Origin of the sequence: Propionivibrio sp., from assembly GCF_041441355.1 — a bacterium.
In the GTDB taxonomy this organism is placed as follows: domain Bacteria; phylum Pseudomonadota; class Gammaproteobacteria; order Burkholderiales; family Rhodocyclaceae; genus Propionivibrio.
On record NZ_JASDTF010000018.1, the window covers coordinates 57,382 to 170,561 of the forward strand.

The 113,180-nt window shown below is 64.7% G+C and carries 110 protein-coding genes and 1 tRNA gene (2 of these 111 only partly in view); 39 read left to right on the plus strand and 72 right to left on the minus strand.

Going from position 1 to position 113,180, the window contains the following annotated elements:
* Positions 1-57, plus strand: the 3' portion of a protein-coding gene (locus QMB55_RS05930) for a M61 family metallopeptidase (protein ID WP_497587759.1). It extends 1,731 nt beyond the left edge of the window; 57 of the gene's 1,788 nt are visible here — the last part of the coding sequence; the start codon falls outside the window, past its left edge; its stop codon occupies positions 55-57.
* Between the two features lie 145 nt (positions 58-202).
* Here QMB55_RS05930 and QMB55_RS05935 read toward each other — a convergent pair whose 3' ends face one another.
* Positions 203-1,543, minus strand: a complete 1,341-nt coding sequence (locus tag QMB55_RS05935) for an MATE family efflux transporter (RefSeq protein WP_497587760.1) — start codon at positions 1,541-1,543, stop codon at positions 203-205.
* Between the two features lie 249 nt (positions 1,544-1,792).
* Here QMB55_RS05935 and QMB55_RS05940 point away from each other — a divergent pair, with 249 nt between their 5' ends.
* Positions 1,793-2,164, plus strand: a complete 372-nt coding sequence (locus QMB55_RS05940; protein ID WP_497587761.1) for a hypothetical protein — start codon at positions 1,793-1,795, stop codon at positions 2,162-2,164.
* A 54-nt stretch (positions 2,165-2,218) separates the two neighbouring features.
* On the opposite strand, the gene QMB55_RS05945 is transcribed toward QMB55_RS05940, so the two are convergent.
* Together QMB55_RS05945 and QMB55_RS05950 are read right to left on the minus strand one after the other, a co-directional pair.
* Positions 2,219-2,911, minus strand: coding sequence for a fumarylacetoacetate hydrolase family protein (locus QMB55_RS05945; RefSeq protein ID WP_497587762.1), 693 nt, complete (start codon positions 2,909-2,911; stop codon positions 2,219-2,221).
* Positions 2,912-3,005: 94 nt separating this feature from the next.
* Positions 3,006-3,764 (minus strand): Nif3-like dinuclear metal center hexameric protein, encoded by a 759-nt coding sequence (locus QMB55_RS05950; protein WP_497587868.1) that lies wholly within the window; start codon positions 3,762-3,764, stop codon positions 3,006-3,008.
* Between the two features lie 29 nt (positions 3,765-3,793).
* Between QMB55_RS05950 and QMB55_RS05955 the strand changes: the two genes are divergently transcribed.
* Entirely contained in the window at positions 3,794-4,957 is a 1,164-nt protein-coding gene (locus QMB55_RS05955) for a Do family serine endopeptidase (RefSeq protein WP_497587763.1), read from the plus strand.
* A gap of 157 nt (positions 4,958-5,114) precedes the next feature.
* On the opposite strand, the gene tatC is transcribed toward QMB55_RS05955, so the two are convergent.
* The 10 genes from tatC to hisB all read right to left on the minus strand — a co-directional run bounded on the left by tatC (position 5,115) and on the right by hisB (position 10,694).
* Positions 5,115-5,903, minus strand: a complete 789-nt coding sequence (gene tatC, locus QMB55_RS05960) for a twin-arginine translocase subunit TatC (protein WP_497587764.1) — start codon at positions 5,901-5,903, stop codon at positions 5,115-5,117.
* Positions 5,900-6,385 carry a Sec-independent protein translocase protein TatB gene (tatB, locus tag QMB55_RS05965; RefSeq protein WP_497587765.1) on the minus strand — a complete coding sequence of 162 codons (486 nt, stop codon included), beginning with the start codon at positions 6,383-6,385 and terminating at the stop codon, positions 5,900-5,902. Before tatB ends, tatC begins: the two co-directional genes overlap by 4 nt.
* Positions 6,386-6,477: 92 nt before the next feature.
* Positions 6,478-6,717: a Sec-independent protein translocase subunit TatA gene (gene tatA / locus QMB55_RS05970; protein ID WP_497587766.1), complete on the minus strand. Its 240-nt coding sequence runs from the start codon at positions 6,715-6,717 to the stop codon at positions 6,478-6,480.
* 12 nt (positions 6,718-6,729) lie between these two features.
* On the minus strand, positions 6,730-7,080 hold the full coding sequence (locus tag QMB55_RS05975) for a histidine triad nucleotide-binding protein (protein WP_497587767.1): 351 nt from the start codon (positions 7,078-7,080) through the stop codon (positions 6,730-6,732).
* A gap of 1 nt (position 7,081) precedes the next feature.
* Complete coding sequence (locus tag QMB55_RS05980) at positions 7,082-7,408, minus strand: phosphoribosyl-ATP diphosphatase (RefSeq protein WP_497587768.1); 327 nt, start codon at positions 7,406-7,408, stop codon at positions 7,082-7,084.
* Complete coding sequence (gene hisI / locus QMB55_RS05985; protein WP_497587769.1) at positions 7,405-7,809, minus strand: phosphoribosyl-AMP cyclohydrolase; 405 nt, start codon at positions 7,807-7,809, stop codon at positions 7,405-7,407. Before hisI ends, QMB55_RS05980 begins: the two co-directional genes overlap by 4 nt.
* A gap of 10 nt (positions 7,810-7,819) precedes the next feature.
* Entirely contained in the window at positions 7,820-8,581 is a 762-nt protein-coding gene (hisF, locus tag QMB55_RS05990; protein ID WP_497587770.1) for an imidazole glycerol phosphate synthase subunit HisF, read from the minus strand.
* A 33-nt stretch (positions 8,582-8,614) separates the two neighbouring features.
* A complete protein-coding gene (hisA, locus tag QMB55_RS05995) occupies positions 8,615-9,358 on the minus strand; it encodes a 1-(5-phosphoribosyl)-5-[(5-phosphoribosylamino)methylideneamino]imidazole-4-carboxamide isomerase (protein WP_497587771.1) in 744 nt (247 codons plus the stop codon).
* A gap of 110 nt (positions 9,359-9,468) precedes the next feature.
* Positions 9,469-10,110, minus strand: a complete 642-nt coding sequence (gene hisH, locus QMB55_RS06000) for an imidazole glycerol phosphate synthase subunit HisH (protein ID WP_497587772.1) — start codon at positions 10,108-10,110, stop codon at positions 9,469-9,471.
* The gene (gene hisB, locus QMB55_RS06005) at positions 10,107-10,694 is read right to left on the minus strand and encodes an imidazoleglycerol-phosphate dehydratase HisB (protein ID WP_497587773.1); all 588 of its coding nucleotides are present in this window, start codon (positions 10,692-10,694) and stop codon (positions 10,107-10,109) included. Before hisB ends, hisH begins: the two co-directional genes overlap by 4 nt.
* A gap of 126 nt (positions 10,695-10,820) precedes the next feature.
* Here hisB and hisC point away from each other — a divergent pair, with 126 nt between their 5' ends.
* Positions 10,821-11,909 carry a histidinol-phosphate transaminase gene (gene hisC, locus QMB55_RS06010; RefSeq protein ID WP_497587774.1) on the plus strand — a complete coding sequence of 363 codons (1,089 nt, stop codon included), beginning with the start codon at positions 10,821-10,823 and terminating at the stop codon, positions 11,907-11,909.
* A gap of 30 nt (positions 11,910-11,939) precedes the next feature.
* Here hisC and QMB55_RS06015 read toward each other — a convergent pair whose 3' ends face one another.
* From QMB55_RS06015 to QMB55_RS06025, 3 genes are read right to left on the minus strand one after another with little or no spacing between them, the layout of a single operon-like run.
* On the minus strand, positions 11,940-13,337 hold the full coding sequence (locus QMB55_RS06015) for a sensor histidine kinase (RefSeq protein WP_497587775.1): 1,398 nt from the start codon (positions 13,335-13,337) through the stop codon (positions 11,940-11,942).
* On the minus strand, positions 13,334-13,999 hold the full coding sequence (locus tag QMB55_RS06020) for a response regulator transcription factor (protein WP_497587869.1): 666 nt from the start codon (positions 13,997-13,999) through the stop codon (positions 13,334-13,336). Before QMB55_RS06020 ends, QMB55_RS06015 begins: the two co-directional genes overlap by 4 nt.
* Positions 13,980-14,384, minus strand: a complete 405-nt coding sequence (locus QMB55_RS06025) for a PepSY domain-containing protein (protein ID WP_497587776.1) — start codon at positions 14,382-14,384, stop codon at positions 13,980-13,982. Before QMB55_RS06025 ends, QMB55_RS06020 begins: the two co-directional genes overlap by 20 nt.
* Before the next feature lie 140 nt (positions 14,385-14,524).
* Here QMB55_RS06025 and QMB55_RS06030 point away from each other — a divergent pair, with 140 nt between their 5' ends.
* Complete coding sequence (locus QMB55_RS06030) at positions 14,525-15,859, plus strand: ferredoxin reductase family protein (protein ID WP_497587777.1); 1,335 nt, start codon at positions 14,525-14,527, stop codon at positions 15,857-15,859.
* A 66-nt stretch (positions 15,860-15,925) separates the two neighbouring features.
* On the opposite strand, the gene hisD is transcribed toward QMB55_RS06030, so the two are convergent.
* From hisD to QMB55_RS06090, 12 genes are all read right to left on the minus strand, one after another.
* A complete protein-coding gene (gene hisD, locus QMB55_RS06035) occupies positions 15,926-17,224 on the minus strand; it encodes a histidinol dehydrogenase (protein WP_497587778.1) in 1,299 nt (432 codons plus the stop codon).
* Positions 17,221-17,865 carry an ATP phosphoribosyltransferase gene (gene hisG, locus QMB55_RS06040; RefSeq protein WP_497587779.1) on the minus strand — a complete coding sequence of 215 codons (645 nt, stop codon included), beginning with the start codon at positions 17,863-17,865 and terminating at the stop codon, positions 17,221-17,223. Before hisG ends, hisD begins: the two co-directional genes overlap by 4 nt.
* A gap of 82 nt (positions 17,866-17,947) precedes the next feature.
* Positions 17,948-19,201 (minus strand): UDP-N-acetylglucosamine 1-carboxyvinyltransferase, encoded by a 1,254-nt coding sequence (gene murA, locus QMB55_RS06045; RefSeq protein ID WP_497587780.1) that lies wholly within the window; start codon positions 19,199-19,201, stop codon positions 17,948-17,950.
* Complete coding sequence (locus tag QMB55_RS06050; protein ID WP_497587781.1) at positions 19,194-19,439, minus strand: BolA family protein; 246 nt, start codon at positions 19,437-19,439, stop codon at positions 19,194-19,196. Before QMB55_RS06050 ends, murA begins: the two co-directional genes overlap by 8 nt.
* 3 nt (positions 19,440-19,442) lie before the next feature.
* Positions 19,443-20,195 carry an ABC transporter permease gene (locus QMB55_RS06055; protein WP_497587782.1) on the minus strand — a complete coding sequence of 251 codons (753 nt, stop codon included), beginning with the start codon at positions 20,193-20,195 and terminating at the stop codon, positions 19,443-19,445.
* Positions 20,192-21,115, minus strand: coding sequence for an ABC transporter ATP-binding protein (locus QMB55_RS06060; protein ID WP_497587783.1), 924 nt, complete (start codon positions 21,113-21,115; stop codon positions 20,192-20,194). Before QMB55_RS06060 ends, QMB55_RS06055 begins: the two co-directional genes overlap by 4 nt.
* 37 nt (positions 21,116-21,152) lie before the next feature.
* The gene (locus QMB55_RS06065; RefSeq protein ID WP_497587784.1) at positions 21,153-21,449 is read right to left on the minus strand and encodes an STAS domain-containing protein; all 297 of its coding nucleotides are present in this window, start codon (positions 21,447-21,449) and stop codon (positions 21,153-21,155) included.
* Positions 21,446-22,060, minus strand: a complete 615-nt coding sequence (locus QMB55_RS06070; RefSeq protein WP_497587785.1) for an MlaC/ttg2D family ABC transporter substrate-binding protein — start codon at positions 22,058-22,060, stop codon at positions 21,446-21,448. Before QMB55_RS06070 ends, QMB55_RS06065 begins: the two co-directional genes overlap by 4 nt.
* 47 nt (positions 22,061-22,107) lie before the next feature.
* Positions 22,108-22,833: an MlaA family lipoprotein gene (locus tag QMB55_RS06075; RefSeq protein ID WP_497587786.1), complete on the minus strand. Its 726-nt coding sequence runs from the start codon at positions 22,831-22,833 to the stop codon at positions 22,108-22,110.
* A 23-nt stretch (positions 22,834-22,856) separates the two neighbouring features.
* The gene (gene mlaD, locus QMB55_RS06080) at positions 22,857-23,324 is read right to left on the minus strand and encodes an outer membrane lipid asymmetry maintenance protein MlaD (protein ID WP_497587787.1); all 468 of its coding nucleotides are present in this window, start codon (positions 23,322-23,324) and stop codon (positions 22,857-22,859) included.
* A complete protein-coding gene (gene mlaE, locus QMB55_RS06085) occupies positions 23,324-24,118 on the minus strand; it encodes a lipid asymmetry maintenance ABC transporter permease subunit MlaE (RefSeq protein ID WP_497587870.1) in 795 nt (264 codons plus the stop codon). The genes mlaD and mlaE overlap by 1 nt, the downstream gene beginning before the upstream one ends.
* Before the next feature lie 4 nt (positions 24,119-24,122).
* Positions 24,123-24,935 (minus strand): ABC transporter ATP-binding protein, encoded by an 813-nt coding sequence (locus QMB55_RS06090; protein ID WP_497587788.1) that lies wholly within the window; start codon positions 24,933-24,935, stop codon positions 24,123-24,125.
* Positions 24,936-25,236: 301 nt separating this feature from the next.
* On the opposite strand from QMB55_RS06090, the gene QMB55_RS06095 reads away from it, so the two are divergent.
* The 12 genes from QMB55_RS06095 (at position 25,237) to QMB55_RS06150 (ending at position 41,461) form a co-directional block, all read left to right on the plus strand.
* The gene (locus QMB55_RS06095; RefSeq protein WP_497587789.1) at positions 25,237-26,673 is read left to right on the plus strand and encodes a sigma-54-dependent transcriptional regulator; all 1,437 of its coding nucleotides are present in this window, start codon (positions 25,237-25,239) and stop codon (positions 26,671-26,673) included.
* Positions 26,670-28,022 (plus strand): ExeA family protein, encoded by a 1,353-nt coding sequence (locus QMB55_RS06100; RefSeq protein ID WP_497587790.1) that lies wholly within the window; start codon positions 26,670-26,672, stop codon positions 28,020-28,022. The genes QMB55_RS06095 and QMB55_RS06100 overlap by 4 nt, the downstream gene beginning before the upstream one ends.
* An 86-nt stretch (positions 28,023-28,108) precedes the next feature.
* Positions 28,109-29,929: a type II secretion system protein GspD gene (locus QMB55_RS06105; RefSeq protein ID WP_497587791.1), complete on the plus strand. Its 1,821-nt coding sequence runs from the start codon at positions 28,109-28,111 to the stop codon at positions 29,927-29,929.
* A 267-nt stretch (positions 29,930-30,196) separates the two neighbouring features.
* Entirely contained in the window at positions 30,197-31,168 is a 972-nt protein-coding gene (locus QMB55_RS06110) for a tetratricopeptide repeat protein (protein ID WP_497587792.1), read from the plus strand.
* 28 nt (positions 31,169-31,196) lie between these two features.
* Positions 31,197-32,903 (plus strand): GspE/PulE family protein, encoded by a 1,707-nt coding sequence (locus QMB55_RS06115; RefSeq protein WP_497587793.1) that lies wholly within the window; start codon positions 31,197-31,199, stop codon positions 32,901-32,903.
* Positions 32,904-32,906: 3 nt separating this feature from the next.
* Positions 32,907-34,109 carry a type II secretion system F family protein gene (locus tag QMB55_RS06120; protein ID WP_497587794.1) on the plus strand — a complete coding sequence of 401 codons (1,203 nt, stop codon included), beginning with the start codon at positions 32,907-32,909 and terminating at the stop codon, positions 34,107-34,109.
* 10 nt (positions 34,110-34,119) lie between these two features.
* Complete coding sequence (locus tag QMB55_RS06125) at positions 34,120-35,664, plus strand: hypothetical protein (protein ID WP_497587795.1); 1,545 nt, start codon at positions 34,120-34,122, stop codon at positions 35,662-35,664.
* Positions 35,661-36,275 (plus strand): hypothetical protein, encoded by a 615-nt coding sequence (locus QMB55_RS06130; RefSeq protein WP_497587796.1) that lies wholly within the window; start codon positions 35,661-35,663, stop codon positions 36,273-36,275. The genes QMB55_RS06125 and QMB55_RS06130 overlap by 4 nt, the downstream gene beginning before the upstream one ends.
* A gap of 20 nt (positions 36,276-36,295) precedes the next feature.
* The gene (locus tag QMB55_RS06135; RefSeq protein ID WP_497587797.1) at positions 36,296-36,760 is read left to right on the plus strand and encodes a hypothetical protein; all 465 of its coding nucleotides are present in this window, start codon (positions 36,296-36,298) and stop codon (positions 36,758-36,760) included.
* Positions 36,757-39,279 carry a hypothetical protein gene (locus tag QMB55_RS06140; RefSeq protein WP_497587798.1) on the plus strand — a complete coding sequence of 841 codons (2,523 nt, stop codon included), beginning with the start codon at positions 36,757-36,759 and terminating at the stop codon, positions 39,277-39,279. Before QMB55_RS06135 ends, QMB55_RS06140 begins: the two co-directional genes overlap by 4 nt.
* 66 nt (positions 39,280-39,345) lie before the next feature.
* Complete coding sequence (locus QMB55_RS06145) at positions 39,346-40,095, plus strand: type II secretion system protein (RefSeq protein WP_497587799.1); 750 nt, start codon at positions 39,346-39,348, stop codon at positions 40,093-40,095.
* An 82-nt stretch (positions 40,096-40,177) separates the two neighbouring features.
* Complete coding sequence (locus QMB55_RS06150; RefSeq protein ID WP_497587800.1) at positions 40,178-41,461, plus strand: adenylate/guanylate cyclase domain-containing protein; 1,284 nt, start codon at positions 40,178-40,180, stop codon at positions 41,459-41,461.
* A 1-nt stretch (position 41,462) separates the two neighbouring features.
* Here QMB55_RS06150 and QMB55_RS06155 read toward each other — a convergent pair whose 3' ends face one another.
* Positions 41,463-43,208 (minus strand): histidine kinase, encoded by a 1,746-nt coding sequence (locus tag QMB55_RS06155; protein WP_497587801.1) that lies wholly within the window; start codon positions 43,206-43,208, stop codon positions 41,463-41,465.
* Positions 43,209-43,394: 186 nt separating this feature from the next.
* Between QMB55_RS06155 and QMB55_RS06160 the strand changes: the two genes are divergently transcribed.
* A complete protein-coding gene (locus QMB55_RS06160) occupies positions 43,395-44,066 on the plus strand; it encodes a prepilin-type N-terminal cleavage/methylation domain-containing protein (protein WP_497587802.1) in 672 nt (223 codons plus the stop codon).
* Positions 44,067-44,130: 64 nt separating this feature from the next.
* Here the strand turns inward: QMB55_RS06160 and QMB55_RS06165 are convergent, their stop codons facing one another.
* On the minus strand, positions 44,131-46,098 hold the full coding sequence (locus QMB55_RS06165) for a monovalent cation:proton antiporter family protein (protein ID WP_497587803.1): 1,968 nt from the start codon (positions 46,096-46,098) through the stop codon (positions 44,131-44,133).
* Between the two features lie 115 nt (positions 46,099-46,213).
* Here QMB55_RS06165 and QMB55_RS06170 point away from each other — a divergent pair, with 115 nt between their 5' ends.
* From QMB55_RS06170 to lptA, 4 genes are read left to right on the plus strand one after another with little or no spacing between them, the layout of a single operon-like run.
* Positions 46,214-47,197 (plus strand): KpsF/GutQ family sugar-phosphate isomerase, encoded by a 984-nt coding sequence (locus QMB55_RS06170; protein WP_497587804.1) that lies wholly within the window; start codon positions 46,214-46,216, stop codon positions 47,195-47,197.
* The gene (locus QMB55_RS06175) at positions 47,197-47,745 is read left to right on the plus strand and encodes a KdsC family phosphatase (protein WP_497587805.1); all 549 of its coding nucleotides are present in this window, start codon (positions 47,197-47,199) and stop codon (positions 47,743-47,745) included. The genes QMB55_RS06170 and QMB55_RS06175 overlap by 1 nt, the downstream gene beginning before the upstream one ends.
* The gene (gene lptC / locus QMB55_RS06180; RefSeq protein WP_497587806.1) at positions 47,742-48,347 is read left to right on the plus strand and encodes an LPS export ABC transporter periplasmic protein LptC; all 606 of its coding nucleotides are present in this window, start codon (positions 47,742-47,744) and stop codon (positions 48,345-48,347) included. Before QMB55_RS06175 ends, lptC begins: the two co-directional genes overlap by 4 nt.
* Positions 48,344-48,955 (plus strand): lipopolysaccharide transport periplasmic protein LptA, encoded by a 612-nt coding sequence (lptA, locus tag QMB55_RS06185; protein ID WP_497587807.1) that lies wholly within the window; start codon positions 48,344-48,346, stop codon positions 48,953-48,955. The genes lptC and lptA overlap by 4 nt, the downstream gene beginning before the upstream one ends.
* An 80-nt stretch (positions 48,956-49,035) precedes the next feature.
* On the opposite strand, the gene QMB55_RS06190 is transcribed toward lptA, so the two are convergent.
* A complete protein-coding gene (locus tag QMB55_RS06190; protein WP_497587808.1) occupies positions 49,036-49,791 on the minus strand; it encodes a competence/damage-inducible protein A in 756 nt (251 codons plus the stop codon).
* Between the two features lie 218 nt (positions 49,792-50,009).
* Between QMB55_RS06190 and QMB55_RS06195 the strand changes: the two genes are divergently transcribed.
* A complete protein-coding gene (locus QMB55_RS06195; protein WP_497587809.1) occupies positions 50,010-51,071 on the plus strand; it encodes a YjgN family protein in 1,062 nt (353 codons plus the stop codon).
* Entirely contained in the window at positions 51,068-52,093 is a 1,026-nt protein-coding gene (locus tag QMB55_RS06200; protein WP_497587810.1) for a M48 family metallopeptidase, read from the plus strand. The genes QMB55_RS06195 and QMB55_RS06200 overlap by 4 nt, the downstream gene beginning before the upstream one ends.
* 15 nt (positions 52,094-52,108) lie before the next feature.
* Here QMB55_RS06200 and QMB55_RS06205 read toward each other — a convergent pair whose 3' ends face one another.
* The 3 genes from QMB55_RS06205 to hrpA all read right to left on the minus strand — a co-directional run bounded on the left by QMB55_RS06205 (position 52,109) and on the right by hrpA (position 57,637).
* Positions 52,109-52,843, minus strand: a complete 735-nt coding sequence (locus QMB55_RS06205; protein WP_497587811.1) for an EI24 domain-containing protein — start codon at positions 52,841-52,843, stop codon at positions 52,109-52,111.
* Between the two features lie 144 nt (positions 52,844-52,987).
* Positions 52,988-53,527, minus strand: coding sequence for an FxLYD domain-containing protein (locus QMB55_RS06210; RefSeq protein WP_497587812.1), 540 nt, complete (start codon positions 53,525-53,527; stop codon positions 52,988-52,990).
* Between the two features lie 183 nt (positions 53,528-53,710).
* Positions 53,711-57,637, minus strand: a complete 3,927-nt coding sequence (hrpA, locus tag QMB55_RS06215; RefSeq protein ID WP_497587813.1) for an ATP-dependent RNA helicase HrpA — start codon at positions 57,635-57,637, stop codon at positions 53,711-53,713.
* A 324-nt stretch (positions 57,638-57,961) separates the two neighbouring features.
* Between hrpA and QMB55_RS06220 the strand changes: the two genes are divergently transcribed.
* From QMB55_RS06220 to QMB55_RS06245, 6 genes are all read left to right on the plus strand, one after another.
* A complete protein-coding gene (locus tag QMB55_RS06220; RefSeq protein ID WP_497587814.1) occupies positions 57,962-58,291 on the plus strand; it encodes a hypothetical protein in 330 nt (109 codons plus the stop codon).
* Positions 58,292-58,306: 15 nt separating this feature from the next.
* Positions 58,307-58,921, plus strand: coding sequence for a 30S ribosomal protein S4 (gene rpsD, locus QMB55_RS06225; protein WP_497587815.1), 615 nt, complete (start codon positions 58,307-58,309; stop codon positions 58,919-58,921).
* A 70-nt stretch (positions 58,922-58,991) separates the two neighbouring features.
* Entirely contained in the window at positions 58,992-59,489 is a 498-nt protein-coding gene (locus QMB55_RS06230) for a GNAT family N-acetyltransferase (protein WP_497587816.1), read from the plus strand.
* Positions 59,490-59,618: 129 nt separating this feature from the next.
* Positions 59,619-60,266, plus strand: a complete 648-nt coding sequence (locus QMB55_RS06235; protein ID WP_497587817.1) for an HAD family hydrolase — start codon at positions 59,619-59,621, stop codon at positions 60,264-60,266.
* A gap of 7 nt (positions 60,267-60,273) precedes the next feature.
* Positions 60,274-60,777 carry a YkgJ family cysteine cluster protein gene (locus tag QMB55_RS06240; RefSeq protein ID WP_497587818.1) on the plus strand — a complete coding sequence of 168 codons (504 nt, stop codon included), beginning with the start codon at positions 60,274-60,276 and terminating at the stop codon, positions 60,775-60,777.
* Positions 60,778-60,846: 69 nt separating this feature from the next.
* Entirely contained in the window at positions 60,847-62,691 is a 1,845-nt protein-coding gene (locus QMB55_RS06245) for a glutamine--tRNA ligase/YqeY domain fusion protein (RefSeq protein ID WP_497587871.1), read from the plus strand.
* Between the two features lie 58 nt (positions 62,692-62,749).
* Here QMB55_RS06245 and QMB55_RS06250 read toward each other — a convergent pair whose 3' ends face one another.
* The 3 genes from QMB55_RS06250 to QMB55_RS06260 are packed head-to-tail and all read right to left on the minus strand — an operon-like array spanning position 62,750 to position 64,776.
* A complete protein-coding gene (locus QMB55_RS06250; RefSeq protein WP_497587819.1) occupies positions 62,750-63,562 on the minus strand; it encodes a hypothetical protein in 813 nt (270 codons plus the stop codon).
* Complete coding sequence (locus QMB55_RS06255; protein WP_497587820.1) at positions 63,559-63,882, minus strand: thioredoxin family protein; 324 nt, start codon at positions 63,880-63,882, stop codon at positions 63,559-63,561. Before QMB55_RS06255 ends, QMB55_RS06250 begins: the two co-directional genes overlap by 4 nt.
* Before the next feature lie 45 nt (positions 63,883-63,927).
* A complete protein-coding gene (locus QMB55_RS06260; protein WP_497587821.1) occupies positions 63,928-64,776 on the minus strand; it encodes a D-hexose-6-phosphate mutarotase in 849 nt (282 codons plus the stop codon).
* A gap of 283 nt (positions 64,777-65,059) precedes the next feature.
* Here QMB55_RS06260 and QMB55_RS06265 point away from each other — a divergent pair, with 283 nt between their 5' ends.
* Positions 65,060-65,422: a hypothetical protein gene (locus tag QMB55_RS06265; protein WP_497587822.1), complete on the plus strand. Its 363-nt coding sequence runs from the start codon at positions 65,060-65,062 to the stop codon at positions 65,420-65,422.
* Between the two features lie 13 nt (positions 65,423-65,435).
* On the opposite strand, the gene QMB55_RS06270 is transcribed toward QMB55_RS06265, so the two are convergent.
* The 3 genes from QMB55_RS06270 to QMB55_RS06280 form a co-directional block, all read right to left on the minus strand.
* Positions 65,436-66,308, minus strand: coding sequence for a hypothetical protein (locus QMB55_RS06270; protein WP_497587823.1), 873 nt, complete (start codon positions 66,306-66,308; stop codon positions 65,436-65,438).
* Positions 66,309-66,367: 59 nt separating this feature from the next.
* Positions 66,368-68,779, minus strand: a complete 2,412-nt coding sequence (pbpC, locus tag QMB55_RS06275; RefSeq protein ID WP_497587824.1) for a penicillin-binding protein 1C — start codon at positions 68,777-68,779, stop codon at positions 66,368-66,370.
* A gap of 111 nt (positions 68,780-68,890) precedes the next feature.
* On the minus strand, positions 68,891-69,835 hold the full coding sequence (locus tag QMB55_RS06280; RefSeq protein ID WP_497587825.1) for a hydrogen peroxide-inducible genes activator: 945 nt from the start codon (positions 69,833-69,835) through the stop codon (positions 68,891-68,893).
* 141 nt (positions 69,836-69,976) lie between these two features.
* Between QMB55_RS06280 and QMB55_RS06285 the strand changes: the two genes are divergently transcribed.
* A complete protein-coding gene (locus tag QMB55_RS06285) occupies positions 69,977-70,963 on the plus strand; it encodes a cytochrome-c peroxidase (RefSeq protein WP_497587826.1) in 987 nt (328 codons plus the stop codon).
* Positions 70,964-71,027: 64 nt separating this feature from the next.
* On the opposite strand, the gene QMB55_RS06290 is transcribed toward QMB55_RS06285, so the two are convergent.
* The 4 genes from QMB55_RS06290 to QMB55_RS06305 all read right to left on the minus strand — a co-directional run bounded on the left by QMB55_RS06290 (position 71,028) and on the right by QMB55_RS06305 (position 79,987).
* On the minus strand, positions 71,028-72,866 hold the full coding sequence (locus tag QMB55_RS06290) for a DEAD/DEAH box helicase (RefSeq protein WP_497587827.1): 1,839 nt from the start codon (positions 72,864-72,866) through the stop codon (positions 71,028-71,030).
* 14 nt (positions 72,867-72,880) lie between these two features.
* Positions 72,881-73,729 carry a GIY-YIG nuclease family protein gene (locus tag QMB55_RS06295; protein ID WP_497587828.1) on the minus strand — a complete coding sequence of 283 codons (849 nt, stop codon included), beginning with the start codon at positions 73,727-73,729 and terminating at the stop codon, positions 72,881-72,883.
* On the minus strand, positions 73,729-78,837 hold the full coding sequence (locus tag QMB55_RS06300; RefSeq protein ID WP_497587829.1) for an alpha-2-macroglobulin family protein: 5,109 nt from the start codon (positions 78,835-78,837) through the stop codon (positions 73,729-73,731). The genes QMB55_RS06295 and QMB55_RS06300 overlap by 1 nt, the downstream gene beginning before the upstream one ends.
* 112 nt (positions 78,838-78,949) lie before the next feature.
* Positions 78,950-79,987, minus strand: coding sequence for a S1C family serine protease (locus tag QMB55_RS06305; RefSeq protein WP_497587830.1), 1,038 nt, complete (start codon positions 79,985-79,987; stop codon positions 78,950-78,952).
* A 269-nt stretch (positions 79,988-80,256) separates the two neighbouring features.
* On the opposite strand from QMB55_RS06305, the gene pyrF reads away from it, so the two are divergent.
* The 4 genes from pyrF (at position 80,257) to QMB55_RS06325 (ending at position 83,924) form a co-directional block, all read left to right on the plus strand.
* Complete coding sequence (pyrF, locus tag QMB55_RS06310) at positions 80,257-81,069, plus strand: orotidine-5'-phosphate decarboxylase (protein ID WP_497587831.1); 813 nt, start codon at positions 80,257-80,259, stop codon at positions 81,067-81,069.
* Positions 81,070-81,092: 23 nt separating this feature from the next.
* Positions 81,093-82,304, plus strand: a complete 1,212-nt coding sequence (chrA, locus tag QMB55_RS06315; protein ID WP_497587832.1) for a chromate efflux transporter — start codon at positions 81,093-81,095, stop codon at positions 82,302-82,304.
* A 158-nt stretch (positions 82,305-82,462) separates the two neighbouring features.
* Entirely contained in the window at positions 82,463-82,912 is a 450-nt protein-coding gene (gene cadR / locus QMB55_RS06320; protein ID WP_497587833.1) for a Cd(II)/Pb(II)-responsive transcriptional regulator, read from the plus strand.
* 106 nt (positions 82,913-83,018) lie between these two features.
* On the plus strand, positions 83,019-83,924 hold the full coding sequence (locus QMB55_RS06325; RefSeq protein ID WP_497587834.1) for a Rossmann-like and DUF2520 domain-containing protein: 906 nt from the start codon (positions 83,019-83,021) through the stop codon (positions 83,922-83,924).
* A 76-nt stretch (positions 83,925-84,000) separates the two neighbouring features.
* Here QMB55_RS06325 and QMB55_RS06330 read toward each other — a convergent pair whose 3' ends face one another.
* The 6 genes from QMB55_RS06330 to rpsU all read right to left on the minus strand — a co-directional run bounded on the left by QMB55_RS06330 (position 84,001) and on the right by rpsU (position 89,109).
* A complete protein-coding gene (locus tag QMB55_RS06330; RefSeq protein ID WP_497587835.1) occupies positions 84,001-84,192 on the minus strand; it encodes a hypothetical protein in 192 nt (63 codons plus the stop codon).
* Between the two features lie 191 nt (positions 84,193-84,383).
* A tRNA-Ile gene (locus QMB55_RS06335) sits at positions 84,384-84,460 on the minus strand.
* Between the two features lie 63 nt (positions 84,461-84,523).
* Positions 84,524-86,473, minus strand: a complete 1,950-nt coding sequence (gene rpoD, locus QMB55_RS06340) for an RNA polymerase sigma factor RpoD (protein WP_497587836.1) — start codon at positions 86,471-86,473, stop codon at positions 84,524-84,526.
* A gap of 52 nt (positions 86,474-86,525) precedes the next feature.
* On the minus strand, positions 86,526-88,271 hold the full coding sequence (gene dnaG / locus QMB55_RS06345) for a DNA primase (RefSeq protein WP_497587837.1): 1,746 nt from the start codon (positions 88,269-88,271) through the stop codon (positions 86,526-86,528).
* A gap of 42 nt (positions 88,272-88,313) precedes the next feature.
* Positions 88,314-88,763, minus strand: a complete 450-nt coding sequence (locus QMB55_RS06350; protein WP_497587838.1) for a GatB/YqeY domain-containing protein — start codon at positions 88,761-88,763, stop codon at positions 88,314-88,316.
* A 133-nt stretch (positions 88,764-88,896) separates the two neighbouring features.
* Positions 88,897-89,109, minus strand: coding sequence for a 30S ribosomal protein S21 (rpsU, locus tag QMB55_RS06355; RefSeq protein ID WP_497587839.1), 213 nt, complete (start codon positions 89,107-89,109; stop codon positions 88,897-88,899).
* A gap of 135 nt (positions 89,110-89,244) precedes the next feature.
* Between rpsU and tsaD the strand changes: the two genes are divergently transcribed.
* Entirely contained in the window at positions 89,245-90,282 is a 1,038-nt protein-coding gene (gene tsaD / locus QMB55_RS06360) for a tRNA (adenosine(37)-N6)-threonylcarbamoyltransferase complex transferase subunit TsaD (RefSeq protein WP_497587840.1), read from the plus strand.
* Between the two features lie 46 nt (positions 90,283-90,328).
* Here tsaD and plsY read toward each other — a convergent pair whose 3' ends face one another.
* Positions 90,329-91,012, minus strand: coding sequence for a glycerol-3-phosphate 1-O-acyltransferase PlsY (gene plsY / locus QMB55_RS06365; protein WP_497587841.1), 684 nt, complete (start codon positions 91,010-91,012; stop codon positions 90,329-90,331).
* Positions 91,013-91,119: 107 nt separating this feature from the next.
* On the opposite strand from plsY, the gene QMB55_RS06370 reads away from it, so the two are divergent.
* A complete protein-coding gene (locus tag QMB55_RS06370) occupies positions 91,120-91,476 on the plus strand; it encodes a dihydroneopterin aldolase (protein ID WP_497587842.1) in 357 nt (118 codons plus the stop codon).
* Between the two features lie 2 nt (positions 91,477-91,478).
* Here the strand turns inward: QMB55_RS06370 and ybaK are convergent, their stop codons facing one another.
* Genes ybaK through QMB55_RS06390 form a run of 4 tightly spaced genes read right to left on the minus strand, consistent with a single transcriptional unit; the run spans position 91,479 to position 94,814 of the window.
* Positions 91,479-91,967 carry a Cys-tRNA(Pro) deacylase gene (gene ybaK, locus QMB55_RS06375; RefSeq protein ID WP_497587843.1) on the minus strand — a complete coding sequence of 163 codons (489 nt, stop codon included), beginning with the start codon at positions 91,965-91,967 and terminating at the stop codon, positions 91,479-91,481.
* Between the two features lie 48 nt (positions 91,968-92,015).
* On the minus strand, positions 92,016-92,951 hold the full coding sequence (gene xerD / locus QMB55_RS06380; RefSeq protein ID WP_497587844.1) for a site-specific tyrosine recombinase XerD: 936 nt from the start codon (positions 92,949-92,951) through the stop codon (positions 92,016-92,018).
* Entirely contained in the window at positions 92,941-93,441 is a 501-nt protein-coding gene (locus QMB55_RS06385) for a methylated-DNA--[protein]-cysteine S-methyltransferase (protein ID WP_497587845.1), read from the minus strand. The genes xerD and QMB55_RS06385 overlap by 11 nt, the downstream gene beginning before the upstream one ends.
* 35 nt (positions 93,442-93,476) lie before the next feature.
* Positions 93,477-94,814 carry a glutamate-5-semialdehyde dehydrogenase gene (locus tag QMB55_RS06390; RefSeq protein WP_497587846.1) on the minus strand — a complete coding sequence of 446 codons (1,338 nt, stop codon included), beginning with the start codon at positions 94,812-94,814 and terminating at the stop codon, positions 93,477-93,479.
* Positions 94,815-94,865: 51 nt separating this feature from the next.
* On the opposite strand from QMB55_RS06390, the gene QMB55_RS06395 reads away from it, so the two are divergent.
* The gene (locus QMB55_RS06395) at positions 94,866-95,105 is read left to right on the plus strand and encodes a hypothetical protein (RefSeq protein ID WP_497587847.1); all 240 of its coding nucleotides are present in this window, start codon (positions 94,866-94,868) and stop codon (positions 95,103-95,105) included.
* A 116-nt stretch (positions 95,106-95,221) separates the two neighbouring features.
* On the opposite strand, the gene holA is transcribed toward QMB55_RS06395, so the two are convergent.
* The 17 genes from holA to QMB55_RS06480 form a co-directional block, all read right to left on the minus strand.
* A complete protein-coding gene (gene holA, locus QMB55_RS06400) occupies positions 95,222-96,223 on the minus strand; it encodes a DNA polymerase III subunit delta (RefSeq protein ID WP_497587848.1) in 1,002 nt (333 codons plus the stop codon).
* Between the two features lie 4 nt (positions 96,224-96,227).
* Positions 96,228-96,737 (minus strand): LPS-assembly lipoprotein LptE, encoded by a 510-nt coding sequence (locus QMB55_RS06405; protein WP_497587849.1) that lies wholly within the window; start codon positions 96,735-96,737, stop codon positions 96,228-96,230.
* A 14-nt stretch (positions 96,738-96,751) separates the two neighbouring features.
* Positions 96,752-99,379, minus strand: a complete 2,628-nt coding sequence (leuS, locus tag QMB55_RS06410; protein ID WP_497587850.1) for a leucine--tRNA ligase — start codon at positions 99,377-99,379, stop codon at positions 96,752-96,754.
* Positions 99,380-99,463: 84 nt separating this feature from the next.
* Positions 99,464-100,594: a GumC domain-containing protein gene (locus QMB55_RS06415; RefSeq protein ID WP_497587851.1), complete on the minus strand. Its 1,131-nt coding sequence runs from the start codon at positions 100,592-100,594 to the stop codon at positions 99,464-99,466.
* Positions 100,595-101,197: 603 nt separating this feature from the next.
* Entirely contained in the window at positions 101,198-101,299 is a 102-nt protein-coding gene (locus QMB55_RS06420; protein ID WP_497587852.1) for a hypothetical protein, read from the minus strand.
* Between the two features lie 42 nt (positions 101,300-101,341).
* Entirely contained in the window at positions 101,342-101,902 is a 561-nt protein-coding gene (locus tag QMB55_RS06425; protein WP_497587853.1) for a sugar transferase, read from the minus strand.
* Between the two features lie 21 nt (positions 101,903-101,923).
* On the minus strand, positions 101,924-102,871 hold the full coding sequence (locus QMB55_RS06430; protein WP_497587854.1) for a UDP-glucose 4-epimerase family protein: 948 nt from the start codon (positions 102,869-102,871) through the stop codon (positions 101,924-101,926).
* Entirely contained in the window at positions 102,868-104,091 is a 1,224-nt protein-coding gene (locus QMB55_RS06435; RefSeq protein ID WP_497587855.1) for a glycosyltransferase family 4 protein, read from the minus strand. The genes QMB55_RS06430 and QMB55_RS06435 overlap by 4 nt, the downstream gene beginning before the upstream one ends.
* A gap of 10 nt (positions 104,092-104,101) precedes the next feature.
* Entirely contained in the window at positions 104,102-105,229 is a 1,128-nt protein-coding gene (gene wecB / locus QMB55_RS06440; RefSeq protein WP_497587856.1) for a non-hydrolyzing UDP-N-acetylglucosamine 2-epimerase, read from the minus strand.
* Positions 105,222-106,232 carry a polysaccharide biosynthesis protein gene (locus QMB55_RS06445; protein ID WP_497587857.1) on the minus strand — a complete coding sequence of 337 codons (1,011 nt, stop codon included), beginning with the start codon at positions 106,230-106,232 and terminating at the stop codon, positions 105,222-105,224. Before QMB55_RS06445 ends, wecB begins: the two co-directional genes overlap by 8 nt.
* 21 nt (positions 106,233-106,253) lie before the next feature.
* The gene (locus tag QMB55_RS06450; RefSeq protein ID WP_497587858.1) at positions 106,254-107,129 is read right to left on the minus strand and encodes a dTDP-4-dehydrorhamnose reductase family protein; all 876 of its coding nucleotides are present in this window, start codon (positions 107,127-107,129) and stop codon (positions 106,254-106,256) included.
* 18 nt (positions 107,130-107,147) lie between these two features.
* Entirely contained in the window at positions 107,148-108,269 is a 1,122-nt protein-coding gene (locus QMB55_RS06455) for a glycosyltransferase family 4 protein (RefSeq protein ID WP_497587859.1), read from the minus strand.
* Complete coding sequence (gene asnB / locus QMB55_RS06460; RefSeq protein WP_497587860.1) at positions 108,266-110,137, minus strand: asparagine synthase (glutamine-hydrolyzing); 1,872 nt, start codon at positions 110,135-110,137, stop codon at positions 108,266-108,268. Before asnB ends, QMB55_RS06455 begins: the two co-directional genes overlap by 4 nt.
* Before the next feature lie 103 nt (positions 110,138-110,240).
* Positions 110,241-110,387 (minus strand): hypothetical protein, encoded by a 147-nt coding sequence (locus tag QMB55_RS06465; RefSeq protein WP_497587861.1) that lies wholly within the window; start codon positions 110,385-110,387, stop codon positions 110,241-110,243.
* 85 nt (positions 110,388-110,472) lie between these two features.
* Complete coding sequence (locus QMB55_RS06470) at positions 110,473-111,735, minus strand: hypothetical protein (RefSeq protein ID WP_497587862.1); 1,263 nt, start codon at positions 111,733-111,735, stop codon at positions 110,473-110,475.
* Positions 111,728-113,011 carry a glycosyltransferase gene (locus tag QMB55_RS06475; RefSeq protein WP_497587863.1) on the minus strand — a complete coding sequence of 428 codons (1,284 nt, stop codon included), beginning with the start codon at positions 113,009-113,011 and terminating at the stop codon, positions 111,728-111,730. Before QMB55_RS06475 ends, QMB55_RS06470 begins: the two co-directional genes overlap by 8 nt.
* 15 nt (positions 113,012-113,026) lie before the next feature.
* Positions 113,027-113,180, minus strand: the final stretch of a protein-coding gene (locus QMB55_RS06480; RefSeq protein WP_497587864.1) for a lipopolysaccharide biosynthesis protein. It continues 1,034 nt past the right edge of the window; only the last 154 of its 1,188 coding nucleotides appear in the window; its start codon lies off the right edge, out of view; it ends in the stop codon at positions 113,027-113,029.

The following is a 113,180-nucleotide window of genomic DNA, read 5'->3' on the forward strand; positions in this document are numbered from 1 at the left end:
CGCCTGACCCCGGCGGCCAAGCCCAACGCCCTGCGCCGCGCCTGGCTGGGCGGCTGAGATCGGCGGCGCGTTGCGGCACGCTATCGATTAAGCAGGAAGGGCTCCACGCGCACGACGCCATCGTGAACTCCGCAACACGGCGGTCATCGCGTTCGAGCCTTCGAGGCTTCGCGCGCTTCATGCGCTTCGTGCGTTTCGTCGTTCAAAGCGCTCCGCCCCAGCGCCGCGATACTCGCCAGAGCAGGCTGCCGAGCAGCAGCGCAGAGACGACAAGGCCGGCGAGCGCGGCGATCCAGAAGCCCGCGAGACCCAGCGGCGTCGGCGCACGGAAGGCGAGCCACCAGCCGCCAAAAAGGACGACGCCCCAGAAACAGGCGATGTGCACCAGCATCGGCACGAAGGTCACGCGGTAACCGCGCAGGGCAAAGGCCGCCACCGTCTGCACCGCGTCGAAGAGTTGGCACAGGGCGAGGTAGCCGATCATCGCCAAGGCCACCGCCCGCACCGCCGGATCGTTGCTGTAGGCCTCGACCACCGGCCCCTTGGCCAGCCAAAGCAAGCCGCCGAGCAAGGTCGACGCAGCCGCGGCGAGCACGCCGCCGGCAAGCGCCGAAATCTTCGCCCGCCGCGCGTCGCCGGCGCCCGCCGCCAGCCCGACCTGGGCCAGCGTGGCCATCGCCACGGCCAGCGGCAGCATGTAACACAAAGCCGCCAGGTTGCCGACGATGCGGTGGCCGGCCACCGCCGCGGCGCCCAGTTCGGCGGCCAACAAGGCGATCAAGGTGAAGCTCGAAACCTCGACGAAGTAGGACATCCCCATCGGCAAGCCGAGGCGCAGCAAGTCGCGCAGCACCGCCGGGCGCGGCCAGGACCACTGGCGCAACAAGCGATAGCCCGAAAAGGCCGGGCTGTAACGCAGGTAGGCGAGGCCGCAGACGAGCACGAACCAGTTCACCGCGGCGTTCGACAAGGCGCAACCGACGCCACCGAGCGCCGGCAGGCCGGCCCGGCCACCGACCAGCAGCCAGGCCACAAGGGCGTGCAGCGCGGTGCCGGCCAGGGCGATGCGCATCAGCACGCGCGGTTCGCCCAGCGCGCTGCAGAAGGCGTAGATCGCGCGGTAGAGCAACGCCGCCGGCACGCCCCAGGCGAGGACGCCCATGTAGGCCAGAACCTTGGCTTCGACCGCGGGCGACATCGACGTAAGCGCGAAGAAGGGCTGCGGATGGGCGATCACCCAGACGCACGGCACGGCAAGCAGCAGCGCCAGCCAGAAGCTCTGCACCAGCGCGTCGCCGATCGCGCCGTCGCGAGCGCCGCCCTTGTGGTGCGCAACGACCGGGGCGACGGCCTGGACGACGCCGACCAGCGCAAAGAGCACGGCGATGTAGATGCCGCTGCCGATCGCCACCGCCGCCAGATCTTCGGTGCCGTAGTGCCCGAGCAGGACAGTGTCGATGATCATCATGCCCATTGACGACACCTGCGCCACCAGCATCGGCAGGGCTTGCGTCAGGATCAGGCGGAGTTGGGCAATGAACATGCGCGTCGGGGCAAGAAAACGGGAGCGCCGTGAAACGGCAAAACCCGCAGGCTAGCCGATTTACCCGCACGGCGTGAAGCCCTGAACGTCGTCCGAGGCATTCACTACGCCGTTGGAATATGCTGAACGAGCATCACAGTCGGTTACAGAATCGGCGCAAACGCTTCACAGACAGGCACGGCGAGGCCCCTTAAGATGCGCACCTGACCCGAGCGCTCCGGCGCCGGGAGTGCAACGAACCTTCCCCCGATGAGCCGAACCTACACCCCTGCCGTTTTCAACCTGACCCCGATCGCCGACCCGCGCCGGGGCGCCCGTCTGACCACCGCCCTGCTGCTCGCCGTGGTGCCCGTTTTCGTGGCCACCGGCGAAGAGGCCGGGCTGATTCTGGGCGGCTTGCTCTTCTGCGTGGCCTGGCCGGCGTTCGTGCTGTCCTGGTTCGACGGCGAGGCGGAAGAAGTTACCCCGCTGCCCGCGCAAGTCTCTCCCCTTCCGCAGCTCCCCGCCACGGCATCCATCGCCCCGCTGCCCTTCGCACTGCCCGACCGGCGCCAGATTCTGGAAGGGCTGCAGCGCCTGTTCATTCCGGCGCGGCCGCTGCTGCTCTCCCCCTCGGCCTAATCCCTGGCCTAATCACTGGCCGATTCGCGGGGCGCAAACGCCCCGCTCCGGTAATCAAACCAGGCGGATCGAAAGTTCGCCGACCCCGTCAATGCCGCCACTGAGCACGTCGCCGCGCACCACGGTCGACACCCCGGCCGGTGTGCCGGTGAAGATCAGGTCGCCCGGCGCCAGACGGACGAAGGTCGACAGGTTGGCGATCACCTCGGCGACTTTCCAGGTCATCTGCGCCAGATCACCCTGCTGGCGGAATTCGCCGTTCACCTTAAGCCAGATTGCCCCTTTCTCGGGATGGCCGATCTCCGCCGCCGGCCGCAGCGCGCCGACCGGACCGCCCTGGTCGAAGCCCTTGCCCATGTCCCAGGGATGCCCCTTGTCCTTTGCTGCACCTTGCAGGTCGCGGCGCGTCAGGTCGAAACCGACGGTGTAGCCGAAGACGCAGTCGAGCGCCTCGGCGACCGGGATGTTGGCGCCGCCGCGACCGATTGCCACGACCAATTCAACCTCGTGCTGCAGCTTCGCGGTCTGCGGCGGGTAAAGCACGTCCACCGTCGCCACGCCGCCGGGCACCAGCGCGTCCGCCGGCTTGCTGAAGAAGAACGGCGGCTCGCGCGTGTCGGCGCCCATCTCCGCGGCATGATCGGCATAGTTGCGACCGACGCAGTAGACGCGGCGGACGGGAAACACAGCATCGTCGCCGGCGACCGGCAAGGCGGCTTGCGGTGCGGGCGGGAAGACGTAGTTCATGAGCGGTCCTTAGGTTTGGGTGGCAATTGGATGACGGTTTGGACGCCCGTGCGTCGTTGTCCGGCAACGCGCAGGCGCGAAGGGTGCAGCCCATTCAAACGGGATTATCGATGTCTACGAAGTCGCACTCAAGACCACAGTGGGTCGCAAGGTGGCTGGCCAGCGCCTGCACCCCGAAACGCTCGGTCGCGTGGTGGCCGGCCGAGACGAAGGCGACGCCGCTTTCGCGCGCCAAATGGACGTTGTATTCGGAGATCTCGCCGGTGACGAAGACATCGACGCCGAGCGCCACCGCCTGTTCGAAGTAGCCCTGCGCCCCGCCCGTGCACCAGGCGATGCGCTCGACCTTGCGTCCGTCCGTCCAGGCCTCCGCGCCGACGACCAAGGGCGCGCGCCCCAGCCCGGCCGCCAAGGCCTCGCTCAGCGCGGCCAGGGGCAACGGCGCGGCCGGCCGGCCGTGGCAACCGAGCTTGTCATCGCCGAAACGCCCCTCGATCGACCACCCGAGACGCGCCGCAAGTCCGGCGTTGTTGCCGAGCTCGGGGTGGCCGTCGAGCGGCAGGTGATAGGCAATCAGGCTGATGTCATGTTTGAGCAGGGTCTGCAGCCGTGCCTTGCGCACACCCGTGACGCGGCCATCCTCGCCGCGCCAGAACCAGCCGTGGTGCACCAGCACCGCATCGGCCCCGCGCGCCACCGCCGCATCGAGCAGCGCTTGGCAGGCGCTGACCCCGCACACCACGCGCCGCACTTCGGCGCGTCCTTCCACTTGCAGACCGTTTGGGCAATAATCCCGGTACTCCGCCGCGCCCAGCAGATCGTCCAGATAGCGCGTCAAAGCGTCCCTTTGCATTCCGTCCTTTTTCATTCTTGCTCCGTGTTATGCGCAGACTCTGGCTGATTTTTGCACAAACCGTCACCGTCAGTCTCGCCGTCGTCTTCGTCGTCAGCACGCTCAAGCCGGAATGGTTGGGCGGCAGCGCCCCGTCGGTGGTCGCGCTGCAGGAGGCGCCGCCGAGCGGCGAGCACAGCCCGCCGCCGGCATCCTTCCGCGAACCGGCGCGCCGCGCCTTGCCATCGGTGGTGCATATCTACACCACGCAGAAGGTCAAACCGCAGCGCCATCCGCTGTTCGACGACCCGATCTTCCGCCACTTCTTCGGCGACCGTCAGGAGAACGAGCCGCAGCGCAACTCCGGCCTCGGCTCCGGGGTCATCGTCAGCGCCAACGGCTACGTGCTCACCAACTACCACGTCGTCGAACGCGCCGACCAGATCGAGGTTGCCCTCAACGACGGCCGCGCCCTGCCGGCGCGCGTGGTCGGCAGCGACCCGGAAACCGACCTCGCCGTGCTCCAGCTCTTCGCCGAGAAAGGGCGTGAGCTCAAGCTGCCGGCGATCACGCTCGGCAGCATGGACAACGTCGTCGTCGGCGACGTCGTGCTGGCCATCGGCAACCCCTTCGGCGTCGGCCAGACGGTGACCATGGGCATCGTTTCGGCCCTCGGGCGCTCGCACCTCGGGATCAACACCTTCGAGAACTTCATCCAGACCGACGCCGCGATCAACCCCGGCAACTCCGGCGGCGCCCTGGTCGACAGCCGCGGCCATCTGGTCGGCATCAACACCGCGATCTACTCGCGCTCCGGCGGTTCGCTGGGCATCGGCTTCGCCATCCCGGTATCGACGGTGCGCAACGTCATGGAACAGATCATCCGCACCGGCACCGTGACGCGCGGCTGGATCGGCGTCGAGGCGCAAGAAATGACCGCCGAGCTCGCCGAATCCTTCGGCCTGGCCGACGCCAGCGGCGCCCTGATCTCCGGCGTCCAGCGCGGCAGCCCTGCCGATGCCGCCGGCATTCGCCCGGGCGACATCCTGCAAGCCGTGGGCGGCAAGCCGGTCAAGGACCCGCAGGCGATGCTCGACCTGATCGCCGCGCTGCAACCCGGTGACAACGTCAGCTTCAAGCTGCGGCGCAAGAAGTCGGCCTACGACACCGAGATCCGCATCGGCAAGCGCCCGGCCCCGCCGCGCGAGCGCTGAGTCGCTGGCGAAAGCGCACAGCGCACGCGCACGAAGAAAAACGCGGATAGAACCGTCTGGGAGCGCCCTCGGGGCGATCGACGCTGAACACCGCGCGCCGGAGAACGCGCAGGAACTCAGGTGCGCTTCGTGAGCGTCGCGGCTATCGCGATGACACTCAAGCGCGCAGGTCGGTCGAGGCGGAGCGCTCGGGGCGACGGCCGGCGAACCGGGCGAGGAGGATGCCCAGCTCGTAGAGCAGGCACAGCGGAATCGCCAGCATCAGCTGCGAGATGACGTCGGGCGGAGTGAAGATCGCGCCGATGACGAAGGCGCCGACGATCACGTAGGGCCGGATTTCCTTGAGCTTGGCGATATCGACGACGCCGATTCCGACCAGCACGACGACGATCACCGGCACTTCGAAGGTCACCCCGAAGGCGACGAAAGTGCTGAGCACGAAGGACAGGTATTTCTCGATGTCGGTCATCCAGGCGACACCCTCGGGCGCGATCTTGGCCATGAAGCCGAAGACGGTCGGAAAGACCAGGAAATAGGCGAAAGCCATCCCGACGAAAAAGAGGACGACGCTGGCCGCAACGAGCGGCAACGCAAGACGCTTCTCGTGCGCGTAGAGGCCCGGGGCGACAAAGGCCCAGACCTGGTAGAGCACGTAGGGCAAGGCGATCAGGAAGGCAACCATCAGGGCCACCTTCATCGGCACCAGGAAGACGCCGACCACATCGGTGGCGATCATCTGCCCCCCCTGCGGCAAGGACGCGAGCAAGGGCTGGGCGAGCAGGTTGTAGAGCTCCTTGGCCCAGGGGAAGAGGCAGACGAAAACAATCAGGATGGCGAGCAGCGCCCGGATCAGGCGATCGCGCAACTCGATGAGGTGCGACATGAAGCTGTCTTCGTGCCCGCCCGGGGTTTCGTCGAGGCCGCGGGGGCCTTCGTGCTCGCTCATGCCTGCCCCTTATGTGCATCCGGTGCCGCAGCGACCGGCGGCGTCGCCGGCGGCAGCGACAGCCCGCTCTCCGGGCCGTCGAGGACGATGCCGGCCGCCGCATGATCCGGCGTCGCCGGGGCCGTCTGTAACTGAGCCGCCGCACGCGTCGCGTCCTCGCAGGCGAGCGGTGCCTCAGCGCCCGTCGCCGCCTGGCGGACGGCATCAGCGCCCGCGTCGAAGGTCTGCTGCAAGGCCCGTGCTTCGGCGTTGATGCTGTTTTCGAAGCTGCGCGCCGACTCCTGCATCTGCGCCTGCAGCTTCTTCAATTCGTCGATCTGCATCTCGCGATCGATGTCGGCCTTCACGTCGTTCACGTAGCGTTGCATGCGGCCGAGCAGGTGCCCGGCGGTGCGCGCCACGCGCGGCAGGCGCTCGGGACCGATCACCACCAGCGCGACGATGGCAATGACGATCAGCTCGGAAAACCCGATGTCAAACATGTTATTCGTGGAAGCCAGTATTCATGCGCCCTGCAGGCCGGCTGCAGGGCGCGTGGAATGGAGGATTGCTGCGCCGCACTGCGGGCAAGCGCTCAGGACTTGGCCTTTTCCTTGACTTCCTTGGCCTCGCCTTCGATGGTCTGACCGCCGACCTGTTGCTGCGGCGGCACCGGCTCGGCCGGCTTGCTCTCGTTCGCGTCCTTCATTCCTTCCTTGAAGCCCTTGACCGCGCCGCCGAGGTCTTCGCCGATATTGCGCAGCTTCTTGGTGCCGAAGACCAGCAGGACGATCACCAGAACGACCAGCCAGTGCCAAATGCTGAATGAACCCATGGATGACTCCCCTTATAGACGTTTGAGCATCGGCCCGACCGGGTCCGGTCCGCCGACGATGTGCGCGTGCAGGTGCGGGACTTCTTGCCCGCCGACGCGTCCGGTATTGATGATGACGCGGAAGCCGTCCGGGCTGCCGTTCTCGGCCGCGACGGTCTGCGCCACGGTCAGCAGGCGACCGAGCAGCGGCGCGTCGGCCTCGCTGACGTGGGCGAGCGAAGCGATGTGCTTCTTGGGAATCGCCAGCACATGCAACGGCCGCGCCGGATGGATGTCGTGGAAGACGAGGATGTCGTCGTCCTCATAGACTTTGCGCGCCGGAATCTCGCCGCGCACAAGGCGACAGAAGAGGCAATCGTCCATGCTATTTGGCCGTCCGCGAATTCTTTTCGTCGATGCCCGAGATGCCTTCGCGGCGGCGCATTTCCTGCGATACGTCCTCGATCGAAAGCCCGTAGAAGGCGAGCAGGACGAGCACGTGATAAACGAGGTCGGCCGACTCGCGCACGATGTTCAGGCGCTTGCCGTCCTTGCTGGCCATGATCAGCTCGGCGCTCTCTTCGCCGATCTTCTTGAGGATCGAATCGGGACCGCCGGCGAACAACTTGGCGGTGTAAGAGGTTTCGGGATCCGCGTGGCGCCGCGAGGCGAGCGTCTCCGAAAGGCGATGCAGGATGTCGTGCGTACTCATTTGGCGTAAATTTCCCTGGGGTCCTTCAAAACCGGATCGGCCGGAACCCAGCGCTCGCCGTCGAGTTCGAGGAAGAAACAACTCTCGCGCCCGGTGTGGCAGGCAATGCCTCCGACCTGCTCGACGGCCAGCAGGAGCACGTCGCCGTCGCAGTCGGTGCGGATCGAACGCACTTTCTGCACATGCCCGGACTCCTCGCCCTTGCGCCACAAACGCTGCCGTGAGCGCGACCAGTATACCGCGTTCCCCGTGTGCACCGTTTCCTGCAAGGCATCACGATTCATCCAGGCAACCATCACTACGCGACCGCTCGCCGCATCCTGGGCAATCGCCGGCAGGAGACCGTCGTCGCCCCAGTGCAAAGCATCGAGCCAGGGTTGCGCGACATCCAGATCACTCATGCCGCGCGCCTCACAAACGCACTTCGATGCCGCGCGAACGCATGTACTCCTTGGCCTCGCGCACGGTGTATTCGCCGAAGTGGAAAATGCTCGCCGCCAGCACCGCGTCGGCGCCGCCGACGCTGACGCCGTCGGCCAGATGTTCGAGGTTGCCGACGCCGCCCGAAGCGATCACTGGAATGTCGACCGCGTCGGCCACCGCGCGCGTCAGCGCAAGGTCGAAGCCGTTCTTGGTCCCGTCGCGGTCCATGCTGGTGAGCAGGATCTCGCCGGCGCCCAGTTGCTGGACTTTTCTCGCCCACTCAACGGCGTCGAGCCCGGTGCGGGTGCGACCGCCGTGGGTGAATACCTCCCATTGCCCCGGTGCCACCTGCTTGGCGTCGATGGCCACCACGATGCACTGGTTGCCGACCTTGGCCGACGCCTCGGCAACGAGGTCGGGGTTGTTCACCGCGGCGGTGTTCATGCTCACCTTGTCGGCGCCCGCGTTGAGCAAGCGACGCACGTCGGCCACCGCACGCACGCCGCCGCCAACGGTGAGCGGGATGAAGACCTGCGCGGCGCAGGCTTCAACGATGTGCAGGATGATGTCGCGCTGGTCAGAGGAGGCCGTGATGTCGAGGAAGGTCACCTCGTCGGCGCCCTGCGCGTCGTAGCGGCGGGCGATCTCGACCGGATCGCCGGCATCGCGCAGATCGACGAAGTTGGTGCCCTTGACGACGCGGCCGGCGGTCACGTCAAGGCAGGGGATGATGCGTTTGGCGAGTCCCAAATGGCTACCGCTTTCTCAGCAAAAAGAGTCGGATCACGCCGCGCCGAGGCGGTCGGCCTCGGCCTGTGCGGCGGCAAAGTCGAGCGAACCGTCGTAGATGGCGCGCCCGGCGATGGTACCGATGACGCCCTCGCTTTCGACCGCGCACAGGCTGCGGATGTCATCGAGGTTGGACAGCCCACCCGAGGCGATCACCGGAATACGCAGCGCCTGCGCCAGGCGCACGGTCGCTTCGATGTTGATTCCGGTGAGCATGCCGTCGCGACCGATGTCGGTGTAGATGATGCTCTCGACGCCGTAGTCCTCGCACTTCTTGGCGAGATCGATGACGTCGTGGCCGGTCAGCTTCGACCAGCCGTCGACGGCGACCTTGCCGTCCTTGGCGTCGAGCCCGACGATGATCTGGCCCGGGAAGGCGCTGCACGCATCGTGCAGGAAGCCCGGATTCTTCACCGCGGCGGTGCCGATGATCACGTAACTCACGCCGTCGTCGAGGCAACGTTCGATGGTGTCGAGGTCGCGGATGCCGCCGCCGAGCTGGATCGGAATCTCGTCGCCAAGCGCGGCGACGATCTCCTTGATCGCACTCTCGTTCTTCGGCTTGCCGGCGAAGGCGCCGTTGAGATCGACGATGTGCAGGCGCCGTGCGCCCTGCGCCAGCCAATGCGCGGCTTGTTCGCCCGGGCTGTTGGAAAACACGGTGGCCTCGTCCATGAGACCTTGCTTGAGACGGACGCACTGCCCGTCCTTCAGGTCAATCGCGGGAATGATCAGCATGTTGAAAACGCAGGTGGTGGTGGAAAAACGAAATCAAAAATGAACGCCGTACCCGGAACACACCGCACCGGCGGCCGGAGCAGTGCGCCGCCGTCAGCGCGAAATGCGCCTCAAGGCTGCCAGGCGAGGAAGTTGGCCAACAGGGCAAGTCCGGCCTGGGCGCTCTTCTCCGGATGGCACTGGATGGCAAAAATATTATCCCGCGCTACCGCACTGGTAAAGGGAATGCCATAGTCGGTCACGCCAACGGCGACCTCGGGTGACGTCGGCGCAACGTGGTAGCTGTGCACGAAATAAAACCGCGCGCCGTCCTCGATGCCCTTCCACAGGGGATGTGGACGCACCTGGCGCACCTCGTTCCAGCCCATGTGCGGCACCTTGAGCTTGCTGCCATCGGCCGTGCGCATGTGCTCGGCAGGAAAGCGGACGACCTGCCCGGCGAAAACGCCGAGGCCGGGCACGTCGCCTTCGGCGCTGTGCTCGAAGAGCATCTGCTGGCCGATGCAGATACCGAGGAAAGGCTTGTCGCGCGCTGCGTCGAGCACCGCCCGGCGCAGCCCGCGCAATTCCAGTTCGCGCATGCAGTCGGGCATCGCGCCCTGGCCGGGGAAGACCACGCGCTCGGCGGCGCGCAATTCGGCCGGATCGGCGGTGACGACGACTTCGCGACCGCCGGCGACGTGGGCGAGCGCCTGCCACACCGAGCGCAGATTGCCCATGCCGTAGTCGACGACGGCAACCTTGCCGCTCACAGCGCCCCCTTGGTCGACGGCACACGGCCGGCGCAACGCGCATCCGCCTCGACGGCCATGCGCAAGGCGCGGCCGAAGGCCTTGAAAACGCTCTCGGCCTGGTGGTGCGCATTTTCCCCGCGCAAGTTGTCGATGTGCAGGGTGATCAGGGCGTGGTTCACAAGCCCCTGGAAAAATTCGCGCACCAGATCGACATCAAAGGCGCCGATCGTCGCGCGCGTGAAGTTGACGCCGAACACGAGGCCCGGCCGGCCGGAAAGGTCAACGACCACACGCGACAGCGCCTCGTCGAGCGGGACGTAGGCATGGCCGTAGCGGGTGAGCCCTTTCTTGTCGCCGAGCGCCGCGGCCAGCGCTTGGCCGAGCGTAATGCCGATGTCCTCGACGGTGTGATGCGCGTCGATGTGCAGATCGCCCTTGGCTTCGACCTCGAGGTCGAACTGACCGTGGCGTGCCACCTGCTCGAGCATGTGGTCGAGGAAGGGAACGCCACTCGCAAAACGGCACTGGCCGCTGCCGTCGAGATCGAGACGGACGCGCACCTGGGTTTCGAGGGTGTTTCTGCTGATGTCGGCTTGCCGCATGTAAACCCCGTGAAGAAGGAATCTTGCTCTGACCCGCGCCGCTCAAGGCAGTTCTGCCCCGCAACGCCGGCTGCTGCGCATGATACCATCTTGAACCTCCCCTGCATCCCATGCCGTGAGCCGCACATGAGCCAATACTGGAGCGCCCTCGTCCACACGCTGACGCCTTACGTCCCGGGCGAACAGCCCAAGCTGCCCGACCTCGTCAAGCTCAACACCAACGAGAATCCCTACCCGCCCTCGCCGCGCGCGCTCGCCGCCATGCAGGCTGAACTCGGCAACGACGCGGCCCGCCTGCGCCTCTACCCGGACCCGAATGGCGACCTGCTCAAGCACGCCGTCGCCGAACACTTTGCCGAACACGGCATCGAACCGGCGCAAGTCTTCGTCGGCAACGGTTCGGACGAGGTGCTGGCGCACGCGTTCCTGGCCCTGCTCAAGCACGCCAAGCCGTTGCTGATGCCGGACATCAGCTACAGCTTCTATCCGGTGTATTGCGGCCTCTACGACATCGCGCACACCAAGGTCGCGCTCGACGCGGACTTCGCGGTCCGCGTCGACGACTACCTCGAGCGCGCCGACGACTGCGGCGGGGTCATCGTCGCCAACCCCAACGCGCCGACCGGCCGGCCGCTGTCGCTTTCCGAGATCGATCGCCTGTGCGCCGGACTGCACCACGCCGTGGTCGTCGTCGACGAGGCCTACATCGACTTCGGCGGTGAAACGGCTGCCGCGCTGATCGCCCGCCACCCCAACCTGCTCGTCGTGCGCACGCTGTCCAAATCGCATGCCCTGGCCGGCCTGCGCGTCGGCTACGCGCTCGGCCAGGCGCCGCTGATCGAGGCCCTCGAACGGGTCAAGAACAGCTTCAACTCCTACCCGCTCGACCGCCTGGCGCTGGTCGGCGCCGCCGCTGCACTGGCCGACCGCGATTGGCTGGAAACGACGCGCCGTGCGGTGATGGCCAGCCGCGCGCAACTGGTCGCCGACCTTGAAACGCTCGGCTTCAATGTCCTGCCTTCGGCGGCCAACTTCATTTTTGCCCGCCACCCGGGGCACGACGCGGCACAGCTCGCCGCCCGCCTGCGCGAACGCAACATCATCGTCCGCCACTTCCGCCAGCCGCGCATCGACCAGCACCTGCGCATCAGCATCGGCACCGACGCCGAATGCCGCGCCTTGGTCGAAGCCCTGCGGGCCATCGTCGCGGGCTAAGGCAAAGCGCCGTCCAAGCGCGCAGCGCGCTCAAGCCGCCGGCAAACTCAAGCGCACGCGCAGACCACCCTGCGGCGACGCTTCGAGCTCGATCCGCCCGGCATACAGACGGACCAGGTCGTCGACGATGGCCAGCCCCAGGCCGCTGCCGGCAACCTGCTCGTCCGCCCGCTCGCCGCGACGTAGCACGCGTTCCCGCGCCTCATCCGGGATGCCGGGGCCGTCGTCGTCGAGCGTCAAGCGCAGCCAGCCGTCTTCGCGGCGGCATTCCAGGCGCACCGCGCGTCGCGCCCACTTGCCGGCGTTGTCGAGCAGGTTACCGAGAATTTCCTGCAAATCCTGCGCCTCGCCACGGAACTCGAGCCCTGGCTCGATCTGCACGGCAAAGTCGAGCTCACGCTCGGCGTGCACCCGGCGCATCACGCGCAGCAGGCCATCGACCACTGGCCCGAGCGGCGTGCGCGATCCCGGCAGACGCACCGCCGCCGCGGCCCGCGCCCGACGCAAGTGATAGTCAATCTGCCGGCGCGCCACCTCGACCTGCGCGGTCAGCAAGGGACCGGTTTCGCCCGGCAAACCCTGCGCCGCATTGGCGATCACGGAAAGCGGCGTTTTCAGGGCATGCGCGAGGTTTCCGGCCTGAGTGCGAGCACGCTCGACGACCTCGGCATTTTGCGCGAGTACGCTGTTGAATTCGCCCACCAGCGGTTGCACCTCGCCAGAGAAATCGCCGTCCAGGCGCGCCGCCTGCCCGGCGCGCACCGCGGCCAACGCCCACTGCAAACGACGCAGGGGCACCAGTGCGACCCAGACCTGGAGCACGGCAACCGCGGCCAAGCCCAACCCGAGCAGGCCGAGAAAGAGCCAGAGCATGCCGGAGAAATTCTCGGTCGGCTCGGCGATCCGCCGCTCGTCGGCAGCAACGATGACGAGAAAGGTCCCGCCCGGCTGTCCATCCTCATCCTCCAGGCGCACCACCCGCTCAACCGCACCGAGCATCACGCCTTCGGGCCCGGGCAGACGATGCGCATGGACCTCGCCGTCCGCCGGCACCTCGAAGTCCACGACCAGCGCCGCATCCCACAGTGAGCGGGAACGCAGCAACTTGCGCGAGACGTCCTCGCGCCGGTCGGTGCGTTCGATTTGCCAGTAGAGCCCGGAATACGGCTGCTCGAAGCGCGGATCGCTCGGCGTACCGCTCACCGCCGGACGCGCCTCGCGGTCGACATACAGGTGGCTGACCAGATCGTCGAGGTGCAGGCGCAACTCGGCGTGGAATTGCTGCGTAATGTGCTGGCGGAAGAGGCCGGAGAGCGCCCAGCCGGCGACCGCGATGGCCAGCACGATCGACGCCAGGGTCCCGAGCAGCAGGCGCAGGCGCAGCGAGCGCCGCATCGCCCCCCAGAGCGGGACGCCGGAGCGCCTCACGCGGCCACCATGCGATAGCCGAGGCCGCGCACCGTTTCGATCGCGCCGTCGGGCAGCTTCTTGCGCAGGCGCGCGACGAAGACTTCAACCGTGTTCGAATCGCGGTCGCAGTCCTGAGCGTAGATGTGTTCAATCAGCTCGCTGCGTGAAACGACCTGGCCGGGCCGGTGCATCAGGTAAGCCAACACCCGGTATTCGTGCCCGGTGAGGACGAGCGGCTGGCCGCCCACGCTGGCCCGGCATTGCCGCGTGTCGAGCACCAGCGCACCGCAACGCAACTCGGCGCTGGCGAGCCCGCCGGCGCGACGGATCAGGGCGCGCAGACGAGCGAGCAGTTCTTCGAGGTGGAAAGGCTTGGCCAGATAATCATCGGCCCCAGCGTCGATCCCGGCCACTTTTTCGTGCCAGTTGTCGCGCGCGGTAAGGATCAACACCGGCATCGTACAGCCGGCCGCACGCCAGGACTGGAGTACGCTCAAACCGTCCATCTGCGGCAAACCGAGGTCGAGCACCACGGCATCATAGGGCGCATCGGGGTCGCCGCCCAGATGCAGGGCATCGACACCGTTCGCGGCCTGGTCGACGGCATAGCCGGCGCTGCCGAGGGCTTCGCCCAATTGCACGGCCAGCGTCGGCTCGTCTTCAACGATCAGGACACGCATCTTCATCCTTTTCACGGCAGTAGCCGGGGCGCGAACCGTGGCCGCGGCGGGCAATCAGCGATCCGTCTGCGGCATCGACCCAGACCTTGACCAGCGCCCCGCCGGGACGCAGCACTTTGAGCTCATAAATCCAGCGCCCGCGATGACGCTCGAGCTCGATCGCCAGCACCTTGCCCGGCGCACGCTGCTCGACGCGTTCGAGCACCGCCTTGAGCGGCAGGATTTCGCCGGCCTCCAACGCCGTACGCGCGCGCTCATGGTCGTGCCCCGAGTCGTCGCTTGCCACTCCGTTTGGCGGTTCGACAACAAACAACAGCGTGGCCAGAAGGACGCTGGACGGAACCGCTGTGCGGCAAGCTCTACGCAGGAAAACGAAGGGATTCATGCTGGATTTATACGCGGCCCGGCCTGAACGCGAGATGAACGTCCCGTTCAGGCCCGATTCAGAAAGACACAGGCATAGTAGCGCAGCCTCACCCGAGACGGGCATCCCGACTGCCCCAAAACCCTAAAGGGAGAACAACGATGAACACCCCGGCCACCGCCACACTCGCCGGTCTGCTGGCCCTGTTCTGCGCCGCCTGGTTGCAGACCTTCCTGACCGCCTCCATCCCGGAGGGCACCGCGACGCTGTGGCTCATCCGCCAGCAAGGCCTCTACCTCAGCGGCATCCTGTCGATGGCGCTGATGTCGCTGGTCATGGTGCTGGCAACCCGCCCGCGCTGGCTCGAAGCGCCGCTTGGCGGCATGGACCGCATCTACCGCCTGCATAAATGGGCCGGCATCTTGGCCGTCGTTTTCGCCGTCCTCCACTGGGGCTTCTACGAAGGCTCCGGCCTTGTCCGCGCGCTGATCGGCCGAGCCGGGCGGCTGCGCGAGGCGAAAGGCGAACTCACCCGCCTGCTGCACGACCCGGCCGAGGACCTCGGCGAATGGGGGTTTTATCTCTTGCTGGCGATGATCGCCATCACCCTCTGGCGGCGCTTTCCCTACCACCTCTGGCGGCACATCCACCGCGTCCTGCCGGTGATTTACCTGTTCCTGGCCTTCCACAGCCTCGTCCTGACGCCGGCCCGCTACTGGGCGACACCCCTCGGCGCCCTGTTCGCGATTGCGCTTCTGGCCGGGAGCTGGGCCAGCGTGCTGTCGCTGACTGGGCGCATCGGCCAGCGCCGCCGGGCGCACGGCGAAGTCATCGCCGTGCAGCATGGCGACGGCGTCACCGAGATCACCTGTCGCCTCGACGAGCGCTGGCAGGGCCATCAGCCGGGGCAGTTTGCCTTCCTCGCTTTCGACCGCCTCGAAGGCCACCATCCCTTCACCATTGCCAGCGCGGGCAACGACCAGCGCACGGTGACCTTCTGCATCAAGGCGCTCGGCAACTTCACCCGCCGCCTGCCGCACACGGTTTATGTCGGGCAGGCGGTCAGCGTCGAAGGTCCCTACGGCCACTTCCGCCTCGACCGCCACGACCCGACGCGACGCCAGATCTGGATTGCCGGCGGGGTCGGCGTGACGCCCTTCCTGGCCTGGCTGGAAGCCATGCAGGACGCGCCTTCCGAGACCCCGCAGGCCGAGCTGCACTACTGCACGCGCGACCGTGCCGGCGATCGTTTCGTCGCCCGTCTGGAAGCGTTGTGCGCCACGCTGCCCAACATCCGCCTGCACATTCACGATAAGCGCCAGGGCAAGGAGCTGCGCGCCGAGGGGCTCGGCCTCGAGGCGAACGGCGACCGCGCCGCCGAGATCTGGTTCTGCGGCCCGACCGGCCTCGCCGACGCACTCAAGCGCGGCCTGCGCAACATACGCACTCTTGGCGGCACGCCGCGCTTTCATCAGGAAGCCTTCGAGATGCGCTGAACCCAGCCGCCAGCAACAAAAAAGGGCAGCCCAGGCTGCCCTTTTTTTCGTGTCCGGAAACCGGATTTACTCGACCCGGTAGCGCGCCGACTGCGCGTGCGCGGGCAGGCCTTCGCCGTCGGCCAGAATGCCAGCGACCCGGCCCAGCTCGCTCGCCGCGCGGCGCGAAGCGCGGATGAGACTCGTCCGCTTCTGGAAGTCGTAAACGCCCAGCGGCGAGGAGAAGCGCGCGCTGCCCGAGGTCGGCAGCACGTGGTTCGGTCCGGCGCAGTAATCGCCGAGCGCTTCCGAGGTGTAGGGGCCGATGAAGATCGCGCCGGCGTGACGAATCTTGTCCACCCAGGCGTCGGCGTCCTGCAGCGACAACTCGAGGTGCTCGGGCGCGATGCGGTTGGCAACCGCGCAGGCTTCGTCGAGGTCGCGCACTTCGATCAGCGCGCCGCGCCCTGCGAGCGCCGCCCGGATCGTCGCCTGGCGCGGCATGCTCGGCAGCAGGCGCTCGATCGAGGCCTCGACGCGGTCGAGGTAAGCCGCATCCGGGCAGAGCAGGATGGCCTGCGCCAGCTCGTCGTGCTCGGCTTGCGAGAAAAGGTCCATCGCCACCCAGTCGGGATCAGTCGTGCCGTCGCAGACGATCAGGATTTCCGACGGCCCGGCGACCATGTCGATGCCGACGATGCCGAACACGCGCCGCTTGGCGGTGGCGACGTAGGCATTGCCCGGACCGACGATCTTGTCGACCCGCGGCACAGTCTCGGTGCCGAAAGCCAACGCCGCAACCGCCTGCGCGCCGCCAATGCAGAACACGCGGTCGACGCCAGCCAGCGCGGCGGCGGCGAGCACGAGGGCGTTTTTCTCGCCGCCCGGCGTCGGCACGACCATGATCAGTTCGCCGACCCCGGCGACCTTGGCCGGAATCGCATTCATCAGCACCGACGAGGGATAGGCCGCCTTGCCGCCCGGCACGTAGAGGCCGACGCGGTCGAGCGGCGTCACCTTCTGTCCGAGCCGCGTCCCGTCGGCTTCTTCGTACTGCCAGCCCTGCAGCGGCTGGCGTTCGTGGTAAGCACGCACGCGCGCAGCGGCCGTCTCCAGCGCCGCACGCCGTTCGACAGGCAGGCCGGCAAGCGCGGCGTCAAGCTCGGCGCGCGAGAGTTCGAGTTCAGGCAGCGAGGCGGCGGGGACGCGGTCGAAGCGCTGCGTGTACTCGAGCACCGCAGCGTCGCCGCGCGCCTTGACGTCGGCCAGGATGGCCGCGACGGTGCGCTCGATGGCGTCGTCCTGCGCCGCTTCGAAGGCCAGCAGCGCATCGAGACGGGCGGTGAAATCGGCGTCGCGCGACGAGAAGCGGCGAATCGCGCTCATGCGGCGACAGCGCCGGCAAAGGCCTCGAGGATCGGCGCGATCTTCTCGCGCTTCACCTTCAGCGCCGCCTGGTTGACGATCAGGCGCGAGGAAATGTCCATGATGTGCTCGACGGCGAGCAGGTTGTTGGCCTTGAGCGTACTGCCGGTCGACACCAGGTCGACGATCGCGTCGGCAAGGCCGGCCAGCGGGGCTAGCTCCATCGAACCGTAGAGCTTGATCAGGTCGACGTGCACGCCTTTGGCCGCGAAGTGCTCGCGCGCAATGTTGATGTACTTGCTCGCCACCTTGAGGCGCGCGCCCTGGCGCACCGCGTGTTCGTAGTCGAAGTCGGCCGGCACGGCGACCATCATCCGGCACTTGGCAATGTTGAGGTCGAGCGGCTGGTAGAGGCCGTCGCCGCCGTGCTCGATGAGCACGTCACGCCCGGCCACGCCGAGGTCGGCGGCGCCGTACTGGACGTAGGTCGGCGCGTCGGTGGCACGCACGATGACCACCCGCACGTCAGGCCGGTTGGTCGCGATGATCAGCTTGCGCGAGGTTTCCGGATTCTCCAGCGGCTCGATGCCGGCCGCGGCGAGCAGCGGCAGCGTCTCTTCGAAAATGCGGCCCTTGGAAAGGGCGATGGTGATGCCGTCCAAAACTGTATCCCCGTCGTTGCGTTATCCCACTCACCCGGCGACGCCCACTGCACCGCCGGCTTCCGGCATTGTAGCCGCAGCTTCAGCGCACCCGCTTGACACTGGCGCCGAGGCGCGACAGTTTTTCCTCGATGCGCTCGTAGCCGCGATCGAGGTGGTAGATGCGGTCGATCAGCGTCTCGCCTTGCGCCACCAGGCCGGCGATCACCAGGCTCGCCGAGGCGCGCAGGTCGGTGGCCATCACCGTCGCCCCGTCGAGGCACGGCACGCCGGTCACCAGCGCGGTGTTGCCGTCGATCTTGATCTGCGCCCCGAGGCGGATCAGTTCGACGGCGTGCATGAAGCGGTTTTCGAAGATCGTTTCGCGGATCACCGCGGCGCCATCGGCGACCGTGTTGATGGCCATGAACTGCGCCTGCATGTCGGTCGGGAAGGCTGGATACGGCTCGGTGCGCACGTTGACCGCCTTCAGGCGCGCCGGCGCCTTCAGATGGATGGCGTCGGCCTCGCAGTCGAGGGTGCAGCCGGCCTCGCGCAGCTTGGCCACCACCGCGTCGAGATAATCGGCCGAGGTCCGCGTCAGCCGGACATCGCCACCGGTCGCCGCCGCCGCGCACAGGTAGGTGCCGGTTTCGATGCGGTCGGGCATCACCGTGTGCGAGGCACCGTGCAGGCGTTCGACGCCTTCGATGCGGATGCAGTCGGTACCGGCGCCGCGAATCTTGGCGCCCATGGCGATCAGGCAATTGGCGAGATCGACCACTTCCGGCTCGCGCGCCGCGTTCTCGATCACCGTTTCGCCTTCGGCCAGCACGGCGGCCATCATCAGGTTTTCGGTGCCGGTGACGGTCACCATATCGGTGACGATGCGCGCGCCCTTGAGACGCGTCGCCTTGGCATGGACATAGCCGTGTTCGACGGTCACTTCGGCGCCCATCGCCAGCAGCCCCTTGATGTGCTGGTCCACCGGGCGGGCGCCGATCGCGCAGCCGCCGGGCAGCGACACGCGTGCCTCGCCGAAGCGGGCGACCAGTGGACCGAGCACGAGGATCGAGGCGCGCATGGTCTTCACCAGGTCGTACGGTGCGACCGGGTTGTTGAGCGCATGGCTGTCGAGGACCAGCGCCTCGTTGCCGTCCATCATCACGTCGACGCCCATCTGACCGAGCAGGCGCAACATCGTCGACACGTCGTTGAGGTGCGGCACATTGGCAAAACGCAAGGGCTCGGCGGTCAGCAGGCTGGCGCAGAGGATGGGGAGCGCCGCGTTCTTGGCGCCCGAAATGGCGACTTCGCCGGCGAGCGGTGAACCGCCCTGGATGAGCAGCTTATCCACGCGCCGCCCTCCACTCTTCGGGGGTGATCGTGCTCATCGACAAGGCGTGCAGTTCGCCGCTGTCGAAATAGGGTTTGAGCACCGCATTGACCAACTGCTGACGCTTGACGCGGCTCTTGCCCTCGAACTGGGCGCTGACGATCAGCGCTTCGAAGTGCTGCCCATCGCCCTGCACGTGCAGGCCTTCGCAGGGCAAACCTTCAGCGATCAGCTGTTTGACGCGTTCGGGATCCATCATGTTTCAATTCCTTAGTTTGTATCCGCGGCGCAGCATTTGCAGCGCGACCAGGGCGACGGCCGCGAAGCTGGCTGCGACGACGGCCAGGCTGGTCGTCGGCGCCACGTCGGAGACGCCGAAAAAGCCGTAGCGGAAACCGTCGATCATGTAGAAAACGGGGTTGGCGTGCGACACCCGCTGCCAGAACACGGGCAGCGAATGGATCGAATAGAAAACGCCGGAGAGCATGGTCAGCGGCATGATGAGAAAGTTCTGGAACCCGGCCAGCTGATCAAATTTGTCGGCCCAGATACCAGCGATGATGCCGAGCGACCCCATGATACCCCCGCCGAGAACGGCGAAAACGAGGATCCAGCAGGGCGCGGCGAATTCGAGCGGCGCGAACCACAGCGTCACCGCGAGCACGCCGAGGCCGACGACCAGGCCGCGCAGCATCGCCGCAACCGCATAGGCCAGGTAAAACTCGAAGTACGAAATCGGCGGCAGGAGAACGAACACCACGCTGCCCGTCACCTTGGCCTGGATCAGGCTCGACGAGCTGTTCGCGAACGCGTTCTGCAGCACCGACATCATCACCAGCCCGGGAATCAGGAATGCCGAATACAGCACGTCGTTGACCCGCACGTGCTCGTCGAGCACATGTGCGAAGATCATCAGGTAGAGCATCGCGGTGAGTACCGGCGCGGCGACGGTCTGGAAACTGACCTTCCAGAAGCGGAGCACCTCTTTGTAGAGCAAGGTGAGGAAACCGGTCATGGCAGCACCTCCCGGCCCTGCATCACGCCGACGAAAACATCTTCGAGGTCGGGCTGTTCAAGGCGTAAATCCTCGATCGTCGCGCCGCTGGCGCGCACCTCGGCAAGCAGCGATTCGACCTCGGCCAGACCGGAAAGGCGAACCCGCCAGTCCCCGCCATCGCGTTCAGCACGGGCCGCCAACGCTGCCGGCAGGGCATCGCCCGCCCCCAAACGCAGCACCAGCGTCCGGGTCGCCTGACGGGCGAGCAGGTTGGAGGTGGTATCAAGCGCCACCACCCGGCCTTGCTTGAGCATGGCGATGCGGCCGCACAGCGCTTCCGCTTCCTCGAGGTAATGCGTGGTCAGGATGACCGTGTGCCCTTCGCGATTGAGGCGCTCGACGAACAGCCACAACCCCTGGCGCAGTTCGACATCGACCCCCGCGGTCGGCTCGTCGAGGACGATCACCGGCGGTTTGTGTACCAAGGCCTGGGCGACGAGCACGCGTCGCTTCATGCCGCCGGAAAGCCGACGCATGTTGGTGTCGGCCTTGGCCGTCAGGTCGAGGTTCTCCAGGATCTCGTCGATCCAGTCGTCATTGCGGCGCAAGCCGAAGTAGCCGGACTGGATCCGCAAGGTTTCGCGCACCGTGAAAAAGGGGTCGAAAACCAATTCCTGCGGCACGATCCCAAGCTGCCGACGCGCCGCGCGATAATCGTTCGCCACGTCATGACCGAGCACCGCGATGCGCCCTGAATCGGCGCGCGCCAAGCCCGCCAGACAGGAGATGAGCGTCGTCTTGCCGGCGCCGTTGGGACCAAGCAGCCCGAAGAATTCACCCTCGGCGATGTCCAGCGTCACGCCATCCAGCGCGCGCAAGGCACCGTAGTTCTTGACCACTTGCCGGATGGAGACGGCGATCCGACTGGCGGCGTTCATGCCATGCCCTTGAGGTCTGCGCGACGGTGAATGGCGCTCAGGCGAGCGGGAAGGTGTCGGCGACGCCGTAGAGGCTGGCGAGGCTGAGCAGGCCGGCCGGCGGATTGACCAGACGCAGCGCCAGTCCGCGTTCGCGCGCACTGCGCTGCAGACCGAAGACCACGCCGAGCGCCGAGGAATCTGCCTCCGCCACCGCCTCCAGATCGAAGATCACCTCGTTCCCGCCTGTCGGCAGGGAGCGCAAAAAACCGCGCCCTGCGGCAAGCAGGGCGGGCGCGTCGGCGATCAGCATCGAGCCGCTCACGCGCAGCCCGTTTCCGTTCTGTTCGATCATTTGCGGCCGGGATCCATCTGATTGTTCTTTTTCGCCAACATGTCGATCAGACCATCGACGCCGTTGGCGCGCACCTCCTGGTTGAAGGTGTCGCGATAGTTGGTCACCAGGCTGACGCCGGCGACGACCACATCGTAGACCTTCCAGCCCTCGGACTGCTTTTCGAGCGAATAGTCGAGGGCGATCGGCTTGTTGCCCGGCTGCACGATCTCGGTCCGCACCGTGACCTCGGTGTCGCCGCCCTGCACTTTGGCCGGCTTGTAGCGGATCGTCTGGTCCTTGTAGCTGGTGAGCGCATTCGAATAGGTCCGCACCAGCAGGGTCTTGAACTCTTCCGTCAGGCGCTTCTTCTGGTCCGCGTTCGCCTTGTTCCAGTCGCGCCCCATGGCCAGCGCGGTCATGCGCTGGAAGTTGAAGTTGGGCAGGACCTTGGCTTCGACGAGTTCGATCGCCTTCTTGGTGTTGCCGCTCCGGATGTCCTTGTCCTGACGAACGATGTTGAGCACATCGTCCGTCACTTTGCGGATCATCGCATCCGGCGCTTCCTCGTTGGCCAATGCAGCGGACGCGGCGACAAACAGACCGAACAGAACAGACAACAACGACTTCATACTGACCTCTTTCTCTTGCGACTTACTGAATGACGGGACGCCTGATCTCAGTAGCAACGCTCCATCTTGCATTCGCCTTCCCGTTCGGGCTGGCCGTCACGCACGACGCTGCGCCGGTTCTGCAGATAAGCGTCGCGGATGTAGCTGTACTTGTCGAACGCCGCTTGCTCGACCACTTTGTCGGTCGGCAGGAGGCTGGCGCGCACATCGATGAAGCGCACTCCGACCAGGGTGTTGCGCACCGCAACGTTGTCGACATACCAGACCGGATCCGGATCGGCGTAGGTATCGACCAGCCAGCCGAAGGAATCGCGCGTCGTACGCGGCCCGATCAGCGGCCAATAGAGGTAGTTCCCCTCGGGGACCCCCCAGACGGCCATCGTCTGGCCGAAGTCCTCGGCATGCTTCTCGAGGCCCATTTCGCTCGCCACGTCGAAGACGCCGCCGATGCCGAGGGTGGTATTGACCAGCACCCGGCCGACGTCGGACAGCCCTTCGCTACCCTTGCCCTGGAGGAAGTTGTTGATCGCCGTCCAGGCGTCGGAGATGTTGCCGAAGAAGTTGCCGATCCCGGCCTTCACCGGCAGCGGCGCCGCAGCGTCGTAGCCCTCGGCGACCGGCTTGAGGACCACGTCGACCCCTTCATTGACCGAGAACATCGCACGGTTGAAGCCCTCGTAGGGGTCTTTCGGATTGTTCGCGGTGCTCGCGCAACCCGAGAATCCGCCGACAAATGCGGCGGCCAGCGCCACGCTCAGGACACGCTTGATCATCGGTGTTTTCACGAACGCTCCCATTATTTTTCCGTCCCCTCGGACGCCTTGTTGAACATGAACTGGCTGATCAGTTTTTCCAGCACCACAGCCGATTGAGTCTTGGCCACGACTTCGCCATCCTTGAGCATTCTCTCGTCGCCGCCGGCGTCGAGGCCGATGTATTGTTCGCCGAGCAAACCGGCGGTCAGGATCGAAGCAAACGTATCCTTGGGAAAATGGTAACGGCTGTCGATCGTCAGCGTCACCTGGGCCTCGTACGACCCCGGATCGAGCCGAATCTCGGAAACGCGGCCAACGACCACGCCCGCGCTCTTCACCGGCCCGCGGACCTTCAGGCCACCGATGTTATCAAACTTGGCCGTCAGCCGGTACGTTTCGGCGAAGTTGGCCGACGAGACGTTGCCAACCCGCAACGCCAGGAACAACAGCCCCGCGAACCCCAGAATGACGAAGAAACCCACCCACAAATCAATCAGCTTACGACTCATCAGAGCCCCCGGAACATAAACGAGGTCAACACGAAATCCAGCGCCAGAATGGCCAGCGCGGAATACACCACCGTTCTTTTGATCGACGTCGAAACCCCTTCGGCGGTCGGCACCGCGTCGTAGCCCTCGAACACCGCGATCAGGGAGACAGCCACCCCGAAGACAAAACTTTTCACGATCCCGTTCCAGATGTCGAAGCGGAAATCGACCGAACCCTGCATCTGCGACCAGAACGCGCCCTCGTCGACACCGATGAAGACGACGCCGATCAGGTAGCCGCCGAAGACCCCGACCGCCGAGAACAGCGCGGCGAGCAACGGCATCGAGATCACGCCGCCCCAGAAACGCGGGGCAACGACACGGGCAATCGGGTTGACTGCCATCATGTCCATCGCGGTCAACTGCTCGGTGGCCTTCATCAGACCGATCTCGGCCGTGATCGACGAGCCGGCGCGCGAGGCAAAGAGCAACGCGGCGACGACCGGGCCGAGCTCACGCACCAACGACAGCGCGACGAGCACGCCCAGCGCCTCGGACGATCCGTAGCGCTGCAAGGTCTCGTAGCCCTGCATGCCAAGCACCATGCCGATGAACAGGCCGGAGACCAGGATGATCAGCAGCGACTGGAAGCCCGAGAAATAGATTTCGCGGATCGTCAGGTGCAGGCGGCGGAACGACTGCCCCGAGTAGAGCAGCACCCGGAAGAAGAAGCGCGCCGCGAAGCCAAGGCGCTGCACCGCGTTATTGACCCGCCGACCGATGCCGCGCACCAGCGCCAGCACCCCCGTGTCCATGTTTTCAGCCACGCCGCACCTCCCGCAGCAACTCCTGCGCGAACGGTGGCGCCGGATAATGGAAATGCACCGGGCCGTCGGCTTCGCCGAAGACGAATTGATGCACGAAAGGATCTTCCGAAGCCCGGATTTCATCGGGCGTTCCCTGTGCAACGATCTGCCCGTCGGAAACGAAATAGACGTAATCGACGATCAGCAGCGCCTCCTGAACATCGTGCGTAACGAGCAGGGTCGTCGCCCCGAGGGCGTCGTTGAGCTTGCGGATCAACTGGCCGATGACGCCCATCGAGATCGGGTCGAGGCCAGCAAAGGGCTCGTCGTACATGATCAGCATCGGGTCGAGCGCAATCGCCCGCGCCAGCGCCACGCGCCGTGCCATGCCGCCCGAAAGCTCGGAGGGCATCAGGTGATGCGCGCCGCGCAGGCCGACCGCGTTGAGCTTCATCAGCACCATGTCGCGGATGACCTCTTCGGGCAGGTCGGTATGTTCGCGCATCAGGTAGGCAACGTTGTCGTAGACCGAGATGTCGGTGAACAAGGCCCCGAACTGGAACAACATGCCCATGCGCCGACGCATCGCGTAAAGCTCGTCGTGCGTCATCTCGGGCACCGACTGGCCATCGACCAGCAACTGGCCGCTGGTCGGCCGGAGTTGCCCGCCGATCAGTCGCAGCAGCGTGGTCTTGCCGCACCCGGAGTTCCCCATGATGGCAATCAGCTTGCCGCGCGGGATCTCCATGTTGATCCCTTTGAGGATGGCGCGCTCGTCGTACGAGAAATTGACGTCGGTAATTCTGACCAGACTATCGGCAGACACAACGGATATCCAGAATGGAAAAAAATAGCGAATGATTATACCTGATGCCCAAGTTTTCTACGAAACCCGGATTACGTGCAGGGTCTTTACCCTCCAAGAACAGGGCGCGCGCCTTGCCGCGCGCAAGCCAACGCCGCAGCATCGAAATCAGCGGCCCGCCCAAACTGGAAAGGACAAGTTTAAGCGCTGGCACCTTAATTCTGGCCAAATGCGATCGAGGGCTGCGATACGGGAGATACGCCGCCATCGCGTTGTGGAATAATGGCAACGCCATTCCTCGACCAGGAGCGCTGCCGCAGCCATGAAGACGATGCCGGACCACGCCCTGCCGGACAAACCCCTGCTGCTCGTCGTCGATGACGACCCCTTGCTCGCCGAAACCCTCGGCCTGGCGCTTGCCTGCGACTTCGACGTCGTCCTCAGCCACAGCCGCCCCCACAGCACCCAACTGCTGCGCCAGCTCCGCCGCCCGCCCGACCTCGCCCTGGTCGACCTCGGCCTGCCCCCCTGCGCGCACCGCCCCGACGAAGGCTTCGCACTGATCAGCGAACTGGCTGCGAGCAGTCCGCAGACCAAGATCGTCGCACTTTCCGGCCAGAACGACGCCGACAATGCGCGCCACGCCCGCACCCTGGGGGCCGTCGACTTCGTCGCCAAACCCTGCCCGCCGGAAACCCTGCTCCCGCTGCTGCACCGGGCGCTCCGCTACCGCAGCCTGGACGCCGCCCCCACGGCCGAAGCGCTGATCGGCAACAGCCCGGCGCTGCACAAGCTGCGCACCCAGCTCCAGCAATACGCCGACTCGCCCTTCCCGGTGCTGATCGAAGGCGAATCGGGCAGCGGCAAGGAAATCGTCGCCCGTAACGGCCTGCACTTCGCCACCGCACGCCGCAAACACCCCTTCCTGGCGCTCAACTGCGCGGCCATCGCGCCAAGCCTGGTTGAAGCGACGCTCTTCGGGCACGCCAAAGGCGCTTTCACCGGCGCCAGCGCAGCCCGCGCCGGGTATTTCGAGGAGGCCGGTGACGGCACGCTGTTCCTCGACGAGATCGGCGAACTGCCGCCCGAGCTGCAGGCCAAACTGCTGCGAGTGCTCGAGAACGGCGAATACCAGCGCGTCGGCGAGACGCAAAGCCGGCACAGCCGCGCCCGCATCGTCGCGGCGACCAACCGCGACCTGCGCAAGGAGGTCCGCGCAGGACGCTTTCGCGCCGACCTCTACCACCGCCTTTCGGTGTTCACCATCGACGTCCCGCCCCTGCGGGAGATGGACGACGACAAACGCCTGCTGCTCGAGCACTTCCGCCTGCACTACTCGGCACAGGCCATGCAAGCACCTTTCAGTCTCACCGCGGACGCCTTGACCCTGTGGCGCGGATACACCTTTCCGGGCAACGTGCGCGAGCTGCGCAACATCGTCATCCGTCTCACCGCCCGCTTCCCTGGGCAGACTGTCGATGCCGCCACGCTGCGCGAAGAGCTCGACCTCGACGACGAAACGCCCAACGCCTCAGGGACGCCGCCGGCTGGCGCGCTGTCCTTCGTCGACGCGGCCCTGCAGCGGCTGAGCCAGCCCGAGCCCTTCCGCCTCGACCGGTTGCTCGCCACCACCGAGCGCAGCTACATCGAGGCCGCACTGCGCCTCGCCCACGGCAACGTCAGCCAGGCCGCGCGCCTGCTCGGCATCAACCGCACCACGCTGTACCACCGGATGGACACCACGGCCAGGGAGACATGATGTATCTCGACCATTTCGGGCTCAAGGAACCGCCTTTCCGGATCACCCCGCACACCGAGTTCTTCTTCAGCGGCGCCAACCGCGGCGCCACCCTGGAAGCCCTGATCTACGCCATCACCAACGATGAAGGCATCGTCAAGGTGAGCGGCGAGGTCGGCAGCGGCAAGACCATGCTCTGTCGTATGCTCCTCGAACGCCTGCCGCCGGAAATCGAAACCGTCTATCTCGCCAACCCGTCGCTCGACCGCGAGGAAATCCGCCATGCGATCGCCGACGAGCTCGGCACCCCGCTGCCCGAACAGCGCAACCACCTGCTCCTGCGCGCCCTGCAGGCGCGCCTGATCGAGCTCTACGCCGCCGGTCGAACCGTCGTGGTCATGATCGACGAGGCACACGCCATGCCCGCCGAAACGCTCGAGGAAATCCGCCTGCTCTCCAACCTCGAATCGAGCCGGCACAAGCTCCTGCACATTGCCTTGTTCGGCCAGCCCGAACTCGACGCGCGCCTGGCCGAGAATGCGATGCGCCCGCTCAAGGAACGGATCACCCACAACTTCGCCCTGACGCCCCTGCGCGAAAGCGATGTCGGCACCTACCTCAGTTTCCGTCTGCGCGCCGCCGGTTACAAAGGCGCTGATCTGTTCACGCCCCTCGCGGTACAGCGCATTGCCAGGGCCTCGGAAGGCCTGACCCGGCGCATCAACATCCTGGCCGACAAGGCTTTGCTGGCGGCTTATGCGGAGAACCTGCACCAGATCGACGTCGAACAGGCTGACGCCGCCATCCGCGACGCGCAGTTCCGCCCCATGCGCCCCTCCGCGCGCCTGCCCTGGCCCTGGGCGGGTGCCGCCGCTGCAGCCGTGCTGCTCTCGGGCAGCGCCTACCACTACCTGTCCGCCCCGCCCCGCGCAGCGGCCTTGCCCCCCGTGGACGTGCACGCCCGACCACCGAGCCCGCCGCCCGCCGCCTTGCCTCCTTCCACCCCGCCTTCGGCCGCGAACGTTCCCGCTCCCGCGGCACCGGCGCCCACGCTACCGTCACTGGCCGAGCGCCTCGCCGAAAGCGAACGCTGGATTCGGAGCGCCAGCAACGAACGCCACTTCATCCAGTTGCACAGCGCCGAAGCGAGCAACCCGAACGAGGTCGAAACCTACCTCGCCACGTGCTGTACCGGGCTCGATCCCCAGCTGCTGCGCGTCTATCGCTCGGCGCTGAGCGGACGCGACCGCTTCGGCGTCATCTACGGCGACTACCCTTCGCGCGACGCGGCCACCGTCGATCTGCCCCGGGTGGCGCAGGCGAGCGCCAGCCCGAAAGCCTACGTCCGCGCCGTAAACAAGCTTCGATAAAGAAAAAGCAACCTACAAATCAGCCACTTGCGCAGATTACTTTGCGTGATATGATAAGAAATCAACGACCACTGACGGACATCGGCATGCTGAGAATCGTCTGCACCAGCACGGCCATCCTTCTGCTTTCGGCCTGCGCCCCTTCGACGCTGAGCGGCGGCCCGTCCTCCGGGCACCTCAGCCAGGACGTCATCCCTCCGGCACGGGGCACCATTCCGGCCCCCGTCGACAATGTCGTCCCCTTGCCCCGGCCCAAAGCCGGCGTGCGCGCCGAGACGTACAGCGTGGTGGTCAACAACATGCGCGTCCAGGACCTGCTCTTTGCCCTGGCCCGCGACGCCCGGCTCAATGTCGACATCCATCCCGGTATCAGCGGGAGCGTAACGATGAACGCGCTCGACCAGACGCTGCCGCAGATCCTTGCCCGCATCGCCAAACAGGTCGACATGCGCTTCGAACTTGACGGCCCCAACCTCGCGGTAATGCCCGACACGCCCTACCTCAAGAACTACAAGGTCGACTACGTCAACCTGGCGCGTGACGTCTCGGGGACGGTGTCCACCAACACCCAGATTTCGACCAGCGCGATTGGCGGTGCAGCGGGTGCGCCGAGCGCGGGAGGCGGGAACACCTCGCGCATCCAGATCGAGAACAAGTCCAGGAACCGCTTCTGGGAATCGCTGGAAAAGAACATCAAGGACATCCTGCACGAAACCGACAAGGTCTTCCCCGAGGGCTCGACCGAAACAGTCACCGAACAGAACGCCACGCAGAGCACCACCGGCACCGGCGCCCTGGCTTCGGCAGTCAACACCGTTCGCGACGCCGCGCGCGTGCTCGCCGCGCCGGGCCTGGCCGGCAGCCCCAACCCGGCGACGTTGCAGAACAGCGGCGCCACGGTGGTCAAACGCATGACCTTCCGCGAGGCAGCCTCGGTGATCACCAACGCCGAGACAGGCATCATCACCGTGCGCGCCACCTCGCGCCAGCACGAAAAAGTTCAGGAATTCATCGACCGCGTGGTCAGCAGCGCGCGGCGACAGGTGCTGATCGAGGCAACCATTGTCGAAGTGACCCTCTCCGACGGCTACCAGCAAGGCATCTCCTGGGAACTCCTGCCGAACAACAACTCCGGCTTCACCCTTTCCGGCCCGTCGACCAACACCAACGTGCGCGGCCCGACCAACCCCTACACCCTCAAGTGGACGAGCACCAGCCGCGGCGTTTCGGCGGCGCTCGAAATTCTGCGCAGTTTCGGCACCGTCAAAGTGCTCTCCAGCCCCAAGCTGACGGTGCTCAACAACCAGACGGCGACGCTCAAGGTTTCGGAGGATTTCGTCTACTTCAACGTCAAGTCGGACACCACGACGACGGCCAACGTCGGCACCACGGTTGGCGTGACAACGACTCCGCAATCGGTCTCGGTCGGCTTTTTCATGAGCCTCACGGCGCAGATCAGCGACGCCGACACGGTCACGCTCAACGTCCGCCCGTCGATCTCGAGCATCGCCTACCTAGCGCAGGACCCGAACCCGATCATCCCCAAGGACATCCCCAACTACATCCCGCAGATCCGCACGCGCGAGATCGAATCGCTGATGCGTGTCCAAAGCGGCGAAACGGCGGTCCTCGGCGGCCTGATGGAGGACCGCATGGACAACCGCAACGGTCGCATCCCGCTGGTCGGCGACATTCCGCTCCTCGGCGAATTGTTCAACAGCCGCAACAACACGTCCTCCAAGACCGAGCTGGTGGTCTTCATCCGCCCGACCGTCATCCACGACGCCTCGGTCGCCGGCGACTTCAAGCACCTGGCACCCAACCTACCGGGACGCGACTTCTTCGCCACGGACGACGTCTACAAACCACTCGGTCCGCTCAACGCCAACGGGGAGACGCAGCCATGAGCCTGCTCATGGAAGCCCTGAAGAAAGCCGAAGAAGCCAAGCGGCGCGCCGGCGAAGGCGGCGAATTGCCCGAACTGACGCTCGAACCCCTGACGGCGCAGAACGCTGCAACCTCCCCCCTCCCCGACCTCGCCCAGCACTTCGCCACCGTCGACGCCGACCTGGCGAGCATTCCCACCGACGCCCCCCCCCCGCCGCCGTCCAGGCGCACCCACGCCCCCGGAGAGCAACGCACAGGCCGCCCGCGAAGGCGCCGAGCGTGCCACGGTGCGCAACGCTTTCGCCGCCAAGGAAACGCCGCCTGCCCGGCCACGCCTTGGACTGCTGCTCGGCGCCGGCACTCTGGCGCTGCTCGCCATCGGCGGGTATTTCTGGTGGCAACTCCAGAGCATGAGCCCCCCCCAGCCCCTTGCGGCGCGCCCCGTCCCCGCGCCAGCAGCCCCACAAGCGCTTCCGGCCAAGGCCGCACCGCTCCCGACGCCGATGCCGGCGCCAGCCCTCAATGCGCCAACGTCGCCCAGTCAGGGCAACATATCGGCCCCGCCCACCGAAACGCCGCCCTTGTTCCAGGCCACCGCAAAAGCGCCCAGCAGCGAGACCAAGTCCGCACCGCGCAGCGCCCGTCCCGCCCCGGCCGGGAACGCCCTGCAACTCAGCCGCGGCGACCAGCCCTCAACCATCGAGCGCGCCTACGACGCCTTGCAGGCCGGACGGCTCGACGAAGCCGGATCACTGTATGAAAGCGTGCTGCGCGGTGACCGCAAGAACACCGACGCCTTGCTCGGACTGGCCAGCATCGCCAATCGCCGCGGACAAAACGAACGCGCGCAAGCCCTCTACCAAAAGGCACTCGAATCCGACCCGCACCACCCGGCCGCCCAGGCTGGCGTCATCAGCACCCGCGGCCAAGCCGATCCAGGAATGTCGGAAAGCCGCCTCAAAACGGCACTCGCCGCCCAGCCCGAGGCTCCGGCGCTGCTCTTCGCCCTCGGCAACCTCTACGCCCGTCAGCAGCGCTGGAGCGAAGCACAGCAGACGTACTTCCGCGCCTACGCGGGCGAGCCCGACAACGCCGACTTCATCTTCAACCTGGCCGTCAGTCTGGACCAGCTGCGCCAGTCCAGGCTCGCCGCCCAGTACTACAGGATGGCGCTCGAAGTGAGCGAGGCGCCCGGCGCGCGCGCCGCGGCTTTCGACCGCCAGACGACCCGCCAGCGGCTGGCCGAACTCGCCCCCTGACGCCCGAAGCCAGGCACCAAGCGGCCCGATGAACGCCTCCCACCATCAACCCCGGCAACTCGGGCAGATCCTGATCGCCAAGGGCATCCTCAGCGAGGATCAGCTACGCATCGCTTTGCTTGAGCAGATGAAGTCGAACCAGCCGGTCGGCAAACTGCTCGTCTCGCTCGGCTTCGTTTCCGAGGCCACGTTGCGCGATGCGCTGTCCGAAAGCCTGGGCAAGCAGAGCATCGACCTGTCGAACGCCATCATCGACCCTTCGGCGCTCAAACTCGTGCCGCGCGATCTGGCCAAACGCCACCTTCTGCTACCGCTCGACTTCGACGCCGCACACCTGCGGCTCACGGTCGCCATCGCCGACACCAACGACATCGTCGCCCTCGACAAGGTGCGCACCCTGGTCGACGGTCCGCTCGAGATCGACACCCTGCTCGCCGGCGAAACCGAGATCGGCCGGGCGATCGACCTGGCCTATGGTTACGAGCTGTCGATCGACGGCATCCTGAACGAGATCGAGACCGGCGAGATCGACTTCCGTGGCCTGCAGGCGTCGAGCGACGAATACAGCCAGCCGGTGGTGCGTCTGATCGACTCGATCCTCACCGACGCGGTCAAGCGCGACGCCTCCGACGTCCACTTCGAACCCGAAAGCGGCTTCCTGCGCATCCGCTACCGCATCGACGGCATGCTGCGCCAGATCCGCTCGCTGCATCAGTCGTACTGGCCCGCGATGGCCGTGCGCATCAAAGTAATGAGCGGGATGAACATCGCCGAGACGCGCGCCCCACAAGACGGCCGCATCACCCTCAACATGCGCGGGCGGCAAATCGACTTCCGCGTTTCGGCACAGCCCACGATCCACGGCGAAAACATCGTCCTGCGCATCCTCGACCGGCAGAAAGGCCTCGTCCCGCTCGAAGGCCTGGGCCTCACCGAGCGCCAACTCGATCAGCTCAAACTGATGATTGCCCGCCCTGAAGGCATCATCCTGGTCACCGGCCCGACCGGCAGCGGCAAGACGACAACGCTCTATTCGGTGCTCAACCACATCAACTCCGAGGGCGTGAACATCATGACCCTCGAAGACCCGGTCGAATACCCGATGACCCTGGTGCGCCAGACCTCGGTCGCCGAAGCCGCCAAGCTCGATTTCGCCAACGGCATCCGCTCGATGATGCGCCAGGACCCGGACGTCATCCTGGTCGGCGAAATCCGCGACGCCGAAACCGCCGAAATGGCGCTGCGCGCCGCAATGACCGGGCATCAGGTCTATTCCACGCTGCACACCAATTCAGCGATTGGTGCCATCCCGCGCCTGCTCGACATCGGCGTGCTGCCCGACATCATGGCCGGCAACATCATCGGCGTCGTCGCCCAACGCCTCGTCCGCCGCCTTTGCCCGCACTGCAAGACGCCCTACCAGGCCGAGGCACACGAAACCCGGCTGCTCTGCGGCGATCCGGACACACCGCGCCCGGTGATCTTCCGCGCCTGCGGCTGCGAACGCTGCGACTTCCAGGGCTACCGCGGCCGTTTGGCGATCATGGAAATCCTGCGCATGAACGCCGACCTCGACGAACTCATCGCCCGCCGCAGCACCGGCCGCGAAATCCGTCACCTCGCCGACCGGCAAGGCTTCATCCCGCTCGCCGACGACGGCTTGCGCCGGGTTCTCGACGGCTCGACCTCGCTCGAGGAACTGGCCCGCGTCGTCGACCTCACCGACCGCATGTAAGCCATGGCCCTCTACACCTACAAGGCCATCAGCGCAGACGGACGGCGCCTGCTCGGACGCATCGACGCACTCAACCTGGTCGACCTCGAAATGCGCTTAAAGCGCATGGAACTCGACCTGATCAGCGGTGAGCCGGTCAGCAACCGCACCCTGTTTGGCGGCAGCGGCGTGCCGCGGCGCGAACTCATCCACTTCTGCTTTCACCTTGAACTCCTGGTGCGCGCCGGCGTGCCCATCCTCGAAGGCCTCGCCGACCTGCGCGACAGCCTCGAGAATCCGCGCTTCCGCGAAATCGTCGCCGGGCTGATCGAAGCCATCGAAGGCGGACAAAAACTGTCGCAGGCGATGGCGGCGCAACCGGTGGTTTTCGACAAAGTCTTCGTCAGCCTGATCAGCGCCGGCGAAGACAGCGGCCGCCTGCCCGAAATCCTGCAAAACCTCACCGAATCGCTCAAGTGGCAGGACGAACTCGCCTCGCAGACCAAGAAGCTTTTGCTCTACCCGACCTTCGTCGGCAGCGTGGTCATCGCCGCAACCGGCTTCCTGATGGTGTACATGGTCCCGCAGCTCAAGCAGTTCGTGAAGAACATGGGCCAGGCGCTGCCGCCGCACACCCAGGCACTGTTCTTCGTTTCCGACCTGCTCGTCGCCTACTGGTACGTCATCCTGCTCGCCCTGCTCGCCCTGGCCGTCGGCGTACGCATCGCCCTGCACGTCAATCCGCTCGCCCGCCTGCGCTTCGACCGGATCAAGCTTGGTCTGCCCTTTGTCGGCGAGATCCTGCGCAAGATCATCCTTGCCCGCTTCGCCAACACGTTCTCCCTGCTCTATGCCTCAGGAATCCCCATCCTCGAATCGATCCGCACCACGCAGGGCGTGGTCGGCAACCTCGTCGTGCGGCGCGGTCTGGAACGCGTCGAGGAGCTGATCGGCGAAGGGCAGAACGTCACCGCCGCGTTCCACAGCATCGGTTTCTTTCCGCCGCTGGTCACCCGCATGCTGCGGGTCGGTGAGAATACCGGCGCGCTCGACACGGCCCTGGCCAACGTCAGCTACTTCTACAACCGTGACGTCAAGGAGTCGGTCGAGAAGGTGCAACAATTGGTTGAACCGATGCTCACCGTCCTCCTCGGCCTTCTGCTTGGCTGGATCATGCTCTCCGTGCTCGGTCCGGTTTACGACGTGATCAGCAAACTCAAGACCTGAACGACTGGCCATGCGCGCGCGACGCCTCCTCTTCCTCGGTTTGCACCAGCTCACCGCCTACCACTGGCAGGGCGGAACGCTGCACGACGAAGGGCACTTCACGATCGGCCCGGAGGGGTACGCCGAATTCGCCGCCTACCTGCGTCACCATTCGGGCAGCACCTTCATGCTTCTGGCCAACGTCGCCGAGGAAGGCTATCAGCCCGAGACCATCCCCTACCTGCAAGGGCGGGACCGACAGGCGGTGATCGAGCGCAAGCTCGGACAGTACTTCTTCGGCGCCAGCCTGGCCTGCGCCAAGTCCCTGGGCTACGAAAAGAACAAACGCAAGGACGAACGCCTGCTGCTCACGGCGCTCACCAACCCGGCCTTCTTCGCCCCCTGGCTCGCCGCGCTTGCCGAGGCCCAGGTCGCGCTGACCGGTGTCTACTCGCTGGCCCAACTCGCCCCCCTCCTGCTGCGCCGGCTGAAAATCGCAGAGCCGCGCTGTCTTGTGCTCTCCGTCCAGGACCAGAGCATCCGCCAGTCCTACCTCGAGAACGGCGAACTGCACTTCAGCCGCCTCACCCCGCTGCAAAACAGCAGCCAAGCCGGCATCGCCCAGGCCTTCGCCTCTGAGGCCGGAAAGCTGCAGCAGTACCTCACCAGCCAGCGCCTGATCGGTCGAGACCAGGCGCTCACCGCCTACGTCCTGGCGCACGCTGGCACCCACAAGGCCATCGCCACCAGTTGCATCGACACCCCGCAACTCAACTTCGTCGTCATCGACAGCACCGATGCGGCCCGCCGCACGGGGCTCAAGACGCCGCCGCCCAACAGCTTCAGCGACACGCTCTTCCTCAACCTGCTCGCCAGCGCACCGCCGGCACAGCAGTACGCCAACGACGAACAACGCCACCTCCACCACCTTGGCCAGCTGCGCGCACTCCTGCTCGGCAGCGCCACCACAGTGCTCGGCGCCTGCCTGCTCTACGCCGGCCTCCAGCTTTATGACCGCCAGGCCGTTGCCGAACGCAGCGCCGAGCTGCGCGCCGAAACCCAACTCGCCCGCCAGCGCTACGACGCCATCGCCCGCACTTTCCCGCCGATGCCCACCGACAGCGCCAGCCTGCATCGGCTGATCGAGCGGCACGCCGAACTCGAACGCGCCAGCGCGACGCCGGCCGGCCTCTACCGCGACGTTGCCCGTGCACTGCACGCCGCGCCGACGGTCGAGATCGACGGCATCGACTGGCACTTGGGCGCCCCCCGGCCAAACGATGCGCGGCCGGCGCAGGCGGCCACCCAGGCGGCACCGGCTTCGTCATCGACGACGGAAAACGCCACCCTGCGCGGCAACCTCCGCCCGGGCACGAGCAAAACACCGCGGCGCCAGCTTGAAGCCTTTGAACACTTCGTCGACGCCCTGCGCGCCAACCCCGCGCTCGAGGTCGAAGTCCAGCGCCGCCCCTTCGACATCGAGCCCGGCAAGTCGCTCAAGGGCTCGGACATCGACAGCGACGACGACAAGCCGCGCAGCTTCGTGCTGCACCTGCGCCGGAAGCCCGCCACATGAAGCTCTCCACGGCCGACCTGCCCCGCCTCCAGGCACCGCTGCTGGCCGCCTTGCTCATGCTCGCCGCCGGCGCCGCCAGCGTCCATTTCGCGCGCGATGCCGACGCTCAAGCCCGGCGCGAGCACCTCGCCGCGCAAAGCGAGCGCAACGCCGCCGAACGCCAGCTCAAGCAAGCACGTAGCGAAGAGCGACAAATCCAGCACGACGCCGCACAATTCGCCGCCCTGCAGGCACGCGGCGTGGTTGGTGCGGAAAACCGGCTCGAGTGGACCGAACTGCTGCGTGAAATCCGTGAACGCCGCCGCCTGCCAGCGCTCGACTACGAAATCGCCCCGCAGCGCCCGCTTGACCCCATCAGCGGCGACCTCGTCTTCCTCGCCAGCCCCATGCAACTCAACGCCCACTTGCTGCACGAGGAGGACCTCCTGCGCCTGCTCGACGACCTGCACCGCCAGGCCCGCCCGCTGATTCGGGTGCGCGAGTGCGCGCTCGAGCGGCTGCCGCGGGGCGCAGTCGAAAACGGCGGCAGCGCGCAGGCGCGCGCCAACCTCCGCGCCGAATGCCAGCTCGACTGGATCACCATCGGCCGCCCCGGCCCGCGCCGCCCTTGAGAACGCTCACGAGGAAGGCCATGACGACCGCCCCCCCGCGCCCCCACTTCGCTGCGCTCAGCACCCTCATCCTGCTCTGCGTCATCCCCGCTCCGGCACTCGCTGAGGACGGCCTCGGCCGCCTCTTCTTCACCCCGGAGCGGCGTCAGGCCATGGACCGCCAGCGTCAACTCAACCCTTTGGGCACAACGGAATCCGCCTCCCCGGAAACCCCGACCCTGACCATCAACGGCGTCGTCACCCGCAGCAGTGGCAAGCGCACGGTGTGGATCAACGGCGAGGCGCAACACGAAAACGACAACCTCGGCACCGTGCGTGCCCGTCCCGACCCCCGCCATCCAGGGCAGGTCAGCATCCAGCCCGACGACGCACCGCCCGCCCGCGCCGCGGTCGGCGACACCGTGCTGCGCGACACCGGCGAAACTGCACCTTTGCTCGGTGACGGGCAAATTCGCATCCACCGCGCGCAGACCGGGGTGCGATGAAGCCTCGCCTTCCCGCACGACAACGCGGCGCATCGCTACTGCTGGCGCTCTTCATCGCCATTACGCTGGCGCTAGCGTTCTCTTTCCGTCTCGGTGGCAACGAGGCAGCCAACCGCCAATTACGGACGCTCGAAGTCTTGGCACAAGCACGAGCAGCACTGATCGGCGCCGCCGCCGCTCCTCCGAACACGGGTGGTCTCGGCCTGCTGCCACTCCCCGACCTTGGATCAGTACGCAACAGCATTGCCGAAGAAGGTCGCGACGCGGGCAACTTCACCGGCAACGCCAAAAACCTCAGCGTCATCGGCCGCCTGCCCTGGCGTACACTAGGCATCGCCCCGCTGCGCGATGTCGATGGAGAATGTCTGTGGTACGCCGTTTCCGGTTCGGCACAAACCGCGCAAGCACCAGACACCTTCAACTGGGACAGCATCGGTCACTTCGAGCTGTTTGCCTCCGACGGCACCGCCACCGGCACGCGCAGCCTCACCACCGATCCGCACACCCTCCCACTGGCGCTGGTCATCGCGCCCGGCGCACCGCTCAGCGGGCAGAATCGCGCCGCCGGCGCTGATGTCGTCAAGGAGTGCGGCGGCAACTACGACGCCGCCAACTACCTCGACCCTGCCGCCGCTGACCCCCGACTAAACAACATCATCAATTACTTCAGCAACTCCGAAAACCATGCCACCGGAGATGCTTCGGCAAGCCCAAAACCCCTCGTCACCGGCTCCGTCGACGCGGTTTCCGGCAACAACCGAACGACACTGGCCAACGACCTCGTGCTGCCGATCACCGCCAAGGACATCTTCGACGTCGCCAAGCAGCGCCAGGACTTCAGGGACGACCTCAACGCCCTGATCGAAGCCCTGGTGAACGGATTTCTCAACACGCAGCCCCCCGCCACGTTGCCCGTTGCCTCAGCAAACGGAAAAGGTTTCGACGCAGTCTATGATGCGTGCAAGAACACCAACTGCAACATCAAGAGCAACAGTCGCCAATGGGCCTTGCTCAATCAATGGCGCGACAATTTTCTCTACGCCGGCGGCCCAACCGGAAGCTACACTGTAAACGGGCAATCCGGCTGTAAAGCCGTGCTGATCTTCGCCGGCGAACGCACCGCTGTACAGCAGCGCGCTGCTGCTGCGCAAAAGAGCGATCCTGCGATGTACCTCGAAAGCGCAAACGCCACCCGGTTCCCGGCCAACGGCATCTATGTCGGCGCACTTGAATACAGTGCTGCGGCCTCAAGCACTGACATCGTGCGCTGCATCGTCGGCGCCGGAGCAGCGCAAACTTCGCTGGCGGCTGATTACAACCGTTTCCAAATCCCCCTCGCCAGCCCCAGCGGCGCAGTTAACGTGATAGCCCCGAACGCTAGCGCCAGCCCGAGCGTTTCGTTCGCGCCGGCACAAGGTAATACGGGCGGCTGCCTCTGGTCACCGCTACGAATTCCGCTCGCTGGCAAGACGCTACGCGCTTACTATGAATACCAGTTCGCCTACCCGGATGCCTCCACCCTGAACGACTCCCTGCCCAAGCGCGGCTACGGCTTTACACTACAATTCGTCCGCGGAGACCTTCCGGACGCCAGCGGCGCACTTAGCGCACCCACGACCTGCGGCCGCTACGACAACCTCGGAATTCTCAGAACAAGCGACCTCTGGGGTTCTCTATCGTACATTGTCGAAACCGACATATCCCCCACAAGCGACAACAAGGACCCAGCCGGCAACCACATCGGCATCCTGAACGACGGCAGCCTGACCCACCCCGCGAAGCCAACCACCGCCTGCGATGGATCATCGACGGGCTGCGCCCCCTCGCCCGCCAACACCTTCGAGGAATCCCCACAGCCGCTCGTGCATAAGCAGCGCATCGAAATCCACACCGGTTGCAACGACACCTGCACGCAGTGCGTTCCCGCCCTGGCCGGCAGCTCGGTTTACACCAACGCCCGGGTCAGTACCTGGCTCGACTGCACCGCCTGCGCCGACGTGAGCCGCGACTTCGTCGGCAACGAACTGATTTTCACGCCCGCCAACCGGGATCTGAGTTCGGTTGGCAACTGGCAAGCTCCTAGCTGGGTATTCACGCCTGGAGCTTTCACGTACACCGGCGGGGGCGTGGCCACCCTGCCCAACAGCGCACTCACCGCCCCGGCATCCTCCGGCCGAACTTACCGCGTCCAACTCGGGCTGCGGACCGATCACGCTGGAACATTCAGCATTAGATTTGGAAATCGTACCGCCGCCCTCAGATTGAGCGAAGGCAGCGAGAGCCACGTGCTCTACCTCGACGCAAGAGGTAACGGCGCCCTCGCTCTGCTCCCGGACGCCGCTTGGCGGGGCGCACTCACCTCGGCGAGCATCAGTACGGCCAACCTGCCCAGCGCACGCCGCTGCCTGCCGTTGCCTTCCGAGATGAACAGCGTCTTCTTCGGCCTGACCGGCGGATTCACCAGCGCCCCGGCCGAGCAGGGAGCCACGGTGCGCACGCTCTACCTGCGCAGTGACTGAGCACTTCATGACGAAAAGGTACGCTGGCGGCTTGTCGCCACCCGCCAGCGCGGCTAGGATGAAGCCATGATCGCTCCTCCACCTGCCCTCCGCCCGCCGCAATCCGGTTTCACCCTCACCGAACTGGCCATCGTCCTGGTCATCGTCGCCCTGCTCACCGGGGGGTTGATGGTTTCTCTGGGCACCTCCCGCGACATCGCCAACGAAAAGGAAACGCAAAAGCAGCTGGCGACGATACAAGAGGCGCTGCTCGGTTTTGCCGTCGCACAGCAGCGTCTCCCCTGCCCCGCCGCGCCAAATGCCACGGGCGTCGAAAGCCCGATCGGCGGCAGCGGCGTTTGCACGCATCCTTACAATGGCTTCTTGCCGGGCAGCACGCTGGGGCTCGCGCCAACGGACGCGCAGGGCTACGTCGTCGACGCCTGGGGCAACCGCATCCGCTACGCGGTCACGACCGTCAGCGCGGCCAGCCCCAACCTGTTCACCACCGCCTCGGGGTTGAAGAGCCAGTGGAGCGTAGGACCGCAACCGGATTTACACGTCTGCAACACCGCTGCCGGAATCACCAACGCCGGCACGGCAAACGCTGACTGCGCCGCCAATGCCTCACTCACTGACTCTGCCGTCGCTATCATTTTCTCCACCGGCCGCACCGGCGCCTCGGGCCCGCTCGGTGCCGACGAGCAGGCCAACGTCACGGCCATCGACCGTGTCTTCGTCAGCACATCCCCCAGCCCCAACTTCGACGACCTCGTCACTTGGCTTTCGCCCAACATTCTCTACAATCGGATGATCGCCGCCGGCCGCCTGCCTTGAACACGCGGCCGGAGGAATGTACAACTTGACCGCAGCATCGGCTTGCGGTCAAATCGGCCGATCCTTTCCTGCCCACGCCCTCATGCCCTCGTCCTGCGATTTCCTGAGTGGAATCCGCAACGCCGGCTTCCTGCCGAGCGACAACGAGGAAGTGCGCCTGCAAAAATCGCTGCTCATCTTCGCCACCGGCCTGATCAGCTTCGCCTCGATGCTCTGGCTGTTCATCTACTGGCAGCTCGGCCCTCGCTTCTCCTCGACCATCCCCTTCGTCTTCCAACTGCTGCTCGTCGGCAATCTTGTCGCCTTCCTGCGCTGGCGCAAGTTCGAGCTCTTTCGCCTGACCCAGCTTTCGCTCTTCCTGTTCATGCCCTTCGTCGCGCAGTGGAGCATGGGCAACTTCATCAGCGCCAGCGGCGTCAGCCTGTGGGCGCTGCTCGCACCGATCGGCGCCGTGCTGATCGTCGGCCCGCGCGAGGCACTGGCCTGGTTCATCGCCTACCTCGTGCTGACCGCGCTCTCCGGCTTCTTTGACTTCTACCTCGCCGACGCGGCCCTGCCCTATCAGGTGCCGACGCGGATCAGCGTCTTCTTCTTCGCCCTCAACTTCGCCGCCGTTTCGAGCATCGTCTTCCTGCTCCTGCGTTTCGCGACGACCGAAAAGCACAAGATCCAGGCCCACCTCGAAGAAGCCCACCAACTGTTGCAGGAAGAACAGGCGCGCTCCGAACGGCTGCTGCTCAACATCCTTCCCGGCCCGATCGCCGAACGCCTCAAGAGCAGCAACCAGACCATCGCCGACGGCTTCTCCGACGTCTCGGTAATGTTCGTCGACATCGTTAACTTCACGCGCATCGCCGAAGGACTCAAGCCGCAGGAAGTCTTCACCATGCTCAACCGCATCTTCTCGTCCTTCGACGAGCTGGCCGAGACGTATGGGCTCGAGAAGATCAAGACCATCGGCGACGCCTACATGGTTGCCGGTGGACTCAACGACGCCTGCCACGACTACACGGCGGCACTGGTGGACATGGCGCTCGACATGCGTGACCTGCTGCAGCGCGACTTCCACGTCAATTCGCGTCACCTCGAAGTGCGCATCGGCATCGGCAGCGGCCCGGTGGTCGCCGGGGTCGTGGGTAAAAAGAAGTTCATCTACGACCTCTGGGGCGACACGGTAAACATCGCCAGCCGGATCACCGGCGAAGGCCCACCGGGCATGGTCCAGATCGATGAGCGCAGCTACCTCCGCCTGCGTGATCGCTTCGACTTCCTCAGCCCCGAGACGGTGCACCTCAAGGGCAAGGGCAACATGACCGTCTACCGCGTCGTCGGCAGAAAGCCCAACACCGCGGCTTCCGCGGCCTGATTCAGCCGGCTGCGACCGGCTCGGGCACGCCGCCCGGCGCCAGCTCGAAGACCACCCGCCCCTCCCGGTTCGCTGCCAGGTGCAGCTCGAACCCCGCCGCCGCGGCCAGGCCAGCGGCCTGGTAAAGGCCGATCCCGAAGCCGTTCGCCGACGGCACCGGCGCCCGGCACAGCCGCTCGGCGACCGCCGCCGCAACCGCATGGCCGCTGTCCCGCACCGCCAGCGCAGGCTGCGCGGGATCGAAGACCACCCGCACCCTCAGTCCGGGTTCGAGCAGTTGCTTGTAGCGTGCGTTGTCGAGCAGGTTGTCGGCGACGCTGTCGAACAACGCCGCCGGAACCACGCAAGCGTCGGTGCCGGACTGCAAGGAAAACTCGATCCACGGCAGCGGATGACGCTCACGCAAGGCCGACCACCAGACCGCCGCCGGCATTCCGCCCGCATCTCCCGTGACACCGTCCGTCGCCGTATCACCCGATGGCCGTTCCAGTTTCTCCAGGGTTTGACGCAGCCGCCCCGCGAGCAGAGGAAGCTGACGACGCACACCGGCCTGCTGCGCCTCGTCGCCGCTTTGCGCCAGAAAGCAAAGGTTGTCGAGCGACTGGAGCATGTTCTTCACGTCATGCGTCAGCCGCGCCCCGGTCTCATGCACCGCGCGCAGGTAATGCCCGCGCTCGATTTCCTGCGCGTGCCGCTTGGCCAGGTAATAGGCATTCGCGAGTTGCGTCAGCAGCCGGAAGTGCCAAAGCAGGGCTGGGCTCGGCGCTTGCGACAGGCGCAACACGAAGGACAGCGGCTGCCCCGGAAAATCGGCGCACAGCGGTCCGGTGTTGGCCTCCACACGCGTCGTTGCCTCGTCCGCGTCGACGCAGCGCACCTCCGCCACCCAGGGCAGTTCGCGCAGGGTCTCGAGCAACCGGGCGCGAAAGCGCTCCGGATCGGGCTCGCGCTCGGCGCAGTTGAGCAGCCGTTGTAACCAGGCGTCGAACGGCAAGTCGAGGTGCAGCAGCGAACGCGACAAGAGCAGGCCGAGGCCGACGAACCCCGGCCGCGGGTTCCAGGCCCAGGCGACCACCAGCAGCATCGCGGCGAGGGTCAGCAGGGTGCTGAACACCGCCTCGAGGTAGGGCACCCGGCTCACCACCACGAAGGCCAGGCTGCCGAGAACCAGCACCGCGACCAGCAGGCCGACGAGCAGGCTGTAGATCAGGTCCACCACGCCGCCGCCGGCCGGGCGCAAGGCCTGCGGGGCCGGCAGCGCGAGCATCAGCACGAACAGCAGCGGCGCCCCCAGGGCGAACGGCCGGTCGAGCACGGCGCCGAGCGGCAGATCGCCTGGAACGATGCGTGGAACGAGGAAAACGAGCAAGGCGATCAGCAGGTAGGCGAACGCCGTCAGGTAGAAAAAGCGCGTCGCCCGATGCGCGAAGAGCATCAGCCGGCCGCCGAGCAAGGCCGCGAGAACCAGCGTCCACAAGATCAGCAGCCACCAGCCGAAGAACCACGCTCCCGCCCCGACCAGGGCGAACAGAAGAAGCACGGATGCCAGCGACAGGCGCCGCTCAGTGGCGACAAAGGGCTGCCAGAGCAGGAAAAGGCCGACATCGACCAGCCAGCAGGTCAAGCCGATCGGCGAACCGGCCCCGGCCAGCAAGGCAAGGTGCAGCAAGGCCAGCAAAGCCACCAGCACCGCATGCTGGCGGGCCAGCAGGAACTGCCCCCAGCGCATCAGCCGGCCGGCGTTCACGCGCGCCCCCCGAGACGGGCTTGGAACACGCCGCGTGCGTTTTTCGACGCGAGTGTCGAAAAGCCGACAGCATGGCGCCGAAAAACGGTCGAATATGCCAAAATAAGCGGGCATGAAACGTGCATTGGATCATGTGCAAGCATCTGGCCTGTCCTCGTCGCCCCTACCGTCCGTCCGGAGTTCACCATGAAAAAGCAGCAAACGGGTTTCACACTGGTCGAGATTGCCATTGTACTCGTCATCATTGGCCTGCTCCTCGGCGGCGTGCTGAAGGGGCAGGAGCTGATCAACAACGCCAAGGTCAAGAACCTGGCCAACGATTTCCGCAGCGTCTCGACCTTCGTCTATGCCTACCAGGATCGCTTCCGCGCCTTGCCCGGCGACGACCTCGCGGCCAATACTCACGTCAACGGCGGCGTGATAGCCACCGGCCCTGCAGGTTCGGTACGCGGCAACGCGCGCATTGAAGGCGCCTGGAACTCGGCCACCGCTACCGACGAGAGTTTCCTGTTCTGGCAACATGTCCGCCTCGCCAACCTGGCGACCGGCCCGACGAACACAGCTGCCGCCGACTTCCTGCCGCGCAACAGCGAAGGCGGCCGACTGGGCGTGACAAGCAACGCCATCCTGACCAACGCGCCCCCACTGGTCGGCGGCGCCTACGCCGCCAGCTTCTACGTCTGCTCGGACGGCATTCAAGGCCGCTTTGCCCGCCAGCTCGACGTCACTCTCGACGACGGCAACACCCAGACCGGAGCCCTACGTGTCATCCCCAACGGCAACGCCAACGATGGCGATGCCACAAACGTGACTGCTGCACTGGACGGCAACCTATTTACCGTCTGCATCGCCTACTGAGCCCACGCTCCTCGACGAAGAGGCCTCCCCCGCGGAGGCTTCTTCCGTTTACCCGCCCGAAAAATCAGCCCTTGAGCAACCTCGCCTCGGCCCGCGCCAGCGCCGCGGGCGGCCCCAACAGCACGACGACGTCGCCCGCCTCGAAGAACGATTCGATGGTCGGCTCGAGCATGCGGATTGAATGGCGGCGGATACCGGTAACGTCGACGCCGAGCATGCCGAGATCGACTTCGCCCAGCGTACGGCCGACGGCATAAGCGCCTTCGGCGAGCGAAACCGTGAGCAGGCGCGGCTCTTCGGCGTCGTAGGCGTGTTCCTCGTGGTCGCTCGGCCCGTGGAAGAAACCACGCAAGGTGCGGTAGCGCCCTTCGCGCGTCTGGCGCACGCGTTTGAGCACCCGATTGATCGGCACTCCGGCGTGGATCAGCGCATGCGAGGCGAGCATCATCGCCGCCTCCAGCGTCTCGGGCACCACTTCGGCCGCGCCGGCGCGCTGCAAACGCTCAAAATCCTTTTCATCCACCGTGCGCACCACCACCGGCAGGCCGGGCGCAAGTTCGCGCGCGTGCTGCAGGATGCGTTCGGCGGCATGCGTGTCGAGGAAGGTGACGATCAGCACGCTGGCGCGCGCAACACCGGCAGCGGCCAGCATTTCGCGTTGGGTGGCGTTGCCGTAGACGACGTTCTCGCCCGCCGCGACAGCAGCACGGACGTGTTCGGGATCGAGGTCGAGCGCCACGTAATCGATGCCCTCGCCGGCCATGAAGCGGGCAAGGTTCTGACCGCTGCGGCCGTAACCGCAGATCACCGCGTGCTTTTCGACGCCGAAGGAGCGTGCGGCAAGGTTGGTCAGCTGCAGCGAGCGCAGCATCCACTCGCCGGCGGCAAAGCGAAGCACGATGCGATCGCTGTAATGGACGATGATCGGCGCCACCAGTACCGAGATGACCAGTGCTGCCAGCACGGCTTGCACGATGCTCGGCGAGGCGAGCCGGGCCTGCCAGATCTCGGAGAGCAGGACGAAGCCGAACTCGCCGCCGGCGCACAGCCACAGGCCGCTGCGCAGGGCGTTGCCGGGGCTCGAACCGAACAGGCGCGAAAGGCCGAGGACCAGGGCGAACTTGACCCCGAGGAGGGCCAGCAGCACGCCGATGACGATGAAAAAGTTGGCCAGCACCAGACGGATGTCGAGCAGCATGCCGACGGTGACGAAGAACAACCCGAGCAGGATGTCGCGGAAGGGCAGGATGTCCTCCTCAACCTGGTGCCGGTATTCGGTTTCCGAGATCAGCATGCCGGCGAGAAAGGCACCGAGCGCCAGCGACAGCCCGGCGGCCTCGCTCAACCAGGCCAGCGCCAGGGTGACAAGCAGCACGTTGAGCATGAACAGCTCGGCTGACTTGCCGCCGGCGACGAAGAAGAACCAGCGGCTCATCAGGCGCTTGCCGAAGAACAGCACCACGGTCAGCAAAAGCACGGCCTTGACGCTGGCCAGCCCGAGCATGAACGCCAGCTTCTCGGGCGGCTGGGCGAAGGCCGGGATCAGCACCAGTAGCGGGACCACCGCGAGGTCCTGGAAGAGCAGCACGCCGACCACCTCGCGCCCGTGCGGCGCGTCGAATTCGAGACGGTCGCCCAGCAGCTTGACGAGCACCGCGGTCGAGGACATCGCCAGCGCCCCGCCGAGGGCCACGCCGGCCTGCCAGCTCAGCCCCGTGAGCAACGCCAGCCCCAGCGCCACGCCGATCGCAGTCAGCACCTGCAGCAGCCCGAGCCCGAAGACGATGCGCTTCATCGCGTACAAACGCGGCAAGGAAAACTCGAGGCCGATGGTGAACATCAGGAAGACGATGCCGAACTCGGCCAGATGGCGGATGCCGGCGGTGTCGTCGACGAGGTGCAGGACGTGCGGACCGAGCAGGATGCCGACCAGCAGGTAGCCGAGGATCGACGGCATGCCGATGCGGCGAAGCATGACGACGGCAAACACCGAGGCGGCGAGCAACAGGAGGATGGCGGGCAGGGAATCCATTCTGGCTTGACCAGCAAAAAGGCTCGGAGTTCGTCTACAGGCAGCGCCCCGCCGCCGGGCCGGCGCAGGTGGGGCTTCTGCTATACTTCCGCCCGATCATAACCGCAAGCCGTCCATGAACCAAATCCAGCCCTCCCCGCAGGCCCTCGATCTGGCGCGCCAGGTGCTGCGCATCGAGGCCGACGCCATCCTGGCCCTCGGCGAGCGCCTCAACGGCGCCTTCCTCGACGCCGTCGGCCTGATCCTCGCCGGCCGCGGCCGCGTCATCGTCAGCGGCATCGGCAAGTCCGGCCACATCGGGCGCAAGATCGCCTCGACCCTGGCCAGCACGGGAACGCCAGCCTTCTTCGTGCATCCGGCCGAAGCCAGTCACGGCGACCTCGGCATGATCACGCCCGACGACGTGGTGATCGCCATCTCCAACTCCGGCGAGAGTATGGAGATCCTCAATATCCTGCCCTCGATCAAGCGTCAGGGCGCCAAGCTGATCGCCATCACCGGCCGGCCGCACTCGACGCTGGCGCGCGACGCCGACGTCCATCTCGACGCCGCCGTGGCGCAGGAAGCCTGCCCGCTCAACCTGGCACCGACGGCCAGCACCACGGCCGTGCTCGCGCTCGGCGACGCGCTCGCCGTCGCCCTGCTCGACGCGCGCGGCTTCGGCGCCGAAGACTTCGCCCGTTCGCACCCCGGCGGCGCGCTCGGCCGCCGCTTGCTGGTGCGCATGCGCGACGTGATGCGCCAGGGCGAAGCCCTCCCGGTCGTCGCGCCCGAAGTCACGGTCGCGGAAGCGACACGCGAGATTTCGCGCGGCGGCATCGGCATCGCCATCGTCGTCGATGGCTGCGGCCACGTCATCGGCGTGTTCACCGACGGTGACCTGCGCCGCACCATCGTCAGCGGCCGCGACCTCGCCACGCTGGCCGTCGCCGACGCGATGACCCGCTCGCCGCGCACGATCAGCGCCGACAAGCTCACTGCCGAAGCCTTCGAGATGATGGAGAAGCACCGCATCAACCAGCTACCGGTCATCGACGCCGACGGGCTGCTGGTCGGGGTGCTCAACATGCACGATCTCTTCCGTGCCAAGGTCGTCTGATGAGTAACGCCAACGACACCCGCGCCCGTGCCGCCCGCCTGCGGCTGATGGCCTTTGACGTCGACGGCGTGATGACCGACGGCGGCCTGACCTACGCCGACGACGGCAGCGAAAGCAAGACCTTCAACGTGCGCGACGGCCTCGGGCTCAAGCTCCTTCAGGACGCCGGCATCGAGGTTGCGGTGATTACCGGCCGCCAGTCGCCGTGCGTCGCCGCGCGCATGGACAACCTCGGCATCGCCCACCTGCAGCAAGGCATCGGCGACAAGCTCGCCTCCATGCAGGCCCTGCTTGACCGCCTCGGCATCGCCGCCGAAGAGGCCGGCTACATGGGCGACGACCTGATCGACCTGCGCGTCATGGCCGCCTGTGGCTTCTCGGCGACGCCGTCCGACGGCCACCGTCTCGCCCGCCAGCACGCCCGCTTCGTCTGCAGCCAGAGCGGCGGCCACGGGGCCGTGCGCGAGGTGTGCGAATTCATCCTCGCCGCGCAAGGCAAGCTCGACGCGGCGCTGGCGCCCTATCTGCCGGCGCTGCCGCCGCGATGAAGCGCCACTTCGACGCGCAGAACCTGAGCAGCGCGCTCTTCCCGCTGCTGCTTCTGCTGGCGCTGATCGGCCTCACCTACTGGCTGCGCCTGGCCACCGAATTGCCGTCGCCGCAGCGCGACGGCAAGCACCGTCACGACCCCGACTACATCGTCTACGACGGCACGCTGCGTAAGATCGACGCCACGGGAGCGCTCAAATACACGCTCACGGCCAAGGAAATCGTGCACTTCCCGGACGACGACTCGACCGAGATGAAAGCGCCGAACTTCGTCCAGTACAACCCGAGCAAGCCGACGATGCGCATGAAGGCCGATTTCGGGCGCATGAGCCGCGACGGCGAGCAGGTCGACCTCTACGACAACGTGCGCCTGCATCGCGCCGCAACGGCCAAGGATCCGGAGACGATCGGCACCACCACCCAGCTCACCATCCTGCCCGACGAAGAGAAAGCCTACACGCGCGAGCCGGTGCTGATCACCCAGGGCAAGTCGATGATCAAGGGCGTCGGCCTGCAGGTCGACGGCCGCAAGCAGACCTACCTGCTCGAATCGCGGGCCAGCGCGGTCATTGAAAGCAAACACGCCAGAAAACAGCCATGACGCCGACCTCCACCTTCCTGCGCCCCCTGGCCGCCGCCCTGTTGCTCGCTTCACTGGCCGCGCCGGCCTACGCCGAAAAAGCCGACCGCGAAAAGCCGATCAACCTCGAGGCCGACCGGATGAGCATGGACGACATCAACAAGGTCCAGGTCTACGAAGGCAACGTCATCCTCACCCAGGGCACGCTGCAGATCCGCACCGCCAAGCTGGTCGTCACCCAGGATACTGACGGTTTCCAGAAAGGTGTCGCCACCGGCGGCGAGAACGGCCTCGCACGCTTCCGCCAGAAGCGCGAGGGCAAGGACGAATGGATCGACGGCGAAGCCGAGCGCATCGAACACGACGCGCGCGAGGACACCACCCAGTTCTTCATTCGCGGCTGGGTGCGTAGCGGGCTCGACGAAGTGCGCGGCCACTACATCTCGTACAACGCCCTGAGCGAGAAGTACCTCGTCACCAACGGCCGCGGTGAGAGCAAGGCCGCCGTGGGCGCGCCGCAAGCCCGGGTGCGCGCGATCATCCAGCCCAAGAGCAAGACCGCGCCGGCCGAGGACACGGCGCCAGCACTGCAGCTGCAGCCGACGCCTGGAATGCGCAGCGCGCCCTGAGCGCCGCCCCGGCTAAAGCCTCTTTTTCCAGGAAGGAGGCGACGCGCACGGCGCATCGGCCGCGCGCGCTTTCCCTTCCTTCAGTCCCGCCAGGCCCAGGTGACGCCGCGCTTCTCGACTTCGCGGCAGATGACCGCCATGGCCTCCTCGACCCGTAGCGGATCGCCCTCGACGCCCAGTTCGAGATGCCGACGCTGCCCGTCTTCGCCGATCGACGGCAGGCTGAAGAGGCGCAGGTCGGGGTAATCGTCGACGATGCGCAGCATCAGGTCGAGCAATGCGCTCTCGTAGGCCTGCGGTCCGGTGAGCAGGACCGCGCGATCGACGCTCGGGTGGCGGTTGAAAAGGTTCCGGTAGTAGGTGTCGAGCGCCCACTCGGCCATCGGGTGCGCCATCTGCGGGAAGCCCGGCAGGAAGTGGTGATCGCGGATGCGGAAACCCGGAATGCGGTTCACCGGATTGGGAATGATCTCGGCGCCGACCGGAAATTTCCCCATCGCCAGGCGATTGGGCGTCGTCTCGTCGCCGAAGCGCCCCCGGATTTCACGCTCGGCATCCGGATGCAGCACGAGTTCGACCTCCAGCGCCGTCGCGGCGGCCTCCCGCGTATGATCGTCGGGCGTGTTGCCGATGCCGCCGAAAGAAAACACCACGTCGCCGGCGGCAAAGCTGCGCCGCAAGCTGGCGGCGATGCGTGCCGAATCGTCGCGCAGGTACTCGACCCAGGACAGGCGAAGCCCGCGGGCTTCGAGCAAGTCGGCGATCCGGGCGAAATGCCGGTCGCTGCGCTTGCCCGAGAGAATCTCGTCGCCGATGATTAACGCCCCGAAAACCATTTCCCCTCCTTTTTCAGTCTCGTGCGCGCCCGCTCGATTCGTCGGACACCCGCAACGACTATACGACAAAATTCCCGCACGATAGCTCCGCACCCGCGTTTCCCATCGTCATGAAGCATCTTTTCCGGTAGAGTGCCCGCTGCGCAAGACCCACAAGTTCGTTTCGTAAAGACCAACCAAAGAGCGCACTCTGCGCGACTTACGATCGGAATTCACCAATGGCGCTCGACCAACCCGCCCCGACCCTTGCCGCTCCAAACGCTCACTGCGTCCGCTTCACCGGCAGCGGACGGGAATACTTCGGCATCTGGATCGTCAACCTGTTGCTCTCCATCGTCACCCTCGGCATCTATTCGGCCTGGGCCAAAGTCCGACGCACCCAGTATTTCGCCCGCAACACCGAACTCGACGGCGCGCGCTTCGACTACCACGGCGATCCGATGCTGATCCTCAAGGGCCGCCTGATCGCCTTCGGCCTACTCATCCTCTACCAACTCGCCAGCCACGCCAACCCCTACTTCGGGCTCGCCGTAGGCTTCGCTCTGGCCGGCGTCATGCCCTACCTGCTGCTCAAGTCGCTTTACTTCCGCCTGCACAACCTGAGCTACCGCGGGCTGCGCTTCCGCTTCACCGGCGAAACCAAGGGCGCCTACATCAACTTTCTCGCCTGGCCGCTCGCCACGTTCTTTTCCCTCTACCTCCTGGCGCCGCTCTGCCATCACCGGATCAAGCGCTTCCAGCACGAACACAGCGCTTTCGGCCAGACCCATTTCTCCTTCCACGCGCCGGCAAGCGCGTTCTACAAGCTCTACCTGCAGGCCCTCGGGCTCTTCCTGCTCGCCGGCGCCCTGATCGTCGGCGGGTTGTATTACAGCCTGCAAGCCAAACTCATCCCGCTGCCGGGCAAGCAGCTCAGTTTTTTTCTCTTCCTGCTCCCCTTCGGCGTCGCCCTGTTGGCCGTGTTTGTGCTCCAGCCCTTCCTCTCCGCACGCCTGCAAAACCTGATCTGGAACAACACCCGGCTCGGCGCGCATCGCTTCGAAAGCCGGGCCTCGGTCTGGCGCCTCTTCGCCATCCAAATCACCAACCTGCTCGGCATCCTGCTCACCCTCGGCCTCTACCGCCCGTTCGCGGTGACCCGCCTCTACCGCTACCGTAGCGAAACGGTCACCCTGCTGGCCGCCGACACCCTCGACAACTTCATTGCCGCCAACAGCGGCCCGAGCGGTGCCCTCGGCGACGAAACCGCCGAAATGTTCGACATCGACATCGCCTTGTGACCCTGCCCGCCCCTTCCGTTCAGGCCGACTACTTCGACGGCCGCAGCTCGCGCCGGCAGAGCGTCAGCCTGCGCCTTGAAGGCGGGCGCCTGCACCTCGCTGGCGAGCAGATCGAGCGCCTGGCGCCGCTTGCCGAACTGCGGCTTTCAGAGCCGATGGGGAGCGCACCGCGTCTCATCACCTTCCCCGACGGGGCTTACTGCGAAGTGCGCGACGTGGCTGGCCTGAGCTGCCTGCTCCAGGCCAGCGGCCAACACGACAGCTGGATCGTGCGCTGGCAGTTCGACCTGCGCGCCATCGCCGTGGCCGCGGTTTTGTGCATGCTGTGCGGTGTGGCCGGGTACCTTTATGGCCTTCCCTGGATCAGCGCCCGCCTCGCCGAGCAAATCCCCACGGCGGCAGTCAATAGCATCAGCACGCGCCTGCTTGCCGAATTGGACAAGGAGTTCCTCGCGCCCAGCCGTCTTTCCGAGGCCCGCCAAGCCGAAATCAGCCGCCGCTTTGCGGCCCTGCAAACGGCGGAGGAACATACACCTGCTTACGAAATCGTCTTTCGCGCCAACCGCCGCCTGCCGGCCAACGCCTTCGCGCTGCCTTCAGGCACCCTGATCCTGACGGACGACCTCGTCAAACTGGCCCGGACGGACAATCAGCTGATGGCCGTACTGGCCCACGAACTCGGTCATGTCCAGGCGCGCCATGGCTTGCGCCTGGTGATTCAAAGCTCGCTGGCGGGGCTCTTCGTCGCCTGGTTCGTCGGCGACGTCAGCAGCATCGTCGCCGCGGCGCCGACCATCTTGATCCAGGCCAAATACTCGCGCGACCTCGAAACCGAAGCCGACGATTTCGCCCGCCGCATGCTGCAGGCCAACGGACTCTCGCCCCGTTGCCTGAGCGAAATGCTCGCGCACCTGGAACAGGCGCACGCCTCAAAACGAGGCGCCCCCACGCAGGACTACCTCTCCAGTCATCCGGCCAGCGCACAGCGGCACGAGGCGCTCGCCGGCCCCGCCTGCGAATAGTTTTTTTGCCCCGCGCTACTTCGCGCCCTGGCTGATACTCAGCACCGCGTCACCGCGCAGGCGACGCAGGCTTTCCAGGCAAAAATGCAGGTAAGCGAGCGCAGCCAGCGAGGGCGCAAGCAGCCCCATGAAGGGGATGTAGGCCAACAACGCCATGATCAAGCCGAGCAGCAACAGGGCGCCGCCGTGTTGCCGGCGCAGGCCGCGCCACTCGTCGTCAGTGGCGTGCACCGCGAGCGCGTCGAAGGCAAACGTGCGCCGGTTGAGCCAGGCCATCCAGAACAAGGGCAGCACCAAGGCCATGCCCGGGATCAACCACAAGGGCAGCGTCAGCAGCCAACCGAGGAGGAATAGCAGCGCCGCGGCGACGCTGTTCCAGGCGCCGGCGAGTACGCTGTCGCGCCCCAGGCGCGCCAGCTCGGGATAGTCTGTCGCCGCCAAGTGGTTGAGCAGAAGCGGCAGGACGACGATGGCGGTGAGCAGCATCGCCACGAGGTAGCTCGCCGAAAGCATCAGCAACCAGGCCCCGAGCGTCGCCAGCGCCCCGGCCAGCCACTCGGCACCCCACGCCGTCAGCCACGTCGCCGGCGGCTGTTCGGCGAGCTGCGTCACCAAGCGGTCAAGCGCGACGGCCGAGAAAACGACCATCAAGAGCAAGGCCACCAGCGCCGGGGCGAAGAAATAAAACCACACCCGCCCGCGCCCGAGGGTCGTCACGCTGCGCTGCAAGGCCAGGAGGATTTCGCTCACGTCGGACTCCGTTGGAAAAAAGCTTATTTAACCACGGAGGGTTCGTTCACCATGATCGCCAATCAACTTCCTCAGAAAATTTGAAGAAGAGAAAAGGCATTTTATGCCGCTCCCAATTTGCCCAACAGAGTTGTCAGCCAGCCATTACTTTTCCCGGGTGTACACCTTGAACGTGGCATAGCGTTCGAGCACAGAATGAGGAAGCTGATGGCAGGAAATCATGAAATTGACTTTTTCGCCTTGTTTTAAGGGCTCTGCAACTTGAGTTGTACACTGAAAAATGAACGCCCCTTCTTGGTCAAAAAGGTCGGCGTAGATCGACATGTATTGCCTCTGACTATCACCACCCTTGTTTTCGATGGTTCCGACAAACTGAATTGGACTAACAAACCCCGCACAACTTTTGCTTTCACCGGAACGATCATCCCGCTTGACCTCCTGAATCAGGGAAAACTCGAACCGCTCAGGGTTATCGACCCGGCGGCGCCCCCTCTCGCCAGTAGTTTCAATCGGCTTTGACTCTGAAGTGCTGAAAATTGTTACCTCTTCACCCGCATTGCGCACGAGATAGCCCGACAAAGCCAGCCCAGCAACGAACAACAGCAGGAGCCCGCCAATCATGAATGCCGCGCCTTGCAGAACGGAAAATCCGAGTTTCCGAAAATTGCTTTGAGGCTGATCCATACCACTCTCCCTGAAATCGTGGCGAACGGGAATGACAGGGATGGAAGCAAACCATCGCCCGCCAGTGATAGCACATTAACATAATCCATTGCGGAACCATGTCTTTGCCAACCGCATATTTCCGGTTGGATCAAGCCGACTCTTGTTCAGGTCGCTTCGCTGAATTCGCCCTGGCGACTCGCCTCAGATCGTCTCCCACAGCTTCTGCAAGCGCTTCACCGACACCGGCGCGGGGGTGCGCAGCTCCTGGGCGAAGAGTTGGACGCGCAGTTCTTCGAGCTGCCAGCGGAATTGTTCGATGGCTTCGTTGGTCACGCCCTGCTTGGCGAGCAGGAGGGCGCGCCGCTCGTAGGCGGTCCACAACGGCTGGTATTCGGCCAGCAGGCGCGCGTCGCGCGCGGGATCGCTGCGCAACTTGTCGAGGCGCAGGGCGATGGCCTTGAGGTAGCGCGGGTAGTGCTGCAGGCGCTCGAACGGCGTCTCGAGGATGAAACGCTTGCCGACCAGGCGACCAAGTTGCTGCTCGAGGTCGCGGTGGGCGGCAGCCTGCGACTTGAAGGCGACGAGCTTCTTCTGCACCGCCTGCCAGTCGGTCAGCACCTGCCCGACGAGGCGGCAGATTTCCTGCGCCAGAAGCCCTAAGCGCGGCTTGGCTTCGGCACAGCGCGCCTTGAAGGCTTCGGCGTCGGTCGGCCACGGTGCTCCAAGGCAGGCGCGGGCGAACGTCAGCTCAATCAGTTGCCGGCGCAGCTCGTCGAGCGTGCCCAAGCTCATGTACTGCATCCCCATCTGGGTCAAGCCCGGCAGGTTCTTCTCGAAATATTTGACCTGCTCCTTGAACTGCAGGAGAAAGAGGCGGAGCAAGCCGGCGCGGTGCGCCTCGCGCGCTTCTTCCGGGGTGTCGAAAACGCACAGCGACACGCTGTCGCCGTCGTCGGTGAAGCCGGGGTAGCCGAGCACGGTTTGCCCCCCGCCACTGTTTCCGACCTCGACCTCCATCAACTCAGCCAGCTCGCCGCAAGCCCAGTCGGTCATGCCACTGTACTCGGCCGGGGTCTCGTGCAGTTCGGAGAATTCCTGCCGTGCCTGCCCGCCCCATTCAGCGCGCAGGTCAGTCAGGTTGCGCCCCTGGCCGAGTTGGCGCCCGTGCTCGTCGACGAGCAGGAAATTGAAATGGAGGTGGGCCGGCAGCGCGTCGGGGCGAAAGGCGTCGGGCGTGATCTCCCAGCCGCGCGCATTAAGCCCGCGCGTGTGCAGGATGAAGTGCACCAGCGCCGGGATCAGCGGCTGATTGGTGTTCACCTTGCCGGCGGCGACCGCGGCGCAGAATTCGGCGGCGAACTCAGGCACCGGCACGAGTTTGGAACGGATCTTCTGCGGCAGCGATTTGACGAGCTGGACGACCTTTTCCTTGAGCAGGCCGGGAACCAGCCATTCGCAGCGCGCGGGCGGCAGCTGGTTGAGCTGGGCCAGCGGCACGGTCAGCGTCACGCCGTCCTTGGCCGTGCCGGGCTCGAAGTGATAAGCAAGGCTGAAGTCGACGCCAGCGAGCTTCACGCTGTGCGGGAAGGCCTCGGTCGTCACCCCCGCCGCCTCGTGGCGCATCAGGTCTTCGCGCTGCAGGTAGAGCAGTTTGGGCTGCTCGCGCTCGGCCTCCTTGCGCCATTTATCGAAATCGACGCCGCCGACCACGTCTTCGGGAATCAGCCGGTCGTAGAAGGCGACGATCAGCTCGTCGTCGACCAACACGTCCGGGCGGCGCGACTTGTGCTCGAGCGTCTCGATGTCGAGGATCAGCTGGTGGTTGTGGTTGTAGAACCCCCAGCGACGGGCGTAGTCTTCGGCGATCTCGCCGCCGACGAGGCCCTGGCGGATGAACAGTTCGCGCGCCTCCTTCGGATTCATCGGGCCGTAATTCACGCGCTTCTTGGGATTGACGACGATGCCGTAGAGCGTCGAGCGCTCGAAGGCCACGGCCTGCATCGCTTTCTTTTCCCAGTGCGGGTCGAAGTAACTGCGCTTGATGAGATGCGCGCCGACTTGTTCGAGCCACTCGGGCTCGATGCGCGCCACGCAGCGCGCGAAAAGCTTGGTCGTCTCGGTGATTTCGGCGGCGGCGATCCACTTGCCGGCTTTTTTGACCAGCGCCGAGCCGGGATGGACGAGAAACTTGATCCCGCGCGCGCCGAGGTAGTGCCCCGAGTCCTCGGACTTGCAGCCGATATTGCCCAATAGCCCCGAAAGCAGCGCGCGGTGGATCGCCTCGTAGGTCGCCGGAATCTCGTTCTCGCGCCAACCGTGTTCGGCCGCCATGCCGTGCAACTGGCTGTGGATGTCGGCCCACTCGCGCATGCGCAGCGCGGAGAGGAAGTTGGCGTGGCAGGCCTGAACCAGCTTGCGGTTCGACTTCTTGTGCTCGACTTCGTCGTGGTACCACTGCCAAAGTTTGAGCCAGGAGAGGAATTCGGATTTTTCGTCGGCGAACTTCTTGTGCGCCGCGTCGGCCGTGCCCAGCTTCTCCTGCGGCCGCTCGCGCGGGTCTTGCGCCGAAAGCGCGGCGGCGATGACCAGCATTTCCTTGAGACAGCCTTCGTCGCGCGCCGCGACGATCATCCGCGCGACGCGCGGGTCGAGTGGCAGCTTGGCGAGTTCCTGGCCGATCGGGGTGAGTGCCCGCTCTTCGGTGACGGCACCGAGCTCCTGCAAGAGCTGGTAACCGTCGCTGATCGCCTTGGGTGGCGGCGCCTCAAGGAAGGGGAAGGATTCGACGTCGCCGAGGCGCAGCGCCTTCATGCGCAGGATGACGCCGGCCAGCGACGAACGCAGGATCTCGGGGTCGGCAAAGGGCGGCCGCCGGGTGAAGTCGTCCTCGGCGTAGAGGCGGATGCAGACGCCGGCCGAAACCCGGCCGCAGCGCCCGGCGCGCTGGTTGGCCGAGGCCTGCGCGACCTTTTCGACCTGCAGCTGCTCGACCTTGTTGCGGTAGGAATAGCGCTTGACGCGCGCCAAGCCCGAATCAACGACGTAGCGGATGCCCGGCACGGTGAGCGAGGTCTCGGCGACGTTGGTCGCCAACACAATGCGCCGGCCCTGATGCGGACGGAAGATGCGCGACTGCTCCTCGGCCGAGAGGCGGGCAAAGAGCGGCAAAATCTCCGTGCTCGCCCCGCCGCGCGAAAACGAATGCTTGCGCAACGCTTCGGTGGCGTCGCGGATTTCGCGCTCGCCGGGCAGGAAAACGAGGATGTCGCCCGGACCGAGCCGCGTCACTTCGTCGCAGGCATCGACGATGGCGTCGTAGAGGTCGCGCTCGTCGTCGTTCTCGGCTTCCTCCACCTGCACCGGCCGGTAGCGCACATCGACGGGATACAGGCGCCCCGAAACCTCGATCACCGGCGCATCGTTGAAGTGCTTGGAGAAGCGCTCGGCGTCGATGGTCGCCGAGGTGACGATGACTTTCAGGTCGGGGCGCTTGGGCAGGAGCTGCTTGAGGAAACCGAGCAGGAAGTCGATGTTCAGGCTGCGCTCGTGCGCCTCGTCGATGATCAACGTGTCATATTGCGACAACCAAGGATCGCCCTGCGTCTCGGCGAGCAGGATGCCGTCGGTCATCAATTTGACGTACGAGCGCGCCGAGGTGCGGTCGGTGAAGCGGATCTTGTAGCCGACCAGCTGGCCGAGCTCGCTTTCCAGCTCCTGCGCGATGCGCGCCGCCGTCGAACGCGCGGCGATGCGGCGCGGCTGAGTATGGCCGATGAGTCCCGTCGCCCCGCGCCCGAGTTCAAGGCAGATTTTCGGCAGCTGCGTCGTTTTGCCCGAGCCGGTCTCGCCGCAGACGATGACCACCTGATGCTTCTCGATCAGTTCGGCGATCTCGGCGCGCCGCGCATTGACCGGCAATTCCTCGGCGAACTTCGGTCGCGGCAGGCCGGCACGGCGCGCGGCGACAGCGGCGCGCGATTTCTCCAGCAGCGTGTCGTACTCGGCCTGCGCCACCTCGCGCCGGGTCCCGTAGAGCTGGCGCAGCTCGCGCGTCAGCGCGCGCAGGCGGCGACGGTCGGCGGCAAGGCAATCGGCGATGGGATCGGGACGCGAACGGGCTGGCTTCATGGGGCGGGAACGGGAAACGGCGGAAAAAGGGACGAGATCAGGGGGCGATCGACGGCGCCCGGAAAAGACGCCGACATGCCCGACTGCGCGCAAGACAGGTGGCGCAGGCGAGAGAAAGCGCCATTTTAATCGATAGACGCCAATCGGCGGCCGCCACGCAACCGACAAGACCGCTCAGACAGGCGCAACGGGGCTGCCAACACCAGCGCCGCGCCAACTGCCGAAACCTCGCGCATGGAGCGCATCTCACGCGAATGACGAATGGCGCTTGACGGTTCAGGCGTTTTATTTGAGAATAATTCTCGTTTGCAAACCGAGGCCATCATGTCCCTTTCCAAGCCCTGCCCCGAACACGCCAACGTCGGCAGCGAGTCCGGCGACGATTCCCGACCAGACGACCTGCCGCTCGACCTGCGTCTGGCCGCGATCATCCACCTGCTGTCATCGACCGCCCTGCGCGGCACGACGGCGGGCAAGACCGCCTGCCTGCAGGCCCACCTCGTCGCCGCCGTGCAGGACGGCGAGGCGCTCGGCCCGGCGCTGCAGGACGCGGTCGAAAGCGCCCTGGCGAACTGGCAGGACGTGCAATGCCACGCCAATTCGATCCCGGTCGACGCGCCACCCGCGCACGCCGCGCCGGCCCTTCTTCAATAACCCGAGGTTTTCGTCATGTCCCGCTACACCGGTCCCCGTCTCAAAGTCCTGCGCGCCCTGGGCGTCGATCTGCCCGGCCTCACGCGCAAGTCGATGCAGGACCGCCCCAACCCGCCCGGCCAGCACGGCGCCCGCAAGGTCCAGGCACGCAAGTCCGAATTCGGCCTGCAACTCATGGAAAAGCAGAAGCTGCGCTACCACTACGGCCTCACCGAACGCCAGTTGCGGCGCGTCGTCGCCCAGGCCAAACGCCAGCCCGGCGCGACCGGCGCGCGCATCGTCGAGTTGCTCGAGCGGCGCTTGGACAACCTCGTTTTCCGCGCCGGTTTCGCCCCGACCATCCCGGCCGCGCGTCAGCTCGTCAACCATGGGCACGTCGCCGTCAACGGCCGGCGGGCGACGATCCCGTCGATGCGCCTCGCCGCCGGCGATGCCTTCGGCCCGGGCGAGAAGGCGCAGCCACGCGTGCGCGAGTCGCTCGCCGATCCGGCGCTCGAACGCCCCGAGTGGATCGTGCTCGACGCCAACGCGTTCGAGGCCCGGCTCGCGCACCTGCCCGAAGGCGGCGACAGCGCACCTTTCCCGCTCGACCTGCAGCGCGTCGTTGAGTACTACGCCAAGCGCTTGTAGTCACCTCGACGCCGGGGCCGAGGGCACACAGCGTAGAATGGTCGCACGACCGATCCGGCAACCCACGTCCATGCCCATTCGCCCCGCCACTCCCGCCGACTTCCCGGCCATCCTGGCGCTCAACGCCGCGGCGGTGCAGTACACCAGCCCGCTCGATCCCCCGCGCCTTGCCGCACTGCACGCGCAGGCGGCGCGGCACCGCGTCGCCGAACACGAGGGGCGCGTCGTCGCCTTTCTGCTCGCGCTGCGCGAAGGCGCCGACTACGCCAGCCCCAACTACCGCTGGTTCGCCGCGCGTTACCCGCGCTTTCTCTACGTCGACCGCGTCGTCGTCGCCGAGGACGCGCCGCCGCAAGGCTTCGGCACCGCGCTTTACGCCGACCTCTTCGCCCACGCCGCCGCGACGGGCTGCGCCACGCTGGCCTGCGAGTACGATCTTGAGCCGCCCAACCCGCGCTCGGCGCGCTTCCACGCCAAGCACGGGTTTCGCGAGGTCGGCCGGCAAACGCTCTACGGCGGCCAGAAAATCGTCTCCCTGCAGATCGCCACCCCGCTCGCCCCGGCCTGAAACGACCGCCCCATGCGCCCTGCAGCGGCGCTGGAGGGCGCATGGGATGGCGCGTCCAGGCCGATGCCCAGACGCCCCGGCGGCTCCGGTACAATGGCCGCCCGCTTTCGACCTTCCGCTTTGCCGCCCATGCTTTCCGCCATCCTCTGGGACAACGACGGCGTCCTCGTCGACACCGAACGCTTCTACTACCAGGCCAACCGCGACTACCTGCGCGGGCATGGCATCGAGCTTTCCGAAGCCCAGTTTTTCGAGTGGTTCCTGGCCGACAACTGCGGCGCCTGGCACCTGCTCGAAGCCGGCGGCGCCAGCCCTGAACAGATCGCGCTCTGGCGGCGCGAGCGCAACGCGCTGCACCTCGAACTCATCCATGCGGCGAGCGAGCTGGTGACGCCGGGCATCGAGCCGCTGCTCGCCTCGCTCGCCGGCCGCGTCGAGATGGGCATCGTCACCAGCGCGACGCAGGCGAGCTTCGACGCCATCCACGCCCGGCACGACCTCTTGCGCCACTTTCGCTTCGCGCTCACCGCCGAAACCTACGCCCGCAGCAAACCGGCGCCCGACCCTTATTTGCTCGGCGTCGACCGCATCGGCCGTCCGGCCGACGAATGCCTGGTCGTTGAGGATTCGCCGCGCGGCCTGGCGGCGGCGCGCGCCGCCGGCCTGCGCTGCATCGTCCTGCGCAGCCCGCTGACGCACGGGCACGACTTTGCCGGCGCCGACCGCGTCGTCGACTCGGTCGCCGAGCTTGGCGAGGCCATCGAAGCCTTGCTCTGAGCGCCGCATGAGCCCCCTGGAAACGCTCGCAGCGCTCGACGCCGAAGTCGAGACGCGCGTCGCTGCCATCCGCGCCGACCACCCCGACTGGCTCTGCGGCAAGGGCTGCGACGCTTGTTGCCGCCGGCTGGCGACGCTGCCGCAACTCACCCCGCCCGAGGCCGAACGCCTGCGCGCGGCGCTCGCCGCGCTGCCCGTTGCCGAGGTCGCGACGATCCGCCGTCGCCTCGCCGCGCTCGGCCCTGCACCGGCGGCGCCCGTCACCTGCCCGCTGCTCGACCCGCAAAGCGGCGCCTGCCCCGTCTATGCCGCGCGCCCGCTCGCCTGCCGCAGCTACGGCTTCTACGTCGAGCGCGACACGGGCCTCTACTGCACCGAGATCGAAGCGTGCGTCGCCACCGGCGCCTACGCGGAGGTGATCTGGGGCCATCAGGGCCGCCTCGAAACCCGCCTCGCCGCGCTGGGCGAAACCCGCCCGCTCGGCCCCGAACTACTCCCGCCGGAGGCCTGAACGCCGCCCCACGCATGGAAGAATCGGGCGCGGGCGGTTAGAATAGGCCGCTTGCCAATCGAGGATCGCATCGTGAGCAACGCTGCCAAGGACACTGCCGCCCCCGCGCCGGCCAACAACTTCATCCGCAACATCGTCGAAGCCGACCTGGCCGCCGGCAAGCACGCCCAGCGCCGCTGGGCCGGCCACCCCGGCGCCGCCGCCGACCACGCGCAGGCGCCGCTCGACCCGGCCAAGATCCGCACCCGCTTCCCGCCCGAGCCGAACGGCTACCTGCACCTCGGGCACGCCAAGTCGATCCTGCTCAACTTCGGCCTCGCCGCGCAGTACGGCGGCCGCTGCCACCTGCGTTTTGACGACACCAACCCGGAGAAGGAAGAGCAGGAATACGTCGACTCGATCATCGCCGCCGTCAAATGGCTCGGCTGTTCGTGGGAAGACGAAAGTGAAACCAACCTCTACTTCGCGTCGAACTACTTCGACTGGATGATCGCTTTTGCCGAGCATCTGATCGTCACCGGCCACGCCTACGTCGACAGCCAGAGCGCCGAGGAAATGCGCGCCACGCGCGGCACGCTCAAGGACGCCGGCACCGACTCGCCTTACCGAAAGCGCACCCCGGACGAAAACCTCGACCTCTTCCGCCGCATGCAGAAGGGCGAGTTCCCCGACGGTGCGCACATCCTGCGCGCCAAGATCGACATGGCCTCGCCCAACATCAACCTGCGCGACCCGGCGATCTACCGCATCCGTCACGCCACGCACCACAACACCGGCGACAAGTGGTGCGTCTACCCGATGTACACCTTCGCCCACCCGATCGAGGACGCGCTGGAGAACATCACCCACTCGATCTGCACCCTTGAGTTCGAGGATCAGCGCCCGTTCTACGACTGGCTGCTCGAGCGCCTGGCGGAAAAAGTCACGCTGCCAAATGGCAGCGAGGTCGGCGGCTTATTGCAGCGCCCGCTGCCGCAGCAGATCGAGTTCTCGCGCCTCAACCTCACCTACGTCGTCCTTTCCAAGCGCAAGCTGATCCAGCTCGTCGAGGAAAAGCACGTCGAAGGCTGGGACGACCCGCGCATGCCGACCATCGTCGGCGCACGCCGCCGCGGCTACACGCCGGAAGGCTTCCGCCTCTTCGCCGAGCGCATCGGCGTCTCCAAGGCCGACTCGCTGATCGACTACGTGCTCTTCGAAGACTGCATGCGCGAAGTCCTGAACGAGTCCGCCGAGCGCCGCGTCGCGGTGCTCGACCCCTTGAAGCTCGTCATCACCAACTACCCGGACGGCCAGTGCGAAGAGTGCTTCGCGCCCAACCATCCGCTCAAGCCCGAACTCGGCAAGCGCGCCATGCCCTTCGCGCGCGAGTTGTGGATCGAGCGCGAAGACTTCATGGAAGAGCCGGCCAAGGGCTACCACCGCCTTTATCCCGGCAACATGGCGCGCCTGCGCTACGGCTACGTCGTCAAATGCACGGGCTGCGAGAAGGATGCCGCTGGCAACGTCACCGCCGTGCTCTGCGAGTACCTGCCGGAAACCAAGTCGGGCACGCCCGGCGCCGACAGCGTCAAGGTCAAGGGCAACCTGCACTGGGTTTCCGCCGCGCACGCCTACACCGCCGAAGTGCGCCTCTACGACCGCCTGTTCGCCGTGCCCGCGCCCGGCGCCCGGCGCGAGGGCGACGCGCCCGAACTGGAACGCGACTTCTTGGACGACCTCAACCCGGCGTCGAAGCGCACCATCACCGCGCAACTCGAACCGGCGCTGAAAGACGCTCCGGCCGAAGCCCGCTTCCAGTTCGAACGCCACGGCTACTTCGTCGCCGACCAGCACGACTCGCGCCCCGGCGCGCCGGTGTTCAACCGCACGGTGACGCTCAAGGATTCGTGGTCGGCCAAGCCGGGCAAGTAGGCATCCGAGTCAGCCCGAAGCCCCTCTCAAAAACGCCCCGCCCGGGGCGTTTTGTTTTTCAGCGCGGGGGTGCGGCGCGCCAGTCCCGGAGCATGCGCAAGGACTCGCCGTAACAGTGCGCCAGCTGCGCGTCGTCGTAACGGTGCTGCGGCGCGACCGGGCAGGCGAGGCGCGCGCGGCAGGTCTGAGCGCAAGCCGAATCGGTTTCCAGCCGGTAATCGACGCAGCGGCCGAGGTCGAAGCACGCCGCGGCGTCACCGGGCGCACCCAGCGCGCCGGCCGGACAGGCCGCCCGGCACGGCCGCGCGACGCAGCTCAAGCAGGGCGAGGCGGTATCGATCCGTGGCGTGGGTTCGAGCGGCGCGTCGGTGAGCAGCAGCGCACGGTAGGCGAACCACGTGCCCCAGGCGGCGTTGATGCCGACCATGAAGGGCGTCGGATGGTGCCAGCCAGCGAGCGCGCCGAGCCGCTGCAGATCGAGCGCGGCAGGCGCCTCCAGGGGTTGCGGGTAAAGGAAATGGGCGCGCGCCGCAGGACAGTGCGCGGCAAGGGCCTCGCGCACGCAACGCACGCTCCAGGCGTCGATCGGATGCGCCGTCGGCAGCCCGCCCCGGGCGCGCTCGGCGCTCACGCGCGCCCACAGCGCCCGCCCGCCGTGGCCGATGAGCCACACGCGCGGCAGTGTTTCCGGCGCTTTGGCGGCCGCCAGCGCGGCGCGCAGGGGCGCGGGCAAGGCGTCGACGGCGAAAACCGCGTGCAGATTGAGCCCGGCCCGCGCCAACGCAGCCAGGAGCGGCACCTCGGTCATTGATTCGGGCGTGGACTCGGGCGTGGACTCGGGCGTTGATTCGGGCGTTGATTCGGCCGTCAAGACGCGATCCGTGCCAGCGCCTCGGCGATCGGCGCGGTTTCGGTCGGGCGCACGAGGCGAGCAACTTCGACGCCGTCGCGCAGAAACACCAGCGTCGGCCAGAGCTTGACCGCGAAGCTGCGTCCCAGCGGCTTGCCGCGCCCGTCCTCGATTTTCAGCAAAGGGACCTGCGGTTGCGCGGAAAACGCGGCGACCATGTGCGGCCAGGCGGCATTGCAGTGCTCGCACCAGGGCGCGCCGAATTCGAGCACCAGCGGCCCGCGCCGCGCCTCGACCTCGGCCCGCGTCGGTTCCTCGGCCAGGAAATCTTCATTCAGCATCGTTCTCGCCTCCAGGGTTGAGGGCCTTCCGAGCCGTACGCGGGCTCAGTCGGCCATGAGTTTCTGCCGCCCGTACCATTCCTCGCCCGGGCGCACGGTGAGCGGTGCGCCGGCGACGGCGGCCTCGACGCACAGCATCCGGCGCCAGCCGTCGGGCGGCAGGTCGGCCAGCGCAGCGCCCTTGTCCGCCCACGGATTCCACACCACCACGTCGGTGAAGCCGTCCTGCGCGATGCCCAACTGGCCGGCACCGTCGTTCAAGCTCAGCGGCCGCGACGCGCCCAGAAAGATGCGGTCGGTCTCGCCCGCGAACGTCAGGATTTCTGCCGCTTCTCGCCCTTCGCGCCCGCCATTGGCGCTGTCGCGGTAATTCGTGCCACACAGGCCGGACAACCGCACGTTTTCGATCGCATCGACCTGCAGGTAGGTGTGCAGCGCGCCGGTGAAGGTCAGCGCCTCCTCGCCGGTGTTGCTCAAGCCGAGTTCGAGGTCGAGGGTATCGGCTTCGAGCATCACCGTCAGTTCAAGCTCGAAGCTGTGTGACCACAGGGCATGCGTCGCTGCGTCGTCCTCGGTGAGCAGCGTGACGAGCGCATAGTCGTCGCCGCAACGCTGCGCCGTCACCTCCCAGGGCTTGCAGCGAACGAAGCCGTGCTTGGGCAGCCCGCCCTGAGAGGAAAACTGGGGGAAGCAGACCGGGATGCCGCCGCGGATCGGCTCGCGCCCGTCGAAAATCGCGCGTTCGGAGAGGTAGAGCCGCTCGCGCCCGTCGGACGGCGTCCAGGACAAGACCTGCCCGCCAAAGCGGCTCACCACCGCCTGCGCGCCGCGCGGTCCATTCAAACGCAATGCTTCATAGCCATGAAAAGTGATCGACTCGATGTGTGGTTTCATGGCGCGCATCCGGCTGAGGAAAGTTTCTATTCTAGCCGAGCGCGGCGCGCCCCGCCCCGCTCATCGCATGCAGGCGCGGCCCTGCCGACGCATTTTCCGCACGCAAGAAAAATGCGCAACCTGTGTTTAACACAGCAGCATTCTTCGCAAAAACAAAAAACCATAAGGCAATGTAGGGCAATAAGAATTAAATTCCAAACGAATACTGCGCGAGAAGCAAAAAAGTGATTACAATGCTTCTACATCTCAACGAGTCGCATTTAGCGACCACCTGCCTGCCATCATGAACAGCGCCATCCTGATCAACCTCGATTACGAGCGTTATCCTGGCCCGCTTTGCGCCCGCCTCTGGCAGGCGATCGAAGCCCGCATGCACACCGCCGGATTCGCCAAACACAAACGTCTTTTTCTCAGCGCCGCCGAACGCAACGAGGCCATTCGTCGTGCCCGCGACGCGGTCGCCGAGGCCGAGACCGAGTTGCTCGCCGAAGGGCAGCTGCTGGTCGATGCGGTGCGCGAGTTCTACTGGTTCGAATACGCGCAGATCAACGACCTGCTCTCGCCCAACAGCGAGGAGGTCGAAGTCGCCTACGACCTCGACGCGCTGACCTTCTTCACCGCCATCGAAGCGCGCCGCGGCACCTGAGCCGGCCGCACGTTCACGCGCGCGGCGCCACCGCCGCACGCAGCAGCCGCCAGAGCAGCCAGGCGCTCAGAAGCGGCAGCAGGCAGGTCTGCACGATGAACACCACCATCAGCCGAACGATGCGCTCGACGCTTTGTTCGGCGGCCGCCTTGAGCGCGGCGAGGCGCGCCTTCAAGTCGCCGATCTGCGCCCCGCCCCAGTCCTTGAGGCGATCGAGCACGCCCGCCGATTCCTGTGCCGAAGGCGGCGGCGCCAAAGCGTCGATCTGCCCGGCCAGGCGTTCGATGACCTGGGTGCCTTCGCGGTAATCCGCTTCGAGGAAATGACGGAAGGCAAAATCGCTGACGACGAAGGCCAGCGGCAACGCCAGGCGCACAAAGACGAACAGCACCAGGGCGCGCCCCAGCCAAGCCGGCACCGACTGTCGGGACAGCAGGCGCTGCGTCCACGCCAGCGCGCACAGGGAAAAGCCCAGCGACACCGCCCAGTGCCCGCCGATGCGCACCAGCAGGCCCTCGACGCCGAAGGCCACCGCCGCGAACAGCGTCAGGTTGGCGAAGTGCTCGACGAGGTCATTCACCGGGTCGAGCACCTGCCCGACGGCCAGCGTCAAACCGACGCCCATCGGCTGCAGCGCGATCTCGGTGCCTTGCAGGAGCGAGATCCCGGCATTGAGCCCGCGCGCGACAGCAAAGGCCGCCAGCGCGCGCAGACCGCCGGCATCGAGCTGGCGCAAGGCGGCCGCGTCGAGCACCGCCGACCACGAAACGGCCACCAGCACCGCGACCAAGGCCACGAACACGATGCGGCGATGACGCCGCCACCCATGCTGCACGCGCACGGGCAGCGGGCGCCGGGGTTCGGCGGGCAAATCTTCGGCGGCCATCGTCATGCACTCCTTCGCGCGGGGATGTCTCTGGAATTTTAGCAGCCCGGGCCGACGGCTCAGCGCACGCTGACCTCGACGCGGTCGTAGCGCCCGGCGAGGTCGGTCACCGTGATCGTGTACCGCCCCGGCTCGGTAAAGGTGTGCGCCAGCGCCTGGCCCGCCGGAGCGCGCCCGACGAGGCGGCCGTCGATGAGCCAGAAGCGTTCGTCCTGCCCGCCCCGCGCCTCGAGGCGCACCGTCGGCGGCGGCGCGTCGGCCGCATTCCCGGCGCGGCGCAGCGTCTCGCCCGGCGCGAGGCCGACGATGCGCAGCCCGCCGTCCGGCGCCTGCGCCGCCGAACAGCCCGGCGCCCAGGGCGGCGGCAAGGCCTTGGCGCGGGTCGCGGCATCCAGCCAGGGTTCGAGCAGCGCCGGCCAGCGCGCCACTTCGACCGTGCGCATGGCCCCCGGCGCGCAACTGGCGCGCACGCGCAGACCACTCGCCGCATCGCGCGTGTCCGTCTCGCGCGCCGCACCGTCGCGCAGCCGGTCAGGAAAGGTCGGCGGCGCCGCGTCGTGCAACAGCCAGGCGGTGCGCTCGCGGTGGCACAACTCGGTCGGCAGCCCGTCGGCGCGCGTGCCCAGCGGCCAGCAGACGCGCGCCTGCGTCACCTCGGGCGGCGGCGTGCGCTGCGCTGCGGCGGGCGGCTCAAGGGCCGCGAACACATCGACCAGCAGCGGCGCGGCAACGTTGGCGCCGAAGAACCCCGGATTGGGCGTGCCGTCCGGGCGGCCGACCCAGACGCCGACGGTGTACCGGTCGCTGACCCCAACCGCCCAGGCGTCGCGGAAACCGAAGCTCGTCCCGGTTTTCCAGGCGATGCCGCGGCGCGCGCCGACGCCGCCGTCGACGTGGCGCGCCAGCGGCCCGCCGGCTTCGAGGATGTCGCGCACGATGAAGGCCGCCCCGGCGCTCATCAGGCGCGCCTCGTGCAGCGGCGCGTCGGCAGTGTAGCGCGGACGACCGGCAAGCCCGCCGCGCGCGAAGGCGGTGTAGGCGCCGACCAGGCTTTCGAGATTCACCGCCGCGCCGCCGAGGATCACCGAGAGGTTGGGCTCGCCGCCGCGCGGCAGCTCGAGCTTCAAGCCCCCGCGCCGCAGCGAGGCGACGAAGCGCTGCGGCCCCAGGCGATCGAGCACCTCGACCGCGGGCACGTTGAGCGACTTCTGCAGAGCCTCGGTGACGCCCACCGGGCCGCTGAAACTCGCCTGGAAGTTGCCCGGCTGGTAGCCTGAAAACGATTGCGGCACGTCGGCGAGCAAGGACTCAGAGTGGATCAGCCCCTCGTCGAGCGCCAGCGCGTAGAGAAAGGGCTTCAGCGTCGACCCCGGCGAGCGCTTGCCCTGCACCATGTCCACGTAGGCGAAGCGCTCGCTGTCGGCAAAGTCGGCCGAGCCGACATAGGCGCGCACCGCCAGCGTCGCGTTGTCGACCACCAGCGCGGCGAGCGAAACACGCGGCGGCAAGGCGCCCAGGCGCGCGGCGACGAGCTGTTCGACGCTGAACTGAGTCGGCACGTCGAGCGTGGTGTCGATGCGCGCCGCCTGCGGCCAAAGCTTGCGCACGCGCTCGGCGAAGAGCGGTGCGAGCAGCGGCTCGCGCAGCGCCTGCGCGATCACCGGCTCCTGCCGCGCCTCGCGCACCGTGGTTTCGCCCCACTTCGGCCGCAGCCGTTCGAGCACCTTGTCGCGCGCCGCGCGGGCGCGCTCCGGGTAACGGTCCGGGCGCAGGCGCGACGGCGCCTGCGGCAGCACCGCGAGCAAGGCGGCCTCGCCGTGCGAAAGCGCGGCCGAAGGTTTGCCGAGGTAGCCGCGGCTCGCCGCCTCGACACCTTCGAGCACCCCGCCCATCGGCGCGTAGCTCAGGTAGAGCGCGAGAATCTCGGCTTTCGAGAGGCGCGCTTCGAGCTGCAGCGCGCGCGCGATCTGGCGCAGCTTGGCCGTCACCGTGCGCGTGCCGGCCGGCTCCGGATCAAGCAGGCGCGCCACTTGCATGGTCAAGGTCGAACCGCCCGAGACGATGCGCCCGTGCCGCAACCACTGCCCAGCGGCGCGCGCCAGCGCCAGCGGATTAACGCCCGGATGCCAGTAGAAGAAACGATCCTCGTAGGCCAGCACGGCCTCGACGTAGCGCGGCGAAACGTCCTCCAGCCGCACCGGGTGACGCCAGCGCTGCGCGCGGTCGGGAAAGGCGCGCAAGGGCGTGCCGTCCTGCGCCAGCACCACTTGCGCCGCGTTCGCGCCCCGCTCGTCCGGCGTTGGCAAGGGCGGCGGCCAGCACAGGTCGGCGACGAGGATCAGGGCCAGCCCCAGCGCGGCGGCCAGCCGCAGGCCGCGAAACAGCGCCCCGCGCGGGCCCGCGCCGCCGCTTTCGTTCTTGCCGCCGTCGATCCTGCGTCTCCCGCCCACCGTGCCGCGCCTCACGATCATTGCGTCCGAACCGGCATTTCAATGAATTTCGGCCCGCGACGCAAGCCGCAAAGGGCGTCTGGATGCGCCTTTCAGGCCGGCTGCAGCACCCGCCCGATGCGCGTTCCAGCGTCAGGCCGGGCAGGCGTCTCCGGCGGTCAGCGTTGCGAGGTGCAGGAATCCGGGATTGCGCGCCCGCCCGGCGGCCTCGACCAGCGCGGCAAGCAGGCGCGTCCGCGGCTGGTCCTCGCGCCAGGCAAGCGCGATGCGACGCATCGGCGACGGCCCGGCGAAGGGAATCGAAACCACGAGATCGCTGCGGTAGAGCCCGGTCAGCGCGCCGGCCGGCAGCACCGAAACGCCGTAGCCGGAAGCGACCATGCAGCGCACCGTCTCGATCGAATGCCCTTCGCGCAGCGCGCCGTCGGCGTGGCTGATCTCCGGGCACGCGTCGAGCACCTGCTCGCGAAAGCAGTTGCCGGCCTTGAGCACCAGCAGGTCGACGTCGCGCAGGTCGCGCGCCCGGATTTCGCGCCGCTCGGCCCAGGCGTGGGCGCGCGGCACGACCACCCGGAAGGGCTCGTCGTACAAGGGCCGCACGCAGACGCCGGGCTGATCGAAGGGCAGCGCCACGATCACCGCATCGACCTTGCCGTACTTGAGCGCGTCGATGAGCAGGCTGGTCATGCTCTCCTCGATGAAGAGGCGGGCGTCCGGCGCCAGGCTGCGCATCGCGCCGATCAGCTCGGGCAGCAGGTAAGGCGCGACGGTGTGGATCACCCCGAGGCGGAATTCGCCGCCCAGGTGATCGCGCCCGCCTTCGGCCACCGTTTCGATCCGCCGCGTTTCCTCGAGCACCCGCCGCGCCTGGGCGACCACCCGCTCGCCCACCGGCGTCAGCGCGGCGTGCCCCTTGCCGCGCTCGATCAGGCGCACCCCCAGCTCGTCCTCGAGGTTCTGCACCGCCACGCTCAGGGTCGGCTGGCTGACATGGCAACGCTCGGCGGCGCGGCTGAACGTGCCTTCGTCAGCGAAGGCCACGAGGTAGCGCAACACCGACAGCTTCATCGTCGCCATAGTCTCTCCCTATGTGCCGTATAGGTAAATTTCATATACAAATCATTGACTTACAAAAATACCCGCGCCTACTATAGTGGCATTCGCCCGTCTGAACAAGGGCTGTAGATCCACCACAACAGGACGTCCACAGGAGGCCACATGCGATCATCCACTCTGATTTCCGCTTTCGCGTTGCTCGTCGCAGGCAGTGCCTGGGGCAGCGAACCGATCTCGCCGGTCCCGCCGGCCAAGGTGGGCAACGCGGCCAAGGTCGAACTCGGCAAGAAGCTGTTTTTCGACCCCCGCCTCTCGCGTTCGGGCTTCATCTCCTGCAACTCCTGTCACAACCTGAGCACCGGCGGCAGCGACAACCTCGCCGCCTCGGTCGGCGACCGCTGGCAGAAAGGCGGCATCAACTCGCCGACCGTCCTCAACTCGAGCATGAACGTCGCCCAGTTCTGGGACGGCCGTGCCAAGGACCTGCGCGAACAGGCCGGCGGCCCGATCGCCAACCCGGCCGAGATGGCCTCCAACCACGGCCTCGCCGTCGCCGTGCTGCAGAGCATTCCGGCCTACCAGGCCGAATTCCGCAAGGTCTACAAGAGCGACGAAATCAACATCGAGCGGATCACCGACGCCATCGCCGCCTTCGAGGAAACCCTGGTCACCCCCAACGCGCGTTTCGACAAATGGCTCAAGGGCGACAAGAAAGCGCTGACCAAGACTGAGCTCGCGGGTTACGCGTTGTTCAAGGAAAGCGGCTGCGTCGCCTGCCACAACGGGCCGGCCGTGGGCGGCAACTCCTTCCAGAAGATGGGCGTCGTCGAACCCTACAAGACGACGCACGAAGCGATCGGACGCGCTGCGGTCACCGGCAAGGACGACGACCGCTTCAACTTCAAGGTGCCGACCCTGCGCAACGTCGAGCTGACCTATCCCTACTTCCACGACGGCGCCGCCAAGACGCTCACCGAAGCGGTCGACATCATGGGCCGGCTGCAGCTCGGCCGCACCTACAGCGCCGAAGAAAACGCCAAGATCGTCGCCTTCCTGAAAACCCTGACCGGCGACCAGCCGCGCATCGCGCTGCCCATCCTGCCGCCGTCGAGCGACAAGACGCCGCGCCCGGACCCGTTCGCCCCCTAGCCGCGGCCAGACGCCTAGGCCCGGTCATGACTTCGCCGCGCGGCCTCGCGCGGCATTTTTTTGTTCACCCGGCGCGCGCCTCGCCGCCCACGCCGCACAGCACCAGCTCGCGCGTCGCGCGGGTCATCGCCACGTAGAGCAGGCGGGCTTCGGGCGCGGAAAGTTCGCGGCCGACCGCCAGCCGGTCGGTCGCCGGAATCACCACCAGCGAATACTCCAAACCCTTGCACGAGTGCATGGTGATCAAGGTCACTTTGTCCTCGTCGTCGGCGTGCGTCGCGTCGTCGAAATACACCGTCGGCACGCCGTGCCGCGGCAGCAGCTTGCGGATCGTTTTGGCGTCGCGGTAGTAGTCGCGATAGATCACCGCCATCTCGCCCCACGGCGTCCCGGCTCGGTGCGCGGCCTGCAGGTGGCGGACGACGAACTCGGCCTCGGCCTGCGCCGACGGCAACTGCACCACCTGCGGCACCTCACCCGCGCCCCCCGCCGACAGCGGTTCGAGCAAGGGCGCGCCGTCGTCGCCGTCGAGCGCCTCCGCAGCGGCATCGCGCGCCGCCAGCGCCGGCCACGCCGTCGCCCGGGCAAAGCGCAGGATGGCCTCGGGGTTGCGGTAGTTGATGCGCAGCACGGTCGTCCGCCCCTGCGCCTGCACGCCCACGCTCTTGAAGCTGAAGCGCCGGCGCGGCAGCGCCCCTTCCTGCCCCAGCCCCTCGGCCGCGTCGGCGTAGATCGCCTGCGCGTCGTCGTAAAGCACCAGCAGGCTATTGGTTTGCGGATCGACGAGCGGCACCAGCAGGCGGAACCAGTCGGGCGCGAAATCGTGCCCTTCGTCGATCAGGATCGCCGCGTACTGCCCGCCCTCGATGCGCCCGTCGGCCTGCGCCGCCAGCGCGCGCTCGACGAGGCCGGCGCAGTAGGCCGCCGCGTTGTCGCTGCGCGGTGGCAGCTCGATCTCGTGCGCGGCCAGCAGCGCGCGGCACCAGTGATGGAAGTGATGCACCCACACCGCCTCGGCCAGCCCCTTGGCCGCCACCAGACTCGCCAGCCGGCGCGCCAGCGCCTCGTTGTAGCACAGCACCAGGATCGGCTTATTGACGAGGCGCGCCAGATGCTCGGCGCGGTAAAGCAGGATCAGCGTCTTGCCCGATCCGGCGACGCCGTGGATCACCCGGTGCCCCTCGCCCAGGCTGCGCGCCAGTTGTTCCTGCTGCAGGTCCATGACCCGCACGAGGTCGGGCGGCGGCGGCGCCTCGGCAAAGAGCTCGCCCTGCGTCGCCGGAATGCGCACCTCGGGGAAGAGCGCCCAGCGCAGGCGGTCGATCTGCGCCGGGGAAAGCGGAGACTCGAAGCGCACCGAGAACATCGCCCACAGGTGCTGCTGGAAGGCCTCGGGCTCGACGTTCTCGAGCATCTCGTCCTGGCAGATCACCCGCGCCTCCGGAATCACCTCACCCAGCCCGCCCTCCTCGAACTGCCGGCGCGTGAGATTGGGGAAAACGACGCCATAGCTCCACGGAAAGCGGAGCTTGCCCGCCTCGCGCCCGCTGGAGAAAACGAGCTGCGGGTCGCGCTGCAAGACCTGCACGGCGGCCTGCGCATACTGCCGCGCCTGTTCGAGCGGGTTCTCGACCGCCACCTCGCCGCGCGCCGTGGCCAGGGTAAAGCTCTGCCGATCGGCCGCGCGGATCGTGCCTTTCTTCCAGTCCTTGACCTCGAGGATCAAGAGCCCGCGGCGCGGATGAAAAACGATGAAATCCGGATGCCGCACCGCCGCCCCGAGCGGCACGTTGTACCAGCAGAGGTAATCGTCTTCGAGCTTCTCGATCAGCCGCTCCGCCAGCCGCCGCTCACCGCCGCTGTCGAAGGTGCAACTGCCGAGGGAGGGGATGAGGAGGGCCATGGTTTTTTACTCAATCACGCCATTGATTCAAGCTCTTTGAGTGTTTTCCCATCTTTGCTCTTCCAAGCCACCAATCCATTAGCCGTGCCGCCCTGAACTACGGCGGCAGCCGTGCTCGGACTCGGAAATTCAGTGTCTCGCGCAAAAACGAGGACTTCGCCCTCCTGTACCAATGTACCTTCGTCGATCAAGCGTTTTCTTGCATTAACAATCCAAGGATATTTGTGCGCAGCAGGGCGCGCTTCGACGACCGCCCGAGACCCTTTCAAGACAACAAAGCCAGTTGCGGTTTGCGATCCGGTTGCACGAAGCCCTTTGATTTCGCAAACAAGAGGATGCTGAAGAGAGCCCTCAATCAGACGTACAGAAGTCGGCACGAGAAAATCAGCGCCCAGCGCTGGTAAAAGCTGATGGATCTTCTCAAGGAAAATTTCCATATCCTCTCGATCGGACTCCGGCAGTTTTGCCCCACTCCCCTGGGCGTTCGTCACCGTCGCACGTCCAATCTGCTTCGCTTGCTCAATCAAGCGCCCTTCCAAGTACCGGACATGGGCTTTGGTCAAATTCTCATCTTTGCTGACGAAAAAAATGACGTGGTTCCAGAAATCCTTTTCAAGGTGACTCTTCAGCCGATCCCGTATCGATTCAGCCTCACCGATATAGACAGCCGCCTTACTGCTCTCTTGGTCGGACCCTGTAAGGAAATACACTCCTGACCTTTGCGCTTCCTCACGTGCCAGCAAGCCATCAAACTCATTTCTCGGCGCAGCAAGTGCTTTCCCTGTCCAATTTGAAAGTTCCGCTGTTCGGAGGCGCTTAGCATCCCCATGAACAAGAAATATTTTGATCGTAGCCGAAGCCATTACTTACCCTCTCCAACGTTAATAAGCTCCCCGCCCCCCGCCAGCCCATACACCATCGGCTGGTACATGTCCTCGACGTAGGTCGGCGGGACGACGAAGCTGCCGGGGGTGACGACGCGCACGCGGTAGAAGAAGTCGTTCTGCCCTTCGAGGCGCGCGGCGACGACGAAGCGGTCGTCGCGGAACTCGGTGTGCTTGATGCGTGAATCCTGCATCGCGCTGCGGATCTCGACGCCGTCGACGAGGAGTGCGTTCTGTTCGCCCTGCGCGAGGTTGGCGTTTTCAATCTCGACGCCGGCCGGCACGTAATCGACGACGAGGCCATTCACCACGCGGCCGCGCGTCTTGACGTTCACCCGCACGACCAGCGATTCGCCGACGCGCAGCGCGCGCTTGCCGAGCAGTTGCCCGTCGGCGGTGTACCAGCGGCGCGTGACGTCGAAAGTTTCGCGCCGCGCGGCGGGCGCCTTGGCCGGGTTACCAGCGTAGTTGATCTCGACGAAGAGGCGTTCGCGGTGGGTGTTCTTCAGCGTCATTCCGGCCGCGAGCTCGCCGCCAGCGAGCGGCAGGAACTGCGTGCCTTGCCCGCCCAGGCGCTGGGCTGCCGCGGCCTTGCCGCCCGGGATCAGCTCGGCGCCCCATTCGGCCGCCTTCTCGCCAGCCTTGGGCACGGCGAAGCTGCGCCCAAGCAGGAAGAGCGATAGTTTTTCCTGCGTGCTGAGGTAGCGGTTCTTCTCCACCTCGGCCGCGACCAGGCCGACCAGGTTCTCGCGCCCCTCGGGCTTCAAGCCGTGCTTGTCGAGCAGCACGTACATCTGCGCCCAGTCGCGCAGGTTGCTGCCGTAATCGCCCCACCAGCCGGCGTTGCGCCGCTGCGTCTTGAGGCCGTCGGCGATGGCCGTCTGGCTGCGCGCCTCGTCGCCCATCAGCTTCAGCGCGAGGCCCAGATGCACCAGGGCGAGGCCCGAGTGCGCCTGGGCGCTGGCGTCGGCCAGGGTGCGCAGCGTGGCGAGCGGCGCCTTGCCCTGGCGCGCCAGCACGTAGGCGCCGTAGGCCAGCACGCCGAAGCGCCCGGCGCCGGCGTAGCGGCTGTCGGCCCACATGCCCTGCTCGCCGGGATTGGTCGGCGTGCGCGGCATCCCGGCGACGCCTTCCTGCAGGCCGCGCAGGAGGAAGTCGGTGGTTTTCTTCTCCATCTCGGCCGGCACGGTGAAGCCCTGCTCGCGCGCGTCGAGCAGGAAGTGGCCGACGTAGGCCGAGAGCCAGTACTGGTACTCGGAGAGGTTGCCCCACAGGCTGAAGCCGCCGCTCGGCGCTTGCAGCCCGACCAGCCGGCCGATGGCCTTGTCGAGCATTTCAGCGCGCTGCGCCGGGGTGAAGGCCTTGAGGCCGAACTGCTTGGCCGCAGCTTCGTCGATGAAGACGTGCGGGTAGGCAGTGCTGGTGGTCTGCTCAGCGCAACCGTAAGGGTAGGTCAGCAGGCCGCGCACCGCACTGCGCACGTCGATCGGCGGCGTGTCGGAGACGGCCAGCGTGCCCAGCACCGTCTGCGGCAGGAAGCCGGAAAGGTCGGCCTCCTTGATCTCGACCGTTTCGCCGGGGGCCAGCGCGTAACGCCGCAGCACGCTCTGGCGCGGCGTCGGTGCCTGCACCTGGAGCGGGAAGCGGCGCTCGATCTTGCTGAGCGCGCTGTCGATGCGCACCGTGACTTCGGTGAGGCCAAGCGCCGATCCGGCTTCGAGCGGCACGCGCAGGACGCGTTTTTCCTGGTCCTTGAGGCTCACTTTCTGTTCGCCGTTCTTGATCAGCAGGCCGTCGTCGTTGCTGACCTTGACCTTCACCTCCTGCGCCGCGCCGGCGAGGTTGTGCAGGTCGAGCGCGAGCAGCGCCGAATCGCCCACCGAGAGGAAGCGCGGCGTCGCGAGCTCGACCACCAGCGGCGCGGCGACGGTGACTTCGGCCTCCTGCATGCCGTAGCGCTCGCCGGCGGCGGCCACCGCCATCAGGCGCAGGCTGCCGTTGAAGTCCGGCACGGGCAGGCTGATCTCGGCCTCGCCGTTGGCATCGAGCGCCACCGGGCCGCTGAAGAGGTCGACCAGGCGCACTTTCTTGGGCAGGTTCTTGGTCGGCTTGGGCGCCGCGTCGCCGCCCCACTTGAGCTTGCCTTTGCGCCCGTCAAGCTTCTCGATCAGGCGGCCATAGATGTCGTAAAGGTCGTGCCCGTAGCGCAGCTTGCCGAAGAAGAAGGCGTTGGGGTCAGGGCTCTTGAAGTTGGTGATGTTGAGGATACCGACATCGACCGCCGAGAGGGTGACCATGGCCTGCGCGGCGCCCTTGGCGTCGGGCACCTTCACCTTCACCTTGAGCGGCTGGTCGGGCTGCATCTTGGCCGGCGCCTCGAGCGCGACCCCGAGCTTGCGCGCGCTGCGGTCGAGCGGCAGGTGCAGCAGGCCCAGGGCGCGTGCCGGCGTCGCCCCGGCGCCGGGTTTGTCGCTGCTGCTGCCCGGGCGCAGGACCATCACCGTGACGTAGAGGTCGTGGCGCTGCCAGGTTTTGTCGAGCGGGAGGTCGAGCGTGGTGCCGGCAGCGCCGATCGAGAGGCGCTTCATCCACAGCAGCGTGTCGCCCTCGACGGTGACGACGGCTTCACCGGCGTGCGGCGGGGTGATCGTCAGTTTGGCCGTGCCGCCGTCGGCGTAGGCCGGTTTATCGAGCTTCAAGGCCACGCGGTCGGGGCGCACGCCCTGCGTCTCGTCCTCCTTGGCGCTCCAGCCGGCGTAAAAACGGAAGCGGTTGAAGAAGCCGGTGTCGGGGTCGAGCACCTCAACGCGGTAACGCCCGTACTTGACCGGCAGCGCAAGCTTGCCGCGCCCGCCCGCCGGCACGGCGACCTGCCCGGTATAAACCAGCTCGTCGCTCTCGGTGAAGCCCGAGTGCCAGCCGCGCTGGTCGTCGAAGCGCCAGTAGTAGTTGCGGTCCTCACGGAAGAGGCGCACCGGCAGCGCCGCGGCGGCGAGCAGTTGCCCCTCGGGATTGGCGCGCACGACCTCGAACTCGGCCGCCGCGCCTTCGCGCGCGTAGGCGCCGACGAACAAGGGGCGCAGGCCGACCAGGGCCGGCGCCGGCCACAGCGTGCGTTCGAGGCTGCGCACCACGGGCCGGCCACCACTCTCGAGCAAGCTCAGGGTGGCGCGCAGCAGGTAGGGCGAGCGCGGCTTGCGCAACTCGGCCAGCGCGATCTCGACCTGGCCCTTGCCGTCGACGTCGAGCGCGGCTTCGGAAAGCTCGCTGCGCAGTTTGGCGGTGTCGTCCTCGACGTCGCCGAAGACGAAGCCGGGCAGCGTTTTCTCGAGCGGGTTCTTGTTCCGTTCGGCGTTGATTACCCCGAGCAGGCGGTTGCCGGCGGCCGGCGCACCGTACAGGTAGCTGCCCTGGACGCCGATCGTCCATTGGCCGTCGGCGGCGGACAGCCGTTCCTGCGGCGTGCTCAGGTCGAGCTTCATGCGCTCGGGCAGGAATTCCTCGACACCGAAGCGCAGTGCGGTGCTGGCCTGCTTGGCCGCCGGGTCGGCGCGCAGTTCGAGCGTCCAGAAGCCGGTGGCCGCATCGGCGGGGAGTTCGACGGCGCGTCGGTAGTAGCCGGGGAATTTCTCGTCGCCCGTCCAGGTGGCCGTCCATTGCGCCTTGCCGTCGGGCCGGCGCAGCAGCGCCTGCACCGGCTGCGCCGGGAGCGCGCGCCCGTCGGGGTCGCGCGCCATGACCGAAACGTCGAAAGTTTCACCCGGCCGGTAGAGGTTGCGCCCGGCGTAGGCAAAGAGGCGCACCGGCGTCGAGACCAGGCCGCCGACGTCGAATTCGGCGAGGTCGAGCGCCGGTTCCTTGAGCGTGATCAGCGACAGCTGCTCGCCTTTCCGCGCCAGCACCACCTTGGCATCCCTGGGCCGTTCGGCGAACTTGGCGCGCCCGTCGCCATCGCTCTCGGCGCGCGCCAGCACGCGCCCGTCGGCAGAAAGCCAGCTCACCTCGACGCCCGACACGCCCTTGGCCGACGTCAGCGAACTGACGAAAGCATCGGCGCCCTTGCCGGCGTACTGGCGCAGGTGCAGGCCGAGGTCGCTGACGTAGAAGTAGGTCGTCTGGTACTCGTGCCGGAAGCGGTTGGGCTGCGACATTACGGCGACATACACGCCGGGCGACTTGAGCGCGGCGATGCTCTCGACCGGAATGAAGGTCACCGCCCGGCGGTTGGCTTTCTGCTCGGTCAGGAAGCGGCCGACGAAAGCGCTTTCGGTCATGCTGTGCAACTGATCGAGCTGCCAGTTGCCGACCGCGCCGCGCAGTTCTGTCCGGCCGTAGTAGGCGTTGTCGCCCTCGTCGTCCGTCGCCGCCGGGCGCGGGGCGCCCGCGACCACGAGGTCGAGGAAGCGCGGCAACTGTTCGGGGCGCACCTTGAGGAACTGGATGTCGACCTCGGGCACGTTCACCGTGGTCACCGGCAAGCCACCGTTCTGCACCGCCGGCAGGACCATGCCGCGGCTGGCGAAATAGAAGGCTGGCGCAACTGCCGCGGTGCGGATCGAGACGCGCTGCTCGGCGGCGAGTTGCGCCCCGCCCTTGGCCGCCAGGCCGGCCTGGACGCGCACCACGTAACGCGTCTGCGGCTTGATGTGCGGGAAGAACAGGAGGCGCGGGTTGTCACCGACCACCCAGGCGCCCGACACCGGCTTGCCGTCGTCGAGCTGGGTGTCTTCAGCGCGGCGGCTGACGCCGGTAGCGGCCGGGGACGTCGCGACGGTCTCTTCGTCCTCGTCCTCGGCGGCGCGCGCCTGCGTCTTGGCGTCTTCGGGGCGCGGCGGCATTTCGAGCACCTGCACGAAGCGTCCGGCATCGAGCTTGGCGTCGAGCGGCAGCGAGAAGGACAAGGCCAGTGCCGGTGAGCCGTCGAGCTCGCGGTGCGCGGCATCGACCAGCTCGAAGACGGCATCGGCGGGCGCGGGCGGCTCGGCGTCGCGGGCAGGCCACAGGAAATAGGCCGCCAGCCCGAGCACTACCGCCGCCGAGACCAGCACCAACACACCGCGTTGCACCAACCAGGCCGGGTACCGCATGGGAAACCTCCGCGCGTGAGAGCTCGGAAGATTCTAGCAGTTTATGACAGACACGAGCCGCCCCGCGGCGCCGAGCACGGCGGGCGTGAAGGCCTGGCGCGCTGCGCTTCGCTCAGGGAAGGGTCAGGGAAAGGTCAATCACCTGGCCTTCACGCAGCACCCGCACGCTCACCGTCTGACCGCGCCCCATGCGCCCCAGGGCGTCGTCGATGCGCTGGAGCTGCTCGGGGTCGGAATTGACCTGCAGGTCGCCGATGAAGAGGACGATGTCGCCGCCCAGCAGCAATTCCTCGCCGTCGATCACCGCCGGCACGCGCCCCGGCCGCAGGCCCAGGCGGTCGGCCGGCGAACCGCGCGCAATGCGCTGCACGAGCAGGCCTTCGCGCTGCGGCACGTTGAGCAGCGCGGCTTGCGAACCGGTGAGCAGGCTGCCTTCGATGCCGGTCCACAAGGCGCGGCGTTCGAGCAGCGCCCACTTGGCGACATTGGAGGCGACGGCGAAACCGAGGCCCTCGAAACCGCCCGAGCGCGAGTGAATGTGGCTGACGATGCCGATCACCCGGCCGTCCATGTCGAACAGCGGCCCGCCCGAGTTGCCGCTGTTGATCGCCGCGTCGGTCTGCAGGAATTCGACCGGCACGCCGCCGGTGAACGCGCCGCTCAGCTTGCGCCGGGCGCTGAGGTGGCCGCTGGTCAGGCTGTGGTAGAGCGCGTACGGGGCACCGACGACGAACACCGGGTCGCCGACATGCGCCTGCGAGGAATCGCCGAGCCGCGCCGGGGTGATGCCGCGCGGCGGCCGTTCGAGCTCAAGCAGGGCCACGTCGGCGCGCACCAGCGAGGAGACGACGCGGGCCGGCGAACGCTGGCCGTCGCTGAACAAAACTTCGATCCGATCGGCGGTCTGGACGACGTGGGCGGCGGTCATCACCTTGCCGTCGGCGCTGACCAGCACGCCGGAGCCGAGGCCCTCGTCGGACGTCCAGCCCCCCTTGGGCGCGGGGGCGCTCGATTCGGTGCGGACGACGACGACCGCTTGATTGACCGCTTCGAAAACCTGACGCAGCGTTGCGGCCTCAGCCGCCCCTGCAGGGATGAAGCCGACGAGCGCACAAGCGAAAAGCAGCGCACCGAATTTGCGGAGGCTCATGTTCGTGTTTTCCCTGGATGCCCTGGAGGCCATGTTTTCTTAGTGGGCGGCGGAAACTCAAAGTCCCGCCGCCCTTTCTTTGCGAGGCCGCGCGCGCCGGTTCTGATGACCAAGTGCGTCGCCACGGTTCCCTCCCCCGCCCACCCTTCCGGGTCCCCAATCGGGGTGCGCCGGAAGCGAGTCAATGCGAGAATAGCGCTATTTCGCTCCACAAGCATCCCCTCTGCGCGAAAAAAATCAATTTTGTCCGCCTTTCGACTGGAACCTCCATGACTTTCATCGCTGCCCTTTCCGCCGCCTGGCAGGCCAACAACTCCTTGCTCTGCGTCGGTCTCGACCCCGATCCGGCCAAGTTTCCCGCCCACCTCAAGGGCCGTCCCGACGCCATCCTGGAGTTCTGCAAGACCATCGTCGACGCCACCGCCGACGTGGTCTGCAGCTTCAAGCCGCAGATCGCCTATTTCGCCGCGCACCGCGCCGAAGACCAGTTGCAGGATCTGATTGCGCACATCCACGCCCGCCACCCCGGCGTGCCGGTGATCCTCGACGCCAAGCGCGGCGACATCGGCAGCACCGCCGAGCAGTACGCCGTCGAAGCCTTCGAGCGCTACCGGGCCGACGCGCTGACGGTGAACCCCTACATGGGCAAAGATTCGGTCGAGCCCTACCTGGCCTACAAGGACAAGGGCGTGATCCTCCTCTGCCGCACCTCCAACCCCGGCGGCAGCGACCTGCAGTTCCTCGACGTCGGCGGCAAGAAGCTCTACGAACACGTGGCCGAGATCATCGCCCGCGACTGGAACACGACCGGCCAGTGCGCGCTGGTCGTCGGCGCCACCTTCCCGGGCGAGATCGCCCGCGTGCGCGAAATCGTCGGCGAGATGCCGCTGCTGGTGCCGGGCATCGGCGCTCAGGGTGGCGACGTCGAGGCCACGCTCAAGGCCGGCAAGACGGCCGCCGGCACCGGACTGATGATCAACTCCTCGCGCGCCATCCTCTACGCCGGCAAGGACGAGGCCTACGCTGAAGCCGCGCGCCGCGCCGCGGTGGACACCCGCGACCTGATCAACCGCTTCCGCTAAGCCCTCTGGACCGCGACCTGAGCGTGCCGCCCGCGCCCGACGCTGCCGAGGAAGACCGCGCCCGCTCGCCCTGGGCGATCTTCCTGATCTTCCTGCGTCTCGGGTTGACCTCGTTCGGCGGCCCGGTGGCGCACCTTGGCTATTTCCACGCCGAGTTCGTCGAGCGTCGGCGCTGGCTCGACGCGCCGGCCTACGCCGATCTGGTCGCGCTCTGCCAATTCCTGCCCGGCCCGGCGAGCAGCCAGGTCGGGATGGCGCTGGGCCTCGCCCGCGCCGGCTATCCGGGCGCGCTGGCAGCCTGGTGCGGCTTCACGCTGCCCTCGGCGGCGGCGCTCGTGGTCTTCGCCCTCGGCCTCGTGCATTTCGGCCAGGGCTTGCCCGCCGGCGCCCTGCACGGTCTGAAGGTGGTCGCCGTCGCCGTCGTCGCCCAGGCCCTGCTCGGCATGGGCCGCGCCCTCTGCGCCGACACGCCGCGTCGCGCCCTGGCCGGGCTGGCGGCGCTCTGCGTGCTGCTCTTTCCGGCCACGCTGACGCAGTTGCTGGTCATCGCCTTTGCCGGGCTCGCCGGTCTGGCGCTGTTCAAGCCGACGCCGCCGGCCGCATCGGCGCCGCTGACGGTCGGCATCGGCTTGCGCGCCGCCGTTCTCTGGCTGGCCGTGTTTTTCCTGCTCCTCGTCGCGTTGCCGATTCTCGCGCATTGGGGCGGCGGCCCGGCCATCGAACGCATCGACGCCTTCTACCGCGCCGGCGCGCTGGTCTTCGGCGGCGGCCACGTGGTGCTGCCGCTCCTGCAGGCGGAAGTGGTCGCCCCGGGCTGGGTGAGCCGCGACCTCTTCCTCGCCGGCTACGCCGCTGCGCAAGCGGTTCCCGGCCCGCTCTTCACCTTCGCCGCCTTTCTTGGCGCGGCGATGAACGGCGCCCCGAACGGCGCCCTCGGCGGAATGCTGTGTCTGCTCGCGGTGTTCGCCCCGTCCTTCCTGCTGGTTGCCGGCACCCTGCCCTTCTGGGTCCGCCTGCGCGGCAACGCCGGGGCGCAAACAGCCCTGGCCGGGATCAACGCCGCGGTTGTCGGCCTGTTGCTGGCGGCCTTCGTCAACCCGGTGTGGACCGGCGCGATCCGCCAGCCGAGCGACCTCGGCCTCGCCCTCCTGGCCTTCGCCGCGCTGGTGCGCTGGCGTTGGCCGCCCTGGCTGGTCGTCCTCGTCGCCGCGCCGCTCGGGGCATGGCTGCCCTAGGCAGCATCCGGCGAACGCGCCGAGACGTTTCGGGCGCGCCAGTGACCGTGGTTCGAGCATGATCACCAATGTGCGCTCGCTTCTCTGCGTTGCCCCCGCTACTCCCTATAGTCGCTTCAGGGTCGAGCCTGGGTTAGACTGAACGCAAGGAGATCGACATGAGCCCCCCACTACGCATCGGCGAACTCGCTCGGGCCACCGGCGTCGAGGTTGAAACCATCCGCTACTACGAAAAGGCCGGCCTGCTGCCGCCCCCGGCCCGCCAAAGCAACGGCTACCGGGCCTACGGCGCGGCCCACCTTGAACGCCTGGCCTTCATCCGCCATTGCCGCGCGCTCGACATGCCGCTGGCCGACGTCCAGCGCCTGCTCGACTTTACCCACAGCGACGACAACGCCTGCCCGGAAATCAACGCCCTGATCGACGCCCAGCTTGCGCGCGTCCACGCCCGCTTGCTGAGCATGCAGGCGCTGGAAAAGCAGCTCGCGGCGCTGCGCCGGCGCTGCCAGCACGCTACGGACGGCCCCTGCGGCATCCTCCACGAGCTGGTCGCCGCCGCACACGGCGAAGCCTGCGCCTGCCATCCAGCACCGCCGGAAGCCGCGTAAACATTGGCCTCCAGCCCGGCGCCAGAGCGCGCCCCACGGCGCGTCCAGCCCACGCCTTTCGCCACTGATTTTTTCGCCACCGACCTCGGCGCCCAACGAAACGCCCATGCCCAGCCCTGACCCCGACGCCGCGTCGCCCCCCTTGCGCCTCAATCTCATCGGCCCCGGCCGCCTGGGCCGGACACTGGCCCGCCTGTGCGCGCAAAGCGCGCGCTACCGCATCGCTGGCATCGCCGGTCGCACCCAGCTCGCCGAAGCGCAGGCCTTCATCGGTGAAGGCGCGGTGTGCGCGCTGGAACAACTGCCCCCGGCCGAGCTCTGGCTGATCGCCGTTCCCGACACCGCCATTGCCGAGGTCGCCGAAGCTCTGGCCGCATGTGGCGGCATCCGTCCGGGCGACGTGGTTTTCCATTGCAGCGGCGCGGGCAGCGCGGAACTGCTGGCGCCGTTGCGCCACCACGGCGCCCAAATCGCCAGCCTGCACCCGGTGTTCTCCTTTGCCGATCCGACGCTCGCCATGCGCAGCTTCGCCGGCACGCCTTGCGCACTGGAAGGCGACGAACCGGCCTGCCAAACCTTGGAAGCCTTCGCCCAAGCCCTCGGCGGCGCCCCTTTCCGGCTCGCGCCCGGCGGCAAGGCGGCCTATCACGCTGCTTTGTGCGTGGCCTCGAACTACCTGGTGACGCTGAGCCAACTCGCGCTCGACACCGCGCATCTGGCCGGGATGGATGCGGCACAAGCGCTGCCGCTCGTGCACCGGCTGATGGCGCAGACCCTGGCCAACGTTGCCCGCCTCGGCCCCGCCGCCGCGCTCACCGGCCCGATCGCCCGCAACGATGCCGCAACGGTGAGCGCCCACTTGCACAGCCTGGCGCGCCATCCCGAGCTGTCGCAGCTCTACCGCCAACTCGGCCGCGCCACGCTGCCGCTTGCCGAGCAGCAAAATCCGACCCAGGACTACGCCGAACTGCGCGCCCTGCTGACGACGCCGGACGCAAAAAACAAGGGGTAGCAAGCCTCGGCTTGCTATCCCCTACCTTATTTCATGGTGGATCTGCGGAGTGTCGCCTTCGCCTGCCATCAGTCCATCATTTGTCTTCGTCTGAACTTCCGGCAACTGCCTTAACACCCGCTGCCGCCACATCAACCGTAGCACCGACCACCGTGGCCCCAACGCTGACCGTCGTTGCAACAACCGTTACCGCAGCATCTGCCACGGCAACCACCGAGCAGCCGCCGCAAAAAACGGAGACGAGTACAAGCAGCAGGTACGAACGCATCAAATAGGGCCTTGTCGCAAATTGTGCCGCAGTCTTACATTAGACAAGCTATCCAGATGAACAGAACAAAAAAGCAGCATGTTTGGGCAAGAAAAAAACATCGCGCCAGACACTCAACCTACACGCCGCCGGCACAAAGAAAACAAGCACAGCGCCACTCACGAACAAGTGGACGATGTGCTTGTTTTTACTGGTGGGCCCGCAGGGACTTGAACCCTGGACCAAAGGATTATGAGTCCTCTGCTCTGACCAACTGAGCTACAGGCCCGCATTCGAACGCGGCGCGCCGGAGGATTCCGGAGCGCCGCGGGCGCATGGCGACGACGACGGCTTACTGGTTGCCGCTGTCGAGGAAGCTGCGCAGTTTGTCCGATCTGGACGGATGACGCAACTTGCGCAAGGCCTTGGCTTCGATCTGACGAATCCGCTCACGCGTGACATCGAACTGCTTGCCGACTTCCTCGAGGGTGTGGTCGGTGTTCATTTCGATGCCGAAGCGCATGCGCAGCACCTTGGCTTCGCGCGGGGTCAGCGTATCGAGCACGTCCTTGGTGATGAAGCGCAGGCTGGAGAACAGCGCGGCGTCGGTTGGCGCCAGCGTGGCCTGGTCTTCGATGAAATCGCCGAGGTGCGAATCGTCGTCGTCGCCGATCGGCGTCTCCATCGAGATCGGCTCCTTGCTGATCTTGAGGATCTTGCGGATCTTCTCTTCCGGCATGTCCATCTTTTTGGCCAGCGTCGCCGGATCGGCCTCGACGCCAGTTTCCTGCAGAATCTGGCGCGAGATGCGGTTCATCTTGTTGATCGTCTCGATCATGTGCACCGGGATGCGGATGGTGCGCGCCTGGTCGGCGATCGAACGCGTGATCGCCTGCCGGATCCACCATGTCGCGTAGGTCGAGAATTTGTAGCCGCGACGGTATTCGAACTTGTCCACCGCCTTCATCAGGCCGATGTTGCCTTCCTGGATCAGGTCGAGGAACTGCAGGCCGCGGTTGGTGTACTTCTTGGCGATCGAGATCACGAGACGCAGGTTGGCCTCGGTCATTTCGCGCTTGGCACGACGCGCCTTAGCTTCGCCGGTCGACATCTGCTTGTTGATGTCTTTCAGTTCCTTGAGCGGAATGCCGATGCGGTCCTGCAAGGCGAGCAGCTTCTTCTGCTCTTCAATGATGTTCGGCCCGTTGCGCGAGAGGATGCCGGCGTAAGCCTTGCTGGACGAGGAGGCAAGTTCGCTCTCGACCCATTCGAGGTTCAGTTCGTTGCCCGGGAAGACCTTGATGAAGTGCGGGCGCGGCATGCGCACGGTGTCGACGCAGATGCGCTGGATCTTGCGCTCGCACGTGCGCGCTTCCTCAACCATGGATCGCACCGAGTCGCACAGGCGCTCGATGGCCTTGGAGGTGAAGCGGATGGCCATCATTTCTTCGAGAATCTTCTGCTGCAGCTTGAGGTAGGCCTTGTCCTGCGAGCCCTTCTTCTGCAGCGTGGACACGGCCTTGCCGTGCAACGCCTTGATCTCGGCGAGACGGGCGAGGCCGTCTTCCTTGAGTTTGAGCAGCGAGGCCGAGCTGGCTGCACCATCGCCGCCATCTCCGTCGTCGTCGTCATCCTCGTCGGCGTCGACGCTCGACTCTTCCTCGGCCAGTTCCTCGAGCACTTCGTCGGCATTCGGGTCGATCACGCCGTCGATCAGCTCGTCGATGCGCATCTCGTCCTTGGCGATCTTGTCGGCGCAGTCGATGATTTCGGCGATCGTCGTCGGACAGGCGGAGATCGCCTGGATCATGTGCTTGAGGCCGTCTTCTATGCGCTTGGCAATCTCGATTTCGCCTTCGCGGGTCAGCAGTTCGACCGAGCCCATCTCGCGCATGTACATGCGCACCGGGTCGGTAGTGCGACCGAATTCGGAATCGACGGTGGACAGGGCCTGTTCGGCCTGCTCTTCGACGTCGGCATCATCGGCGCCGACGGTCGGCGCGTTGTCGGACATCAGCAGCGTCTCGGCATCGGGCGCCTCGTCGTAGACCTGGATGCCCATGTCGCTGAAGGTGCTGATGATGCTTTCGATCTGCTCGGCGTCGACGACGTCGTCCGGCAGGTGGTCGTTCACTTCGGCGTAGGTCAGGAAGCCCCTGTCCTTGCCCAACTTGATGAGGGTCTTGAGGCGCGTCTTGCGCGTTTCCTCGTCGACCGGCGACGGCTGATTGCTGATTTGCGCCAGGAGGTCGGCCGCTTTTGCCTTGGCCGACTTGTTGCTTGCGACTTTTTCCCTTGCCATGACCACGTCCCGGTTAGCGTTAAACTGGAAAAACCTGAAATTATATCACAACTTAGTGCTCTTTGACCGGCGAAGGCCGAACACACAGCGCTTCGACGTACTGCCGTTTCTCGTCCTCCGTCAGCCCCGCCACGCCCAGCCGGCCCACCTTGGCCTGCAAGGCTGCGAAAGCCCGACGCCGCTCGGCCTCGACCAAGCGTTCGACCACCCCGGCAAATTCGGCATCCAAGCCATCCTCGGCCAAGGGCTGATGCATCAGATCGGCGGCGGCTTCGCGCAATACCACTTCGTTCTCGTCGCCGCGCAAACGTTCCAACAACAGCGCATAACCCGGCACTGGCTCACCCGCCGCGCGTATCGTCTCGCACAAAGTCGTCACCGCGCGCGCCTCGGCCGAATCGGCAGGCAGCGCGGCAAGCGGCAACTCTCGAGCCAGCTCCGGTTTCTGCAGCAACAAGCGCAGCAAAGGCCGCAGCAAGGAAGGCGCCTGGCGCGGCACGCGCGCCGGGGCTGGGCGAGCCACTGGGCGCAATTCGCACAGGCGCTCGACCTCCTGCTGGGAAAATCCACTTGCCTCCGCTAGTCTTTTGACCAACTGTAGTCGCAATAGCGGCGTTTGCAAGCGCAACAGCAAGGGCTTGGCGTCGGCGATCAGCTTCGCCCGCCCCTCGGCGCTTGTCATATCGCACTGTGCAGCCAATTCACGCAGCATAAACTCGGAGAGCGGCAAAGCCTCGGCAATCAAACGCGCAAACGCTTCGCGCCCGCGATCGCGCACATAGCTGTCGGGGTCCTCGCCGTCGGGCAGGAACACGAAGCCGATGCTCTTTTGCTCCGGCAGCGCCTCAAGGCTGTTCTCCAACGCGCGCCAGGCGGCCTTGCGGCCGGCGTTGTCGCCGTCGAAGCAGTAAACGATGCGATCGACCTGACGCAAAAGCTTCTGTACATGCGTCGCCGTCGTCGCCGTGCCGAGCGTCGCCACGGCGTTGCCGACGCCATGCTGAGCCAAGGCCACGACGTCCATGTAGCCTTCGACGACAATTGCCGTATCGGTTTCGCGCAACGCGGCGCGCGCCTGCGGCAGGCCGAAGACTTCACGCCCCTTCTCGAACAGCGGCGTCTCGGGCGAATTGAGGTATTTCGGCTCACCAGCGCCGAGCACCCGGCCGCCGAAGCCGATGATCTCGCCTTTCTGGTTCATGATCGGGAACATCACCCGATCCCGGAAGCGGTCGTAGCACCGCCCCTGTTCGTTACGGATCACCAGCCCCGCGCTCTGCAAGGCGGCGTCCTGATAATTCTCGAAAACCGCCTCGAGGTTCTGCCAACCTTCGGGTGCATAGCCGATCCCGAAACGCTGTGCGATCTCGCCGGTCAGTCCGCGCTGCTTGAGGTAGGCGATCGCCTTGTCCGAGCGCTTGAGCTGCTCGTAGTAGTAGCGCGCAGCGCGGGCCATGACCTCGGTCAGCGCCGTGAGACGCGCCCCGTCACCCGGGCGTCGCGCTTCATCCTCGGGCACCTGCAGGCCGACCTGCTGTGCCAGATCGCGCACCGCGTCGACGAAGCCGAGCCCGGAGTACTCCATCAGGAAGCCGATGGCCGTCCCGTGCGCGCCGCAACCGAAGCAGTGATAGAACTGTTTCGTCGGGCTGACGGTGAACGACGGCGTTTTTTCGTTATGAAACGGACAGCAGGCCGCGTAGTTGGCGCCCGCTTTCTTGAGCGGGACGTGCTTGTCGATCAGGTCAACGATGTCGACCCGATGCAACAACTCCTGGATGAAGGACTCGGGAATCATCCGCCCGCCGCTTTCGCCGGAAAAAGCCCGCGCAAGCGCGGATCAAGCCGCAGCCAGACGCGCGCGCACCCGCTTGGAGACTTCGCTCATGTCGGCACGACCGGCCAGTTCGGGCTTGAGCACGGCCATCACCTTGCCCATATCGCCAGGCGCCGCAGCGCCCGTCGCAGCAATCGCGGCGGCAACGGCGGCATCAATCTCGGCCTCGGAAAGCGCTGCGGGCATGTACGCCGCGAGCACCTCGGCCTCGAACTTCTCGGCCGCAACCAGATCGTCGCGCCCGGCTGCCGCGTATTGCGTGATCGAATCGCGCCGCTGCTTGAGCATCTTGTCGATGACCGTCTGCACGCCGGCATCGTCGAGCTCGATGCGCTCGTCGACTTCCTTCTGCTTGATCGCTGCAAGGAGCAAGCGGACCGCCGCCAGACGCGCCGTCTCGCGCGCCCGCATGGCGGATTTCATGTCTTCGTTGATGCGTTCTTTCAGGCTCATCGCAAGCACTCTCCGCGGTTATTTTTCACACACTCAAGACGCACGCCGGACGCCCAACGACCACGCAAACGCACAAATGCGAAAAGCCGCCCGTCTCTAGACAGGCGGCTGTCGCGTGGTCAGCACTCCAGGCTTAGTACAGCTTGGGCGGCAGCATCTGGCTGCGCATGCGCTTGTGGTGGCGCTTGACGGCAGCCGCCAGCTTGCGCTTGCGCTCGGCCGTGGGCTTCTCGTAGAACTCGCGGGCGCGCAACTCGGTCAGCAGACCGGTCTTTTCGACGGTACGCTTGAAGCGGCGAATCGCTACTTCGAACGGCTCATTTTCCTTGACGCGAATAGCAGGCATTCAATGTATCCTAGTTTCAGGGGTTCGACGGACAACAACAGAGCCGGCCATTCTAATCAAAGGCACAAGAAAAGCCAAGCCTTTTGTCAACATCGAAACCAACGCGCCGCCCTGCGGGCTGGTAAAATCCCGCCCATGCTCATTCTTGGCCTCGAATCGTCCTGCGACGAAACCGGCGTCGCGCTGTACGACGCCGATGCCGGCACCCTGCTGGCTCACGCCCTGCACTCGCAGATCGTCATGCACCGCGACTACGGCGGCGTCGTTCCCGAACTCGCCTCGCGCGACCACATCCGCCGCACTGTGCCGCTGCTGCGCAGTGTGCTCGCCGACAGCGGCACATCCCTCGCCGACATCGACGCCGTCGCCTACACCCAAGGCCCGGGCCTCGCCGGCGCACTGCTCGTCGGCGCCGCCTTCGCCGAAGGCCTGGCCGCCTCCCTCGACATCCCCTGCGTGCCGGTGCACCACCTCGAGGGGCACCTGCTCTCGCCACTGCTCTCGCGCCGCCCACCGTGCTTTCCCTTCGTCGCGCTGCTCGTTTCGGGCGGCCACAGCCAACTGATGCGCGTCGACGGCATCGGTCACTACACCCTGCTCGGTGAAACGCTCGACGACGCTGCCGGCGAGGCTTTTGACAAGACCGCCAAGCTACTCGGCCTGCCCTACCCCGGCGGCCCGGTGCTTGCCGAACTGGCGGCACAAGGCCGCCCGGATCGCTTCAAGCTGCCACGCCCGATGCTCAACTCCGGCGATTTCGATTTCAGTTTCAGCGGCCTCAAGACCGCCGTGCTGACGGCGGTGCGCAGCCACCTTGCCAGCCAGGAGGCCACCGAACTCGATGCTCAGACACGCGCCGACGTGGCGCGCGCTTTTCAGGATGCGATCGTCGAGGTCTTGGTCAAAAAGGCCATGCGCGCCGTCAAGGCCAGCGGCCTCGGTCAACTCGTCGTCGCCGGCGGCGTCGGCGCCAACCGCGAACTACGCCGCCAACTTGACGCCAAAGCGGCCAAGGCACGCATCGAGGTGTTTTATCCGGAACTCGAGTTTTGCACTGACAACGGCGCGATGATCGCGCTTGCCGGCGCACTGCGGCTCAAATCCGGCGCCGAAGCGAAAACCGCTGGCGCCTTTGCGGTACGCCCGCGCTGGCCGCTGGACTTGAACCGCTGACGCCGCGCTGGGCAAGAATCCAAGCCCGCACGCGAAGCAAACCGGCTTAGCGACGCCCTTTGCGCGACTTCCCGGGCTTGGCCGCCGGGGCCGACGGGACGGGCGTTGCAGCCCCCTTCTTGCCCGCGCCGATCTTGGGCTCCGTGCCCGCCATCAAGCGCTGCAGGTTGCCCCAATGCTTGCCGATCAAGGCCATGGCGATGATGCCAACGGCCACCACTTGGTTATCCCCGCCCCACAGCAGAAAGGCGTACAGCGGCGCACAGGCCGCGGCCACCAAGGCCGCCAGCGACGAATAACGCAACACCACGGCGACGCCCAACCAGGTTCCCAGCACACCGAGTCCGAGCAAAGGATCAAGGGCGAAGAGCACTCCCGCCGCGGTGGCCACCCCTTTGCCGCCCTTGAAACCGAGGAACACCGGGTAGAGGTGCCCGAAAAACACGGCCAGCGCCACCAGCGCGACAACGCCTTCGCCGAACAAGCCGCGCTCCATGAACATCTGGGCCAGGAATACCGCCAGCCAGCCTTTGAGCAGATCGCCCAAGAGGGTCAGCGCGGCCGCCTTTTTGTTGCCGCTGCGCAAAACGTTGGTCGCACCGGGGTTCTTGGAGCCGTAGCTGCGCGGATCGGCCAGCCCGAACACACGGCTGGTGACCACGGCAAACGGTACGGAGCCGAGCAGGTAGGCGGCGAACAGGGCGGAAAGGGCGATCGCGAAAGAGGTCATGGCGAGTTCGGACGTTCTTCGGTGGACGACTGGGTTAAAATGCGCGCTTGGCGCAAGGGCTGCCATTGTACTCTGCCCACGCGCCCCGCCACTTCACTCCCTGCCGCATGGACATCATCTTTATCGACGAACTCCGGCTCTCGACGCTGATCGGGATCTACCCGCGCGAGCAAACGATCCCGCAGACCCTCGAAGTTTCGCTGCAGATCGGCACCTCGACCGCCAGCGCCGGCGCCAGTGACGACATCGTCGACACCATCAATTACGCCGAGGTCGTCGAACGCTTGCGCCACGACCTCGAAACCCGCCACTTTCAGTTGCTCGAAAAGCTCGCCGAACATGTTGCCGGCGTCGTGCTCGAAGACTTCGGCGCCGCCTGGGTGCGCGTCTCGGTCGCCAAGATCGGCGTGCTGCGCGGCGTCAAACGCGTCGGCGTGACGATCGAGCGCAGCCGCGCGGCTTAAGCTTAGCCCGGCAGGGCCACACTGACCGCAACCGGGGCTAGCGCGCGCATCAAGTCGTGCGGATGCACGCCGACCAGAAAGCCGCGCTTACCGCCATTGATGTAAATCAGCGGCAGATCGAGGATGCTCTTCTCGATATACACCGGCATTTTCTTCTTGGTCCCGAACGGGCTGGTGCCGCCGACCAGATACCCCGTGTGACGACTGGCAGTCTCGGGCGCACACGGCTCGACCTTCTTGCAACCGATCTGGCGCGCTAACTCCTTGGTCGACACCTTGCAGTCGCCGTGCATCAGCACGATCAGCGGCTTGGCTGCCTCGTCCTCCATCACCAGCGTTTTGACGACGGCATGCTCGCCGACATTAAGCTCGCGCGCCGAAACGCGCGTTCCGCCATGCGGCTCGTAGGCATAGAGGTGCGTCGAATGCGCGATGCGCTGCTGGCGCAGGAAGCGGGTTGCCGGAGTTTCCGGCGCGTGTTCGGTTTTCATCGGCAGAACCTGAAGCAATCACCTGCCCGCAGGATAGCAGACCGCGCACTAGCCGCGCGGGTGATGGACCTCGTGCAGCGTTTTCAGGCGCTCGCGCGCGACGTGGGTGTAGATCTGCGTCGTCGAGATGTCGGCATGACCGAGCAGGAGCTGCACCACGCGCAGGTCTGCGCCGTGGTTGAGCAAGTGCGTCGCAAAGGCGTGCCGCAGGACGTGCGGCGACAGGCGGGCCGGGTCGATCTGCGCCGGGATGGCGTATTTTTTGATGAGCTGCCAGAAGGCTTGGCGCGTCATCGCCGCACCGCGCGCAGTGACAAAAAGGTCGTCGCTCGTCCGCTCGCCAAGCAGGGCCGGGCGGGCCACGCGCAGGTAGCGGCGCAGCCAGTCAACGGCTTCTTGTCCCAGCGGGACGAGCCGCTCCTTGCTGCCTTTACCGAAGACGCGCACCACGCCCATGTCGAAATTGACTTCGTGCAACCGCAGGCCGACGAGCTCGGCGACGCGCAGCCCGGTGGCATAAAGCGTCTCGAGCATGGCCCGATCGCGCAGCCCGAGCGGAGCGCTGACGTCGGGCGCGGCCAGCAGCGCTTCGACCTGTCGCTCGCTGAGCACCTTGGGCAGACGCGAAGGCTTGCCGGGCAGGACGATCCTGAGCGTCGGGTCGGCGACGACACGACCGCGCGCGTGCAGATGGCGATAAAAGCGGCGCAAGGTCGAGATGTAGCGCGCCTGCGAAGCCGCACGCAGGGTGCGCGACAGCTCGGCAACGAAACGCATCACCGCCAGCTCGTCGGCCGCAATCAGCGCACAAGCCGGCACCTGCGCCCGCAGCCAGCGCGCCAGATGCAGGAGGTCGCTGCGGTAGCTGGCGAGCGAGGCGCGCGCGAGGCCGTCCTCGAGCCACAGGGCATCGCAGAAGGCGTCGATTTCAGCCAGATCGGCCGCCGCCGGCGCAAGCTCGGGAGCGGTGGCTTCAGCCGCCACGCGTCACAACGCCTTCATGCACCAACAGCCAGCGCTTGATGTCCAGCAGGAAGCCGCCGCCGTTGCGGGCGAATCCGCCCAGCGCCCCGCCCGCAGCAATGACGCGGTGACAGGGTACGACGAGCGGATACGGGTTGGCGCCGCAGGCCTGGCCGACGGCGCGTGGTGCGCTGCGCAACGTGCGTGCCAGATCGCCGTAGCTGCGGGTGGTGCGATTGGGGATGCGCTCGATCTCGGCCCAGACGCGCCGCTGGAAGGGCGTTCCAGCCGGCCGCAAAGGCAGTCCGAATGCGGCCTCCGGGTCGATGAAGTAAGCCTCCAGCTGGCGCATCGCCACCGCGGCCAGCGCATTGGTCGGCGCCATCTCCGAGCAGGGCTCAAGGTAATCGAGGCCGAGGATTTCGTCCTCGACGCAACGCACGCCGACGCTGAACGTCGGCGCGGTAACAATGGCCTGATAGACCTGCAAAGACTGTTCTGCCAGCCCCATGCGCCTCCCGCAATCCAGCTCGGCTGGCGCGACGCTCAGCCGCGCACTTGGCCGGTGCCGAGCACGATCCACTTCTGGCTGGTCAGCCCTTCGAGGCCGACCGGGCCACGCGCGTGGATCTTGTCGGTCGAGATGCCGATCTCGGCCCCCAGCCCGTACTCGAAACCGTCAGCGAAGCGCGTCGAGGCATTGACCATCACCGACGCCGAGTCGATCTCGCGCAGGAAGCGCAAGGCGGCGCTGTAGTTCTCGGTGACGATGCTTTCGGTGTGGTGCGAGCTGTAATGGTTGATGTGCGCGATCGCCTCATCCAGGCCGGCGACCACCTTGACCGAGAGGATGGGCGCCAGGTATTCGGTAAAGTAATCCTCATCGCTCGCCGCCACGGCGGTCGGAACCAACGCCTGCGTCTCGGCGCAGCCACGGATTTCGACGCCTTTGTCGGCCAGCATCGCGCCGATGGACGGTAGCAACTCGGCGGCGCGCGAACGCGCCACGAGCAGCGACTCGGCGGTGTTGCAGGTGCCGTAGCGCTGGGTCTTGGCGTTCTCGACGATGGGCAGAGCCTTCGCCGCATCAGCGGCCTCGTCGAGGTACACATGGCAGTTGCCGTCGAGGTGCTGGATCATCGGCACGCGGGCTTCGGCAAGCAGGCGCGAGATCAGCCCTTTGCCGCCGCGCGGTACGATCACGTCGACGTACTCACGCATGGTGATGAGCTGGCCGACCGCGGCCCGGTCGGTGGTATCGATCACTTGCACGACCTCGGGCGGCAGGCCGGCGCTGGCCAGCGCCTCCTGCACCAGCGCGGCGATTGCGCGGTTGCAGCGGATGGCCTCGGAGCCGCCGCGCAGGATCGCGGCATTGCCCGATTTAAGGCACAGCGCCGCCGCGTCGGCGGTCACGTTCGGACGCGCTTCGTAGATGATGCCGACGACGCCCAGCGGCACGCGCATCTTGCCCACCTGAATCCCGCTCGGGCGGAACTTGAGCTCGCCGATCTCGCCGACCGGGTCGGGCAAGGCGGCGATCTGTTCAACGCCTTCGGCCATCGCCTCGATGCTCTTCTCGCTCAAGGCGAGGCGGTCGAGCAAAGCGGCCTCCAGCCCGGCGGCTCGTGCCGCGGCGACATCCTCGGCGTTCGCAGCAAGCAAGGTCGCGCGTTCGCGCCGGATCGCGGCCGCCAGGGCAAGCAAAGCAGCATTTTTAACGCGCGTATCGGCGCAGGCGATGGCACGCGAGGCGGAACGGGCCTGGGCGCCGACACGGCGCATGTAGTCTTCGATGTTCATAGTGCAAATGGGACGCCGGGTCGCGGCAGAGGTTCGCTGGAATGGATCATTATGATCAAACAAAACCCTTAATGGAACCATCGGAACGGGTTACACTCTTAGGGTTGTCGAAACTCGCACCACCCGCAATCGATGGACACCAAACAAAAACTAATTATCCCGGCTGAAGTGAAGGTCTGCGCGACCTGCAGCTTCTGGGACGGAGAACGCAAGGTCGATCCCGAGTTACGCGTCGTCGTGATTGAAGACGCGTGCGAAGGGGAATGCCTGGTGCAGGAGAAGTGCTGTCGCGGCCTCAACGATGAGGGCGAATGGCGCGACGACTGCCTCTGGGAACACCTCGCGCCCGACGAACCCACCGACGAGAAGTAAGCCGAGCGCTACTTCCCAAGGCGTGCGGCCCTGCCGTCACCGGCCTCACCTTCTGCTGCACGCCCTACTGTCCCCCCAGCCTTACCCCACCGCTCCAAGCACGCCCTCGGCGCGCTTCAGCATAAGCGCAGCCCCAGGCGAAGAAATTCGTCCCAGACGTCGGACGGCCCGCCCAAACCCTTGATCAAACGATCGATCTGCGCCGCATGCCGCAATGCCGCGAGGCTCGCGCGCACCTCGACCCGTTGCAAGGCCCGCCGCAGCAAACCTTGCCGCGCTCCCCAGACCCGGGCTTCCTTGAATGCCGCATCAACCGATTGCCCGGACTGCAGCGCCACCTTGATCTGCGCAAGGGCGCGCACTTCCTCGGTCAAGGCCCAGAGCACCAGCGGCGGCGCCTCGCCCTCCTGACGCAAGCCGTCCAGGGTGCGCGTCAAGCGGACCACATCACCGGCCAGCAATGCTTCGCGCAGCCCGTCCAGATCGTAACGCGCAACATTCAGCACCGCGTCACGCACCTGCTCAAGACTGACTTCCCCCGCGGGATGCAGCAGGCCAAGCTTGAGAATTTCCTGATGCGCAGCGAGTAGATTGCCTTCAACGCGCTCGGCGATGAACCGCAATGCCTCGTTGCCGGCGCGTTGCTGCTGCCGCGCCAGACGCCCGCCGATCCAGGCCGGCAAGTCATTCAATCCCGGCGGAACGAGTTTGACCGCCGCCCCGGCCTCAGTCAGCGCCTTGAGCCACGCCGCTTTTTCCTCGCTCCAGTCAAGCCCCGGCAGGGTCACCAGAAGCAAGGCATCGGGCGACGGACGCGCACAGTAATCTTGCAGCGCTGCGCTGCCCTCGCGCCCGGGCTTTCCGGTAGGAATGCGCAGATCAAGCAGCGTCCGCCCGCCGAAGAGCGACATGTTGCCCGCGGCATGCGCCAGGTCGCTCCAATTAAAGCCCGGCAAGGCGGTCAGCACTTCGCGTTCGTCAAACCCCTGGCGCCGCGCTGCGGAGCGGATCGCGTCGGCCGCTTCGATGACCAGGAGCGGCTCGTCGCCATAGACGACATAGACCGGCTGCAGCTCGCGTTCGAGGTGCGCCGCCAGCTGATCACCGCGCAGTTGCATGCGTTTAGTCTTCTTCCGGGGTGACCGGCTTCGCCGTCGCGATCCGACGCAGCAACTGCTGCACCAGATCCTTCTCCATGTCGCGCCAGAGCAGGTCTTCTTCCTGCGTCTTGGCGAGGACATCGGAGTCGGCGTAGCTGATGTCGCGGTACAGCTCGACCGAGGACGGCGGCACCAGATCACGCCCTTTGGAATCGACGATGCGGTAGCCGTAAACGTAGCGCAGGCGCTTCTCGCGCACCCGACCGGCACTCGACAGCGAGAGGATGACCGGCTCGCGAATCTCGCTCGTCGGCAGGAAGGTCGCCTGCGCCTCGCTGGCCTTTTCGGCAAGCTGCGCCGACCCCGTCCCGCGGATCGCCCGCTTCAAGCCGGCAATGATCAGGTTGTAGTCAGCACCTGCGATGTAAATACTCTCGTAGGGCAAGGTGTAGGCGCCGCGCAGCTGGAAGCCACAACCGGAAAGCCCGGCCAGCAGCGCCAGCAACGCGATCAGGAACTGAAAACGACGCATGCGCGGCTCCTTGATCACACCACGAGGTTGACCAAACGTCCGGGGACGACGATCAGTTTTTTCGGCGCCTGCCCTTCGAGATGCTTCTGCGCCACTTCGCTCGCCAGCACCAGTGCCTCGATCGCCGCCTTGTCGGCACTGGCGGGCACCGACAGGCTGCCGCGCAACTTGCCATTCACCTGCAGCATCAGTTCGACTTCGTCCTGCACCAGCGCCTGGGCATCGACTTGAGGAAAGCGCTGCGCCCCGACAGTTTGCCCAGGTTTGATCTCGGTGTAGAGCGCTTCGCAAATGTGCGGCACGATGGGATAGAGCAGCAGGGCCACAGCCTCGAGCGCTTCTTGGCGGACAGCACGTGCCTCGGCCGTCGTTTCGCCGAGCTTGGCGTAGGCGTTGAGCAGCTCCATCACTGCGGCGATCGCGGTGTTGAACTGCTTGCGCCGACCATAGTCGTCGGCAACCTTGCCGATCGTCTGGTGCAGCTGGCGGCGGAAGGTCTTGAGTTCGGCCGAAAGCTCTCCGGTGCGGTAGGTGTCGACCCGCCCACCCTCGACATGCTCGTGCACCAGGCGCCACAAGCGCCGAAGGAAGCGGTACGCGCCTTCGACGCCCGCGTCCGACCACTCAAGCGACTGGTCGGGCGGCGAGGCAAACATGATGAAGAGGCGCGCCGTATCGGCGCCGTACTGGTCGATCAACGCCTGCGGGTCAACACCGTTGTTCTTCGACTTCGACATCTTCTCGATGCCGCCGATCACCACCGGCTGGCCGTCGGCACGCAGCGTCGCGGCGGTCGGGCGACCGCGCTCATCGCAAGTCAGCTCAACGTCAGCCGGGTTGATCCAGTCTTTCTTGCCGAACGCGTCTTCGCGGTAGAAGGTCGGCGCAACGACCATGCCCTGGGTGAGCAGGTTGGCGAAGGGCTCGCCGAGCTGTTCTGTGCCGAAGAGGCCGACGTCGCGCATCAGCTTGGTCCAGAAGCGCGAGTAGAGCAGGTGCAGAATGGCGTGCTCGATCCCGCCGATGTACTGGTCGATGCCGCCCTTGCACCAGTAGGCGACGCGCTCGTCGACCATCGCTTGATCGTTGTCCGGGCAGCAATAACGCAGGAAGTACCACGACGACTCGACGAAGGTGTCCATCGTGTCGGTTTCGCGTCGCGCCGCGCCGCCGCATTTCGGGCACGTGCATTCGTAGAATTCGGGCATCTTGGCCAACGGGCTGCCGGCGCCGGTGACGGTGACGTTCTCGGGCAGCACGACCGGCAGTTGCTCATCGGGCACCGGCACATCGCCGCAGCTCGGACAGTGAATGACCGGGATCGGGCAGCCCCAGTAGCGCTGACGTGAGATCCCCCAATCGCGCAGGCGGAACTGCACTTTCTTCTCGCCGAGGCCAAGCGCCGCAAGGTCGGCGGCGATGGCATCGACTGCGGCCTTGTAGGCGAGGCCCGTGTATTTTCCGGAGTTGAAGCAGTAACCATCCTTGCTGGCGTACCACTCCTGCCAGGCTTCGGTCGAGAACGCCTTCTCTTGCCCGTCGGCGCTTTTTTCGCTCACCGACTGGACGATGGGAATGCCGTATTTCTTGGCGAAAGCGAAATCACGTTCATCGTGCGCAGGAACGGCCATCACCGCGCCGTCGCCGTAGCCCATCAGCACGTAGTTGCCGACCCAGACCTCGACCTTCTCGCCCGTCAACGGGTGAGTCACGAAGATGCCGGTCGGCATCCCCTTCTTGTCCATCGTCGCGAGATCAGCCTCGGCGACACCACCCTGCTTGCATTCCTCGACGAAGGCCGCGAGCTCGGGATTGGTCTGCGCGGCGTGCGTTGCCAGTGGATGCTCTGCGGCGACGGCGACGAAGGTCACGCCCATGATCGTGTCGGCACGGGTGGTGAACACCCACAGCTTCTCGGCTCGGCCGTCAATCTCGTACGGGAAGGCAAAGCGCACGCCTTCGCTCTTACCGATCCAGTTCTTCTGCATCAAGCGAACCTGCTCGGGCCAGCCAGAGAGCTTGTCGAGGTCAGCCAGCAGCTCGTCGGCATACGCGGTGATCTTCATGTAGTACATGGGGATCTCGCGTTTTTCGACCACCGCGCCCGAGCGCCAGCCGCGCCCGTCGATCACCTGCTCGTTGGCGAGCACGGTCTGGTCAATCGGGTCCCAGTTCACCGTCCCCAGACGCTTGTAGATCAAGCCCTTCTCATACAAGCGGGTGAACAGCCACTGCTCCCAGCGGTAGTACTCGGGCCGGCAGGTCGCCAGCTCGCGCTCCCAATCGATGGCAAAGCCGAGGCGGTTCAACTGCCCCTTCATGTACTCGATGTTGGCGTAGGTCCACTGCGCCGGCGGCACGTTGTTCTGGATCGCGGCGTTCTCCGCCGGCATACCGAAGGCGTCCCACCCCATCGGCTGCATGACGTTGTAACCCAGCATGGTATGAAACCGTGCCAGCACGTCGCCGATCGTGTAATTGCGCACGTGCCCCATGTGCAACTTGCCCGACGGGTACGGGAACATCGAGAGGCAGTAGTACTTGGGGCGGCTGACATCCTCCACCGCACGCGCAGCGGCGCTCTTGCTCCACTGCGCCTGCGCGGCGAGTTCGATTTCTTGAGGCTGGTATTTTTCCTGCATGGCGGGGCCGATGGTAAGAGATCAAACGGGAGATTATACGCCCGTCCCCCGCCGCTTGCGTCTATCCTAACCCCTTACCCATTTTCAACGTTGCAATGCCTTACGAATAAAAATCGCAAGCACACCGAACATTAGCCCCCCCATCAAGCCCAGACCAAGAGGCAAGCCGAGCCCCGACCGTGCAACAGTAATATGGGGATGGCCTTCGAACAACTTCCCTCGTTGAACCATCGCTGTATCGATGTCACTCTGGATCTTGGCAACAGCCAACTGTCCATCACGATTTTCAGCGCTGACCTGCTTTGCAAGTTCGCGCACTTCTGTTTGCAAGGCAGACTCCAGGACGAATCCATCGCTGTTTGAGCCAAGTAGTCCTAACGCCTTGTCCGTATATTTGCGCAACACCTCGATCTCGCCCAACTCGCTGCGAGCGCGAGCTAATTTTTCCTGTGCTTCATTAAGATCGCTCTTTGCCGCAACGAGTTGCGTATTGAGTGGCAAGAATTTGGCTGCAGAGTCTTTTGGATCCATCACCTGCGAGAACGCTGCCCCTTTTTGATCCGGGTACTCCCGCCGCAATGCCTCAAGCACAGCAACACGCTTCCCCAAGAAAACCAACTCCCTTTCCGTTCTGGCAATGACTTCCTGCAATTGCGCCGGGCGCTGCTCTGTCCTCTGCTCATACGCATTAATTTGGCTTTTAAGCGCGAGGTACAAGGCACTTTTCCGGATGAAGGACTCAACCTCTACTGCAAGGATCCTCACCTCATCTCGCGAGCGGCCAGACACTTTCACAGCAATTCGCTGGATGCTGTTTGAGGCTGCATCGAGATCAGCCTTACTAATGCCTGCAAGATCCTTGATATCGCTCTTGGAGAGCACATACGCGGGAGAAACGTTAGTTTTCCACCAGGCAGGCACTCCCATCATTGCCAGGGCGCGCGCATTTCTTTCCTTGCCACCTGCAACCTCGAGCTGCGCCGCGGCAAGCCCTGGAAAGCCCGCGACCAAAGCGTTCCATGAGACCACGTTCAACGCCCCCTGGCGAACGTAATTCGTCATTTCTCCTTTATAGCCTTGAACAAACCACGCCGCAGCGCCAATCACCAGTCCAGCCAAACCACCTGCAACCAATACTTTCCACGCGGCAATCAATGTCATTACTAGCTCACGCAAGCTAATTTCATCATCCCGAACCACTTCGCTCTCACTCATTTTTTTATCCTTGAAATACCAACTTCTTCGCTCGTTTCGATAAATTGCCAAAAAATGACCATCAGCATTCCACTACTCAGAGCCACCCCACAATTATCCACAAATTGACACCCCGAATTATTGCGCCATCCAAAGAATTTTTACTCAAAAACCATGCCACAAAGCAGAAACCACTCTAATCATCGCGCGATCTCTCCCGGCACCAATATGCGGTCTTGCTCAATCACTACGCCATATCCTAGAGCCGAGCTCGCTTGCATCCACGCCCCCTTACCAAGAACCGAGCCACCGGCCATAACCGCCCCAACTCCGAGATGACCAAAATCGCCCACACAGCAGTGTGTGATCTACCACTACACCGCTATTAACAATCGCCCCAAGTCCAAGGATGGCTTCTGCGCCCACAACCGCGCCCGCCATAATGGTGGAACCGTTACCAAGGGTAGCCCGAGGAGAAACCATCGCCCGGGGATGCATCACTGTTGCTAAAGTTAGGCCAGCATCCTCAAGAAGACGAAATGCTGTGGCACGCACCGCGTTATTTCCGATTGCTACAAACCAACTGTCGGTTTGTTCCTTAAACAACTTCCAGTCAGCCATTTTTCAAAACACAGGGATTCCCCAAACAGGCTCCGTTTTCGGAAAAGCGTCATCACGGAACCCAACAAGCTCAGATACACCGGCAGCAAGTACTGCCTCAGCCACCGAGCAGCCATGACCGCCAGCACCACGGATAATCTCGCGACATCAATGCGACACCCCATCACGTCGCAATACTTTAACGAAAGTGAGCCAGAGAATATGAATATCGAATACTAACGACTTTCTCTGCAGGTATTCAGCATCCAATTTCACTTTCTCGGGGATCGGGAGCTCATCTCGCCCATTAACCTGCGCCCAACCAGTCAATCCGGGTACCAACTCATGCACACCGCATTCGGTGCGCAGCGCGATCAAATCATCCTGATTAAACAACGCGGGCCGCGGGCCGACAAAACTCATGTCCCCTTTGAGAATGCTCCACAACTGCGGCAACTCATCCAAACTAGACTTGCGCAGGAACGAACCGATCGGTGTCAGATGTGCCTTAGGATCTGCTAGAAGATGCGTCGCCACCGCCGGCGTACCTACCCGCATGCTGCGGAATTTAGGCATACGGAAGATCCGGTTGCCCTTGCCCACGCGATCCGACCAGTACAGCGCCGGGCCCGGCGAAGTCAACCGAACAAGCACCGCCACCAGCAGTACCGGCAGCGCAAGAACCAGCGCGGCGCACAGCCCGAGCGCCAGATCAAACAATCGCTTCATATCACTCTCTGCATTACTCACTCAGCTTTGCATGAAGGCTTCCGCCGTCTGCCGCAAGCCTTCATCGACGCTGATCGACGGCGCCCAACCAAGAAGATCCCGGGTTTTGGAAATATCAACCTCCAGCGAACCGCACAGGCGCTGCGCCATGCCCCGCTTGCCGAGCAGCCCCGCGCCCAACTGCAACATTGGCACCGGCACCGGAATCAGCCGTGTCGGCCGGCCGATGGCATCGCCCATGCGACGCAGTAATGCTGCAGTCGAAAGGCTCTCCGCATCGGAAACCAGAAAGGTCTGGTTGGCCGCGGCAGGGTGGTCGAGGCAGGTGACGATGAGATCGACCAGGTTATCCAGCGCCACCAGACTGCGTCGATTCTCCGTCACCGCCCCCAGCGGTAGCGGAATTCCGCGCTTCAACCAGCGCATCATGGCCAGAAAGTTCGCCTTCACGCCGGGCCCATAGACCAGAGGCGGCCGGATGATGACCACCTCCATGCCGGTTTCCTGTGCAAGCGTGCGCAGCCCCTCCTCTGCTTCCCTTTTGGAAATCCCATATGGATCTTCCGGTGCCGGTGGCTGGTCCGCCAGGAATGGATACCCCGGCTGCGTCGCTTCGCCATTGACCTTGATTGAACTCAGAAAAACGAAGCGCTTGACGCCGGCTTGCGCCGCCTGCAGGGCGAGACGCATCGTGCCGTCGACGTTCACACGGCGGAATTCGGTCAAGGGGTCAGCTGCCTGATCGTTCATGACATGAACGCGTGCAGCACAGTGCACCACTTTATCGACGCCAGACAGGGCCCCTGACCACTCCTGATCGGTCGCCAACTCGCCCCGAACAACGTCGACACCCTCCGGCAGCTTCTCTGGCAATGGCCGTCGCATAGTGACTCTGACTGAACCTCGCTCAACCAGCCGTCGAACCAGGGGCCGCCCAACGAACCCCGAGGCGCCTGTCACCAGTATCATCGTGGCCTCCGCGACGTATCGTTCAAGATTTGCTTAAGCCGCTTCGCCAACATCCTTGGCTCGAAGTTCTTCTGGTAGTACGCGATTCCATTCGCTCCCATCCGCTCGCGCTCCCCAATAGGCATGTCACGCAATTGCTTCACCACGACAGCCAGCGCTTCCGCATTTTCTGCAGGGCACGTCACTCCCGCGCCAGCCTCCTCGACAATACGCGAACCTTCACCATCCAATGCTGCGATGATCGGCTTCCCGGCAGCCAAGTAAGCCTGCACTTTGCTAGGCACCGTCTGGCGCATGATGGGGCTGCGAACCAGACTGACGAGAAGCGCCGAGGCACTCTCGAAAATGGCCGGCATCGCCGAGAGAGGGAAGCGCCCGGCAAGCCTGACATTTTCCAGGCCCAGACGAGCAATCTCGCTTTGCAGCCAATCCGAACGGCTGCCGCTACCGACCAGAATGAAAGAGATATCGTGCTCGGACCGAAGCAGCACTGCGGCCTGCAGCACCGTATCCAGTGCCTGAACCGTGCCGAGGTTGCCGGCAAAAATGACATTGAACCCCGAGCCAAACGCAACCGGAAATTCTGTTACTGATTCCGGAGCATTTGCCGAAGCAAGGTCGCCTGGATTCGGGTGGTATCGAACAGGCGTACCGCCGGAGATTGCCGTGACAGGGGCAATGAATGCCTCGGACTGCACTAGAAGACAATCGTTGTGGCGATAGATCCAGCGTACGACGGCACCAACCCATTCGAGCATTGTTCTGTTCTTTACGAACCCGCTTGCGCTCAAGCTTTCCGGCCATAGATCCTGCACCCAAGTCAGCAAAACTGCGCGTTTGAATCTCGCCAGCCAGATCGCCGGAATTGCCTGAAGAATCGGCGAGGGGGCAAACACCAAGACTGCATCAAACAGACGCCCACGAAGCAACCAAGGCCCAAGAACACCTGCCGAGAAGATAAACGACAAGTAGTTCATCATCAGACGCAGCGCGGAGCCCCGGCCACGCGGAACGATCGGCACCCGGAATACATCCAACCCCTGGTAGTTCTGGGCTGTGATAGCACACGCTGAATACCTCTCGAACACCTGCCCGTCCGGATAATTGGGTTGACCGGTCAGGATGCAAACTTCGCACCCCGCATCACGAAGCGCAGTTGCGACCTCATTGATACGAAAGCTCTCCGGCCAGAAATACTGGCTGACGATCAATACGCGCATGGCCGGTTTATCACTTTCGCCAGACCTTCCGATTCACGAAATCGGTATAGCTCTGAACAATGCGCAACACTTTTTCCGAAACATTGTCCGGCGCGTAGTCATCAACCAGTCGCAGTGCGCGATTCTCACTCCTCGGCTGGCTATCGAGAATTGACAGCCCCTGCATGACTCGATCAACGCTCATGCCAACCATCATCACTGCCGCCTCTTCAAACCCCTCCGGCCGTTCATGAACTTCGCGTAGGTTCAATGCTGGGAAATTGAGGATGGACGATTCTTCGGTAATCGTGCCGCTATCCGACAGCACGCAACGAGCCTCGGTTTGTAGCTTGATGTAATCGAGGAAGCCAAACGGCTTCAGGAATTGGACCAGCGGATTCGCGGTCAAGCCCAGTGCGTCCATGCGCTTGCGGGTGCGCGGGTGAGTCGAGACGATCACAGGCTCCCGATAGTGCTCGGCCAGCGCATTCAGGACGCCATACAGCTTCGCCAGATTCTCTGGCGAATCCACATTCTCCTCGCGATGCGAACTGACCACGAAATATCGGCCCACCGAAAGCCCGAGTTTTTCCAGCACCGTCGAGGCATCAATCCCTGGTTTGTAATGTTCGATCACCTCGCGCATCGGGCTGCCCGTCTTGATGACCTGATCCGGCGGCAAGCCCTCTCGCAGGAGATACTCGCGGGCAATCTCGCTGTAGGTGAGGTTGATATCCGACGTGTGATCCACGATACGCCGGTTGATCTCTTCCGGTACCCGAAAATCGAAGCAGCGGTTCCCTGCCTCCATGTGGAAAATGGGAATCTTGCGCCGCTTGGCGGCAATGGCTGCCAAGCAACTGTTGGTGTCACCCAGCAGCAACAAGGCCTCCGGCTCATATTGCTGCAGCGCCTTGTCGGCCGCCATGATGACCTGCCCGATCGTGTCTGCCGCCGTCGCGCCGGCCGCTTCTAGGAACATGTCCGGCTTGCGAATACCCAAGTCACTGAAGAACACCTCGTTCAGTTCGTAATCGTAGTTCTGGCCGGTGTGCACAATCACGTGATCGCAATGCCGGTCGAGTTTCGCCATAACGCGCGACAGGCGGATGATCTCGGGCCGCGTGCCGACGATTGTCATCACCTTCAACTTACGCATTGACGGCCTCGCGAATGATCTCCAACTTCATCAGTGTCTTCTTTACGCCATCCACATTGAGCCGCTCGGTGTTGTGCGAGGTGTAGTCCTCCAGTTTAGAAACGTCTGTCTCGCCCTCGACAAAATACTTGGCGTAGTTGAGGTCTCTCGAATCTGCCGGCACCCGGTAGTAACCACCAAGGTCTTCGGCGCGCGCCATTTCTTCGCGAGACAACAAGGACTCGTAAAGCTTCTCACCATGACGGGTGCCGATGATCTTGATTTCGTTCTTCGCCCCAAGCATTTCTTTCATCGCCTGAGCCAGATCGCCAACGGTGGAAGCTGGCGCCTTCTGCACGAAGATATCCCCCGGACGCGCGTTCTCAAAAGCGTAAAGAACCAGATCTACTGACTCCTCCAAGGTCATAAGAAAGCGGGTCATGCTAGGATCGGTAATCGTCAACGGCTTGCCGGCTCGCAATTGATCCAAAAACAGGGGAATCACAGAACCTCGCGAGGCCATCACGTTGCCGTAGCGCGTAGCAGAAAGCACCGTCTTACCCGGATCACACAGGCGCGATTTCGCCACCATCATCTTCTCCATCATCGCCTTGGAAATCCCCATGGCATTGATCGGGTACACCGCCTTATCGGTACTCAAAACAACACAACGTTTCACCTCGTTGGCAATCGCCGCTCGCATCACATTCTCGGCACCCAGCACGTTGGTACGGACCGCCTCCATCGGGTAGAACTCGCATGACGGCACCTGCTTCAAGGCCGCAGCATGGAATACATAATCAACTCCGCGCAGGGCATCATGTATGCTGTCATAGCTGCGTACATCACCAATGTAGAACTTCAACTTATCGCTATTCAATGAGATGCGCATGTCCTCCTGTTTTTTTTCGTCGCGACTGAATATCCGGATCTCAGAAATGTCGGAATTCAGGAAGCGCTGGAGAACAGCGTTTCCAAATGAACCGGTTCCACCGGTTATTAATAGAGTCTTGTTCTTGAACATGATTCACCTTTAAAAAATGAATTAGCCGAATTCCTTCATGGATTGCACCAAGTCACCCCATGGCTTTGGCTGAAATCCGGTAATTGAGCGAAACCGTGAAGAATCGAGCGAACGGTCAATCACAAAACTTTCGTCGGCTTTGATATCGATAACCTTCCCATATGCATCCGCCACAAGCCTCAACAAGTCATATTTGTTGATCGGGTCTGCAGACACATGATAGAGCCCACGCAACTGCGCATTTGGCAAGACAAAATCACGAATGAGGCGGGCAACCTCGACCGTTGGCAGGCCTGAAAATAATGCTTTTTTGAACCCCCTAACCGACCCGCTCTGCGAAAGAAACCATCCGACCAAACTCCTCGCGCCTTCCAGTTCGTGGCCGATGATCGACGTCCTCAAAGTAATGGCATTTGGATAATCAACCTCCCCCAAAAGCTTACTTCGTCCATAAAGATCCGTCGCATCCGGAATATCCGCCTCGCAGTACATCCCTTTCACTCCTGAAAAAACGCAATCTGTGCTCATGTGCACAAGTCGCGAATCAGATAGTGCGCACACGCGCGCAAGACGATGCGGCAACAGTGAATTGATGGGTATAGCAGAAAGAGGGTTGTCAGCCTCCGAAAGTTGTTTCACTAATCCGATGCAATTGATTACGACATCGGGCTTTACTTGGCCAAACACTGCCAAGAGGCTATCCACATTTTCGACATCGACACCTGAAATCAAGCGCTGCTGGACCGACGGCGGTAACAACTTTAGCGCGCGGTTCGATCGTACGGTTCCTAACACATCGAACCCGTCGCTCTCTGAAAAAACCCTCAATACTGCGTTACCCAGCATCCCGGAGGCCCCGAGGACCAAAATATTCTTCTTAATTCTCTGCTGATTCATGCGTACCCCATCCTAGTTTTATTTATCGCCCAAGTCGATAATCCTCGCCCAGGTTTCCTGCGCAGTCAGTTTCCAGTCATACCGGGCACTGCGCAACATCGCTGCTTGTGCCACTCTTTGCGCGCACTCTTTGTCGCCCAATATTTTAAGCATTGCCTGCGAAATATCCTTCGGATCAAATGGCGAAAAATAGACAATATCCTTCCCGCCGAACTCCGGCATTGGCATTATATTCGACGACAGCACGGGACGTCCGCTCCCCATGGATTCCAGCAAAATATTCGGACAATTCTCGCATGATGAAGCAAACAGGATTGCATTCGCGTGCTGATACCAAGCCGGAAGACTATCGTAGGGAACCGCACCCGGCATCAACACCTTGTCCTGAATACCTAGATCCTGTATTAGACGAGCCACAGGCTCGGCTTCTGGCATGTCCGTCTCACCAAGAAAAACGAGACTCAAGTCCTTGCGGACCTCATCGGGCAACGCGGTAAAGGCCCGTAAGATTTCTCGGTGGTGCTTGTAAATATCAAAGCGTGACACATAAAGAAGATATCGCCCATGCGGCGCCCCCTCCGGTCGAGGCAAGGGGCGGTCGACCGTACGGAATGCTTCACTGATCCCGTGCGGGATGGTCACCGGATTGGGAATGTGCGCCAGTTGCTCGATGAGTCCGCGTGCGTGGTCCGAAATGAAAATGGTCAAATCCGCATTTGCCATACTGCGCAATAGCACCCGCCGCAAAATTACGTTACGTAGCCGCTGCAAGCCCCAAGGCATCCTGCTGACCAAAGCAGCATCAAACGGTATCATGTTGCGGAACATGGTAACGACTTTGCACCCTGCCGGGAGGCGAGAGCCCACAACTCCGCCGGGGCAGAACAGCACATCCGCCCGTTCGCGGCGCAAGAAACTTGGCAAAGCCCAATGCTCCCACAACGCGCGAGCCATCGGATTGGTAGTTGGCCACCTAGTCTGAACACGTTTAATGTGGGGATGAAGCGGCAAATTCAGCGCTGCCGGGGCAAATATCAACACCTCAAGGTCCGCCCGTACTGGCATTTTTGCCAAGATATGCTTAAGGTAAGTCTGCCCCCCTCCCATGCGAGCAGAATACGCGTTAATTACGATCTTCATGCAGCCTGCTCAATCTGACTTCTGTAGAACTGCAGTAGCACCAGAACAGTCCACAAAGATGTTTGTGCACACAGTTTTTTGTCCTGATGGGCCTTCCACAATAACCTCACGGCCTGTGCATTCAGCTCCAGGGCGCCGAACGCCTGATCGTCCTTCATCAGCGACTCCCCCCAACCGCGCAATCCGCCCCTTAGCCATTGCGCCATCGGGACACCAAAGCCCATCTTTGGCCGATCCAGAAGCCCTCTTGGAATATATCTATATGCCAACTGACGCAGGAGGTACTTGTTGGTCCCATTTCGAATTTTCCAGTTCAGCGGCAATTTGGCAGCCCATTCGATGATCTTATGGTCGAGCAGCGGGTCCCTAGCCTCCAAAGAAAAAGCCATTGACCCCACATCCACCTTCTGCAAGTAGTCGTCAGGCAACGTGTAGGCCAAATCGAGGCGCATTCCGATTTCAGCATACGTCAAATCCCCTGGGAACTTTGCAGAGCGCAGACCAAAAAGGCAAGAAAGCGGCCGCGTTCCTTCCAATAGAGAGGGTTCCATCAAGTCGGTCGCATCCTTGATAACGCCCCTCATAAATGCATAGGCCGACGCAGCACCATCTGCAGTTAAAATTCGACCAATCCAGCGCATACGTTGATTTGGTGCGAACTCTGCGGCAGCGCCCGCAATGCTGCGCAGCACTCTCGGATACCGATGGGCCTGCTGAAGCCTGCTCATGATCTGGTAATAATGATACCCACCAAACGCTTCATCCCCCCCATCTCCCGATAGACTAACCGTCACAGATCGGCGCGCCAACCGCGATACCGCCATCACAGGAAAGGCCGAGTAATCAAAGAACGGCTCATCATACTGTTTGACGAAAGTTGGCATGAGATCTAAAAGGTCGTCGACCGCAAGCTGCTCACATGTATGGTCCGTGCCCAAATGGGAAGCAACAGCCGCGGCAAATGCGCTTTCATCAAACGCCTTGTCTTGAAAACCTATCGTAAAAGTCCGGACTGGCTCTTTTGAATGCCTCGCCATTAATGCTGCGACAAGCGAGCTGTCGATTCCACCCGACAAGAAAGCCCCCAAGGGCACATCACTGACCATCCGTAGGCGCACCGATTCGTCGATCAACGCCTCTAGCTCGTCAAGCAAACACTGCTCCGGAACACCTTCTAAAGATTGATCTGTCTCGATGGAGTCTGCCGACCAGTATTGCGTCTTCGTGACTTCCTTCTTAGTAACGGTAAGGTAATGCCCTGACTCCAATTTGTGAATATTGTCAAAAATCGAATAAGGTGCAGGCACATAACCCGCTTCCATGAAATAACGAACAGCTTGTCTACTAATCGCACGACCCAACGACGGCAGCAACGAAAGTAGGGCAGAGGGTCGTGAAGCAAAGCCAAACGACCCCGCTGTGGAGGTATAAAATAGTGGTTTCGTACCCAAGCGATCTCGTGCCACGAAGAGCTCACTATTCTCTTCATCCCAAATAGCAAAAGCAAACATACCTCTGAGGTAATTCACCGCACGCGGTCCGAATTTTGCAAAGTACGCGAGAATGACTTCGGTATCGGACTCGGTTCGGAAGTCATGCTCTCCCTTCAGCGATTTCCTTAGTTGTTGATAGTTGTATATCTCGCCATTAAATACAATATGATAACGTCCGCACACAGAGCTCATCGGCTGGGCTGCGCTCTGAGATAGATCAATAACTGAAAGCCTGGTATGGAACAGCGTTGCACATCCAGTCTGATAGACACCACGCCCATCAGGACCACGATTAGCTAGCAGATTCAGCGCTGATTCAAAATCGCTACTGGCGTCAGCCCACAAAACTCCGCCTATACCACACACTTTTTTCACCTCACACAGATTTAATTAATTGTCATTAACAACGAGGGGTTCCACACCCCAAAAAATTGGACGCTAGGAATCTTCTGCCCTCCCCCGTTGTCGGGGAAAACATTCAATGACAAAGAAGAAATCGATCAAAACGACAAGAAATCAGCACACTTTGGCCAATTTTCGTCGCAATTTCGCCCGATTCCATTTCAAGTATGGCCTTCTCAGCTTTCGGAAGAAATCCGTTTTCAGCGAAAATCAGTTGTTTCATCGGTTCAATCGGGTTCGGTGGAAAAACTTATTATACAGCCGACAACGTACGGCGTACTAACTCTTTCAATTAATCCTTAAAGCCTTCATTTACTGCCGAAAGATCGAAATATTTTAGAGACAGGAGTAACAAGCGCAATTGGAAGAACGCAAAAAAATATCAGAGTTTGAAAAACGTCAGTAAACTCAGAAAACGACAATCGTGCGAACGCGATAATCGTATAGTAATAACCGACCATCCACTCCGGGCTTAGCCCCCTCCCAGTCAAATCACTCCTCATTCTAGAGAGAAGATTTCTGTAGAGAAAAACACCGGCCAGAAAAAAAACAAGGTTAAGCAACAGCCCAACTATGACACCAAACTCCTTTCCAAAATTTACAACAGCCTCCGTTACTGTTCCCGTAGCCAGATTTGAGAGCCCCCCCCACTGATCGCCTGCATACTCACGGGTAAATACGATTCCTCCCGTGTCTAACTTTTCCGGGTATAGCGCCCTTGGAATATAATTGGTTAGAAGAGAAAGGTACGTCACCCCAAGTTTTGGCTCCCGATCCGGTTGAGAAAATACGATCTCTAGGGGTATAGTTCCATACCTAAAATGCGTCACCTCCAGTTCACTATTGCCAGCAGCTTCATACAATGAGTCGCTATCCAGGCCGCCATAGAGGTTTCTTACCGCACCCAAAAATCCGACCATCAAGACAACAGAAGCGGCGACAGCAATTAATGTTAATACGCGAACCCTCCTAGAAAGATACGAGTAGCAGACAATCATTCCAACAAGCGTCATTGCTATATATGATCTGGACGCTGTTAGAACCCCGATTGCTACGAATAATAAGAAGTGGAAGCAATATAATATCATCTTTAATCTTGATCGACCAGAATCCGTGATCAAATAACAAAAATACACTAAATTTAGCGCTGGAATAATATAAAACCAAATTACGATATACCCCTTACCCTGCCAATCCACAACCCGATAAGCCAAGCTATTAACATACTCAATAAAACCACCCGCAATGACAACGAAAGTAACCTTCGTCACGATTCCAGGAAGCGATAGAGCCCATATTGCCGAGTATTTCCACCATCGATGATTGCGGCCCACAACCCCGAAAGACGTAGCTCGCGGCTCCAAGACAAGTGCAATGGCAATGCATCCTATCAAGAACACGTATACTGCCAAAGTTATCTCTAGAACGTCATCAACAAATATACCAAAATAAAAAAAAACCGAATAAAGCAAATAGAACTTAACAGGAGAGAAAAAATCACGATTCTTGAGGAAGGAGGCAATGGCCAAAACCACCACTACCATAGTGAGAAGTAACTTAGCCTCAAGCATCGCACCCTCGAATTACGCCTAAATATTCGTGTGCAACCGCCTGAATACTATTTTCAACTAGAACCTCAGCGACCTCCGCATACGTTGCCTGCAAATTTACCACGCCCATCACAAAGCGCACCAACTTGCTCACATCAATTCTTGACCGATCGGGAGGCACAGAAATCACAAATCCCAACCGCTCATATTTGTCAAGCACAATACTTGGAACCCCATTGCCTCGAATGTTTATGATCGGCCTGCCAGTCCCAACATATTCAACGATCTTGCTTGGGGACATCACACAATCAGTATTCTCAACATTGATTAACCCATGTGCCGATTTCATTATTTCTATCGCCCGCTCCCGAAGCACCGGTCCGTGGTAATGGATCACCCCAGGCAGCAAATTGGCAAGATCAAACCCATTATCCGGCCCATATACATGAATATCGAACTCAAATGGCAAGTGCACCTTGAGAAGGTCTGCTAGCAATTTTATGCCATCAGGCACTCTGACCCCTTTGTGAAACCCACCCACATAGACCAACTGCAACCTGTTTATGGAGTCGGGATTTAAGTTCTGCAAAGATCGATCTCCCGCATAGAAAGCCCTCACGTCAACCAAATGCGGAAGCACGCGGAGCTTTTCTTCAATTAAAAACGATCTGGCGTAAGCCTGTCGGGTTGCCTCATTGGTAAAGACAACCAACTGAGCGGCTTTCAAAATCTTGTCTTCGACGAGGGTATTTAGCCTTCGGTAAACGCGAAAGTTATTTGGCTGCATTGTCTCCGATGTTGAGAAAGGATCCCCGTAGTCTGCAATCCACTTGAAGCGATGTTTCCACATGGACATCGAGAGATATGCTCCCAGATGTGCAACAAAACCGGGGGAGTAACTAACGATCAGATCGTACTTCTTATCTCTTCGTTTCCAGAGCTCCATGGCTAGACTGGGCAGCCAATGCCAGAGACCGTCTGGCCAGTACAGTTTGCGATAAATATTTCGGCATCGAGATGACATCTTAGTTTTAAGCCTTATCAACGGGTGTTGAACGTCCTGATGAGCTGCACCGAAGGTGCCTACTAGCCCTTCTGACAATGTATGCGCTCTTAGCCCAACTCTCGTCACAGATACGCCATCTTGGTTATCTTGGCCCTTTAGCCCGTTTACACGTCCGGTGATTACTTCAACTTGGTGACCCTGTAAGGCAAAATAGGGAGCCAATTGACTCCAGCGATAAGCATGCGCATCAACAACCGGCGCATAGTAGTAATTGATAACAAGCACTTTCATCTAAGATGCAAACATCTAACCTGGGCGCCTAGAGAAGCAGCGAAACCCGAAGTAAACGATTATTGAATTCGCAACTGCGTACCCCGCAAGGGATGCAAGCGCTGCGCCTAACATAGGAAATACTCCCTTCAACACCACAAAGACAATCCAATTCACCGCGATTCCAGAA

Excerpts from the sequence above, each read along its gene's own strand:
- QMB55_RS05935 (WP_497587760.1), bottom strand. The coding sequence starts at position 1,543 with ATGTTCATTGCCCAACTCCGCCTGATCCTGACGCAAGCCCTGCCGATG.
- QMB55_RS05940 (WP_497587761.1), top strand. The coding sequence starts at position 1,793 with ATGAGCCGAACCTACACCCCTGCCGTTTTCAACCTGACCCCGATCGCC.
- QMB55_RS05945 (WP_497587762.1), bottom strand. The coding sequence starts at position 2,911 with ATGAACTACGTCTTCCCGCCCGCACCGCAAGCCGCCTTGCCGGTCGCC.
- QMB55_RS05950 (WP_497587868.1), bottom strand. The coding sequence starts at position 3,764 with ATGCAAAGGGACGCTTTGACGCGCTATCTGGACGATCTGCTGGGCGCG.
- QMB55_RS05955 (WP_497587763.1), top strand. The coding sequence starts at position 3,794 with ATGCGCAGACTCTGGCTGATTTTTGCACAAACCGTCACCGTCAGTCTC.
- tatC (WP_497587764.1), bottom strand. The coding sequence starts at position 5,903 with ATGAGCGAGCACGAAGGCCCCCGCGGCCTCGACGAAACCCCGGGCGGG.
- tatB (WP_497587765.1), bottom strand. The coding sequence starts at position 6,385 with ATGTTTGACATCGGGTTTTCCGAGCTGATCGTCATTGCCATCGTCGCG.
- tatA (WP_497587766.1), bottom strand. The coding sequence starts at position 6,717 with ATGGGTTCATTCAGCATTTGGCACTGGCTGGTCGTTCTGGTGATCGTC.
- QMB55_RS05975 (WP_497587767.1), bottom strand. The coding sequence starts at position 7,080 with ATGGACGATTGCCTCTTCTGTCGCCTTGTGCGCGGCGAGATTCCGGCG.
- QMB55_RS05980 (WP_497587768.1), bottom strand. The coding sequence starts at position 7,408 with ATGAGTACGCACGACATCCTGCATCGCCTTTCGGAGACGCTCGCCTCG.
- hisI (WP_497587769.1), bottom strand. The coding sequence starts at position 7,809 with ATGAGTGATCTGGATGTCGCGCAACCCTGGCTCGATGCTTTGCACTGG.
- hisA (WP_497587771.1), bottom strand. The coding sequence starts at position 9,358 with ATGCTGATCATTCCCGCGATTGACCTGAAGGACGGGCAGTGCGTCCGT.
- hisB (WP_497587773.1), bottom strand. The coding sequence starts at position 10,694 with ATGCGGCAAGCCGACATCAGCAGAAACACCCTCGAAACCCAGGTGCGC.
- hisC (WP_497587774.1), top strand. The coding sequence starts at position 10,821 with ATGAGCCAATACTGGAGCGCCCTCGTCCACACGCTGACGCCTTACGTC.
- QMB55_RS06020 (WP_497587869.1), bottom strand. The coding sequence starts at position 13,999 with ATGCGTGTCCTGATCGTTGAAGACGAGCCGACGCTGGCCGTGCAATTG.
- QMB55_RS06025 (WP_497587776.1), bottom strand. The coding sequence starts at position 14,384 with ATGAATCCCTTCGTTTTCCTGCGTAGAGCTTGCCGCACAGCGGTTCCG.
- QMB55_RS06030 (WP_497587777.1), top strand. The coding sequence starts at position 14,525 with ATGAACACCCCGGCCACCGCCACACTCGCCGGTCTGCTGGCCCTGTTC.
- hisD (WP_497587778.1), bottom strand. The coding sequence starts at position 17,224 with ATGAGCGCGATTCGCCGCTTCTCGTCGCGCGACGCCGATTTCACCGCC.
- QMB55_RS06050 (WP_497587781.1), bottom strand. The coding sequence starts at position 19,439 with ATGATGGATCCCGAACGCGTCAAACAGCTGATCGCTGAAGGTTTGCCC.
- QMB55_RS06055 (WP_497587782.1), bottom strand. The coding sequence starts at position 20,195 with ATGACCGGTTTCCTCACCTTGCTCTACAAAGAGGTGCTCCGCTTCTGG.
- QMB55_RS06060 (WP_497587783.1), bottom strand. The coding sequence starts at position 21,115 with ATGAACGCCGCCAGTCGGATCGCCGTCTCCATCCGGCAAGTGGTCAAG.
- QMB55_RS06065 (WP_497587784.1), bottom strand. The coding sequence starts at position 21,449 with ATGATCGAACAGAACGGAAACGGGCTGCGCGTGAGCGGCTCGATGCTG.
- QMB55_RS06070 (WP_497587785.1), bottom strand. The coding sequence starts at position 22,060 with ATGAAGTCGTTGTTGTCTGTTCTGTTCGGTCTGTTTGTCGCCGCGTCC.
- QMB55_RS06075 (WP_497587786.1), bottom strand. The coding sequence starts at position 22,833 with ATGATCAAGCGTGTCCTGAGCGTGGCGCTGGCCGCCGCATTTGTCGGC.
- mlaD (WP_497587787.1), bottom strand. The coding sequence starts at position 23,324 with ATGAGTCGTAAGCTGATTGATTTGTGGGTGGGTTTCTTCGTCATTCTG.
- mlaE (WP_497587870.1), bottom strand. The coding sequence starts at position 24,118 with ATGGACACGGGGGTGCTGGCGCTGGTGCGCGGCATCGGTCGGCGGGTC.
- QMB55_RS06095 (WP_497587789.1), top strand. The coding sequence starts at position 25,237 with ATGAAGACGATGCCGGACCACGCCCTGCCGGACAAACCCCTGCTGCTC.
- QMB55_RS06100 (WP_497587790.1), top strand. The coding sequence starts at position 26,670 with ATGATGTATCTCGACCATTTCGGGCTCAAGGAACCGCCTTTCCGGATC.
- QMB55_RS06105 (WP_497587791.1), top strand. The coding sequence starts at position 28,109 with ATGCTGAGAATCGTCTGCACCAGCACGGCCATCCTTCTGCTTTCGGCC.
- QMB55_RS06115 (WP_497587793.1), top strand. The coding sequence starts at position 31,197 with ATGAACGCCTCCCACCATCAACCCCGGCAACTCGGGCAGATCCTGATC.
- QMB55_RS06120 (WP_497587794.1), top strand. The coding sequence starts at position 32,907 with ATGGCCCTCTACACCTACAAGGCCATCAGCGCAGACGGACGGCGCCTG.
- QMB55_RS06125 (WP_497587795.1), top strand. The coding sequence starts at position 34,120 with ATGCGCGCGCGACGCCTCCTCTTCCTCGGTTTGCACCAGCTCACCGCC.
- QMB55_RS06130 (WP_497587796.1), top strand. The coding sequence starts at position 35,661 with ATGAAGCTCTCCACGGCCGACCTGCCCCGCCTCCAGGCACCGCTGCTG.
- QMB55_RS06135 (WP_497587797.1), top strand. The coding sequence starts at position 36,296 with ATGACGACCGCCCCCCCGCGCCCCCACTTCGCTGCGCTCAGCACCCTC.
- QMB55_RS06140 (WP_497587798.1), top strand. The coding sequence starts at position 36,757 with ATGAAGCCTCGCCTTCCCGCACGACAACGCGGCGCATCGCTACTGCTG.
- QMB55_RS06145 (WP_497587799.1), top strand. The coding sequence starts at position 39,346 with ATGATCGCTCCTCCACCTGCCCTCCGCCCGCCGCAATCCGGTTTCACC.
- QMB55_RS06150 (WP_497587800.1), top strand. The coding sequence starts at position 40,178 with ATGCCCTCGTCCTGCGATTTCCTGAGTGGAATCCGCAACGCCGGCTTC.
- QMB55_RS06160 (WP_497587802.1), top strand. The coding sequence starts at position 43,395 with ATGAAAAAGCAGCAAACGGGTTTCACACTGGTCGAGATTGCCATTGTA.
- QMB55_RS06165 (WP_497587803.1), bottom strand. The coding sequence starts at position 46,098 with ATGGATTCCCTGCCCGCCATCCTCCTGTTGCTCGCCGCCTCGGTGTTT.
- QMB55_RS06170 (WP_497587804.1), top strand. The coding sequence starts at position 46,214 with ATGAACCAAATCCAGCCCTCCCCGCAGGCCCTCGATCTGGCGCGCCAG.
- QMB55_RS06175 (WP_497587805.1), top strand. The coding sequence starts at position 47,197 with ATGAGTAACGCCAACGACACCCGCGCCCGTGCCGCCCGCCTGCGGCTG.
- lptC (WP_497587806.1), top strand. The coding sequence starts at position 47,742 with ATGAAGCGCCACTTCGACGCGCAGAACCTGAGCAGCGCGCTCTTCCCG.
- lptA (WP_497587807.1), top strand. The coding sequence starts at position 48,344 with ATGACGCCGACCTCCACCTTCCTGCGCCCCCTGGCCGCCGCCCTGTTG.
- QMB55_RS06190 (WP_497587808.1), bottom strand. The coding sequence starts at position 49,791 with ATGGTTTTCGGGGCGTTAATCATCGGCGACGAGATTCTCTCGGGCAAG.
- QMB55_RS06195 (WP_497587809.1), top strand. The coding sequence starts at position 50,010 with ATGGCGCTCGACCAACCCGCCCCGACCCTTGCCGCTCCAAACGCTCAC.
- QMB55_RS06210 (WP_497587812.1), bottom strand. The coding sequence starts at position 53,527 with ATGGATCAGCCTCAAAGCAATTTTCGGAAACTCGGATTTTCCGTTCTG.
- hrpA (WP_497587813.1), bottom strand. The coding sequence starts at position 57,637 with ATGAAGCCAGCCCGTTCGCGTCCCGATCCCATCGCCGATTGCCTTGCC.
- QMB55_RS06220 (WP_497587814.1), top strand. The coding sequence starts at position 57,962 with ATGTCCCTTTCCAAGCCCTGCCCCGAACACGCCAACGTCGGCAGCGAG.
- rpsD (WP_497587815.1), top strand. The coding sequence starts at position 58,307 with ATGTCCCGCTACACCGGTCCCCGTCTCAAAGTCCTGCGCGCCCTGGGC.
- QMB55_RS06230 (WP_497587816.1), top strand. The coding sequence starts at position 58,992 with ATGCCCATTCGCCCCGCCACTCCCGCCGACTTCCCGGCCATCCTGGCG.
- QMB55_RS06235 (WP_497587817.1), top strand. The coding sequence starts at position 59,619 with ATGCTTTCCGCCATCCTCTGGGACAACGACGGCGTCCTCGTCGACACC.
- QMB55_RS06240 (WP_497587818.1), top strand. The coding sequence starts at position 60,274 with ATGAGCCCCCTGGAAACGCTCGCAGCGCTCGACGCCGAAGTCGAGACG.
- QMB55_RS06255 (WP_497587820.1), bottom strand. The coding sequence starts at position 63,882 with ATGCTGAATGAAGATTTCCTGGCCGAGGAACCGACGCGGGCCGAGGTC.
- QMB55_RS06260 (WP_497587821.1), bottom strand. The coding sequence starts at position 64,776 with ATGAAACCACACATCGAGTCGATCACTTTTCATGGCTATGAAGCATTG.
- QMB55_RS06265 (WP_497587822.1), top strand. The coding sequence starts at position 65,060 with ATGAACAGCGCCATCCTGATCAACCTCGATTACGAGCGTTATCCTGGC.
- QMB55_RS06270 (WP_497587823.1), bottom strand. The coding sequence starts at position 66,308 with ATGGCCGCCGAAGATTTGCCCGCCGAACCCCGGCGCCCGCTGCCCGTG.
- pbpC (WP_497587824.1), bottom strand. The coding sequence starts at position 68,779 with ATGATCGTGAGGCGCGGCACGGTGGGCGGGAGACGCAGGATCGACGGC.
- QMB55_RS06280 (WP_497587825.1), bottom strand. The coding sequence starts at position 69,835 with ATGGCGACGATGAAGCTGTCGGTGTTGCGCTACCTCGTGGCCTTCGCT.
- QMB55_RS06285 (WP_497587826.1), top strand. The coding sequence starts at position 69,977 with ATGCGATCATCCACTCTGATTTCCGCTTTCGCGTTGCTCGTCGCAGGC.
- QMB55_RS06290 (WP_497587827.1), bottom strand. The coding sequence starts at position 72,866 with ATGGCCCTCCTCATCCCCTCCCTCGGCAGTTGCACCTTCGACAGCGGC.
- QMB55_RS06295 (WP_497587828.1), bottom strand. The coding sequence starts at position 73,729 with ATGGCTTCGGCTACGATCAAAATATTTCTTGTTCATGGGGATGCTAAG.
- QMB55_RS06300 (WP_497587829.1), bottom strand. The coding sequence starts at position 78,837 with ATGCGGTACCCGGCCTGGTTGGTGCAACGCGGTGTGTTGGTGCTGGTC.
- QMB55_RS06305 (WP_497587830.1), bottom strand. The coding sequence starts at position 79,987 with ATGAGCCTCCGCAAATTCGGTGCGCTGCTTTTCGCTTGTGCGCTCGTC.
- pyrF (WP_497587831.1), top strand. The coding sequence starts at position 80,257 with ATGACTTTCATCGCTGCCCTTTCCGCCGCCTGGCAGGCCAACAACTCC.
- cadR (WP_497587833.1), top strand. The coding sequence starts at position 82,463 with ATGAGCCCCCCACTACGCATCGGCGAACTCGCTCGGGCCACCGGCGTC.
- QMB55_RS06325 (WP_497587834.1), top strand. The coding sequence starts at position 83,019 with ATGCCCAGCCCTGACCCCGACGCCGCGTCGCCCCCCTTGCGCCTCAAT.
- QMB55_RS06330 (WP_497587835.1), bottom strand. The coding sequence starts at position 84,192 with ATGCGTTCGTACCTGCTGCTTGTACTCGTCTCCGTTTTTTGCGGCGGC.
- rpoD (WP_497587836.1), bottom strand. The coding sequence starts at position 86,473 with ATGGCAAGGGAAAAAGTCGCAAGCAACAAGTCGGCCAAGGCAAAAGCG.
- dnaG (WP_497587837.1), bottom strand. The coding sequence starts at position 88,271 with ATGATTCCCGAGTCCTTCATCCAGGAGTTGTTGCATCGGGTCGACATC.
- QMB55_RS06350 (WP_497587838.1), bottom strand. The coding sequence starts at position 88,763 with ATGAGCCTGAAAGAACGCATCAACGAAGACATGAAATCCGCCATGCGG.
- rpsU (WP_497587839.1), bottom strand. The coding sequence starts at position 89,109 with ATGCCTGCTATTCGCGTCAAGGAAAATGAGCCGTTCGAAGTAGCGATT.
- tsaD (WP_497587840.1), top strand. The coding sequence starts at position 89,245 with ATGCTCATTCTTGGCCTCGAATCGTCCTGCGACGAAACCGGCGTCGCG.
- plsY (WP_497587841.1), bottom strand. The coding sequence starts at position 91,012 with ATGACCTCTTTCGCGATCGCCCTTTCCGCCCTGTTCGCCGCCTACCTG.
- QMB55_RS06370 (WP_497587842.1), top strand. The coding sequence starts at position 91,120 with ATGGACATCATCTTTATCGACGAACTCCGGCTCTCGACGCTGATCGGG.
- ybaK (WP_497587843.1), bottom strand. The coding sequence starts at position 91,967 with ATGAAAACCGAACACGCGCCGGAAACTCCGGCAACCCGCTTCCTGCGC.
- QMB55_RS06385 (WP_497587845.1), bottom strand. The coding sequence starts at position 93,441 with ATGGGGCTGGCAGAACAGTCTTTGCAGGTCTATCAGGCCATTGTTACC.
- QMB55_RS06390 (WP_497587846.1), bottom strand. The coding sequence starts at position 94,814 with ATGGTTCCATTAAGGGTTTTGTTTGATCATAATGATCCATTCCAGCGA.
- QMB55_RS06395 (WP_497587847.1), top strand. The coding sequence starts at position 94,866 with ATGGACACCAAACAAAAACTAATTATCCCGGCTGAAGTGAAGGTCTGC.
- holA (WP_497587848.1), bottom strand. The coding sequence starts at position 96,223 with ATGCAACTGCGCGGTGATCAGCTGGCGGCGCACCTCGAACGCGAGCTG.
- QMB55_RS06405 (WP_497587849.1), bottom strand. The coding sequence starts at position 96,737 with ATGCGTCGTTTTCAGTTCCTGATCGCGTTGCTGGCGCTGCTGGCCGGG.
- leuS (WP_497587850.1), bottom strand. The coding sequence starts at position 99,379 with ATGCAGGAAAAATACCAGCCTCAAGAAATCGAACTCGCCGCGCAGGCG.
- QMB55_RS06415 (WP_497587851.1), bottom strand. The coding sequence starts at position 100,594 with ATGAGTGAGAGCGAAGTGGTTCGGGATGATGAAATTAGCTTGCGTGAG.
- QMB55_RS06425 (WP_497587853.1), bottom strand. The coding sequence starts at position 101,902 with ATGAAGCGATTGTTTGATCTGGCGCTCGGGCTGTGCGCCGCGCTGGTT.
- QMB55_RS06430 (WP_497587854.1), bottom strand. The coding sequence starts at position 102,871 with ATGATACTGGTGACAGGCGCCTCGGGGTTCGTTGGGCGGCCCCTGGTT.
- QMB55_RS06435 (WP_497587855.1), bottom strand. The coding sequence starts at position 104,091 with ATGCGCGTATTGATCGTCAGCCAGTATTTCTGGCCGGAGAGCTTTCGT.
- wecB (WP_497587856.1), bottom strand. The coding sequence starts at position 105,229 with ATGCGTAAGTTGAAGGTGATGACAATCGTCGGCACGCGGCCCGAGATC.
- QMB55_RS06445 (WP_497587857.1), bottom strand. The coding sequence starts at position 106,232 with ATGTTCAAGAACAAGACTCTATTAATAACCGGTGGAACCGGTTCATTT.
- QMB55_RS06450 (WP_497587858.1), bottom strand. The coding sequence starts at position 107,129 with ATGAATCAGCAGAGAATTAAGAAGAATATTTTGGTCCTCGGGGCCTCC.
- QMB55_RS06455 (WP_497587859.1), bottom strand. The coding sequence starts at position 108,269 with ATGAAGATCGTAATTAACGCGTATTCTGCTCGCATGGGAGGGGGGCAG.
- QMB55_RS06465 (WP_497587861.1), bottom strand. The coding sequence starts at position 110,387 with ATGAAACAACTGATTTTCGCTGAAAACGGATTTCTTCCGAAAGCTGAG.
- QMB55_RS06470 (WP_497587862.1), bottom strand. The coding sequence starts at position 111,735 with ATGCTTGAGGCTAAGTTACTTCTCACTATGGTAGTGGTGGTTTTGGCC.
- QMB55_RS06475 (WP_497587863.1), bottom strand. The coding sequence starts at position 113,011 with ATGAAAGTGCTTGTTATCAATTACTACTATGCGCCGGTTGTTGATGCG.